At 71.4% G+C, this 115,343-nt stretch carries 98 protein-coding genes and 3 tRNA genes (2 of these 101 running past the window's edge); 52 read left to right on the plus strand and 49 right to left on the minus strand.

The features are described 5' to 3' along the window. The 8 genes from LG278_RS00770 to LG278_RS00805 form a co-directional block, all read right to left on the minus strand. On the minus strand, positions 1 to 5,579 hold the 5' portion of the coding sequence (locus LG278_RS00770; protein ID WP_404389960.1) for an Ig-like domain-containing protein. The gene continues 763 nt to the left of window position 1, outside the view; 5,579 of the gene's 6,342 nt are visible here — the first part of the coding sequence; it begins with the start codon at positions 5,577 to 5,579; the stop codon falls past the left edge of the window. Then, on the minus strand, positions 5,576 to 6,415 hold the full coding sequence (locus tag LG278_RS00775; protein WP_404389962.1) for a hypothetical protein: 840 nt from the start codon (positions 6,413 to 6,415) through the stop codon (positions 5,576 to 5,578). The genes LG278_RS00770 and LG278_RS00775 overlap by 4 nt, the downstream gene beginning before the upstream one ends. 198 nt (positions 6,416 to 6,613) lie before the next feature. Then, positions 6,614 to 8,407 (minus strand): serine/threonine-protein kinase, encoded by a 1,794-nt coding sequence (locus tag LG278_RS00780; protein WP_404389964.1) that lies wholly within the window; start codon positions 8,405 to 8,407, stop codon positions 6,614 to 6,616. Continuing rightward, positions 8,407 to 10,680 (minus strand): FHA domain-containing protein, encoded by a 2,274-nt coding sequence (locus tag LG278_RS00785; protein ID WP_404389966.1) that lies wholly within the window; start codon positions 10,678 to 10,680, stop codon positions 8,407 to 8,409. Before LG278_RS00785 ends, LG278_RS00780 begins: the two co-directional genes overlap by 1 nt. A gap of 69 nt (positions 10,681 to 10,749) precedes the next feature. Beyond that, positions 10,750 to 11,562 carry a PP2C family protein-serine/threonine phosphatase gene (locus LG278_RS00790; RefSeq protein WP_404389968.1) on the minus strand — a complete coding sequence of 271 codons (813 nt, stop codon included), beginning with the start codon at positions 11,560 to 11,562 and terminating at the stop codon, positions 10,750 to 10,752. Then, positions 11,559 to 12,065, minus strand: a complete 507-nt coding sequence (locus LG278_RS00795) for a hypothetical protein (RefSeq protein ID WP_404389970.1) — start codon at positions 12,063 to 12,065, stop codon at positions 11,559 to 11,561. The genes LG278_RS00790 and LG278_RS00795 overlap by 4 nt, the downstream gene beginning before the upstream one ends. A gap of 168 nt (positions 12,066 to 12,233) precedes the next feature. Beyond that, positions 12,234 to 13,196: an aldo/keto reductase gene (locus LG278_RS00800; RefSeq protein ID WP_404389972.1), complete on the minus strand. Its 963-nt coding sequence runs from the start codon at positions 13,194 to 13,196 to the stop codon at positions 12,234 to 12,236. Between the two features lie 87 nt (positions 13,197 to 13,283). Continuing rightward, complete coding sequence (locus tag LG278_RS00805; protein WP_404389974.1) at positions 13,284 to 14,762, minus strand: CCA tRNA nucleotidyltransferase; 1,479 nt, start codon at positions 14,760 to 14,762, stop codon at positions 13,284 to 13,286. 175 nt (positions 14,763 to 14,937) lie between these two features. On the opposite strand from LG278_RS00805, the gene LG278_RS00810 reads away from it, so the two are divergent. The 10 genes from LG278_RS00810 (at position 14,938) to LG278_RS00855 (ending at position 26,770) form a co-directional block, all read left to right on the plus strand. Then, positions 14,938 to 15,423 (plus strand): NUDIX hydrolase, encoded by a 486-nt coding sequence (locus LG278_RS00810; protein ID WP_404389976.1) that lies wholly within the window; start codon positions 14,938 to 14,940, stop codon positions 15,421 to 15,423. 113 nt (positions 15,424 to 15,536) lie between these two features. Next, a complete protein-coding gene (locus tag LG278_RS00815; RefSeq protein ID WP_404389978.1) occupies positions 15,537 to 17,885 on the plus strand; it encodes a DUF6049 family protein in 2,349 nt (782 codons plus the stop codon). A gap of 61 nt (positions 17,886 to 17,946) precedes the next feature. Continuing rightward, positions 17,947 to 19,926, plus strand: coding sequence for a protein kinase family protein (locus tag LG278_RS00820; RefSeq protein WP_404389980.1), 1,980 nt, complete (start codon positions 17,947 to 17,949; stop codon positions 19,924 to 19,926). Positions 19,927 to 19,928: 2 nt separating this feature from the next. Then, positions 19,929 to 20,504 carry an RNA polymerase sigma factor SigM gene (sigM, locus tag LG278_RS00825; protein ID WP_404389982.1) on the plus strand — a complete coding sequence of 192 codons (576 nt, stop codon included), beginning with the start codon at positions 19,929 to 19,931 and terminating at the stop codon, positions 20,502 to 20,504. Between the two features lie 191 nt (positions 20,505 to 20,695). Then, the gene (locus tag LG278_RS00830) at positions 20,696 to 21,523 is read left to right on the plus strand and encodes a hypothetical protein (RefSeq protein ID WP_404389984.1); all 828 of its coding nucleotides are present in this window, start codon (positions 20,696 to 20,698) and stop codon (positions 21,521 to 21,523) included. A gap of 266 nt (positions 21,524 to 21,789) precedes the next feature. Beyond that, positions 21,790 to 22,824, plus strand: a complete 1,035-nt coding sequence (trxB, locus tag LG278_RS00835; RefSeq protein WP_404389986.1) for a thioredoxin-disulfide reductase — start codon at positions 21,790 to 21,792, stop codon at positions 22,822 to 22,824. An 81-nt stretch (positions 22,825 to 22,905) separates the two neighbouring features. Beyond that, complete coding sequence (gene trxA / locus LG278_RS00840) at positions 22,906 to 23,229, plus strand: thioredoxin (protein ID WP_404389988.1); 324 nt, start codon at positions 22,906 to 22,908, stop codon at positions 23,227 to 23,229. A 154-nt stretch (positions 23,230 to 23,383) separates the two neighbouring features. Continuing rightward, positions 23,384 to 24,610, plus strand: coding sequence for an N-acetylmuramoyl-L-alanine amidase (locus LG278_RS00845; RefSeq protein ID WP_404389990.1), 1,227 nt, complete (start codon positions 23,384 to 23,386; stop codon positions 24,608 to 24,610). 64 nt (positions 24,611 to 24,674) lie between these two features. Beyond that, on the plus strand, positions 24,675 to 25,592 hold the full coding sequence (locus tag LG278_RS00850; RefSeq protein WP_404389992.1) for an ABC transporter ATP-binding protein: 918 nt from the start codon (positions 24,675 to 24,677) through the stop codon (positions 25,590 to 25,592). After that, the gene (locus LG278_RS00855; protein ID WP_404389994.1) at positions 25,592 to 26,770 is read left to right on the plus strand and encodes an ABC transporter permease; all 1,179 of its coding nucleotides are present in this window, start codon (positions 25,592 to 25,594) and stop codon (positions 26,768 to 26,770) included. The genes LG278_RS00850 and LG278_RS00855 overlap by 1 nt, the downstream gene beginning before the upstream one ends. A 19-nt stretch (positions 26,771 to 26,789) precedes the next feature. On the opposite strand, the gene LG278_RS00860 is transcribed toward LG278_RS00855, so the two are convergent. After that, a complete protein-coding gene (locus LG278_RS00860; protein ID WP_404389996.1) occupies positions 26,790 to 27,461 on the minus strand; it encodes an N-acetyltransferase in 672 nt (223 codons plus the stop codon). 76 nt (positions 27,462 to 27,537) lie between these two features. Here LG278_RS00860 and LG278_RS00865 point away from each other — a divergent pair, with 76 nt between their 5' ends. Then, on the plus strand, positions 27,538 to 28,560 hold the full coding sequence (locus tag LG278_RS00865; RefSeq protein ID WP_404389998.1) for a glutathione S-transferase family protein: 1,023 nt from the start codon (positions 27,538 to 27,540) through the stop codon (positions 28,558 to 28,560). 61 nt (positions 28,561 to 28,621) lie between these two features. On the opposite strand, the gene LG278_RS00870 is transcribed toward LG278_RS00865, so the two are convergent. From LG278_RS00870 to rpmH, 11 genes are all read right to left on the minus strand, one after another. After that, positions 28,622 to 29,500, minus strand: coding sequence for an alpha/beta fold hydrolase (locus LG278_RS00870; protein WP_404390000.1), 879 nt, complete (start codon positions 29,498 to 29,500; stop codon positions 28,622 to 28,624). A 91-nt stretch (positions 29,501 to 29,591) separates the two neighbouring features. Continuing rightward, a complete protein-coding gene (locus tag LG278_RS00875) occupies positions 29,592 to 30,488 on the minus strand; it encodes a metallophosphoesterase family protein (RefSeq protein WP_404390002.1) in 897 nt (298 codons plus the stop codon). Between the two features lie 64 nt (positions 30,489 to 30,552). Continuing rightward, a complete protein-coding gene (locus LG278_RS00880) occupies positions 30,553 to 31,413 on the minus strand; it encodes an Fpg/Nei family DNA glycosylase (RefSeq protein ID WP_404390004.1) in 861 nt (286 codons plus the stop codon). Between the two features lie 60 nt (positions 31,414 to 31,473). Continuing rightward, a complete protein-coding gene (locus tag LG278_RS00885; protein WP_404390006.1) occupies positions 31,474 to 32,643 on the minus strand; it encodes a ParB/RepB/Spo0J family partition protein in 1,170 nt (389 codons plus the stop codon). Between the two features lie 276 nt (positions 32,644 to 32,919). Then, positions 32,920 to 33,888, minus strand: a complete 969-nt coding sequence (locus tag LG278_RS00890) for a ParA family protein (protein ID WP_404390008.1) — start codon at positions 33,886 to 33,888, stop codon at positions 32,920 to 32,922. A gap of 459 nt (positions 33,889 to 34,347) precedes the next feature. Beyond that, on the minus strand, positions 34,348 to 35,196 hold the full coding sequence (gene rsmG / locus LG278_RS00895; protein ID WP_404390010.1) for a 16S rRNA (guanine(527)-N(7))-methyltransferase RsmG: 849 nt from the start codon (positions 35,194 to 35,196) through the stop codon (positions 34,348 to 34,350). Positions 35,197 to 35,297: 101 nt separating this feature from the next. Then, on the minus strand, positions 35,298 to 36,065 hold the full coding sequence (locus tag LG278_RS00900) for a protein jag (RefSeq protein ID WP_404390012.1): 768 nt from the start codon (positions 36,063 to 36,065) through the stop codon (positions 35,298 to 35,300). A 104-nt stretch (positions 36,066 to 36,169) separates the two neighbouring features. After that, positions 36,170 to 37,162, minus strand: coding sequence for a membrane protein insertase YidC (yidC, locus tag LG278_RS00905; RefSeq protein ID WP_404390014.1), 993 nt, complete (start codon positions 37,160 to 37,162; stop codon positions 36,170 to 36,172). Positions 37,163 to 37,231: 69 nt separating this feature from the next. Next, entirely contained in the window at positions 37,232 to 37,588 is a 357-nt protein-coding gene (gene yidD / locus LG278_RS00910; protein WP_404390015.1) for a membrane protein insertion efficiency factor YidD, read from the minus strand. Continuing rightward, positions 37,585 to 37,935 (minus strand): ribonuclease P protein component, encoded by a 351-nt coding sequence (rnpA, locus tag LG278_RS00915; protein ID WP_404390017.1) that lies wholly within the window; start codon positions 37,933 to 37,935, stop codon positions 37,585 to 37,587. The genes yidD and rnpA overlap by 4 nt, the downstream gene beginning before the upstream one ends. Positions 37,936 to 37,953: 18 nt before the next feature. Continuing rightward, a complete protein-coding gene (gene rpmH, locus LG278_RS00920; RefSeq protein WP_028051105.1) occupies positions 37,954 to 38,091 on the minus strand; it encodes a 50S ribosomal protein L34 in 138 nt (45 codons plus the stop codon). A 496-nt stretch (positions 38,092 to 38,587) separates the two neighbouring features. Between rpmH and dnaA the strand changes: the two genes are divergently transcribed. Beyond that, on the plus strand, positions 38,588 to 40,288 hold the full coding sequence (dnaA, locus tag LG278_RS00925) for a chromosomal replication initiator protein DnaA (RefSeq protein ID WP_404390020.1): 1,701 nt from the start codon (positions 38,588 to 38,590) through the stop codon (positions 40,286 to 40,288). A gap of 115 nt (positions 40,289 to 40,403) precedes the next feature. Here the strand turns inward: dnaA and LG278_RS00930 are convergent, their stop codons facing one another. After that, the gene (locus tag LG278_RS00930; protein ID WP_404390022.1) at positions 40,404 to 41,390 is read right to left on the minus strand and encodes an NAD-dependent epimerase/dehydratase family protein; all 987 of its coding nucleotides are present in this window, start codon (positions 41,388 to 41,390) and stop codon (positions 40,404 to 40,406) included. A 115-nt stretch (positions 41,391 to 41,505) separates the two neighbouring features. On the opposite strand from LG278_RS00930, the gene LG278_RS00935 reads away from it, so the two are divergent. From LG278_RS00935 to LG278_RS00990, 12 genes are all read left to right on the plus strand, one after another. Beyond that, positions 41,506 to 42,243 carry a TetR/AcrR family transcriptional regulator gene (locus LG278_RS00935; protein WP_404390024.1) on the plus strand — a complete coding sequence of 246 codons (738 nt, stop codon included), beginning with the start codon at positions 41,506 to 41,508 and terminating at the stop codon, positions 42,241 to 42,243. A 636-nt stretch (positions 42,244 to 42,879) separates the two neighbouring features. Next, a complete protein-coding gene (gene dnaN / locus LG278_RS00940) occupies positions 42,880 to 44,007 on the plus strand; it encodes a DNA polymerase III subunit beta (protein ID WP_404390026.1) in 1,128 nt (375 codons plus the stop codon). A gap of 113 nt (positions 44,008 to 44,120) precedes the next feature. Next, positions 44,121 to 45,263: a phosphogluconate dehydrogenase (NAD(+)-dependent, decarboxylating) gene (gnd, locus tag LG278_RS00945; protein ID WP_404390028.1), complete on the plus strand. Its 1,143-nt coding sequence runs from the start codon at positions 44,121 to 44,123 to the stop codon at positions 45,261 to 45,263. 19 nt (positions 45,264 to 45,282) lie between these two features. Then, on the plus strand, positions 45,283 to 46,548 hold the full coding sequence (gene recF / locus LG278_RS00950; protein ID WP_404390030.1) for a DNA replication/repair protein RecF: 1,266 nt from the start codon (positions 45,283 to 45,285) through the stop codon (positions 46,546 to 46,548). Next, positions 46,541 to 47,122 carry a DUF721 domain-containing protein gene (locus LG278_RS00955; protein ID WP_404390032.1) on the plus strand — a complete coding sequence of 194 codons (582 nt, stop codon included), beginning with the start codon at positions 46,541 to 46,543 and terminating at the stop codon, positions 47,120 to 47,122. The genes recF and LG278_RS00955 overlap by 8 nt, the downstream gene beginning before the upstream one ends. A gap of 252 nt (positions 47,123 to 47,374) precedes the next feature. Next, positions 47,375 to 48,823, plus strand: a complete 1,449-nt coding sequence (locus LG278_RS00960) for a protealysin inhibitor emfourin (protein WP_404390034.1) — start codon at positions 47,375 to 47,377, stop codon at positions 48,821 to 48,823. Positions 48,824 to 49,125: 302 nt separating this feature from the next. Next, on the plus strand, positions 49,126 to 51,345 hold the full coding sequence (gyrB, locus tag LG278_RS00965; RefSeq protein WP_404390036.1) for a DNA topoisomerase (ATP-hydrolyzing) subunit B: 2,220 nt from the start codon (positions 49,126 to 49,128) through the stop codon (positions 51,343 to 51,345). A 150-nt stretch (positions 51,346 to 51,495) separates the two neighbouring features. Beyond that, a complete protein-coding gene (gene gyrA, locus LG278_RS00970) occupies positions 51,496 to 54,249 on the plus strand; it encodes a DNA gyrase subunit A (protein ID WP_404390038.1) in 2,754 nt (917 codons plus the stop codon). Next, positions 54,246 to 54,974 carry a DUF3566 domain-containing protein gene (locus LG278_RS00975; protein ID WP_404390040.1) on the plus strand — a complete coding sequence of 243 codons (729 nt, stop codon included), beginning with the start codon at positions 54,246 to 54,248 and terminating at the stop codon, positions 54,972 to 54,974. Before gyrA ends, LG278_RS00975 begins: the two co-directional genes overlap by 4 nt. 355 nt (positions 54,975 to 55,329) lie before the next feature. Then, a tRNA-Ile gene (locus LG278_RS00980) sits at positions 55,330 to 55,406 on the plus strand. Positions 55,407 to 55,438: 32 nt separating this feature from the next. Further along, positions 55,439 to 55,651, plus strand: a complete 213-nt coding sequence (locus LG278_RS00985) for a DLW-39 family protein (protein ID WP_404390042.1) — start codon at positions 55,439 to 55,441, stop codon at positions 55,649 to 55,651. A gap of 51 nt (positions 55,652 to 55,702) precedes the next feature. After that, a tRNA-Ala gene (locus LG278_RS00990) sits at positions 55,703 to 55,778 on the plus strand. Positions 55,779 to 55,818: 40 nt separating this feature from the next. On the opposite strand, the gene LG278_RS00995 is transcribed toward LG278_RS00990, so the two are convergent. Continuing rightward, a complete protein-coding gene (locus LG278_RS00995; RefSeq protein ID WP_404390044.1) occupies positions 55,819 to 58,929 on the minus strand; it encodes a DUF3427 domain-containing protein in 3,111 nt (1,036 codons plus the stop codon). A 132-nt stretch (positions 58,930 to 59,061) separates the two neighbouring features. On the opposite strand from LG278_RS00995, the gene LG278_RS01000 reads away from it, so the two are divergent. The 3 genes from LG278_RS01000 to LG278_RS01010 all read left to right on the plus strand — a co-directional run bounded on the left by LG278_RS01000 (position 59,062) and on the right by LG278_RS01010 (position 62,908). After that, positions 59,062 to 60,084: an aldo/keto reductase gene (locus tag LG278_RS01000; protein ID WP_404390046.1), complete on the plus strand. Its 1,023-nt coding sequence runs from the start codon at positions 59,062 to 59,064 to the stop codon at positions 60,082 to 60,084. 76 nt (positions 60,085 to 60,160) lie between these two features. Next, on the plus strand, positions 60,161 to 60,733 hold the full coding sequence (locus tag LG278_RS01005; RefSeq protein WP_404390048.1) for an SOUL family heme-binding protein: 573 nt from the start codon (positions 60,161 to 60,163) through the stop codon (positions 60,731 to 60,733). Positions 60,734 to 60,937: 204 nt separating this feature from the next. Beyond that, positions 60,938 to 62,908 (plus strand): right-handed parallel beta-helix repeat-containing protein, encoded by a 1,971-nt coding sequence (locus tag LG278_RS01010; protein WP_404390050.1) that lies wholly within the window; start codon positions 60,938 to 60,940, stop codon positions 62,906 to 62,908. Positions 62,909 to 63,019: 111 nt separating this feature from the next. Here LG278_RS01010 and LG278_RS01015 read toward each other — a convergent pair whose 3' ends face one another. Next, positions 63,020 to 63,229, minus strand: a complete 210-nt coding sequence (locus LG278_RS01015; protein ID WP_404390052.1) for a hypothetical protein — start codon at positions 63,227 to 63,229, stop codon at positions 63,020 to 63,022. 168 nt (positions 63,230 to 63,397) lie between these two features. Between LG278_RS01015 and LG278_RS01020 the strand changes: the two genes are divergently transcribed. Together LG278_RS01020 and LG278_RS01025 are read left to right on the plus strand one after the other, a co-directional pair. After that, positions 63,398 to 64,768 carry a glutamine synthetase gene (locus tag LG278_RS01020; protein ID WP_404390054.1) on the plus strand — a complete coding sequence of 457 codons (1,371 nt, stop codon included), beginning with the start codon at positions 63,398 to 63,400 and terminating at the stop codon, positions 64,766 to 64,768. 1 nt (position 64,769) lies between these two features. Continuing rightward, the gene (locus LG278_RS01025; RefSeq protein ID WP_404390056.1) at positions 64,770 to 65,957 is read left to right on the plus strand and encodes an amidohydrolase family protein; all 1,188 of its coding nucleotides are present in this window, start codon (positions 64,770 to 64,772) and stop codon (positions 65,955 to 65,957) included. A 374-nt stretch (positions 65,958 to 66,331) separates the two neighbouring features. Here LG278_RS01025 and LG278_RS01030 read toward each other — a convergent pair whose 3' ends face one another. Both LG278_RS01030 and LG278_RS01035 read right to left on the minus strand, forming a co-directional pair. Then, positions 66,332 to 67,537: a hypothetical protein gene (locus tag LG278_RS01030; RefSeq protein WP_404390058.1), complete on the minus strand. Its 1,206-nt coding sequence runs from the start codon at positions 67,535 to 67,537 to the stop codon at positions 66,332 to 66,334. 94 nt (positions 67,538 to 67,631) lie between these two features. Beyond that, positions 67,632 to 68,087 carry an antitoxin gene (locus LG278_RS01035; RefSeq protein WP_404390060.1) on the minus strand — a complete coding sequence of 152 codons (456 nt, stop codon included), beginning with the start codon at positions 68,085 to 68,087 and terminating at the stop codon, positions 67,632 to 67,634. A gap of 188 nt (positions 68,088 to 68,275) precedes the next feature. Here LG278_RS01035 and LG278_RS01040 point away from each other — a divergent pair, with 188 nt between their 5' ends. The 3 genes from LG278_RS01040 to LG278_RS01050 all read left to right on the plus strand — a co-directional run bounded on the left by LG278_RS01040 (position 68,276) and on the right by LG278_RS01050 (position 70,409). Beyond that, complete coding sequence (locus LG278_RS01040) at positions 68,276 to 68,794, plus strand: peptidylprolyl isomerase (RefSeq protein WP_404390062.1); 519 nt, start codon at positions 68,276 to 68,278, stop codon at positions 68,792 to 68,794. Positions 68,795 to 68,935: 141 nt separating this feature from the next. Continuing rightward, positions 68,936 to 69,811: a rhomboid family intramembrane serine protease gene (locus tag LG278_RS01045; RefSeq protein ID WP_404390064.1), complete on the plus strand. Its 876-nt coding sequence runs from the start codon at positions 68,936 to 68,938 to the stop codon at positions 69,809 to 69,811. Between the two features lie 4 nt (positions 69,812 to 69,815). After that, positions 69,816 to 70,409: a hypothetical protein gene (locus tag LG278_RS01050; protein WP_404390066.1), complete on the plus strand. Its 594-nt coding sequence runs from the start codon at positions 69,816 to 69,818 to the stop codon at positions 70,407 to 70,409. Between the two features lie 188 nt (positions 70,410 to 70,597). Here the strand turns inward: LG278_RS01050 and LG278_RS01055 are convergent, their stop codons facing one another. Next, a complete protein-coding gene (locus LG278_RS01055) occupies positions 70,598 to 70,849 on the minus strand; it encodes a cell division protein CrgA (protein ID WP_404390068.1) in 252 nt (83 codons plus the stop codon). 114 nt (positions 70,850 to 70,963) lie between these two features. Here LG278_RS01055 and LG278_RS01060 point away from each other — a divergent pair, with 114 nt between their 5' ends. Beyond that, a complete protein-coding gene (locus LG278_RS01060; protein ID WP_404390070.1) occupies positions 70,964 to 71,770 on the plus strand; it encodes a DUF881 domain-containing protein in 807 nt (268 codons plus the stop codon). A gap of 19 nt (positions 71,771 to 71,789) precedes the next feature. After that, positions 71,790 to 72,419, plus strand: a complete 630-nt coding sequence (locus tag LG278_RS01065) for an aminodeoxychorismate/anthranilate synthase component II (protein WP_404390072.1) — start codon at positions 71,790 to 71,792, stop codon at positions 72,417 to 72,419. Between the two features lie 266 nt (positions 72,420 to 72,685). On the opposite strand, the gene pknB is transcribed toward LG278_RS01065, so the two are convergent. The 6 genes from pknB to LG278_RS01095 are packed head-to-tail and all read right to left on the minus strand — an operon-like array spanning position 72,686 to position 80,436. Further along, the gene (gene pknB, locus LG278_RS01070; RefSeq protein ID WP_404390074.1) at positions 72,686 to 74,665 is read right to left on the minus strand and encodes a Stk1 family PASTA domain-containing Ser/Thr kinase; all 1,980 of its coding nucleotides are present in this window, start codon (positions 74,663 to 74,665) and stop codon (positions 72,686 to 72,688) included. A gap of 25 nt (positions 74,666 to 74,690) precedes the next feature. Then, positions 74,691 to 76,148, minus strand: a complete 1,458-nt coding sequence (locus tag LG278_RS01075) for a peptidoglycan D,D-transpeptidase FtsI family protein (RefSeq protein WP_404390076.1) — start codon at positions 76,146 to 76,148, stop codon at positions 74,691 to 74,693. Continuing rightward, positions 76,145 to 77,542 carry an FtsW/RodA/SpoVE family cell cycle protein gene (locus tag LG278_RS01080; protein ID WP_404390078.1) on the minus strand — a complete coding sequence of 466 codons (1,398 nt, stop codon included), beginning with the start codon at positions 77,540 to 77,542 and terminating at the stop codon, positions 76,145 to 76,147. Before LG278_RS01080 ends, LG278_RS01075 begins: the two co-directional genes overlap by 4 nt. Next, positions 77,539 to 79,038: a PP2C family protein-serine/threonine phosphatase gene (locus tag LG278_RS01085; protein WP_404390080.1), complete on the minus strand. Its 1,500-nt coding sequence runs from the start codon at positions 79,036 to 79,038 to the stop codon at positions 77,539 to 77,541. Before LG278_RS01085 ends, LG278_RS01080 begins: the two co-directional genes overlap by 4 nt. 3 nt (positions 79,039 to 79,041) lie before the next feature. After that, on the minus strand, positions 79,042 to 79,656 hold the full coding sequence (locus LG278_RS01090) for an FHA domain-containing protein (RefSeq protein ID WP_404390082.1): 615 nt from the start codon (positions 79,654 to 79,656) through the stop codon (positions 79,042 to 79,044). A gap of 3 nt (positions 79,657 to 79,659) precedes the next feature. Then, a complete protein-coding gene (locus tag LG278_RS01095; protein WP_404390083.1) occupies positions 79,660 to 80,436 on the minus strand; it encodes an FhaA domain-containing protein in 777 nt (258 codons plus the stop codon). A gap of 278 nt (positions 80,437 to 80,714) precedes the next feature. On the opposite strand from LG278_RS01095, the gene LG278_RS01100 reads away from it, so the two are divergent. Both LG278_RS01100 and LG278_RS01105 read left to right on the plus strand, forming a co-directional pair. Next, entirely contained in the window at positions 80,715 to 82,361 is a 1,647-nt protein-coding gene (locus LG278_RS01100) for a MinD/ParA family protein (RefSeq protein WP_404390085.1), read from the plus strand. Positions 82,362 to 82,368: 7 nt separating this feature from the next. Then, on the plus strand, positions 82,369 to 83,196 hold the full coding sequence (locus LG278_RS01105; RefSeq protein ID WP_404390087.1) for an NAD-dependent epimerase/dehydratase family protein: 828 nt from the start codon (positions 82,369 to 82,371) through the stop codon (positions 83,194 to 83,196). A 17-nt stretch (positions 83,197 to 83,213) separates the two neighbouring features. Here LG278_RS01105 and LG278_RS01110 read toward each other — a convergent pair whose 3' ends face one another. Beyond that, complete coding sequence (locus tag LG278_RS01110) at positions 83,214 to 83,687, minus strand: MarR family winged helix-turn-helix transcriptional regulator (protein ID WP_404390089.1); 474 nt, start codon at positions 83,685 to 83,687, stop codon at positions 83,214 to 83,216. A 148-nt stretch (positions 83,688 to 83,835) separates the two neighbouring features. On the opposite strand from LG278_RS01110, the gene LG278_RS01115 reads away from it, so the two are divergent. Next, positions 83,836 to 83,918: transfer RNA gene (locus LG278_RS01115), tRNA-Leu, on the plus strand. 244 nt (positions 83,919 to 84,162) lie between these two features. Here LG278_RS01115 and LG278_RS01120 read toward each other — a convergent pair. Continuing rightward, positions 84,163 to 85,110 (minus strand): NAD(P)-dependent alcohol dehydrogenase, encoded by a 948-nt coding sequence (locus LG278_RS01120; RefSeq protein WP_404390091.1) that lies wholly within the window; start codon positions 85,108 to 85,110, stop codon positions 84,163 to 84,165. Between the two features lie 82 nt (positions 85,111 to 85,192). Between LG278_RS01120 and LG278_RS01125 the strand changes: the two genes are divergently transcribed. From LG278_RS01125 to LG278_RS01140, 4 genes are all read left to right on the plus strand, one after another. After that, positions 85,193 to 85,837 carry a TetR/AcrR family transcriptional regulator gene (locus tag LG278_RS01125; RefSeq protein ID WP_404390093.1) on the plus strand — a complete coding sequence of 215 codons (645 nt, stop codon included), beginning with the start codon at positions 85,193 to 85,195 and terminating at the stop codon, positions 85,835 to 85,837. Between the two features lie 183 nt (positions 85,838 to 86,020). Next, positions 86,021 to 86,947, plus strand: a complete 927-nt coding sequence (locus LG278_RS01130) for a serine/threonine-protein kinase (protein ID WP_404390095.1) — start codon at positions 86,021 to 86,023, stop codon at positions 86,945 to 86,947. A 59-nt stretch (positions 86,948 to 87,006) separates the two neighbouring features. Continuing rightward, positions 87,007 to 87,660, plus strand: coding sequence for an LON peptidase substrate-binding domain-containing protein (locus LG278_RS01135; protein ID WP_404390097.1), 654 nt, complete (start codon positions 87,007 to 87,009; stop codon positions 87,658 to 87,660). Between the two features lie 52 nt (positions 87,661 to 87,712). After that, a complete protein-coding gene (locus LG278_RS01140) occupies positions 87,713 to 88,132 on the plus strand; it encodes a VOC family protein (RefSeq protein ID WP_404390099.1) in 420 nt (139 codons plus the stop codon). 92 nt (positions 88,133 to 88,224) lie between these two features. On the opposite strand, the gene LG278_RS01145 is transcribed toward LG278_RS01140, so the two are convergent. The 3 genes from LG278_RS01145 to LG278_RS01155 form a co-directional block, all read right to left on the minus strand. After that, positions 88,225 to 89,556, minus strand: coding sequence for a hypothetical protein (locus LG278_RS01145; RefSeq protein WP_404390101.1), 1,332 nt, complete (start codon positions 89,554 to 89,556; stop codon positions 88,225 to 88,227). 57 nt (positions 89,557 to 89,613) lie between these two features. Next, positions 89,614 to 90,321, minus strand: a complete 708-nt coding sequence (locus LG278_RS01150) for a M50 family metallopeptidase (RefSeq protein WP_404390103.1) — start codon at positions 90,319 to 90,321, stop codon at positions 89,614 to 89,616. Positions 90,322 to 90,645: 324 nt separating this feature from the next. Next, positions 90,646 to 91,581, minus strand: coding sequence for a 2-dehydropantoate 2-reductase (locus LG278_RS01155; protein WP_404390105.1), 936 nt, complete (start codon positions 91,579 to 91,581; stop codon positions 90,646 to 90,648). A 136-nt stretch (positions 91,582 to 91,717) separates the two neighbouring features. Here LG278_RS01155 and LG278_RS01160 point away from each other — a divergent pair, with 136 nt between their 5' ends. From LG278_RS01160 to LG278_RS01170, 3 genes are read left to right on the plus strand one after another with little or no spacing between them, the layout of a single operon-like run. After that, positions 91,718 to 94,309 carry a molybdopterin-dependent oxidoreductase gene (locus tag LG278_RS01160; protein WP_404390107.1) on the plus strand — a complete coding sequence of 864 codons (2,592 nt, stop codon included), beginning with the start codon at positions 91,718 to 91,720 and terminating at the stop codon, positions 94,307 to 94,309. Then, a complete protein-coding gene (locus LG278_RS01165) occupies positions 94,306 to 95,244 on the plus strand; it encodes an FAD binding domain-containing protein (protein WP_404390109.1) in 939 nt (312 codons plus the stop codon). Before LG278_RS01160 ends, LG278_RS01165 begins: the two co-directional genes overlap by 4 nt. A gap of 37 nt (positions 95,245 to 95,281) precedes the next feature. Further along, positions 95,282 to 95,776 carry a metallophosphoesterase family protein gene (locus tag LG278_RS01170; RefSeq protein ID WP_404390111.1) on the plus strand — a complete coding sequence of 165 codons (495 nt, stop codon included), beginning with the start codon at positions 95,282 to 95,284 and terminating at the stop codon, positions 95,774 to 95,776. 8 nt (positions 95,777 to 95,784) lie between these two features. Here LG278_RS01170 and LG278_RS01175 read toward each other — a convergent pair whose 3' ends face one another. From LG278_RS01175 to LG278_RS01205, 7 genes are all read right to left on the minus strand, one after another. Beyond that, positions 95,785 to 96,270 (minus strand): GNAT family N-acetyltransferase, encoded by a 486-nt coding sequence (locus tag LG278_RS01175; RefSeq protein ID WP_404393495.1) that lies wholly within the window; start codon positions 96,268 to 96,270, stop codon positions 95,785 to 95,787. Between the two features lie 58 nt (positions 96,271 to 96,328). After that, a complete protein-coding gene (locus LG278_RS01180) occupies positions 96,329 to 96,826 on the minus strand; it encodes a DUF427 domain-containing protein (protein WP_404390113.1) in 498 nt (165 codons plus the stop codon). Next, positions 96,823 to 98,043 carry a cysteine desulfurase-like protein gene (locus tag LG278_RS01185; RefSeq protein ID WP_404390115.1) on the minus strand — a complete coding sequence of 407 codons (1,221 nt, stop codon included), beginning with the start codon at positions 98,041 to 98,043 and terminating at the stop codon, positions 96,823 to 96,825. Before LG278_RS01185 ends, LG278_RS01180 begins: the two co-directional genes overlap by 4 nt. An 85-nt stretch (positions 98,044 to 98,128) precedes the next feature. Next, positions 98,129 to 98,968 carry a transglutaminase domain-containing protein gene (locus tag LG278_RS01190; RefSeq protein WP_404390117.1) on the minus strand — a complete coding sequence of 280 codons (840 nt, stop codon included), beginning with the start codon at positions 98,966 to 98,968 and terminating at the stop codon, positions 98,129 to 98,131. 1 nt (position 98,969) lies between these two features. Next, a complete protein-coding gene (locus tag LG278_RS01195; protein ID WP_404390119.1) occupies positions 98,970 to 99,893 on the minus strand; it encodes an alpha-E domain-containing protein in 924 nt (307 codons plus the stop codon). Further along, complete coding sequence (locus LG278_RS01200) at positions 99,887 to 101,500, minus strand: circularly permuted type 2 ATP-grasp protein (protein ID WP_404393497.1); 1,614 nt, start codon at positions 101,498 to 101,500, stop codon at positions 99,887 to 99,889. The genes LG278_RS01195 and LG278_RS01200 overlap by 7 nt, the downstream gene beginning before the upstream one ends. 225 nt (positions 101,501 to 101,725) lie before the next feature. Next, positions 101,726 to 103,141 (minus strand): FAD-binding oxidoreductase, encoded by a 1,416-nt coding sequence (locus tag LG278_RS01205; protein WP_404390121.1) that lies wholly within the window; start codon positions 103,139 to 103,141, stop codon positions 101,726 to 101,728. A gap of 281 nt (positions 103,142 to 103,422) precedes the next feature. On the opposite strand from LG278_RS01205, the gene LG278_RS01210 reads away from it, so the two are divergent. Next, positions 103,423 to 103,944 (plus strand): DinB family protein, encoded by a 522-nt coding sequence (locus LG278_RS01210; RefSeq protein ID WP_404390123.1) that lies wholly within the window; start codon positions 103,423 to 103,425, stop codon positions 103,942 to 103,944. Between the two features lie 132 nt (positions 103,945 to 104,076). On the opposite strand, the gene LG278_RS01215 is transcribed toward LG278_RS01210, so the two are convergent. After that, a complete protein-coding gene (locus LG278_RS01215; RefSeq protein WP_404390125.1) occupies positions 104,077 to 104,436 on the minus strand; it encodes an ArsR/SmtB family transcription factor in 360 nt (119 codons plus the stop codon). A gap of 249 nt (positions 104,437 to 104,685) precedes the next feature. Between LG278_RS01215 and arsB the strand changes: the two genes are divergently transcribed. The 4 genes from arsB to LG278_RS01235 all read left to right on the plus strand — a co-directional run bounded on the left by arsB (position 104,686) and on the right by LG278_RS01235 (position 108,484). Further along, positions 104,686 to 105,696 carry an ACR3 family arsenite efflux transporter gene (gene arsB, locus LG278_RS01220; RefSeq protein ID WP_404393499.1) on the plus strand — a complete coding sequence of 337 codons (1,011 nt, stop codon included), beginning with the start codon at positions 104,686 to 104,688 and terminating at the stop codon, positions 105,694 to 105,696. 19 nt (positions 105,697 to 105,715) lie between these two features. Beyond that, entirely contained in the window at positions 105,716 to 106,351 is a 636-nt protein-coding gene (locus LG278_RS01225) for a three-helix bundle dimerization domain-containing protein (protein WP_404390127.1), read from the plus strand. A 66-nt stretch (positions 106,352 to 106,417) separates the two neighbouring features. Continuing rightward, complete coding sequence (locus LG278_RS01230; RefSeq protein ID WP_404390129.1) at positions 106,418 to 106,846, plus strand: arsenate reductase ArsC; 429 nt, start codon at positions 106,418 to 106,420, stop codon at positions 106,844 to 106,846. A 435-nt stretch (positions 106,847 to 107,281) separates the two neighbouring features. Next, entirely contained in the window at positions 107,282 to 108,484 is a 1,203-nt protein-coding gene (locus tag LG278_RS01235) for an IS30 family transposase (protein WP_404390131.1), read from the plus strand. Positions 108,485 to 108,770: 286 nt separating this feature from the next. Here the strand turns inward: LG278_RS01235 and LG278_RS01240 are convergent, their stop codons facing one another. Together LG278_RS01240 and LG278_RS01245 are read right to left on the minus strand one after the other, a co-directional pair. Then, positions 108,771 to 109,919, minus strand: coding sequence for an ArsO family NAD(P)H-dependent flavin-containing monooxygenase (locus tag LG278_RS01240; protein ID WP_404390133.1), 1,149 nt, complete (start codon positions 109,917 to 109,919; stop codon positions 108,771 to 108,773). A gap of 8 nt (positions 109,920 to 109,927) precedes the next feature. Continuing rightward, positions 109,928 to 110,281, minus strand: a complete 354-nt coding sequence (locus LG278_RS01245; protein ID WP_404390135.1) for an ArsR/SmtB family transcription factor — start codon at positions 110,279 to 110,281, stop codon at positions 109,928 to 109,930. A 79-nt stretch (positions 110,282 to 110,360) separates the two neighbouring features. Here LG278_RS01245 and LG278_RS01250 point away from each other — a divergent pair, with 79 nt between their 5' ends. Continuing rightward, on the plus strand, positions 110,361 to 111,812 hold the full coding sequence (locus LG278_RS01250) for an FAD-dependent oxidoreductase (protein ID WP_404390137.1): 1,452 nt from the start codon (positions 110,361 to 110,363) through the stop codon (positions 111,810 to 111,812). On the opposite strand, the gene LG278_RS01255 is transcribed toward LG278_RS01250, so the two are convergent. Continuing rightward, the gene (locus tag LG278_RS01255; protein ID WP_404393501.1) at positions 111,794 to 113,506 is read right to left on the minus strand and encodes an alpha-glucosidase; all 1,713 of its coding nucleotides are present in this window, start codon (positions 113,504 to 113,506) and stop codon (positions 111,794 to 111,796) included. The two genes, LG278_RS01250 and LG278_RS01255, sit on opposite strands and share 19 nt — an antisense overlap. A 122-nt stretch (positions 113,507 to 113,628) precedes the next feature. Here LG278_RS01255 and LG278_RS01260 point away from each other — a divergent pair, with 122 nt between their 5' ends. Both LG278_RS01260 and LG278_RS01265 read left to right on the plus strand, forming a co-directional pair. Further along, positions 113,629 to 114,501, plus strand: coding sequence for a lysostaphin resistance A-like protein (locus LG278_RS01260; protein WP_404390139.1), 873 nt, complete (start codon positions 113,629 to 113,631; stop codon positions 114,499 to 114,501). Between the two features lie 26 nt (positions 114,502 to 114,527). Beyond that, on the plus strand, positions 114,528 to 115,034 hold the full coding sequence (locus tag LG278_RS01265; RefSeq protein ID WP_404390141.1) for a GNAT family N-acetyltransferase: 507 nt from the start codon (positions 114,528 to 114,530) through the stop codon (positions 115,032 to 115,034). 39 nt (positions 115,035 to 115,073) lie between these two features. Here LG278_RS01265 and LG278_RS01270 read toward each other — a convergent pair whose 3' ends face one another. Next, positions 115,074 to 115,343, minus strand: partial view of a VOC family protein gene (locus tag LG278_RS01270; RefSeq protein ID WP_404390143.1) — the final stretch only. It continues 444 nt past the right edge of the window; the window shows 270 of its 714 coding nt (coding positions 445–714); its start codon lies beyond the right edge, outside the window; the stop codon is at positions 115,074 to 115,076.

Genomic DNA, 115,343 nt, shown 5'->3' on the forward strand with positions numbered 1-115,343 from the left:
GTGCGCCAGTTGACCTTGTCGTAGCCGCGCGACCGGGAGTCCCCGAGCGAGAAGCTGGCGTTGGCCTTGTAGTCGGGGTTGGGCGTCGTGACGGCCCGCAGGTTGGGGGTCTCCGGTATGCCGTCGGCGACGTAGGAGCTGAAGTTGGCCTGGTCGCTCGTGGCCGGACCACCGTTGGTGGCGGTCACGACGTACTCGAGCTTCTGCCCCTGGTAGGGCACGGTGTCGCTGCTGACGCGGGTGGCGCCGCCGGAGACCGTGTCGATGAGCGTCCAGGCACCGCCGCCCACCCGACGGTAGACGTCGTACTTCGTGATCGGCGGTCCGTTGGCGTCGGTGGCCGGCCAGGAGACGGCCACCTGCGCGTTCGGCTCGCCCGGCACCGGCTCGCGGGGGCTGAGAGTCGGGGCGGGCACGGCCGCCGGCTTGCCAAAGGACTGTGCCTTGACCTCGGGCCCGAACGGACCCCAGCCGGCCTCGTTCCTCGCCTGCACGCGCACCGTGTAGGCGTCGTTGTTCACGAGCCCTGAGATGACCTTCGTCGTCGTCGGCGCCGGGACGGACTGGATGCCGCCACCTCCGGCCCCGCTGCCGATGTTGGTCCACTGCACGCGGTACTCGAGCACCGCGCTGCCCTTGTTGGCGGGCGGCGTCCAGTTGACCGTGAGCTTGCGGTCGCCGGGGGTGACGTCGCTGATCGCGGTCGCCTCGGGCTTGGTGTCGGGGCGCGCCGTGTTGCTCGGCGGGCTCGGGTCCGACCAGCCGACGCCGTTGCGGCTGCGCACCGTGAAGGTGTAGTCCTTGCCGTTGGTCAGGCCGTCGATGGTGCACGGGCTCGACGGGCAGGCCCGGGGGCCGCCTCCGGGTCCGATCCCCGTCACCTCGTACTCGAGGATCGGCAGGCCGCCGTCGTAGGCGGGCGGCCGGAAGTCGACCCGGGCGCTGCTGCCGAGCACCCGGTCGGCCACCGCCGACGGGGCCGCGATCGGGTCGGGCTTGCTCCGCACGGTGACCGACACCTCGCCCAGGGCGGGCGAGCGGCCCGGGGCGTCGGTGACCGACACCGACACGCGGGCGTCACCGCGCGCGTTGCCGGCGGCGGCGACGGTCAGCTGGCAGCCGCTCTGGGTGACGGACACACCCACTCCGCTCGCCACGGTGGCCGAGGCGATGGCGCACTGCGGCGAGGTGAGCGGGCTGTCGAGGAACTGCGCGAGGTTGACGGTCTGGCTCGTGCCCGCGATGAGGCCCTCGATCGTGGCCGGACGCAGCGTCGCGAGCGGCGGCGAGCTGGTGACGCGCACCCGGATCTTGAAGGACTCGGCGCCCCCCCGTGCCTTGACCGAGACCGCACCGGTCGCGCCGGCCTGCGCGGCGGGCTGGGCCTGCAGCACCACCTGACGGCCGCCGGAGCCCTGCTGGCTGAGGTCGACACGGTCGACACCCGGGTCCCAGGCCGCCTCGAACTGCGCGGCGCCCTGGTCGGCCCCGTCGGGCCACCACACCCGGCAGAGCCGGGTGATGTCGAAGGAGCGGGCCGGGCCGTCGGCCGCGAGCACCACCTCGTGGTCGGGGCAGCGCAGCACGGGGATGTCGGGCCCGATCTGCACGGGGATCGTGACGTAGGCCTTCTGCGGCGCCTTGTCACCCGTCCCCGTCGAGTTCGTCACCTGGAGCATGAGGGCGGCCGGGCCGACGTAGCCGCCCGTGGAGGTGAGGCTGAGCTCCGTGGCCGAGGTGACCTCGGACTGGAGGTTGTCGGCCGGCGAGGTCGAGACGGTGTCGGGCGAGGTGACCGCGACCGTGCCCCCGCGCGGGTCGGCGACGTAGTCGCCGAGGGCGACCTTGACGGTGGAGTCGGCGCCCATCTTGATGGTCTTGCCGTCGACGACGTAGGGCAGCCCGTTGCTGCCGGCCGGCACGTAGATGAGCGCCATCGCGACCGCGCCGTCGGCGTCCTCGATGACGTAGGGCACCACCCGGGCCTGGGGCCGGAGCTGGATGCGCAGCTTCTTCCCCTCGGCGCTCACGCCGTCACCGATGAACTTCGTGATCGAGAGGCTGGAGCGCTCGCCGTCGAGGTCACGGTCGTTGGCCAGGGCGTCGACGAGGATCGAGGTCTCGCCCTGCTTGGCCGTGCCGGTGTCGTCGACCGCGATCGGCGGGTTGTTGAAGTCCTTCTGGCCGCGCACCGTCAACGTCGAGCGCGAGGCGTCGAAGAGGCCGTCGGTGATGCCGTAGGTGAGGACCTTCGCCTTGTCCTCCTGGGGCGCGATGACCTTGAAGGAGTCGTCCTTCTGGCGCTGGAACTCCCCGAGCACGTCGTCGTCGTTGAGCTTGCCGAAGTCCTCGAAGGTCACCGAGTCGCCGGCCCCGATGAGGTCGTTGGCGAGCACGTCGGCGAGGACCGTGCGGCCGGGCGCCGCGACGATGTCGTCCTCGACGGCGACCGGCGGCTGCGGGTCGCCCGGCTGCACGACGCCGACGCGGATGAAGCCCTCGCTCGACAGCCCGAAGCGGTCACGCAGCTGGTAGCGGATGACCTCGGTGCCGGAGCTGCGCGGGTAGGCCTCGTAGCGGATCGTCGCGGCGCCGAAGCCGAGCACCCGGCCGAGCCTGAGGTCGACCGCCTGACCGTCCTCGCCGACGATGCCGCCGACGAAGGCGAGGTCGCCGTCGGGGTCGACGCCGCTCGTCGGCACGGTGATCGAGATCGTGTCGCCGGCCGTGACGCTCGCCGAGAAGCTGCGGGCCGTCGGTGCCTGGTTGGGCCGTTTGACCGGGTCGGGCAGGGGGTTGACGGTCACCTGGATGCGGCCGGTGACCGAGCGGGCGCGCAGGCCCTCGGGGTAGGTGGCGTACTCCAGCAGCGCGGTGCGCGGGCCGGTCAGCTCGGCCTGCTCGGGCACGTAGCGCACGACGGTGCCGGAGGCGAAGGCCTGGCCCCCGCCGGAGACGACCTTGACCGCGGCGGGGTCGAGCTTGAGCGGGATGCCCTCGCTCATCGAGTCGTTGTCGAGCGCGGCGATCGTCACGGCGTCGCCGACCCGCACCGTCGCGACGTCGTCGAGCACCGTGGGCAGCACCTTGTCCTTGGGCTGCGGCTTCTGCACCACAGAGACCTGGCCGACGGCTGCCTTGGTGCCGTCGCTGATCGTGTAGTTGACGACTCCACGGCGCGGCGTGTCGCCGCTCACCGGGGCGGTCGCCTCGAGGCGGATCCAGCGGCCCTGCACGATGGAGGCGCGCAGCCACGAGGCGTCGGCGACGACGCGCTGCACGACGAGCACGTCGCTGCGCGGGCTGTAGTCGTTGGAGAGCACGTCGGCGATGACCGGTGTCTGTCCGCGCAGCACGGCGCTGTCGGGGCTGGCGACCGGCGGCAGGTCCCCGCCCTGGGCGGGCAGGATGTCGACCCGCACGCGACCGACGCTCACCCCGGAGCCGACCTGGGCGGCATACGTGATGGTCGTGGTGCCCGGCGACTGGCCGGTCACGGTGAGCACGTTGGTGTCGAGGTTGGTGTCGATGGTCAGCTGGCCGGGGCCGCGCACCGCCTGGGCGAGGCGCATCCGTGCCTGCGGGTCGGTGGGGTCGGCGCCCGCGATGTCGTTGCCGAGCGGCTGCAGCTGCACCGGCTTGCCGACGACGCCGCGCAGCACGTCGGGCTGGGTGCGCGGCGGAACGGCCTTGGTCTCGTCCTCGGAGAGCACGTCGAGCGTGACCGTCGAGGGGGTGGACGCGCCGCGCCCGTCGTCGACGACGTAGTCGACGACCTGCTGACCCTTCTCGCTGCGGGCCTTGATGGTGAGGGCACCCGAGCCGTCGACACCCGTGGTCACGGGGTCGCCGGCAGCGACCTGGATGGGATCGTTCTCGGCGTCGCGCCAGTCGGCGACGACCCCGACGCGCACGGGGTTGCCGGCGACGACGGGGTAGGTCGAGGTGGCGAGCTTGCCCTGCCCGGCGCGCAGCTTGGGGGGCGTGTTGACCCCGGAGCCGACCACCTTGACGGTGACCTTGGCGGTGGCGCGGCCGTTCTTGGCCGTCGTGCCGTTGTTGACGGTGTAGTCGAAAGTGAACGTGTCGGAGGTCGGCTCCTTGGGCACGGTGACCTGCACCGTCTGGCCGTCGGCCGAGGCGCTGGTCGCGACCTCGCCGATGCTGGCCCGGCCGACGTCACCGGGCGAGATGGCGAGGATCGAGCCCTGCGAGTCGGAGTCGTTGTCGAGCACGTGCAGGGTGGAGGTGCGGCCCGGCCGCACCTGCATCACGTCGTTCTGCGCCTTGGGCGGGGTCTTGCTCTGCTCGTCGTCGACGAGGTTCTCGTCCTTTTTCTTGTTCTTGTCATCGGTCGTCGGCGGCGGGATGACGGAGTCCCAGTTGTCGATCTTGACCTGGTCGCGGTCGACGTCCCAGACAGCGCCGGAGTCAAGGTCGTTGAGCACGATGAGGCCGCGGTTGACGCGCAGCTTGACGCCGTCGGTGCGCACGCCCTTCTTCATGGCGCCGAGGTCGGCGGTGTCGCTCTCGCCGGGCGAGCCGCAGTTGCGGCCGTAGTAGGCGTTGGACGGCGCGGCCCAGGCCGCGTGGACGCACGACGCGAGGCGCACCGGCTGCGAGAGGAAGATCTGGCGCCCGGAGCCTCCCTGCGACAGGGTCACGCCGCCGCTCGTGGGCGCCTCGCCTGTGAGCGGCACCTGGGTCAGCTGCGACTCGTCCTGGATGAGCACCGTGGTCGCGTCGGGTCCCGGCTGCTGGAGGGCGGCGTATGCCGGGTTGCCGGGCTGGGCGCCCCCGACGGAGAGCTGCTCGGGCTCGGGCAGCGTGTCGGACCACAGCTTGCCGGTGCCGGAGTCCCAGACCACCCAGTGCGTGCCGACCGCCGTCACCTGGGCCGACTTAGAGGTGAAGCCGAGCGTGGTCGTGACGGGCTTGGCGAAGCCCGTGCCCTCGGGCCGGAGCACGGTGATGGTGCCCTTCTCGGCGGAGAGGGCGTGGATGCTGCCGTCGACCCCGACGGCGACCGCGGCGTTGCCGCCGACCTTGGCGAGCGGCTTGGCCTGCGTCTGGAGGGCGTCGAGGCTCGAGATCCCGGTCTGGGTCTGCACGCGCTGCGCCTTGAGAGTGCCGGTCGCGGGGTCGATCAGCGCGACGGTGCCGCCCCGCAGGTCGACGACCGGCGCCGTGAAGACCCGGTTGCCGGTCGCGGTGCTCGCCTTGGGCAGCGCCACGGCCTGCTCGGCGGCGAGCGTGCCGGCCATCGGGTCGATCGGCATGATCTGGTTGCCCGCCTTGGACAGGCCGAGCACGGCGGCGCCGTCCTGCAGCACGTCGAGACCGGAGTCGTTGGACGACTCGTCGAGGATGCCGAGGTCGAGCTGGGCGGCGGCCTTGTTGATGCGGCCGTAGCGGGACTGCTCGGTGCTCGTGACCCAGACACCGCCGTCGTTGAGGTCGGCCTTGCGCACGACCTCGCCCTCGCTGCGCGTGGCCATCCAGACCAGCAGGCTGGCGACGAGCGCGACGACGACCGTCGAGATGACGCCGATCCGTCGCTTGGTGGCGGCGGTGCTCATGTTCTCCCCTGTTCGGCCGCGACCACGGGGGTCCCGGCCACCTTCTCGCTGTCGGTGGTGCTGTCTGTCGTGCTGTGGGTCCTGGTCGTGCTGGCGTCGCCGGTGGCGACGTCGGTGGTGCCGAGTCCCTGGAGCAGGGCGAGGTCGTCCTCGGAGACGAGCTTCGTCGAGAGGCCGTGCTCGACGAGGCGGGCCTTGCGGTTGCTCGCAAGCTTGCCGACGCCGCCGTGCAGGCCACGGGTGCCCGCGTCGGCGAGCTTCTGGCAGACGTTGTCGAGCTTGCGGTTGAAGCGGGTCAGGGTCCAGCCGAGCCGCTCGGCGGCGGCGGACGACGACGGGATCTGGCTCGTGCCGGCCTCGCGGCGCAGCAGGAAGGGCTCGCAGAGGGCGAGGACGAGGAGCTTCTGGTCCGGGGTGAGCGACACGCGCCCGACCGTGGCGGCGCCGACGTCGTCGGCGCTGTCGAGCCCGGTCTCGACCGGGTCGGAGGTCACGGACTGGAAGACAGGGCTCGCGACGTGGATCTCGAAGTCGTAGGTCGTCGGGCCGGCCGTGAACCACACGACGAGCGTCTTCATGGCGAGCGGGATGCGGGCCCCGGGGCTCAGCCAGGCCTGGAAGAGGCCCTGCTCGTCGGCGACCGTGGCCGTGAGGGTCGAGCCGGTGTTGCTGAGCCACCAGAAGCCGTTGTCGAACGAGACGACGAGGAAGGTGCGGTGCAAGTAGGGGTTGTCGTCGATCTCGAGGTCACCGGAGCGACCGATGGTCAGGCCGGCCTCCGGTGACACGGAGTGCTCCTCGCCGCAGAACACGACGGTCACCTTGCTGTGGATCACGATCAGGTCCCCTGTATCCCTGTCGACAGCGCCTCAGCGCTCGATGGTCGCTCGACGACGCTGGATGGTCGCTCGATGCTCGTTCGATGGTCTTTCGATGGTCATGACGTCGGTGGTGCGGGCTCGCTTCCCGGGCCTCGCGCTGGCAGCCCCCGCTGCGCGGTCCCGCACGATTGACTCCGGTTTTCCGCGGTTTGTCTACTGCGCAGTCTCACATTCCGGCTCCGAGGCAGGTGACGACTGTCCGGCGCGCACCGCGATGACGACCGCGCACACGGGTGATCCGGCGGGTGCCTCGACGGCATACGTCGGCGCCTTGGACCCCACCCGCCGGGCGCGCTCGGGGTTGTCGGCGTCGGACGGCGTGGCGCCGAGGAAGACCCGGAAGGTGTCGCCCGCGGCCGCCTCGGGATAGGTCCACGTGAAGGTGACGACGCCCTTGCCGGAGCGGGAGACCACGACCGGCTTGGTGTAGAGGCCGTCGGGCACCGCTGCACTGTCGGCCGGCATCGAGACGGTGGGGCTCGGGGCCGGTTGGTCGTCAGGCGCGGCCGTGCTGCTCGCCGAAGGTCGGAGCAGGAGCACCGCCACGACGCCGAGCAGCACCGCGACCCCCGCGACGAGGGCCCAAAGGACCGACGGTCGCGACAGCAGACCGCCGGCTGACGGCGGAGCGCCCGGCGCCCCGGCCTCCGCGGCGACGGCGGGGGCCCGGCGCACGGTGGCACCGTCGGAGTCGTCGTCGCCCCGAGCGCCGAGGGGGGTCGTGTGGCTCGTCGTCGGCTCGGTCGTCGCCCGCGACCGGAGCGAGCCGCCCGTGACGCCCGCTCCTGCGGGCGCGGTCAGCGGACCCGGCATCGGTGCCGGAGAGGGCCGCCCGGCAGCGGGCTCGAGGCCACGCCGCCGGGTCTCGTCGTCGACGTCGATCGCAGGGGCCGCCGGGGCCGAGGGTGTCGACGGTGGCGCGACCGGCTGGGCGAGCACCTGCTGCGGGGCCTTGACCCGGGTGCGATCCTCGTCGTCGGCGGAGAGCCCGGTCGGCGAGCCCTGGGTCTGGCTGACGAGCGTCGTGTGGCCCTGCTCGTCGAGCACGACGATCGGGGTGCGCGCGAGGCGCTGGTGCTGCTCCACCGACTGAAGCGCCCGGGCGAGCTCGAGAGCGCTGGCCGGTCGGCGCGCTGGGTCCTTGGCCATCGCCTGGCCGAGGAGGCGCTCGAGCCCCGACGGCACGTCGGGCCGACCCGTCGCGGGCGGGGGCGTGCTGCGGATGCGGGGCATCAGCGCGTAGGCCGAGTTGTCACCGCCCGGCACCTCGAAGGGCGAGCGCCCGACGAGCAGCTGCCAGAGGGTCGCGGCAAGGGAGTAGACGTCGGCCCGCTCGTCGCCGTTGCTCTGCCCGTAGAGCACCTCGGGCGGTGCCCACGGCACGGAGACCCCGACGTCGTCGGTGGCCTCGGGCGGTGTCTCGCCGTCGCGTGCACCGCGACCCGCGATGCCGAAGTCGGTGAGCCCGGGGGCGCCGTAGGCACTGACGAGCACGTTGGCCGGCTTGATGTCGCGGTGGGTGATGTGCGCCCGGTGGGCGGTCTCGACAGCGCTCGCGAGCTGGATGCCGGTGCGCAGCACCTCCTCGACGGAGAAGCGCTCGGCGCGCGCCCGCATCGCGAGGTTCGGCGGCGGGTAGTACTTCATGACGAGGTAGGGCCGGCCGTCGTCGGAGGTGCCGGCGCGGAAGACCTGGACGATGTAGGGGTGGTCGCCGAGCGCGGCCATCGTGTCGGCCTCCTCGACGAACTGCTGGCGCAGCGTGTCGGTGAGTCCCTCGGCCTTCAGCACCTTGACCGCGACGGGCATCCGCGGGCTCTGCTGCTCGTAGAGGAAGACGTCGGCATAGCCGCCAGAGCCGAGCGGTTGCACGAAGACGAGCCCCGGGATCTTCGGCGGCGTGCGGGGGTTGCCGCGGCCCGCGGCCCCGCGCCTCGACCCGGCCATCAGGGTGCCGCCTCGAAGACGAAGGAGACCTCGTCGGCCATCGAGACGAGTGAGCCGGCCTCGAGCACCTGCTGGTCGTTGGCCCGCAGCCGCACCGGGGTCTCACCGGGCAGGGTCACCGTGGTGCCGTTGGTCGTGCCCAGGTCGCGGATGAGCACGTGCCAGCCCTCGAGGACGACCTCGACGTGGTTGCGTGACACGTCCCGCTCGGGGCTCGGCACCTTGACGACATGCGGTCGCTCGGCGGCGCTGTGGCTCTCGGAGAGACGAGGGGCCCGGCCCAGCAGCACGCTCCGGTCGAGGGTCACGACGTCACCCGTCGAGAGGCGGAGCACCCCGAGCGGGGGGCGCGGCATCGCAAACGGCTCCTGGGGCGGGATGCCGGACCCGCAGACCCGGCAGCGCTCGCCGTGGGGTGGGGTCGGGTGACCTGCCGAGCAGAGCACGGCGAGCACGCTGGGGCCGGTGGAGACCCGGCTACGGGCGGCCTCGCGGGCCTGGATCAGCGCACTCCGGTCGACGGTCAGCTCCGCCTCGTCGCCGGCGCCGGCCCCGTCGACAGCCGGGGTGTCGGCGGCAAGGGCCGGGGTGACCTCAGGGGTGCGAGCGGGGGTGTCACCGGCCGGCGCGGCAGCGCGGGCGGCCTCGGCCGCGTCCCCCTGCGACGCCGGGCGACCGCGCGGATCGCTCTCTCGCTCGGAGGGGGTGTCACCGTGACCCACTGGGGTCGCCGCGGACGGAGGGGTCGCGGGTTCGGCGGGCTCGGCGGGGGGAGGGGGACCGGTCGTGATGATCGGCGCGGTCGTCGGCGGACGGGTGCCCGGCGGGGCTGCGATGGCCGGCGGCAGCAGCGACGGGGCCGGCGGTGGCGTATGCCGTCCGGCGAAGGTGGGCACCTCGGGCGCGGGCTGCGGGTCGGCCGGGTCGGCTGTGTCGGAGGTTTCGCCGGGGGCTCCGGTCGCTGCGGGCCTGGCCCAGGGGACCGACGAGATGAGGCCGCCGTCCGCTGGCGGCACCGGCTCGGCTGCGACCGTGGGAGTCGTCGGTGCAGCCGGAAGTGCCTGCCCCACAGCCGGGCTCGCCTCGGGCAGAGCCGCTGGCCCCGCGTCGGCAGAGACGGGTGGCTCAGCGACGGCGACAGCGGGGTGCCCGTCATCGTCCTGCTCGTCGTCTGCAGGTCGCTCGAGCTCGGCGAGCACCCGCCGGTGCTCGTCGACGGTCGTCGTAAGGCCGAAGAGGTAGTCGTAGCTCGGCGGCGCGACCTCGCCGCTGTCACTGCCGTCGTCGATGTCGCTGTGCTCGCGCTGCGAGTCGGGTTCGGGCAGCGGTCGGCCCGACAGCGTCGACTCGACGTCGACCTCGACAGCCATGGCGTCGGGCCCGGATGCGCGCGGGGTCTCGGAGACGACCGCCGGCGGCGCGACGATCGCCGACGAGTTGGACTGGGGCGCAACGGGATCGGGTGTCGGCGGCTGCGGCGCGGGTGTGAGCAGCGCTGGTGCGGGCGGCGATGGTGCGGGCGGTGGTGGAGGCGGCGCGGCAGCGCTGGCTGTCGTCGCGGCGGAGGGCGAGTGCTGTGCCCAGCTGCGCTGCCAGGGTGAGGTCACCCTCGAGCCCGTCGAGCCCGTCGCTGCCGATCCGCCGAACGTCGGCACGACTCGCGCAACCGGATCAGCCGGAGCAACCGGGGGGACCGGCACGACTGGTCCAACGGATGCAGCGGGTGCGGCGGGCGCAGCGGACCGGACTGGAGCAGCCGAATCGGCTGTCTCCACGGTCGTTTCCGCAGCATCGGTCGCTGGGTCGCTGCCAGGGTCGGTGGAAAGTGCCCACTCGACGGGGTGTCCGGTGGAAAGTGCCCACTCGACGGGGTGTTCGGTGGGAAGTGCCCCCTCGACGGGGTGTGCGGGAGGACGTGGCCACTCGACGGGGGGGAGTGCGGGGGACGGCGGCTGCTTGGCCTCGGTCTCGTCGAGCACCCGCAGGCGCACGTGGGTGGGGTGCTCGGGCAGCTCGACGTCGGTCCACACGCGCGGGCTCGTCGCGCGCACCTCGTGCTCGGAGCCGTCGGCGAGGGTGAGCATGACGGCGACGGGGCCGTGGGCGACCAGGCGCGTGCGCGGCTGCCAGTGCACCCCGACGAAGTGCCGGGCCCTGCGCATGCCTCCGGTGGTCAGCACGTCGAGGACGTCGTCGAGGTCACCGCCGTCAGCGGCGTCGCTCGCCACCAGCGTCTGCTCGTCGTCCTCGTCGAGGGCGATGAGCAGGTGCATGCCGGGCCCCCCGATGTGCGTCCAACCCTCGGGGGCCCAGTCGACAACAACCGACGGACCACTCACCTGCTATGCCCTGCTCTCCCCTGTCGAGCCGTTCACCTGGTCGCGGGGAGTGGTGTCCTCGTCGATGTCGAGATCGAGCTCGTCCCCCGGCGACTGGACGACGATAGCAGTGACGTTGTCACGACCCCCGGCGTCGACGGCAGCCCTGACGAGGGCCTGCGCCGCCGCCTCGGCGTGCGGGTGCTCGGCAAGGATCTCCTCCATGCGCTCGCGCGTCAGCTCGTTGGAGAGGCCGTCGGAGCAGATGACGAAGACCTCGCCGGGGTAGGGCGGGAAGACCCACGTGTCGACCGAGGCCATCGGTTCCCGGCCGAGCGAGCGGGTGACGATGTTGCGTGCCGGGTGGTGAGCCGCCTGCTCGGGCGTGATGAGACCGCGCTCGACGAGCTCCCACACCTCGGAGTGGTCGGCCGTGACCTGGCTCAGCTCGCCGTCGACGCTGCGATAGACGCGGGAGTCCCCGACGTTGAAGACCGCCCAGTGCCGCGACCCGCCCACCGACACGACGGCGAGGCCCGCGACCGTCGTGCCCATGCCGGTCTGCTCCGGGTGCCGGGCGGCGGACTCGAGGATGCGCCGGTTGGCCTCGGTGAGCTGGGCGACGATGTCGCGCACCTGCAGGCTCGGACGTGCTGCCAGCTCGACGACGGCCTCGGCGGCGATGCGGCTCGCGACCTCGCCGGCGGCGTGACCGCCCATGCCGTCGGCGACGACGAAGACGGTGCCCTCGATGGCCGCGGTGTCCTCGTTGTGCTGGCGCACGCGACCGACATCGCTCGCGAGACCCCTCTCGATGGAGGGCAGGGTCGTGCTCATGCGTCGTGCTCCGTCGTCGTCGGGTCGGGCAGGGTCCACGGCTGCACGCGCACGGTCGTCAGCACGCTCCGGACGAGGTCGTAGTCGGCCTCCGCGGCCGGCCCCCCGACCGCTCCCGTGAGCTGCACGAGGTATGCCGTGTCGCCGGCAGGCGCGACGTGGAAGAGGTTGGCGTGCAGCACGTCGACGGCGTCGACGTCGGGCCAGGTGGCGTCGCAGCCGACGAAGCGGGCGCCACCCAGCTCGGCGGCATACGGCTCGGAGACCCCTCCCCCGCGTGAGCCGGCGATGCTCACGACCTGCTCGAGCGAACGCTCGACGGCGTGGTCGGGCGCGCACGGCTCGAGGGTGACGACGACGGTGGGGCTGAAGCCGTCGGCCCGCGGCAGGCGGGCGGCCAGCATCGTGCCCGGGGCGTGCACGGGCTCCCAGTCGTCGTCGACCTCGAGGGTCACCGACGGCGGCCCCGGGAAGTCGGGGCTCGGGTAGGCCAGCGTGCTCATGGGGTCCTCTGGGTCTGGGCAGGGCGCCCTCTGCTCAGGACGGGCGCGGCCAGTCAACCATCGTGCTCGGCGGATGTCAGATCCTCGACCGTCGGCGGGGACGGGCCCGAGCCTAGGTCGACCGTGCCTCCAGCGCGATGGGGAGCACTCCCCGTCTCGCGCCGCCGGTCAGAAGCGCTCGCGCAGGCTGTCGAGGAAGGTGCGCCCCGCCGAGACCGGCGTGAAGGTGCGGGCTGCCGCGGTGAGGGCCTGCTGCTCGTCGGGGGCCAGGTCGAGGTCGGCCGCGGCCACGTTGAACTCGAGCTGCTCGACGCTCGAGGCCCCGGGGATGACGACGACCTGCGGAAGGCCGAGCAGCCAGGCGAGGGCGGCCTGGGCCGGCTTTGCGTCATGGGCGTCGGCCACCTCGCGCAGGGTGGCGAGGAGCGGCTCGATGCGCCGCAGGTTCTCGGTGCCGAAGAGCGGGTTGGCCGCCCGCACCCCGCTCGGACGGTGGTCGACGTCATACCTGCCGCCGAGCAGGCCCTGGGCGAGCGGGCTGTAGGCGATGACGACCCGGTCCTCGCGCTCGGCGAAGGGCACGAGGTCATCGAGCGGCCCCGGCGTCGCGAGCGAGAACTGCACCTGGTTGCTGACGACCGGGCGTCCCAGGGCCGCGTCGGCCTCGCGCCACCGGTCGAGGGAGTAGTTGGAGACGCCCACGGCGCCGATGCGCCCCTCGTCGAGCAGCGGCGTCATGCCGCGCATGATGACGCTGTCGCGCACGAGCGGGTTGGGCTGGTGCACCTGGTAGAGCGGGATGCGGGGCAGCCGGAGCCGGGTGGCGCTGGCGTGCGCACGGTGGCGCACGACCGGCGGAAAGGGCGCGACGGGGAGGAGCTTGGTCGCCACTACGGCATCGTGGCGGTCGTCACCGAGGGCGTCGGAGAGGATGCGCTCGCTGCGGCCGAACGCATACACCTCGGCGGTGTCGAAGAAGGTGACCCCCAGCTCGAGCGCCCGCCGGACGATGTCGTGGGCGGAGCGCTGCGCGTAGGCGTCGCCGTAGCCCCACTCGCGCGAGCCGAACTGCCAGGTGCCGAGGCCGACCCTGCTGACGAGGCCGACCCCGGGGACATCGAGATATCTCATGACCCCACCATGCCCGCTCCGGTGTCTGCCCGGTCGGTGGGGTCTGGGTGACCGGTCGGGTGACCCGGTCGGGTGACCGGTTGGGCGTCACTCGGCCCGGGCGGCCCACCAGGCGAGCAGCTTGTCGCGGGCGGCGTCCTTGCCGATCAGCCCGTCGTCGAGGCGCACCGACAGCAGGTAGGAGTAGGCCTGGCCGAGCACCGGGCCGGGCTTGATGCCGAGCGCCGCGGCGATCTCGTTGCCGTCGAGCTCGGGGCGCACCTTGCCCAGCTCCTCCTCGGCGGCGAGGCGGTCGATGCGCCGCTCGAGGTCGTCGTAGGCGCGGGAGAGCCGCTGGGCCTTGCGCACGTTGCGGGTCGTGCAGTCCGAGCGGGTCAGCCGGTGCAGCCGGCTGAGCAGCGGCCCGGCGTCAGTGGCGTAGCGCCGCACGGCGGAGTCGGTCCACTGTCCGTCGCCGTAGCCGTGGAAGCGCAGGTGCAGCTCCACGAGCCGCGCCACCTGCTTCGTGGTGTCCTTGTCGAAGCGCATCGCCTTGAGCCGCTTGCTGACGAGCTTGGCCCCGACGAGCTCGTGGTGGTGGAAGGAGACACCGCCGCCGGGCTCGAAACGCCGGGTCGCCGGCTTGCCGATGTCGTGGAGCAGGGCGGCCAGGCGCAGCACAAGATCGGGCCCGGGCACCGACTCCGGCGGCCCGTCGGGCGGGCCCTCGAGGTCGATCGCCTGCTCCAGCACGATGAGCGAGTGGTCGTAGACGTCCTTGTGGCGGTGGTGCTCGTCGACCTCGAGGCGCAGCGCGGGCAGCTCGGGCAGGAAGACGTCGGCCAGGCCGGTGTCGACGAGGAGCGTCAGCCCGACGCGGGGCTGCGGCGCCAGCAGCAGCTTGCTGAACTCGTCGCGCACCCGCTCCGCCGAGATGATCTCGAGCGTCGTGGCCCGCTCGGTCATCGCGGCGCGCACCTGCGGCGCGACGTCGAAGCCGAGCTGGGCGGAGAAGCGCGCGGCCCGCATCATCCGGAGCGGGTCGTCGGCGAAGGACTCCTCGGGTGCAGCCGGGGTCATGAGGCGCCGGGCCACGAGGTCGTCGAGGCCGCCGTGCACGTCGACGAACTCGAGGCTCGGCAGCCGGATCGCCATGGCGTTGACGGCGAAATCGCGCCGAACGAGGTCGCCCTCGAGCGTGTCGCCGAACATCACCTCGGGCTTGCGGGAGGTGCGGTCGTAGACGTCGGCGCGGTAGGTCGTGATCTCGAGCTGGAGGGCGCCCTTGCGCAGGCCGATGGTGCCGAAGTCGCGCCCGATGTCCCAGTGGGCGTCGGCCCAGCCGGCGCCGATCTCGAGGATCTCGTCGGGGCGGGCGTCGCTCGTGAAGTCGAGGTCGGGAGAGACCCGCCCGAGGAAGGCGTCGCGCACCGGCCCCCCGACGAGCGCCAGCTCGTGCCCGGCCGCAGCGAAGAGCTCGCCGAGCTCGGTGAGCATCGGCAGCACGGGGGCCAGGCGCGCCACCGCCGCCTCGAGCAGGGGACGGTGAGGCGTCGTCGCGGTCACGGCGGAGGAGCGGTCGGGCACCGCACCAGCGTAGGCGAGCGGCGAGCCCACCCCGCCGCACCGACGGGCACCGGGTGCCGCCGGGGGGCGCCGGGGGGCACGGGCCCGGCCACGCGGCATACCGGGGCCCCGTCGGAGGCGGCGTCGGTGCACTGGGACGAAGGCGGTGGCGGCGACACCCGGTTATGGTGGCGAGGTGAGCGCGCAGCCCCTCCCCACCCCGGTGCAGGGGAGGCGTCTGCCCGCGGTCGAGGAGCGCTCCGCGGGGGGCATCGTCGTCGACGTCAGGGACGGCTACGCCCTCATCGCGATCATCGCTCGGCGCAACCGCGCGGGCCGCGTCGAGTGGTGCCTCCCCAAGGGCCACGTCGAGCCCGGCGAGACGCTCGTCGAGACGGCCGCGCGCGAGGTCGCCGAGGAGACCGGCATCGTCGGACGGGTGCTCGTCGAGCTCGGCACCATCGACTACTGGTTCGCGACGTCGACCAAGCGGGTGCACAAGTACGTCCACCACTACCTTCTCGAGGCCCTCGGCGGCGAGCTCTCGATCGAGAACGACCCCGACCACGAGGCCATCGACGTCGCCTGGATGCGGCTCGACGAGGTGCACCGCAGGCTGACCTTCCCCAACGAGCGTCGCATCGCGCAGACGGCGTGGAACCGGCTGGCAGGCACGGCGTGATCACGAGCAGGTCGCGGCGTCCGGGAACGAGGGGGCGTCGCCGGAGTCCGCGTGTCGCGGCCGGTGCGGTCGTCGTGCTGCTCACCCTGCTGGGACTGCCCGTTATGCCTGGGATGTCGGGAATCTCGGCGGCTGGCTCGGTCGCGCGGGCCGAGGCGGCGGGGTCGGCCGCGAGCGCGTCCGGCGCCACCCCGGCCATCACGCCCGACCCGACCCGAGCGCTCGTCACCCTGACCCAGGTCGCTCCCGCGGTCGTCAAGGCGAGCACCGACGTGACCATCACCGGTGTCGTCACCGCACCCCTCACCGGACCGCTCAGCTCACCGACAGTGCAGGTGCGCCTCGGCCGCGCCGACATCGCGACGCGCACCGCCCTCGACGCCTGGGCCTCCGGCCGCACGGCCACCTCCGGCCCCACCGTGGCGCGGGCCACCCTGGCGACGGTGCCCGCCGGCACCGAGCGCTCCTTCTCCGTCGTCGTCCCCGCCGACGAGCTGCGCTCCCCCGACGCCTTCGCCGCGCTGCCGCTCTCGATCGAGGTCGTGCAGGAGGGGGCGTCGGCATCGATCGGGATGACCCGCACCTTCCTCGCCTGGAACTCCCGCAAGGAGTTCGAGCCGATCCAGGTCGCCACCATGCTGCCGGTCACCCTCGACCCGGTGGTCGACCTCTTCTCGCAGGAGGAGGCGGTGCGCGACCCGGCGTGGCGCAGCGTGATCGGACCGACGTCACGACTGACCCGGCTCGTGGAGGGCACCGCCGGCGCGCGCGTCACCCTCGCGGTCGACCCCGCCGTCTTCGGGCCGGCGGTCGACGGTGCGACGGCCGGGCCGTCGGCGCCGTCGGGCACCCCGACGCCGACGCCGACGACACCGGCTCCCGGCGCGACGACCACGGCGCCGTCAGCGACAGCCACACCCACGGCGCCCTCAGACACGCCCTCGGACACAGCGACAGGCACACCGACGGCGACGGCCGCGCCCACCGCCACCCCGACCGGGAGCGCGACCACCGCCACCCCGACCGGGAGCGCGACCACCGGCACGGGTGACACGGGTGGCAACGGTGACTCGGGCGGCACCGACGGGGCGGCCGGGCCCGATGCGGTCGTCTCCGAGCTGGCCGACCGGCTCGCCACGACGCTGCGAGACCGCACCGTCGTGGCGCTGCCCTACGCCGACGCCGACGTCGCGGCGAGTGGGGCGATCAACCCGGCGAACGCCCCGGTGCGCAGCCTCGTCAGTCGCGCATCAGTCGTCGCCGAGGTGCTCGGCAAGCCCGCGCGGGCCGACATCGCCTGGCCGGTCGACGGACTGCTGCCCAACGGACGCGAGAAGCAGCTGCAGACGATCTGGGGCGGGTCGACCGTGAAGAAGGTGGCCGGCATCGTCGTCGACCAACGGTCCGTCACGGGCGTCTCCTCCTACACCCCCACCGCGCGCCGGGTCGCTGCCGGCGGCACCCGCCTGCTCGGCTACGACGCCCGGCTCTCCGCCCTGCTGCCGCAGCGCACCGACCCCACGCCCGTGCTCGCGACGCAGCGCTACCTCGCCGAGACGCTCGTCCTGCTCGGCGAACGCGCCGGCACCCCGCGCTCGGCGCTCGTCGTGGCCCCCCGCACCTACGACCCGGACCCGCAGGCCCTGTCCTCCTTCCTCGCGACGACGGCGTCGGTGCCGTGGCTGGAGACGGTCGACGCCGCGAGCCTGCTCACCGACCGTCCCTCCGAGCGGGCCGTGGCGCAGCAGCGGCCGGCGAAGCAGCCCGCGTCGGCGGCGCCGGCCCCGACCCTGACGACCGCCCGGCTCTCGCAGATGACGACCCAGCGGTCGACGATGCTCTCGGTCTCGGAGGTGCTCGAGGACGGCGAGGTGTTCGCCGCCACCTACGGCGAGCTGCTCGACGAGCTGGCCAGCGCCCGGTGGCGCTGGAACCGGGAGGGCTGGACCACCCTCGGCACCGCCGTCTCCGCCGACATCACCGCCGCCACCCGCGCGATCCGCGTCGTGTCGCGCAGCATCAACCTGCTCGCCGAGCAGGGCACCCTGCAGGTGACGGTCGTCAACGGTCTCGACTACGTCGTCGATGACATCCGCCTCAAGCTCGTGCCCAACAACCCGCGCATCCAGATCGTCGAGCAGCCTGGACCGATCACCATCGAGCCCGGGTCTCGGGCCATCGTGCCGGTGCAGGTCGCGGCCGTCGCGGCCGGCCGGGCCGAGATCAACGCCTACCTGACGACCGCCGACGGCACGATCATCGGCACGTCGGCGGCGATCAAGGTTCAGGCCAACCCGCTCGACGCGACGATCTACTGGGTCGGTGGCGTGCTGGCCGGGATCGTGCTCATCGCGGGCATCGCCCGCACCGTGCTGAAGGGCACCTCGCGCATCGACGAGATCGAGGACATCGAGGCGGTCACTGCCGCACACGCCGCCGGCGAGGGCGGGGATCCGCGCTGACTCCGCCTAGGATGACGCTCAAACCCAGCGGCAGCGTCAGCCGCAGGCACACCAGGGAGGGGTGACGCACGTGCACGGGGTCGGACCAGGAACGCTACTCGGCGGGCGGTATGCCGTCACCCTCCGCACGTCCGAGGCCCCCTCCCACGAGCGCTGGCGTGCCAGTGACCACACCCTCGAGCGCGAGGTCGTGCTCGTCTGCTTCCCCGCCTCGTCACCGATCGCCGCCGCGACACTCGACGCGGCCCGCCGTGCCGCCGGCGTGGAGGACCCCCGGCTCGTGCGGGTGCTCGACGTCGGCACCGACCAGGGCATCGCCTTCGTCGTCGAGGAGCCGCTCACAGGGGCCGTGCCCCTGTCGCACCTGCTGCAGTCCGGCGGCCTCCCGGCCGAGGAGGTGCGCCGGCTCACCGGAGAGACCGCGAGCGCCCTCGACAAGGCGAGCCACCGCGGCCTGCACCACCTCGCGCTGACGCCGAGCACCGTGCTGCGCATGCCCGACGGCTCGGTCAAGGTGCGCGGCCTGGCCACCGAAGCCGTCCTGACCGGCGCCGACCGCGTCTCCGACGAGCATGCTTCGCGCGCCGACGCCGTCGGGCTCGTCAAGGTGGCGTATGCCGGTCTCACCTCCCGCTGGCCCGCCGTGGCGGTCGACGGCGGGCTCGTCGGCCCCGGCCCCGCGTCGGGCACCGGCCTCGAGGACGCCCCCACCGTCGTGGGCGGCGTCGTCGCACCCTCCGAGATCGTCACCGGAGTGCCCAACGACCTCGACCTCATCTGCCGGATGACGCTCGGTGACAGCCGACGCGGGCCGATCTCGCCCGGTGACCTCGCCCTGCAGATCGCCCCCTGGCCCTCCGGCCCACCGCAGTCGGACGGGGCCAGCGGCATCGGACTGCCCGCGTCGCGCGGGCAGTCCGGTTCGACCCGGGTCCTGCCCGTCGTCGGTGCCGCCGGCGCAGGTGCTGCGGGTGCAGGCGCTCGTGCCTCGGCGGGCTCCACCGACGTCTTCCCCACGGTCGGCGCCGACCAGGAGCCCAGCGAGTCCTACGCGGGCACCGCGGGCGGTGCTGGTGCCACTGCGGGTGCCGGTGGTGGAGCGGCCACCGGCGGGGCGGGCGGCACGGCCGGACTCGCCGCTGCAGGGGCGGCAGCCGCCGGTGCCGCTGCAGCCATCGGCGACCGGGTCGGCTCCTTCGCCCGTGCAGCGGCCGACAAGGCCGCAGCCCGTGCCGCCGAGCGCCGCGCCGCGCATGCCTCGCACGGTGATCGCGATGACCGCGACGACTACGACGGCGAGGAGATCGCCCTCACCGACGCGCTCGACGACGCCCCCGAGACCGAGATCGAGCCGCCGCTGCCGGTCTTCGGCCGCGAGGCTCCCGAGCGCCCGTCGGGTGCCCAGTCACGCATCGCCCTGGCGATCGTCGGCGTGCTGGTGCTCGTCGCCCTCTTCATCGGCGTCAACAACGTCGCCAAGATCGGCCAGAGCGACGGTGACGGCTCGGCCAACGCCGTCGTGACCGTCACAGCCACCCGGACGCAGTCCTCCGCTCCCCCCGAGACGACGAGCGAGCCCGCCCCGACGTCGACCTCCGCTCCCCCGCCCACCCCCGTGTCGATCACGGGCGGCAAGGGCTACGACGAGCAGGACGGCAACGAGGCCGACCAGAACGTCAAGAACGTCTTCGACGGCGACCCGAGCACCGGGTGGCGGTCGCGGTGGTACGGCACGCCCACCTACAACGGCGACAAGGAGGGCCTCGGCGTCATCCTTCAGCTGAGCCAGCCCACCGCCGTCAGCGAGGTCGAGCTCGTCCTGCCGGCCAAGCAAGACGTCACCGTCTACCTCACCGACGGCACCTCCCGTGAGGGCGCCCAGCGGGTCGGGTCGGCCAAGGGCGCCGAGGGCACCGTGACCATCAAGGCCGACAAGAAGCTCGAGCCCGGCACGGCCCTCATCGTCTTCGTCACGAGGGCCGCGGCGGCCGAGGAGCCGACCCGCTACCGCGCCCAGATCAACGAAGTGACGGTCCGCTGACCGTGCCGGAGGGCACCGCCGCGCCGCTCACCGAGCTGACCGACCTGACCGCGCTCACCGACAAGGACCTGCTCCAGCTGCACGTTGAAGGTCACGACACGGCCTTCGGCGAGCTCTTCCGCCGCCACAAGGACCGCATGTGGGCGGTGGCCCTGCGCACGGTGCGCGACCCCGAGCTCGCCTCCGACTGCGTGCAGGACGCCTTCATCGCCGCCTTCCGCCGGGCCGGCTCCTTCCGCGGTGAGGCCGCCGTGACGACCTGGCTGCACCGCATCGTCGTCAACGCCTGCCTCGACCGGCTCCGCCGGCGCCGGCCCACGAGCGAGCTGCCGGAGCTGGGTCTGCCCGACCGCCACGACGACCACGCCTCGACGGAGGTGCGCCTCGACATCCACGAGGCCCTCGCCACGCTGCCGGAGGGGCAGCGCGCGGCTCTCGTGCTCGTCGACATGCACGCGGTGTCGGTGGCCGAGGCGGCCGTGATCCTCGGCGTGGCCGAGGGCACCATCAAGTCGCGGTGCGCCCGGGGCCGGGCCGCGCTGGCCGAGCACCTCGGGCTCGTCGTCCGTCCTCGGTGAGCGGGATGCACCGGGTGGAGTCGGGTGGAGTCGGCGGAACCGCCGACCGCCACGCGTCGTCGGAGACGAAGCGACCGGCATACCCCGGGATCGTCGACCTGCCCCCGTGCGGGTCGGAGCGGACGACCCGGGCGCGCCGTCCGGACGACTCACCCCGCACGCCCCAGAGCACCGCACGAAGGACCTCACCCGTGACCGACTCCGAGCACCCGACACCGCGCCTCCCCGGCGCCACCGAGCCAGACACCGAGCCAGACACCGATCCCGAGACCCAGCTGGACCCCGAGGTGGATGCCCGGGTGAGAGCGCTGCTCGCCGCGCCCTCCGACTCGGGGCCGATGCCGGCCGACGTGGCGGCCCGGATCGAGCTCGCCCTGGCCGACGAGGCCCGCCTGCGGGTGGCTCGTGGACCGCTGCCCGCTGCAGGCGGCGAGCCGGTGGCCGACATGGCCGGTCGGGGTGAGGGCGTGGTGCGCCTGCCTGTGCGCCGGCGGCCCCGTCCGTGGGTCGCGGCCGCCGCGGTGGCAGCAGCGGCGGCCGTGGTGGCCGTGGGCGTGTCGGCCCTGCACGTCACCCAGCGGCCGAACCCGGCTGCGGTCGTCGTCGGCGACACGAGCACCGTCGGACCGACTGCGACCAGCCCTGCACCCGCGACCAGCGCTGCACCCGCGACCACGCCCCACATCCAGCTCAGCACGACCGACTACACCGCGGCCACGCTCGCGGCGCAGGCGCGCGCCCTGCTCGACGACCCGGCCACCCCGCTGGCCGACCTCGCGGCCGAGTCGCCCTCCCTCGGCCCGATCGCGACTCCCGTGGGCCTCGCGTCCTGCCTCGAGGCCCTCGGAGCCCTCGGCGCTGGCGCGGTGACGGCCGACCTCGCGACCTTCGGGGGCCGTCCCGCCGCGATCATCGTCGTCACCGACGCGGGCACCAGCACGAACACGGCGTATGCCGTGGAGCGCAACTGCTCCCCCGGCAACGTCACCACGCTGGCGGGCCCCACCCCGGTGCCCTGACGCGGGTGCCTGACGAAGGGGCGGGCCACGGCCGTGAGCTCCCGCGCGCGGCGGCTCGGGGGTCCACGGGGGCGCAGGCCGCCCGCGGCCGTGAGCTCCCGCGCAGGGTTTCGGGGGTCCACGGGGGCGCAGGCCGCCCGCGGCCGTGAGCTCCCGTGCGTGGGAACAACGACCGCCTAGGATCGGTTGAGGCCAATGCAGCCCCGACCACCCGGTGTGCCGGCAGGTCGGGTCGCCATCCCGAGAGCAGCAACAGGAGCAGCACCATGTCCGACGTGCGCAACGTCATCATCATCGGCTCTGGCCCGGCCGGCTACACCGCCGCCGTCTATGCGGCCCGCGCCAACCTCGCCCCCCTCGTCTTCGAGGGTGCCGTCACGGCCGGCGGCGCGCTGATGAACACGACCGATGTCGAGAACTTCCCCGGATTCAAGGACGGCATCATGGGGCCCGACCTCATGGACGGCATGCGCGCCCAGGCCGAGCGCTTCGGCGCCGAGCTCGTGACCGACGACGTCACCGCCGTCGACCTCACCGGCGAGATCAAGACCGTCACCGACGGCGAGGGCACCGTGCACCGCGCCCGCTCGGTCATCCTCGCGATGGGCTCCGCCTACCGCGAGCTCGGGCTGCCACGCGAGAAGGAGCTCTCGGGCCACGGCGTCTCGTGGTGCGCCACCTGCGACGGCTTCTTCTTCCGCGACCAGGACATCGCGGTCGTCGGTGGTGGCGACTCCGCCATCGAGGAGGCGACCTTCCTGACGAAGTTCGCCCGCACGGTGACGATCATCCACCGCCGTTCGGAGCTGCGCGCCAGCAAGATCATGGCCGACCGCGCCCTCGCCAACGACAAGATCCGTTTCGCCTGGAACTCCGAGGTCGCCGAGATCCACGGCGAGGGCAAGCTCAGCGGTATCACGCTGCGCGACACCGTCACCGGCGCGACGAGCGAGCTCGCCATCACGGGTCTCTTCGTCGCCATCGGGCACGACCCGCGCAACGAGCTGGTCAAGGGTGTCATCGACCTCGACGACGCCGGCTACGTGCTGGTCGACGGCCGCTCGACGCGCACCAACGTGCCCGGCGTCTTCGCCTCCGGCGACCTCGTCGACCACACCTACCGCCAGGCCATCACGGCCGCCGGCTCCGGCTGCGCCGCCGCGCTCGACGCCGAGCACTACCTCGCCGCGTTGGAGGACACCTCGAGCCCGCACGAGGCTGCTGCCGTGGCCGCTGCCATCGACGAGACCGACGCCGGTGAGATCTCCGTGCCGAGCACCACCGTCGGCGCCTCCGCGTAGCCTCGACGCAGACGCTCCGCCCGCACTCCCTCCAGCCAGCCCGCCCCACCCAGCCCCGCGGCATACCGAAAAGGAACCTCCATGGCCCTGAAGAACACGACCGACGCCACCTTCGCCGACGACGTCCTCATGAGCGAGAAGCCCGTGCTCGTCGACTTCTGGGCGACGTGGTGCGGCCCGTGCCGCAAGGTGGCCCCCATCCTCGAGGAGATCAGCGAGCAGTACGGCGACAAGATCGAGGTCGTCAAGCTCGACACCGACGCCAACGTCGACACGGCCGCCCGCTACGGCGTCGTCTCGATCCCGACGCTCAACGTCTACGTCAAGGGCCAGGTCGTCAAGACCATCGTCGGCGCGCACCCCAAGCCCAAGCTGCTCCGTGAGCTCGAGGAGTTCATCGCCTGAGCGTGCTGACCGCACCCGGGCGCACCCACGTGCACCCTGCCAGGGGTGGTCCGTGTCCCACTGGGATGCGGGGCCACCCCTGCGCCGTTTACGCTGCACACGGCCAGCCACGCCACCGTGACCTGTCGGCAACCAGCTCGAGAAGGGAGCCGAGATGACCCCACCACCCGCCATCGCGCTCCGCCGCGGCGACGCCGGGCCCGCTGTCGCGGCCGTCTGCGAGCGCCTCGTGCTCACCGGTGACCTGCCCAGTGACCTGCGCGGTGACCTCCCGGATGGCGCCGACGCCGATCACCTCGGCGACCCGGTCTTCGACGAGCGCGTAGAGCAGGCGGTCAAGTCCTTCCAGCAGCGCCGGGGCCTGCTCGTCGACGGCATCGTCGGCCGCCAGACGTATGCCGTGCTCGACGGTGCGCGCTGGACGCTCGGTGACCGCGTGCTGCGCTACATCCCCGAGTACTTCGTCGAGGGTGACGACGTCGTCGCCCTGCAGGCCCGCCTCGCCGAGCTCGGCTTCACGCCCGGCAAGGTCGACGGGATCCACGGCCCGGCCACCGACGCGGCCGTGCGCGCCTTCCAGGCCGCTCTGGGGCTCGAGACCGACGGCACCGTCGGCCCCGAGACGATGCGCGCCTTCGCGGGCCTGCGGCGCTCGGTCGTGGGCGGCTCGGCCAACGCCCTGCGCGAGCGCGAGAGCATCCGGCGCAGCGGCTACAGCCTGAGCGGCCGCACCGTCGTCGTCGACCCCGGTCACGGCGGCACCGACCACGGGGCCCGGGGTCACCGCGGCCTCGAGGAGGCTCGCCTGGCCCTCGACCTCGCCCGCCGCGTCGAGGGCCGGCTCTCCGCCCACGGCGTGAGCGTCGTCTTCACGCACACCGAGGCGACCGACGGGGGCAGCGACGAGGACCGCGCCGCCTTTGCCAACTCGTGCGACGCCGACCTCGTGCTGTCGCTGCACACCGACCACTCGCAGACCGGCTCGGCCCACGGGGTCGCGACCTACTTCTACGGCGCCGCCGACCACGCCGGCTGGTCCAACATGGGCGAGCACTTCGCCGACCTGCTCCTGCGCGAGGTCGTCGCCCGCACCGGCCTGACCGACTGCCGCACGCACGCCCGCACGTGGCCGCTGCTGCGACGCACCCGGATGCCCGCCGTTCGCCTCGACGTCGGCTACCTCAGCCACGAGGGCGACGCCGCGGCCCTGTCCGACCCGCAGACGCTCGACCACATCGCCGAGGCCGTCGTCGTCGCCCTCCAGCGCGTCTACCTCGGCGAGGCCGACACCTCACGCACCGGGATGCTGCGCCTCGACGACCTGCGCCGCCACCTGGCCTCGATGCAGGGCGTCCCGGCGGGCGACCGCACCGTCTCCTGACGACGACCCCCCGGCTCCTCCATAGCGCCGGGGCGGGGCGGCCGCCGAGCGTAAGGTCGGGAGCATGAGGCTCGCAGTGCGCGAGGTCTCCTACGCCTTCGGCGACCGGGTCGCCCTCGACGAGGTGAGCCTGGACGTGACTCCGGGCGTGCTCACCGGACTGCTCGGACCCAACGGCGCCGGCAAGACGACCCTCATGCGAGTGCTGCTGGGCGTTCTACGACCGGCCCGCGGTGAGGTCCTCCTCGACGGCCGCCCCGTCGGTGACGAGGACCGCCGCCGCTGGGGCTACATGCCGCAGGAGCGTGGCCTCTACCCGGGCATGCCGGTGGGCGACCAGGTGATCCACTTCGGGCGGCTTCACGGCCTCTCCCGCCCCGACGCCACGCGCCGCGCCCGCGCCCTGCTCGAGGAGCTGGAGCTGGCCGACCGGTGGAGCGATCGCACCGACAAGCTCTCGGGCGGCATGCAGCAGCGCCTCCAGCTGGCGACCTCGCTCGTCCACGAACCGCAGGTGATCGTGCTCGACGAGCCGTTCAGCGGCCTCGACCCGGTCGCCGTGGCGAGCCTGTCCACCACGCTGCGGCAGCGAGCCCGGACGGGGTGCACCCTGCTCTTCTCGAGTCACCAGCTCGACCTCGTGCAGGACCTCTGCGAGGAGATCGTCATGGTCGACCACGGACGCACGGTCCTGCAGGGCGAGGTGGCCCAGCTGCGCGCCGCCACCGGGCAGCGGCAGCTGCGCCTGCACCTCCGGACCCGTGACCGGGCGTGGCTGCACGGCTTCCCCGCGGTGCGGGTCATCGCCGATGAGGCCGATGACCTGAGGCTCGACCTCCCGACCGGCGTCGAACCGCTCGAGGTGCTCGACGCTGCGCGGGCAGCCGGGCCGGTCATCGACTTCGGGCTCGAGCTGCCGACCCTGTCGCAGCTGTTCCTCGCCGCGGCCCTGCCGACCCACGAGCGAGCGGGGGCAGGCTGATGCGCGCGTGGTGGCGCGGCACCGCCCTGGTCGCCGAGCGCGGCATCGTCGAGAACGTCAGGTCGCGCACGTTCAAGGTCGTCACCGGGCTGCTGCTGGTCCTCTCGGCGGCGGCCGTCATCCTCCCCCAGCTGCTGAGGAGCGACGAGACGACCTACGTCCTCGCAACGACCCAGCCGGCGGCGGCCGGCCTCACCCAGGCGCTGGAGGCGGCGGGCTCGGCGGGCGGCTTCACGGTCAGCTACGACGTGCGCGCCGACGACGCGGCGGTGCGCCAGGCCGTCCGAGACGGTGACGCGACGGCCGGCCTGGTCGGCGACACGCTCTACACGTCGATGGCGAGCGGCACCTTCCCCGTCCTCGTCGCGCAATCGCTGGTCGCGCTCGAGGCGTCGGAGCGGTTGGTCGAGGCGGGGCTCAGCCCCGCCCAGATCGCCGAGGTGCAGTCGGTGCAGCCGCCGCGACAGGTCGATGTCGGCAGGGTGGAGGGCGCGCGGGCGGTCGTCGGCTTCGCGGTCGGCATCGTGCTCTTCCTCGCCCTGACGTTCGCGGGCAACGCCATCGCCACGACGGTCGCCATGGAGAAGTCCACGCGCATCTCCGAGGTGCTGCTGGCGGTCCTGCGGCCCAGCCAGGCGCTCGTGGGCACGGTCGCAGCGGTGGGAGCCGTGACCCTCGTGCAGCTGCTCGTGCTCGTCACCCCCGTGGCCGTCGCGGTGCAGGTGATGGACGACATCGAGCTGCCGCCGGTCGCCGGCGGCGACCTGGCCATCGCGGTCATCTGGTTCGTGCTGGGCTTCGCGCTCTACGCGTTCCTCTTCGCCGCCTCGGCCTCCCTCGTCGACAAGATCACCGAGGTGAGCTCGGCCGTCCTGCCGGTCACCCTCGTCCTCACCGCGTCCTACCTCGTCGCCATCACCGTCGTCGCCGCAGACCCCGAGGGGCCGTGGGGGGTCCTCGCCTCGATCTTCCCCTTCACCGCTCCCATCGCGATGCCGATCCGGTGGGCCGGGGGGCAGGTCCCCGTCGCCCAGCTGCTCCTCGCCATGGCGCTCACGGCAGCCGCGGCCGTGCTGCTCGTCTGGCTCGCCTCGGCCATCTATCGCCGCGCCCTCGTCATCACCGGCCGGCGGGTGCGGGTCTCCGAGGTCTTCGGCACGCGGACCGACCGGCCCTGACTCACGGCCTCAGCGCTCCTCAGGGCTGGTCGACCGCCCGCGCCGAGCTCGAGCCGCGGGGATGCGCCTCCGGCGCCGGGTGCACGCCCGGGATGCGGGCGAGCGCCCGGGCCACGTAGGCAGCCGCCTCGTCACGCAGCGTCACCGCGGTGCGCAGGTCGATCCGCAGGCGGGGGTATGCCGGGTGGTCGCGCTCCACGCGGAAGCCGAACTTCTCGAGCGGGCCCGCCTCGAGCACGCAGTCGTGCGGGGCGACGGCCGCAGGGCGCGAGGCGATGACGTCGAGGGACCGCACGTGGGCCTTGAGCGCGTCCTTGGCCGCCGTCTGCAGGAGGGTCTTGCGCAGGCCGCGGCCGTCGCCGTTGGCATCCGGTGTGGTGACGGCGGTGACGAGCATGACGGTGGCAGGGTCGCTCGGCGCCGTCGCGAAGGCCGCGAGGCGGGGCACGTGGCGCAGCGGCGCGAGCACGACGTGCCCCACCGGGCGGCCGTCCGCATACGCGATCCGCCCGGGTGGCCCCCAGTCGTCGGTGACCTGCTCGACCCACTCGGCGAGCAGGGCAAGGTGCGCCTCGGCGTCCGACGGCCCGCCGTGCCCGTTGCGGGGAACCGTCTGCCAGAAGGTGCAGGGTGCGCACGACCCGACGAGGTCTCCCACCCGATCGGGCGTGAGCAGTCGCAGGTCTGGCATGCCCCCATTCTCACCCCAGCGGCGGTCGGCGACACGCGATGGCCCGCCACCCGGCATACCGAATTAGGGTGGCGCCATGAGTGAGCAGGGCACCTACGTCGAGAAGTCCTTCGAGCGCGACACCAACTACATCAGGACCCGCATCACGGCCGACGGTCGCGACGGCTTCGCCGTCGAGGCGGGGCGCTACCGGCTCGTCGTGGCGCGGGCGTGCCCGTGGGCCAACCGCGCGATCATCGTGCGGCGGCTGCTCGGGCTCGAGGACGCGATGTCGATGGGCATCTGCGGGCCCACGCACGACAAGCGCAGCTGGACCTTCGACCTCGACCCCGGCGGTGTCGACCCGGTGCTCGGCATCCCGCGCATCCAGGACGCCTACTTCAGGCGCGACCCCGACTACCCCCGCGGCATCACCGTGCCCGCCTTCGTCGACGTCACGACCGGCGCCGTCGTGACCAACGACTTCAAGCAGATGACCGTCGACATGGAGACGGAGTGGTCGCAGTTCCACCGTGAGGGCGCGCCCGATCTCTACCCCGAGGCGCTGCGCGACGAGATCGAGGCGGTCAGCAAGCCGATCTACACGGAGGTCAACAACGGCGTCTACCGCTGCGGCTTCGCCGGCACCCAGGAGTCCTACGACCAGGCCTACGAGCGGCTCTTCACCCACCTCGACGTGCTCGAGGAGCGACTGTCGACGCAGCGCTACCTCGTCGGCGACCACATCACCGAGGCCGACGTGCGCCTCTTCACGACCCTGGTGCGCTTCGACCCGGTCTATCACGGCCACTTCAAGTGCAACCGCAACAAGCTCATCGAGATGCCGGCGCTGTGGGGCTATGCACGCGACCTCTTCCAGACCCCGGGCTTCGGCGACACCGTCGACTTCGCCCACATCAAGCGGCACTACTACGTCGTCCACAAGGACGTGAACCCGACGGGCATCGTGCCCCTCGGCCCGACCCTCGACAACTGGGCGACTCCTCACGGACGCGAGTCGCTCGGCGGGTCGCCCTTCGGGGACGGCACGCCGCCCGGACCTCCGCGTGAGGTCGTGGCGCCGGAGCACAACCCGGTGCTCGCGATGCTCGCTGTCTGACCGTCCGTATGCCGTCCGGTTCCCTTGGGGCACAAGGGAACCGGGCGACTCGGGTGGCGGCTCAGGAGCGGTAGAACTCCGCGAGGACAGGAGCCAGCACGGCGGCGGGCACCTCGTGGAAGCCACCCGGCAGCTCGACGGCGCGACCGTGCGGCAGCGCCTCTGCCAGCACCTCTGCCGAGTCGTGCAGCCAGGGCATCGCCGTGCCGCTGCTGCACACCGAGAGGACCGGCGCGGCGACCCGTGCCAGCGTCTCGTCGGGCAGGCTGTGGTCGTCCCCGCCGAGGCACCACCCGTCGTACCTCACGGTGTAGGTCAGGGCGAGCATCGGCTCCCACATCGGCGTGCCCCTCATGCCCTCGACCATCTCGTCCGGCATGCCGACGACCTGGTGGTTGAAGTAGCGCAGGATGCCCTCGCGGTCGCCGGCCGCCTCGAAGCGCTCCAGCGTGCCGATGTAGTCGGCGGGGACGGGCGGCCAGGACGCGTTGCGGTAGGGCACCTCGAGGACCGCCGCCTTGTCGAGCGGTGCGCCGGCAGCCAGGGCCTCGATGACGAGCGCGCCTCCGGACGACACGCCGAATGCGTAGGCGGCAGAGGACTGCTCACGGTTCGCCTCGACGACGGCAGAGAGGTCGTCGATCTCGCGGGCGACGGAGTAGGGCTGGGTGTCACCGCTGTCACCTCGCCCGCGACGGTCGTAGGTGACGCCGGTGAAGCCGTGCTCGGCCAGTGCCCGAGCGGGGTCACGCAGGGCGCCGCGGTCGCAGAACGCTCCCCCGACGAGCACGACGACCGGCCCCGACCCGTAGCGCTCGTAGGCGATCGTCGTGCCGTCGGCCGACGTCGTCTGCTCCGCGGGGCCACGCTCTGTCTGGGTCTGAGCGTGGGTCTGAGCGTCGGTCTGTGTGGTGGTGTCGGTGCTGGTCTCGCTGGTCATGGCCACTCCTTCGGTCCGGCCCGCTCGTCGGGCTCTCGTGTCCACGTCGAACGGTGGGGTCGGGCTTCGACATCGCAGCTGTCGGCTCTCGTCAGGTGCGCTTGCGTGAGAAGACCTCACGCTGGTCCTGGGGCGGCACCGTCGACATGTAGTCGATGACCGCGTCACTGAGGGCCGGCCAGGTCTCGTGCTGGCTGACGGGCACGACGGTGGCCACGACCTCGTTCGCGTGCACCTCGACGAGATTCCACGACTGCGGTCCGTCGACCCCCATCAGCAGCAGGCGGGGAGCCCCGACGTCGTCGACATAGCTGACTCCCCCCGCCACGATGACCGGGATCTGTCCCAGCTGCCCGAAGCTCGTCACGTGCAGATGTCCGCTGAGCACGGCCCGCACATCGGTGCCGACCAAGGCCTCCCGGAGCCGGTCGACGTCGTCGAAGTCGAGCAGCTGCATGACCGGCGAGCGATAGGTGATCGGCGCGTGGTGGATCACGAGGATGGTGCCGTGCTCGGCGGGAGCCGCGAGTTCCCTTGCAAGCCAAGCATATTGGTCATCAGAGAGGCCGCCGTGGTGATAACCGGGCACAGCCGAGTCGAGCGTGATGATGCGCAGCCCCCGCACTGTCGTGATGCGGTCCTGGGGGTCGTCTCCGTCCACCCCGAAGAGCACCTGCGCCAGCGGGCCTCGCTCGTCGTGGTTGCCCCCGGTGAGCACGAGCGCGCATCCCAGTCGATCGACGACCGGACGCACGATCTCGAGGAGCAGCTCGTAGGCGGCAGGCTCCCCACTGTCAGCGAGGTCGCCCGAGATGACGAGGGCATCGACGGCCTCGGCCGAGGACTCCAGCCTCGCCAGAGCCCGCCGGAGCTGCTCGGCCGTGTCGATGCGGCCGGCCAGTCTCCCCTGTGGCGAGCCGAGCAGGTGTGGGTCGGAGAGATGGGCGATGACGTGCGTCGGCGCGGGCCGACCGCCGCTGAGGGCCATGCGCACAGCCTAGGGGTGGCGGCACGTCGCCCGGGGGCACGCCGCTGGGCGGGAGGGGGAGTGCTCAGTGCCGGCGTTGGCAGTTGGCGCACCAGTAGAGCCGTCGACCGGCCACGTCCTTGTCACGCACGGTCTTGCCGCAGCGAGGACAGGCCTGACCGGTGCGCTTGTAGACCGCGAAGCGGCGCTCGAAATGGCCGCCGAGGCGCTCGCCCGTGGAGGCGCGCGTGATGTGCTGCGCGGATCCGTCGGCGACCATCAGCTGGGCCTCCTCGACCTGGTCGTCGAGGGTCAGGATCTGCGAGAACGCCACTCCGAGAGGCAGCAGGGCGACGAGGTCGGCCCAGATCAGCTCCCACGTCGCCCGCTTGAGCTGGGTGCCGAGGGTGAAGGGATTGGTGCGGTGCCGGTGCAGCACCTCGCAGCGATAGACGTTGCCCACCCCGGCGAGCACTGACTGGTCCATCAAGAGCTCGGCAATCGTCTTGCGGCGCAGCCGAATTCGCTCCCAGGCGCGATCACCGTCTGCCGTCGGGTCGAGAGGGTCTGGCCCCAACGCCGCCTCGACGGCGCGCACCTGGGGGTCGTCGAGCAGCTCGCAGGAGATCGGACCGCGCAGGTCGGCGACGAAGTCGTCATTGAGCAGGCGCAGCCGCAGGGCGCCCCTGGCCTCCGGCGGCGGCTGACCCTCGAGCGGCCGGACGGGGAACGAGCCGATCAGCCCGAGGTGCACGTGCAACGTCTCGTCCGGGAACTCCACGAAGAGGTGCTTGCCGACGGCTCGCGACAGCTGCACCACCTCCCCGTCGAGCCGCTTTGCCTCGTCGGCGAAGCGGCCCTGCGGGCTCGACGCCTCGACGGGTCGACCCGCGAAGGCGCGCTCGAGCCGGCCCGCCAGCGCGTGGATGGTGTGCCCCTCAGGCATGACGGCCCGAGGTGTCGCTACGCCCCCCGGTGCGGGTCTCGCCGGAGACGACGTGCGGGATCAGTGCTGCCCCTCGATGCCCATGAGGCCCATGATGCGCCGGAGGTCCTCGATCGACGCGAACTCCACGGTGATCTTGCCCTTGCGCTGACCCAGGGCGATGTTGACCCGGGTCTCGAGGTGGTCGGAGAGGTTCGACGTGAAGTCGTCGAGCTGCGGGTGCCGGCTGCCGGCACGGGGCCGGCGAGGCTTCGCAGGGGTGTCCTCGTCGCCGAGCGACACGAGCTCCTCCACCGTGCGCACCGACAGCCCCTCGGCCACGATGCGCTGGGCCATCCGCTCCATCGCGGCGCCGTCGTTCAGGCCGAGCAGGGCTCGGGCGTGGCCGGCGCTGAGCACGCCCGCAGCGAGCCGGCGCTGCACCAGGGGCGGGAGCCGGAGCAGCCGCAGGGTGTTGGAGATCTGGGGACGGGAGCGGCCGATGCGGGTCGCGAGCTCGTCATGCGAGCAGCCGAAGTCGTCGAGCAGCTGCTGGTAGGCGGCTGCCTCCTCGAGCGGGTTCAGCTGGCTGCGGTGGAGGTTCTCGAGCAGGGCATCACGAAGCAGGTCGTCGTCGTGCGTGTCCTTGATGATGGCCGGGATGACGGCGAGGCCCGCCTCGCGGGTGGCGCGCCATCGCCGCTCGCCCATGATGAGTTCGAACTGCTTGCCGTCAGCCTCGGCGAGCTCCGCCTCGGCGATGCGGCGCACGACGACGGGCTGCAGCACACCGATCTCGCGGATCGAGTGGACGAGCTCCGCAAGCTGGTCCTCGTCGAAGACGGTGCGCGGCTGCTTGGGGTTTGGGCGGATCGAGTCGACGGGCAGCTCGGCAAACTCCGCGCCGGGCACCGGCGCGAGGATCGGCCCTGCCGGCTGCTGGACGCCGTCAGCGCTCCCCTGTGCGTCGGCAGGCGCCTGGTCCACGCCGTCGACGGCGGTGCTGGTGCCGGTGTCATTGGATTCGGCGACGGCCGGTGACAGCCCAGCCCTGTCACCAGCGTGGCCGTCAGGACCACCGGTGGGCGAGTCCACGTGCGGCGCGTCGTCTGTGAGCACGCTGGTGCTGGCGGCCTCAGGTCGCACCTGTTCGGTGAAGAAGACGTCAACGGGACGGTTGGCCCCGCCGTTGGGTGCGCTCGGAATCAGTGCCCCGAGACCCCGACCCAGTGCTCGACGCTTCTCCGCCATTCCTACCCCTTGCCCAACCTGCCCCGTGCGGCGCGGCCATCGCGCCCCGGGTCAGTGTAGGCGGTGGGCACGCGCGGGTGGCCACTGCCACCCGCCCCGTGAAGGCGCACTCACGGGTGTTTCCCGTGAAACGGCACCACCTGTCGTCGGCGGGCGCCGAAGCCACGGCTGGTTTCACGTGAAACATGGGGCGGGTTCCTCGGCGGATGCGGTGGACCACCGTCATCGCCGCGCAAGAGCTGTTTCACGTGAAACGGCGCGCCGCCAAGGGGCGGTCTACTGCGGACCGCTGGCCCCTCGGTCGGCGATCTCGCCGGCTGCCTCGAGATAGGCCAGGGCGCCGCTACTCGCGGGGTCGTAGGTCATGACCGTCTCGCCGAAGCTGGGGGCCTCCGAGACCCTTACCGACCGTGGCACCGTCGTGCGCAGCACCTGCTCAGGGAAGTGCTCGCGCACCTCCTCGGCCACCTGGGCGGACAGGCGGGTGCGGCCGTCATACATGGTCAGCAGGATGGTCGAGACGTGGAGCGGTGGGTTGAGGTGAGCCCGCACGAGCTCGATGTTCTTGAGCAGCTGCGAGAGCCCCTCGAGCGCGTAGTACTCGCACTGGATCGGGATGAAGACCTCACTCGCCGCCACCATGGCGTTGACGGTGAGCAGGCCGAGGCTCGGCGGACAGTCGATGAGGATGTAGTCGTAGGCGTGGCCGGTCTGCGTCGCTGCCTGGATGGCTCGTTGGAGACGCGACTCGCGAGCCACGAGCGAGACGAGCTCGATCTCTGCGCCGGCGAGGTCGATCGTCGCCGGGGCGCAGAAGAGACCAGGCACGGTGGCGCACGCCTGCACGACCTCGAGCAGCGGCGCGCCGTCGACCAGCACGTCATAGATCGACGGCACCTCCGCGTGGTGGTCGATGCCGAGGGCAGTGCTGGCATTGCCCTGCGGGTCGAGATCGATGACGAGGACCGTGAGGCCGGCCTGCGCCATGGCGGCCGCAACGTTGACGGTGGTCGTCGTCTTGCCGACTCCACCCTTCTGGTTGGCGACCGTCAGCACCCTCGGGACCGCCGGACGGGGGAACTCCCGACCGGTCAGCTTGATCCGGCGCCTCGTGCTGTCGGCCAGGTCTCGAGCCAACGGGGTGTCATCTCCAGCCAGCGGGATGGCAGCTGCCACGGCGTCACGCTCCCCCGCAGCGCTCGTGTCGATCGGCACCTCGGCGACCTGTGCCGCCCCTTCGTCCACAGCGTTGTCCCCAGACCGGACCGGGCCGCTTTCATGCTCAGGGACCGCTCTCACGCCGGTGTTGTCCACTGCGTTGTCCACAGGCGTGGACGGCTCGTCCCCCGCTCCCGCGAGGGTCGCGTCCACGGGCTCGCGTTGCTCCGTAACCTGAGCCGAGTCGTCCTGCGCCGGCTGCGGAGCATCGACCAGCGGCGTGGTGACGGGCTGCAGCGAGGGCTCGGTGTCACCCGTTTCACGTGGAGCCTTGAGCATCTTCGCGAGCCATCCGAGGCGCCGGTGCTCGGGCGTCGGGTCAGGCTCTGATGGCCAACCGAGGTTGGTCGACAACGTCACGGGAACAGCACCTCCACGGAAGGGGGACGTGACCCGACCCTAGCCGTCTCGGCGAGAGTGGTGTGCGGGTCGGTCCGGATGAGTGGCACGAATGAACGGCATGGATGGGGGTGGGAGCGTCGAGTGTCAGGGAGCCCGCAGGCCCAGCCCGCCGGATGCACCGGGACCACGTCGGCTACCTCCGCGGCGGTCGCCACGGCGACGCGCGGAGCCGGCGCTGCTCGGCGGGCGTGACCGGAAGCGGCGCCGGTCGAGCTGATCGCCGATCGTCACCGTGATCAGGGTGGTCGGTGCCTCCAGCAGGTCGACGCCGAGCTCGCGCACCGATGCATCGACGACCCCGAGGCGGGTCAGCGCCGTGCGAGCCTGGTCGAGCTCGTCCTGAGCCCGTGACCCCTTGAGGGCCAGGAGCGTCCCTCGCGGCTCGAGCAGCGGCAGGGTCCACTCGGCCAGCTGCACGATGTTGGACACCGCCCGAGCCGTCACCCACGGGGCGTGTACTCGATCCCACAACGACTCGGCTCTCGCCGTGTGCACGGTGACGTTGGTCAGGCCGAGCTCGGCAACGGTCCCGGAGAGCCAGCCGGTGCGGCGCGCGAGAGGCTCGACGAGGTGCAGGTGCAGGTCCGGTCGTGCGATGGCCAAGGCGAGGCCCGGAAGGCCGGCCCCGCTTCCGACGTCGATGACGTCCTGGCTCGCGCCGTGCTCAGGGATAGCCAGATGAGCGATCGCGCAGTTGAGCACGTGCCGGTCCCACAGCCGCGGCGCCTCACGCGGACCAATCAGCCCGTGGCTGATGCCCGTGTCGGCCAGCACCCGCACGAAGTGCTCGGCCAGCCCGAGTCGTGCGCCAAAGACCACTGCGGCCTCAGGCGGAGTCGGTGGCACGACCACCGCACCGGCATCGGGCCCCCCGTGGCCGTGGTTGCCGTCGACTCCGTCACCGTTGCGGTCGGTGCCGGGCACGTCGGTCACGAGCAGATCCTTTCCGGCAGGTCCAACAGGGCCGGCAGGGGGCGATCAGGCGGGCAGCAGGCGGTGTGTTTCACGTGAAACACACCGAGAGCGGTGGACGGTCAGGCCGGGAGGATGACGACGTGCCGCTTCGGGTCGACGCCCTCGGACTCCGACTCGAGACCCGCGGCTGCGACCTCGTCGTGCACGACCTTGCGCTCGAAGGCGCTCATCGCGTCGAGCGACTTCTTCTCGCCCGACGCCTTGACCTCGGCGATCGCGACGCGAGCAAGCTCGACCAGCGCCTCACGCCGCTCGGCGCGGTGGCCGGCGATGTCGAGCATCAGGCGGCTGCGCTCACCGGTCTCGACCTGCACCGCCAGTCGGGTGAGCTCCTGCAGGGCCTCGAGCACCTTGCCGTCCTGACCGACCAGCCGACGGGGAACGCGGCCCTCTTCGGAGTCGACGATGGCCACGGCGGCCCGGTCACCGTCGACGTCGACGTCGAGGTCCCCGTCGAGGTCGGCGATGTCGAGGAGCGTCTCGAGGAAGTCGGCAGCGACCTCACCCTCACGCTCGAGCTGACGCACCCGCGAACCCTTCTCGGGCTTCACCGACGACTCCGTGCTCCCCTGCGCCTCCGCCTGCGCGTCGGGCTCGGACTCGGCATGGCCGTCGGGGTCCGCGTCGACGTCAGGCGTGCCAGCAACCGCCTCAGCAGCCTCAGCAGCCTCAGGGGCCTCAGGAGCCTCGGCAGATGCGGGCGTCTCGCCGGCGGCGGACGATTCGTTGCCGGCCGTGTCGCCCTGCTGGTCCGCGTCCTGATCGTGCTGGTCGTGCTGGTCGTGCTGCTCGGCCGTCAGGTCCTCGGTGGACGTGGTGTCGCTCATCAGTGTGGTGCTCCTTCGTTCGACAGGTCCGGTGACGGGTCGACGTGTGACGTCGTCGCAGGTCAGCGGCCCTCAGGCAAGGTGGGTGGGGCGTGGGGTGCGGGTCAGCGCCGGCTCTTGGGCGTGGAGGTCTTGGCCCTCTTCTTGCCCTTGGGCTGCTGACGCTGGCCGGTCTTGGGGGCGTCGTCGGGCACCGTGTCTCCATCGGTCTCGAGACCGGGCACGACGAGCTCTTCCATCTTCTTGCCCTTGCGCTCGAGTCGCTTGCGGCGCCGCTCCTCGGCCTCAGAGCCGGGCGCTGGCATGTTGCGGATGACGTAGAACTGCTGCCCCATGGTCCAGAGGTTGGTCGTGAGCCAGTAGATGAGCACGCCGATGGGGAAGTTGATGCCCGAGATCGCGAAGAAGATCGGCATCAGGTAGAGCAGGACCTTCTGCTGCTTGGCGAAGGGGTTGTCGAGCGCAGCCTGCGGCATGTTCTTGCGCATCAGCTGGTACTGCGTGACGAACGTCGTCGCCGACATCAGCACGATGAGCACCGCGGTCAGGATCTTGACGCTGATGTCGTCGCTGGTCAGGAACGCGTCGGAGAGCTTGGCCCCGAAGATCGTCGAGCTCTCGATCTGGGCCGCCACCTCCTGGGTGATCGGGCCGATCGCGTCGTAGCCCTGCACCCCCTCGGCCTGCGCCTTGAGGTTGTTGAGCAGCTGGAAGAGCGCGAAGAAGAAGGGGCTCTGGATGAGGATCGGCAGACAGCTGCTGAACGGGTTGGTCCCGGTGCGGCGGTAGAGATCCATGATCTCGGCCTGCTGCGCCTTCTGGGACTCCGGGTCGCGCTTGCCCTTGTACTTCTTCTGGATCTTCTGCATCTCGGGCTGGATGAGCTGCATCCGCCGCGAGGAGTGGATCTGGCGCACGAAGAGCGGGATGAGCAGGATGCGGACGACGACCGTCAGGCCGACGATCGACAGCGCCCAGGCCCAGCCGGCGAGATCGCCGTTGAGGCCGATCTTGTCGAAGAACCAGTGCCAGCCATACATGACCCAGGCTTCACCGAGTTTGATCGGATAGAGCAGGGTGTTGAAGAAGTCGATCAACGTCAGTCCTCAGTGCTCAGGTGCTCGCGGGCGCGTGCACCGTCAGTCGGCACACCATATGCCGGGTGGTCAGGTCGTGTGGTGCTCGTGCTCGTCACGCCGGTCGTCGGTGCGCCCGTCGGGCGCTGGGTCGGCGCCCAGATCCACCGGACGGTAGTCCTCCGGACGCACGTCATTGCGGGTGTCCCAGGTCATCGGGACGGGGTCCACCCCACCGGCGGTCCACGGGTGGCAGCGACCGAGCCGGCGGGCGGCGAGCCAGCCACCCCGGAGCGGGCCGAACCGCTCGAGCGCGGTCACGGCATACGCCGAACAGCTGGGGTAGAAGCGGCACGTCGGTGGGCGCAGGGGGGAAACGAAGCGCTGGTAGAGCCGCACCAGCAGCACGAGTGGCGCTGCGAGCGCCCGGTTGAGGGAGGCGCTCATGCTCGGCACACCTTGGTGAGCTGGCGCTCGAGCGCGACGTCGAGGTCGGCATACGACGCCTGCGCCGCGGCCGGGTTGGCGCGCACGACGAGGTCGACCCCAGCCGGTATGCCGGGCAGCCGGGTCGCGATGCTCGCGCGCAGGCGGCGCTTGGTCAGGTTGCGCACCACCGCGTTGCCGACGGCCTTGGACACAACAAAACCGACGCGCGGCGGAAGCTCCGCACGCGCATCGGTCCGGTTGGCATGCACGACGATGAGTCGCCCGCCTGCTCTGGTGGCGCCGGGTCCGCGCACTGCCGCCGTGAAGTCCGCGCTCTCACGCAGACGATGACGGGCGGGCAGCATGCCGCGGCCCTGGAGGCGTCAGGCCGAGAGCTCGGCGCGGCCCTTGCGGCGGCGGCCGGCGAGGATGGCACGGCCGGCGCGCGTGCGCATGCGCAGACGGAAGCCGTGCGTCTTGGCGCGACGGCGGTTGTTCGGCTGGAAGGTGCGCTTGCTCACGAGAATCTCCGTTTGCTTGCGAGTGCAGGCCGAGGAGAATCGGTCCCGCACCCGGGTGGTGGGCTTTGGCTGGTCTTCGGCGACCGCAATCGGCAGGCCCGTGGAGGTCCGGGGAGGCGGCTTCCGTCGGAGCTGATCCGGGGAGCGCGCGAGCTCGGGTGCCATGGGCATGCGAAAGCGGTCGCAGACACGCTCGGTCAACGATACGGGAGCCGTGGAAGACCGGTCAAACCAGCCCGCCCTGACCCCCTATGGTGGGGCACGACGGCGAACGCAAGCCGACACGCCGACGCCCACGAGATCTGTGGATCATTCGGTTGTGGGTGCCTGCAGGACTTGTTAGGTTTTCGACTCACGATCGTGGCCCCTCCTTGCACAGGCTGTGGACAAACGTGTGGACAACAGGGCAGGGTGCACCGCGCAGAGGCCGGCGGAGCTCATCACAGGGCGCGCCGAGGCCGGGGGCGTCGAGGACAGTCAGGGGCAGGTGGAGCACGTGAGTGACGTAGGCGTCGACTATCCAGAGGTGTGGCGCAGGACGTTGCTGGACCTCGAGGCGGGGCTATCGGCCCAGGAGCGTGCCTTCGTCCGGTTGTGCCAGCTCGTCGGCGTCCTCGACCAGACCGCCCTCGTGCGAGCGCCCGACGGCTACACCAAGGAGTTCCTCGAGACCCGCGTCCGCGACCAGATCCACCAGGCCCTCAGCTCGCAGCTGGGGCACCCGGTGCAGCTGGCGGTCTCGGTCGACGAGAGCCTGCAGTCCGAGATGGGTCTGCTGAGCGACGAGCCGACCGGACCGGCCTCACGCCACGGCACCCCCAACACTCACGGCACGTCTGGCAACCAGCGCAACGACCGCGATGAGCACACCGATGCCACCGGGCACACCGGGCACACCGAGCGCAACGGCGCCCACCCGCCGGGGGCCCCGGCCTCCAACCGGCTGCGCGACCTCGAGGAGAGCGCCCCCGACCTCGACGGCGCCGACCTCGACGACCCGGGCACCAAGCCGATGAAGCCGATGCACAGCGTCGACCACTTCGGCCCGCGCACGGGGCGGCCCACGGGCTTCCCGCCCGGGTCGCTCGACCGCGACGGCCAGACCTCCGGCGGTGAGAGCGGGCCGCAGCGGCAGCAGCGTCCCGAGCCGGCGGCCTACTCCAGCGACACGCGCCTCAACCCGAAGCACACCTTCGACACCTTCGTCATCGGGGCGAGCAACCGTTTCGCCCACGCGGCCGCGGTGGCCGTCGCCGAGGCGCCGGCCCGGGCCTACAACCCGCTCTTCGTCTACGGCGAGTCCGGGCTCGGCAAGACCCACCTGCTCCACGCGATCGGTCACTACGCCCGCACGATGTTCCCCAACGTGCGCGTGCGCTACGTGAACTCCGAGGAGTTCACCAACGACTTCATCAACAGCATCCGCGACGACAAGGCGAGCGCCTTCCAGGCCCGCTACCGCAGTGTCGACGTGCTGCTCATCGACGACATCCAGTTCCTCCAGGGCAAGCTGCAGACGCAGGAGGAGTTCTTCCACACCTTCAACACGCTGCACAACTCCAACAAGCAGATCGTCATCACCTCCGACCTGCCGCCGCGTGAGCTCTCCGGCTTCGAGGACCGCATGCGCACCCGCTTCGAGTCGGGCCTGCTGACCGACGTGCAGCCGCCCGACCTCGAGACCCGCATCGCCATCCTGCGCAAGAAGGCGATCCAGGACCGCATGGAGGTCCCCGACCCCGTGCTCGAGTACATCGCCACCAACTTCAGCACCAACATCCGCGAGATCGAGGGCGCGCTCATCCGCGTCACGGCCTTCAGCAACCTCAACCGCCAGCCGATCGACCTGCCGCTCGCCGAGATCGTGCTCAAGGACGTGCTGCCCAACGAGACCCCCAACCAGGTCACCGCGGCGACGATCATGGCGGTCACCGCCGCCTATTACGCCGTGAGCATGGAGGACCTCTGCGGGTCGTCGCGCTCGCGCCAGCTCGTCACGGCCCGCCAGATCGCCATGTATCTCTGCCGTGAGATGACCGACCTCTCGCTGCCCAAGATCGGCCAGCACTTCGGGGGCCGCGACCACACCACCGTCATGCACGCCGACCGCAAGATCCGCGAGCTGATGGGTGAGCGCCGCGCGATCTACAACCAGGTCACCGAGCTGACCAACCGGATCCGCCAGCAGTCGCACTGAGGCCCACTCGCTCCGCGGTCGTGTGGGGAGGGGTCGGTTGGGCAGCGGCCGCCGCGTGGTGCCCGCTGCGCGTCGACGAGCACCGAGGGCGTATGCCGCCGGGCCGGGCTCGTCGTCACGCGCTGACGGCCGCGCTGGTGGGGGTCGCAGACCGCCGGGCGGCGATGGTCACCGTGAGGGCCTCCTCCCACGGGGTCGGCGCCAGCCCGAAGGTCTGCTGCGTCAGGTTCGAGTCGAGCACGAAGGCCCGCTCGAACTGGTGACGGGTCTCGCGCAGCTCACGCATGAAGGGCACGACCACGCCTGCCGCCGTGCCGAGCGCGCGGGGCAGGGTGCGCACCCGGCGGGCCCGTGTGCCGGCGAGGCGGGCGACGTCGGCTGCAGCCTCGTCGAAGGATCGCGCCGGTGAGGTCGGCACGTGCCAGGCCCGGCCCCAGCCGCGGTCGTCGGTGGCGAGACGGGCGGCGAGGGCACCGACGTCGGGCACGTAGGTCCACGAGTGCGGAGCATCGGCGCGGCCGACCGGCACGATCGGCGTGCGACCGGCGAGGATCGCGTCGATGACGATGTCGTTGAGGTAGCTCGAGCGCGGCGTGGTGCCCGGACCGAAGTAGTCGCTGCCCCGCAGCTCGGTGGCCCGCAGGCGGCCGGCCTCGTGCCGGGCCAGCGCCTCCGTCCACATGTCGGCACGGAGCGCACCCTTGTGCCCGGCGGGCCGCAGGGGGTCGTCCTCACGCATCGGGGCGCTGACCTTCCCGTAGCCGTAGAGGTTGCCGACGATGACGAGCCCGGCGCCGGTCGCCTCGGCAGCGGCCAGGGTGGCGGCCGCGACGGGCGGCCAGTCGGTCTGCCAGGTGAGGTAGCTCGGCGGGTTGACCGCGTTGACGATGCTGGCGGCGCCGTGGGCCGCTGCAGTGAGGCCGGTGGTGTCGCCGGCGTCGAGCGCGATGACCTCGACGGCGCCGGGGTGGGTGGCCTCCCAGGGGCGCTCGGTGACGCGCCCCGAGCGGGAGGCGAGCGTCACGGTGTGGCCGAGGCGGACGAGGGCGGCCGTCGTGGCGCGGCCGACGCCGCCGGCTCCGAGGACGAGGTGGTGGGTCATGGTGGTCTCCTGAGGTGAAGTGTGAGCACCGCTCACACTCTAAGGATGCCGGGGAGGTTCGAGAAAAGCAAGAGCAGTGCTCACATTCATTCCCGTTCTGTGGCAGGCTCGCCTCATGCCCGCCACCACCGATGCCGCACCCGAGCTCGGCAAGCGCGCCCGCAACCGGGCCGTCGTCGAGGCGCAGATCCTCACGGTGGCGCGCGAACACCTCGCGACCCAGGGGGCGGCGGCCCTCAGCCTGCGGGCGGTCGCCAGAGACCTCGGCATGGTGTCGTCCGGCATCTATCGCTACGTCGAGAGCCGCGACGAGCTGCTCACCCGCCTCATCGTCGACTCCTACACCTCGCTGGCCCACACGGTCCGGTCGGCGCACGACGCCGTGTCGCGCCACGACCTGGCCGGCCGGTGGGACGCAGTCGGCCACGGGCTGCGCCGCTGGGCGCTCGATCACCCGCACGACTTCACGCTGCTCTACGGCTCTCCCGTGCCCGACTACCAGGCGCCTGCAGAGCGCACCGGTGAGGCAGGCACGGCCGTGCTCGCCATCCTCGTCGGCCTCCTCGACGACGCGCGCCGGGCCGGTGTCCTGGCCGACCCCGGGCACCTCGAGCTGCCCGCTGCCGACGTCGAGGCCGCCGTCAGCCCCCTGCTGGCCGACCCGATGTTTGCCGAGACCGACCTCGACGCGATGGCCCTGGCCCAGGGGCTGTGCGCCTGGACCCTGCTGCTGGGCGCCGTCAGCAGCGAGATCTTCGGTCAGCTCGGGCCCCTCCCCGACGCCGAGTCGCTCTTCGCCGTCATATTGGCCGCTGGGCGGTCCGCCATCCTGGCCAGTCCTGAGCAGCCGTAGCCGCCCCTCAACTGACTTGCGCCGCCGCCCGGACTCGACCGGACCGACCGGCACCCCCGGGTCGTGCACAGCCGTCCACAGGTCCATCCACACCTGTGTGCACAGCGTGACCTTCCCGAGACCAGCGCGTCACGAGCACGACACCTCGCGCGTTGTCCACGGGTTGTGGATAACCATGTGGACGTTGAGAGGGCAGTTTCTCCACAGGACGTCCTCAGCTGGTGGCATCGCAGGCGTGACCAGCCCACAGTTGTCCACACAGAGCTGTGGACAACTGTGGATGAAGGGCCCGAACCTGCGGACAACTCCACCGTTGCCTGTGTGAACCGTGTGGGGACGGCCGGCCCGTCCACACCCCACCCGGAGTTGGCTCGTCCGCCGCCCACAGGCAACGCACACGACGCCGCGCGACGTGACCAGCCCGAACGTGCGTTGTCCACAGTGTCCACAGCACCTACGACAATGACGAACCTCTCCGGAAGTAGATGAGCCCCGACAACGAGGGCACGACCCGACGAGCACCTCACCACCCTCCCGGCGTGCTTGACGCGCCCCGGCGGACGCGGTGGTGCACCATGGCGGCAGGCACTAGTGTCTGTCCCCCGATCTGTCGTTCCTCGTCGAAGTGAGTGCACTGTGAAGTTCCGCGTTGAGCGAGACGTCCTGGCCGAGGCCGTGACCTGGGTGGCGCGGGGCCTGCCGGCCCGCCCGCCGGTGCCCGTGCTCGCCGGTGTGCTCATCGAGGCGAGCGAGGAGGGCACCCTCACGCTGTCGGCGTTCGACTACGAGGTCTCGGCCCGCATCACCGTGGCGGCCGATGTCGCCGAGGCCGGTCAGGTGCTCGTGCTGGGCCGGCTCCTCGCCGACATCTCGCGCAACCTGCCCAACAAGCCGATCGACGTCAGCACCGACGGCACCAAGGTCAACGTCGCCTGCGGCTCCTCCCGCTTCGCCTTGCGCGAGATGCCCGTCGCCGACTACCCGACGCTGCCGATCTCGCCCGCGGTGAGCGGCACGATCGCCGGCGACGTCTTCACCCAGGCGGTCGCCCAGGTCTCGGTCGCGGCCGACAAGGGCGACACCCTCCCGATCCTCACCGGCGTGCGCATGGAGATCGACGGCGACAAGGTCACCCTGCTCGCGACCGACCGCTACCGCCTCGCCATGCGCGAGCTCACGTGGTCGCCGGCCGCCACCGACGCCAGCCACGTCGCGCTCATCCCGGCCCGCCAGCTCTCCGACACCGCCCGCGCCCTCGGCGCCTCCGGCTCGATCGAGCTCTCGCTCGGCTCGGGCAGCGACGGGCTGATCGGCTTCGAGGCCGGGCAGCGCCGCGCCACGACGCGCCTGCTCGACGGCGAGTACCCCAAGGTCACCTCCATCTTCCCGAGCTCGGTCGACACCGAGGCGGTCATCGAGACCGCTGCTCTCGAGGAGGCGGTCAAGCGTGTCGCTCTCGTCGCCGAGCGCAACACCCCCGTGCTGCTGAAGTTCACCGACGGCCAGGTCGCCATCGAGGCCGGCACGGGCGACGACGCCCAGGCCTCCGAGGCCGTCGAGGCCACGCTCACCGGTCCCGAGATCCAGATCGCCTTCAACCCGCAGTTCCTGCTCGACGGGCTGCACGCCGTGGGCACCCCGTGGAGCCGGCTGTCCTTCACCCAGCCGAGCCGGCCCGCGGTGCTCAGCGGTCAGGCCGAGGCCGACAGCGACGCCGACGCGACCTACCGCTACGTGCTCATGCCGGTCCGCTTCGCGAGCTGACCCTCGCCCGCGGTCACCTCCTTCGCACCACCTCAGACACCCGCTGCGGTATGCCGTCCGGCTGGCGTAGCCTCGAACAGCCCCGCACCGCTCCTTCCGCAGAAAGGCACGCCATGCAGCTCGGTCTCATCGGTCTCGGCAAGATGGGCGGCAACATGCGCGAGCGGTTGCGCCGCGCGGGGCACGAGGTGGTCGGCCACGACCGCAACCCCGACGTGGCCGACGTCAAGACGCTGCCGGCCCTGGTCAAGGCGCTGGAGGCCCCGCGTGTCGTGTGGGTGATGGTGCCCGCCGGTGACCCGACCCGCGAGACCGTCGCCAAGCTGGCCGACCTGCTCGAGCCGGGTGACCTCGTCATCGACGGCGGCAACTCGCGCTTCACCGACGACTTCGAGAACGCCAAGCTGCTGGGTGCCAAGAAGATCGGCTACGTCGACTGCGGCGTCAGCGGCGGCATCTGGGGCCTCGACAACGGCTACGGCCTGATGTGCGGCGGCGACAAGAAGTGGGTCACCCGCGCCATGCCGATCTTCGACGCGCTGCGCCCCGAGGGCCCGCGAGACGAGGGCTTCGTGCACGCTGGCAAGGTCGGCGCCGGGCACTACACGAAGATGGTGCACAACGGCATCGAGTACGGCCTCATGGCGGCCTACGCCGAGGGCTACGAGCTGCTCGAGAAGAAGGACATCGTCACCGACGTCCCCGGGGCCTTCAAGGCCTGGAGCCGCGGCACCGTCGTGCGCTCCTGGCTGCTCGACCTCATGGTCGACGCCCTCGAGGACAACCCCCACCTCGACGACGTCTCCGACTACACCAACGACTCCGGCGAGGGTCGCTGGACCGTCGAGGAGGCCATCGCCCTCTCGGTGCCGATGCCCGTCATCTCGGCCTCGCTCTTCGCCCGGTTCGCCTCCCGCCAGCCGAACTCGCCGACGATGCAGGCCGTTGCCGCTCTGCGTGGCCAGTTCGGCGGACACCAGGTCATGACGATCGCCGAGGGCGACAAGCTGCGGGCCGGCGACGTGCCCGCGACGGCCAAGCGCTCTGCCAAGAAGGAGTCGCCGACGAAGCAGGCCACCAAGCGCGCCGTCGTCAAGAAGGCCAGTGCCGGTGCCCAGGCGACGGCGTCCAAGGCCAACGTCGGCGCTGCGAAGAAGGCCGTGGCCACGGGCCGTGCGAACGCGACCAAGGCGACCGACACCGTCGACTCGGCCCGCGGCCAGAAGCGCGCCGCGAAGAAGACGACGAAGTCCTGAGCGGGATCTCCGGTCCTTCTTGCACGTCCGCCACCTGACCCTCAAGGACTTCCGGAGCTATCCGAGCGCAGAGCTCGCGCTGACGCCGGGGGTCACGACGTTCGTGGGCCTCAACGGGCAGGGCAAGACCAACCTCGTCGAGGCGATCGGCTACCTCGCGACCCTCGGGTCGCACCGGGTCGCCACCGACCAGCCGCTCGTGCGCTTCGGCGCGAGCCAGGCGATCGTGCGCGGCGCCATCATCCGCGACGAGCACGAGACGATGGTCGAGCTCGAGATCACGCCCGGCCGGGCCAACCGGGCACGGCTCGGTCGCTCTCCCGTGGCGCGCCCGCGCGACGTGCTCGGCACGGTGCGGACTGTGCTCTTCGCCCCCGAGGACCTCTCCCTCGTCAAGGGCGACCCGTCCGAGCGCCGCCGCTTCCTCGACGACCTGCTCGTGCAGCGCCAGCCGCGCTGGTCGGGGGTGCGCTCCGACTACGACAAGATCCTCAAGCAACGCAACGCCCTGCTGAAGTCGGCGGCGCCGGTGCTGCGCAAGGGAACTCGGCGACCACCTCGCCCGCCGCGCGACGGAGAGGCACCACCCGACGAGGCCCGCGAGTCGGCGCTGCACACCCTCGATGTCTGGAACGACCACCTCGCGACGGTCGGCTCCCAGCTGCTCTATGCCCGGCTCCGGCTGCTGCGCGACCTCGTCCCCGACCTCGCCGACTGCTACGACGCGGTGAGCGCCGCCACCTCGAACGCGCGGGCGACCTACCGCAGCTCGCTCCACGAGGAGCTCGCCGCGCGCATCGCCGACGGCGTGGTGCCCGAGGTCGACGAGCTGCGCGGGGGGATGCTCCAGACGCTCGACGCCGTGCGCGCCAACGAGATCGAGCGCGGCATCTCGCTCGTCGGCCCGCACCGCGACGACGTTGTGCTCTCGCTCGGCGACCTGCCGGCCAAGGGGTATGCGAGCCACGGCGAGTCCTGGAGCTTCGCCCTGGGACTCAAGCTCGCGGCATACCGGCTCCTGCGTCGTGACCTGGGCGACGACCCGGTGCTCGTGCTCGACGACGTCTTCGCCGAGCTCGACTCCGGGCGGCGCGAGCGGCTGGCCGCCCTCGTCGGCGACTGCGAGCAGGTGCTCATTACGGCCGCCGTGGGAGCCGACGTGCCCGACGTGCTGCGCGAGAGCGGCACCACCGTCACGGTCGAGCTGGGCCAGATCGTCCCGGCTCCCACCCTCCCCGTGACCGATGCGCCCGATCAGCCGGAGCAGGTCGAGACCGATGAGTGACGCGCCGCCCCCCGAGGTGCCGACCCAACCAGAGCCCGAGCCGGACCTTCCGGAGCCGACCGACGCCGACACCCGCATCGCCGACGCCGCGGCCTCCGCCCTCGCCCGGGCCCGCGCCGGTGCCGCCGAGAAGGGGCTGCGCCCGGGCATGAAGCCCAAGAAGCGGCGCCGCGTCCAGGGTGACGGGGCCACGCTCTCGGGCAGCGCGCGTGACGGCCGTGACCCGGCGCTGCTCGGTGACCAGCTCGACCGCTTGCTCGTCGACCGCGGCTGGAAGGTCGACGTGGCCGTGGGCTCGGTGATGGGACGGTGGCCCGAGATCGTCGGTGGCGACATCGCGGCGCACGTCACGCCGGTCAGCTTCACCGACGGCGTGCTCACGGTGCAGGCCGACTCGAGCGCCTGGGCGGCGCAGATCCGGCTGCTGTCCTCCTCGCTGCTCGCGCGCGTCGAGGAGGAGATCGGCGCCGGCGCGGTCACCGAGCTGCGGGTCGTCGGCCCGTCGGCGCCGTCATGGAACCGCGGCACCCGCCGCTCCCCCGACTCCCGCGGCCCCCGCGACACCTACGGCTAACCCCAATCGAAAGAGCGATCCGCACGCTGACGCCCTGATCGAGAGAGCATTCCGTCCGCTCTGCGGGCAGGAGATCTCTGATCGAAAGAGCGGTTCGTCCGCTCTGCGAGGCCCGAAACCCTGATCGAAAGAGCGATTCGTCCGCCTCCCCGGCCCGGTGACCGTCGCGAAGGCGGACGAGTTGCTCTTTAGATTGAGTGGGAGCTGTTGTCCATCGAGCGGGTGTCGGTGATCCGTCGCAGACTGTCGTCCATGACCCGATTGAACGCCCACCGCTGCGCCATCATCCCGCCCTACATGCTCGAGGCGATGGCCCAGAGCGACGAGCCGCAGCTGGCCAGGCACGCGCGCGAGGCGCTCGAGCTCGACGCCGAGCTGCGCGCCTCGCGGCGCACCCCGACGGCGCGGCCGACCTCGACCCGCGCCCCCCGCCGCGAGGACCTCGGCGACCAGGCCCCCGGCGCGCACGGCACGGGTCCGCACCGAACGATCTCCGACGCCAGGGGCGCGCAGCGCCTCCCGGGCACGACGGTGCGCACCGAAGGCCAGGCCGAGACCGGCGACATTGCGGTGAGCGAGGCCTACGACGGTCTCGGGGCCACGTGGCAGCTGTGGTCCGAGGCGTACGACCGTGACTCGCTCGACGGCAAGGGCATGCCCCTGCTCGCAACCGTGCACTACGGCCGCAACTACGACAACGCCTTCTGGGACGGCACCCAGATGGTCTTCGGCGACGGTGACGGCGTCATCTTCGAGCGCTTCACGCGCAGCCTCGACGTCATCGGTCACGAGCTCGCGCACGGCGTCACCGAGCACACGGCCGGACTGCTCTACCAGGGGCAGTCCGGCGCCCTCAACGAGTCGGTCTCCGACGTCTTCGGCGTGCTCGTCAAGCAGCGCAGCCTCGGGCAGAGCGCTGCGCAGGCCGACTGGCTCGTCGGCGCCGAGCTGCTCAACGCGTCGGTGCAGGGGCGTGCACTGCGCGACATGCGCAACCCCGGCACCGCCTACGACGACCCCCGGCTCGGCACCGACCCCCAGCCGGCGCACATGGACGACTACGTCAACACCCGTGACGACAACGGCGGCGTGCACATCAACTCCGGCATCCCCAACCGGGCCTTCGTGCTCTCGGCGCTCGCGATCGGCGGCAACGCGTGGGAGGCCCCGGGCGCCATTTGGTATGCCGTGCTGTCCGGTGACGGCATCAGGGCCGACTGCGACTTCGCGACCTTCGCCGGCCTCACCGTGGCGGCCGCTGGCAACGTGCACGGTGACGGCTCATCGCAACAGGTGGCCGTGCGCTCGGCGTGGGAGCAGGTCGGGGTGCTGACGGCCAGCACCGAGCCGCCGTCCCCGGGTGAGCCGTCCGAGCCGGAGCAGCCTGGGGAGCGGGGCCAGCCTGGGGAGCCGGGTGCCGGCGCGCGGGTACTGCTGCGGCGCACCGGTGGCTTCGCCGGTCTGGTGCGCGAACGGCGCGTGGCCATCGGTGAGCTCTCGGAGCGTGACGCCAAGGACTGGCAGCACCTGCTCGCGGCCCCGACGCTCCAGCGCATCGCGGCCTCGACGGAGGGCACCCACCCCGACGCCTACACCTACTCGGTGGTCTGCGACGAGGCCGGGTGCGACGTGACGATCCAGGAGCCGCACCTTCCCGAGGCGATCCACTCCCTCTTCGAGCGCACCCTTCGGGACGACTGAGGGATGACTGAGGGCCGACCGAGCAGCGACTCAGCGACGAGAAACGGTAGACCCGAGGAAGCGCCGGAGGGGCGCCGAGGCCCCCTTTCGTGATCCTCCCCTCGGATCCGAGGGTTTCGGGGCCGGAAAGTGGCTCTCCTGTGCGTCAGGAGGCACGTCGAGCCCGCTCAGACCGTTAGAATGAGAGCGACTCGGCTCGAGCGTGTCGTCATCTCGCTCGAGCCGTCCATGTGTCGCCACACCAGCGACCGCGCGCCCGGGCCACTGCGCCCGGGCCTGCCGTGCACGAACCGAGGAGAAACGTGTCCGAGGCCGATCAGACGCCCGACCAGCAGCCCGACCCCAGCCTGTCCCCGAGTCTCCCACCCGCCGTCCCCCCTGTCGTCGCCCCGGTGGTCGACGAGGCGACCGGCGTGCCGGTGACCCCGGCCGATGTCCGCCCCAACGGCGTCGACTATGACGCGAGCGCGATCACCGTGCTCGAGGGTCTCGAGGCCGTGCGCAAGCGTCCGGGCATGTACATCGGGTCGACGGGTCCTCGCGGTCTGCACCACCTCGTCTACGAGATCGTCGACAACGCGGTCGACGAGTCGCTGGCCGGCTATGCCGACACCATCGACGTCACCCTCCTGGCCGACGGCGGCGTCCGCGTGCGCGACAACGGCCGTGGCATTCCCACGGACATCCACCCGATCGAGAAGATCAGCGCCGTCGAGCTCGTGCTCACGCAGCTGCACGCCGGCGGCAAGTTCGGCGGCGGCGGCTACAAGGTGTCCGGTGGCCTGCACGGCGTCGGCAGCTCGGTGGTCAACGCGCTGTCGACCCGGCTCCGGGCCGCAGTGCGCCAGAAGGGCCACGTCTTCCGCATGAGCTTCAGCAACGGGGTGCCCGACGGCCCCCTGGAGCAGATGGAGGCGACCGACGAGACCGGCACGACGATCACGTTCTGGCCCAACGACGAGATCTTCGAGAGCGTCGACTACGACTTCGAGACGATCCGCGCTCGCATGCAGCAGATGGCCTTCCTCAACAAGGGCCTGACGATCAACCTCGTCGACGAGCGGGTCGAGCGCCCCGAGGTCGGTGACGACGACGTCGACCTCGACGACCTCGACGACGAGATCACCGAGGTCGAGCAGGACGACGAGGACGACGCCGTGACGGCCGGCGGCCAGTCGGTCGACCCCTCCGGTCACGCGGTCAAGAAGACCGTCACCGCCAAGAAGGTCAGCTACCGCTACGACAACGGCCTCGTCGACTACGTCAACCACATCAACGGCAGCAAGCGCAGCGAGCCGGTGCACCCCGAGGTCATCTCGATCGAGGTCGAGGACACCGATCGCTCGCTCAGCCTCGAGCTCGCGATGCAGTGGACCAACGGCTACAGCGAGTCGGTCCACACCTACGCCAACGCGATCAACACCCACGAGGGGGGCACCCACGAGGAGGGCTTCCGGGCGGCGATGACCAAGCTCATCAACGACTTCGCCCGCCGTCAGAACCTCCTCAAGGACAAGGACGAGAACCTCACCGGTGACGACGTGCGCGAGGGCCTGACCGCCGTCATCTCGGTCAAGCTCGCCGAGCCGCAGTTCGAGGGCCAGACCAAGACCAAGCTCGGCAACTCCGAGGTCAAGGGCTTCGTGCAGCGCGCCATGACCGACGAGTTCGGCCACTGGCTCGGCGCCCACCCCAACGAGGGCAAGGACATCGTCCGCAAGTCGGTGCAGGCCGCTGCCGCCCGCATGGCCGCCCGCAAGGCGCGCGAGGCCACCCGCCGCAAGGGCCTGCTCGAGTCGGGCGGCCTGCCCGGCAAGCTCAAGGACTGCCAGAGCAAGGACCCCCGCATCTCCGAGGTCTTCATCGTCGAGGGCGACAGCGCCGGCGGCTCGGCCACCCAGGCGCGCAACCCGCACACCCAGGCGATCCTCCCGATCCGCGGCAAGATCCTCAACGTCGAGAAGGCGCGCATCGACAAGATCCTCGCCAACAACGAGGTCCAGGCGCTCATCTCGGCCTTCGGCACCGGCATCGGCGAGGACTTCGACATCGCCAGGGCGCGCTACCACAAGATCGTGCTGATGGCCGATGCCGACGTCGACGGCATGCACATCCGCACCCTGCTGCTGACGCTCCTCTTCCGCTTCATGCGTCCGCTCATCGAGGCCGGCTACGTCTACCTCGCCCAGCCGCCGCTCTACCGCCTGCGCTGGAGCAACGCCCCGCACCAGTTCGCCTACAGCGACCGCGAGCGTGACGGCCTCCAGCAGATCGGCGAGGGCAAGGGCTGGCGCCTGCCCAAGGACAACCCGGTCCAGCGCTACAAGGGCCTCGGCGAGATGAACTACGCCGAGCTCGGCGAGACGACGATGGACGTCAAGACCCGCACGCTGCTCCAGGTGACGCTCGACGACGCCGCCGAGTCCGACCGGGTCTTCTCGGTGCTCATGGGCGAGGACGTCGAGTCGCGGCGCAGCTTCATCCAGAAGAACGCCCGCGACGTGCGCTTCCTCGACATCTAGACACTCGGGAGCTCACGGCCCTGGCGGGCCTGCGCCCCCGAGTACCCCCGAAAGCCCGCACGGCTGGGTGGCTCGTTGCACACGAGCACTCGACGAGACGGCATACCTCCTGCTTGTGACTGAAACTGACCGAGAGACAAAGGGACTGACGTGAGCGACGACCTGCCTCCCATCGACGGAGACGACGTCAACGAGACGCCCGACGAGACGACCGAGCCCGACGAGGCTGTCGACCAGGGCACCGCGCCGGTGGAGCGCGGCGACGACGAGACCGACCGCGTCGAAGCCGTCGACCTCAACAACGAGATGCAGCGCAGCTACATCGAGTACGCCATGTCGGTCATCGTCAGCCGCGCCCTGCCCGACGTGCGCGACGGCCTCAAGCCGGTGCACCGACGCATCGTCTACGCGATGTATGACGGCGGCTACCGCCCCGACCGCGGCTTCAACAAGTGCGCGCGCGTCGTCGGCGACGTCATGGGCCACTACCACCCGCACGGTGACTCGGCGATCTACGACGCCCTCGTGCGTCTCGTGCAGGACTGGTCGCTGCGCTACCCGCTCGTCGACGGGCAGGGCAACTTCGGCTCGCGCGGCAACGACGGCGCGGCCGCGCCCCGTTACACCGAGTGCCGGATGGCCCCGATCGCCATGGAGATGGTGCGGGACATCGCCGAGAACACCGTCGACTTCGTGCCCAACTACGACGGCAAGACGCTCCAGCCGTCGGTGCTGCCGAGCCGCTTCCCCAACCTGCTCGTCAACGGGTCGGCCGGCATCGCCGTCGGCATGGCGACGCAGATCCCGCCGCACAACCTGCGCGAGGTCGCGGCCGGCGCCGAGTACTACCTCAAGCACCCCGAGATCGGCCGCGAGGAGCTGCTCGAGCACCTGCTGACGATCATCAAGGGCCCCGACTTCCCGACCGGCGCGCTCATCATGGGCCACCGCGGCATCGAGGACGCCTACCGCACCGGCCGCGGCTCGATCATCATGCGGGCCGTCGTCAACGTCGAGGAGATCGGCAACCGCCAGGCGCTCGTCGTCACGGAGCTGCCCTACCAGGTCAACCCCGACATGCTCGCGATGAAGATCGCCGACCTCGTCAAGGACGGCAAGGTCTCGGGCATCGCCGACATCAACGACGAGACCTCCGGCCGCACCGGTCAGCGCCTCGTGATCACGCTGAAGCGTGACGCCGTCGCGAAGGTCGTGCTCAACAACCTCTACAAGCACACGCAGCTGCAGACGACCTTCGGCGCCAACATGCTCGCGCTCGTCGACGAGGTGCCGCGCACACTGCCCCTCGACGGCTTCATCCGGCACTGGGTCGACCACCAGATCGAGGTCATCGTCCGGCGCACGCAGTACCGCCTGGACAAGGCCGAGGCCGACATCCACCTGTTGCGCGGCTACCTCAAGGCGCTCGACCTGCTCGACGAGGTCATCGCCCTGATCCGCGCGTCACGCACGGTCGAGGTCGCCCGCGACGGCCTCATCGAGCTGCTCGACATCGACGAGCTGCAGGCTGCGGCGATCCTCAACATGCAGCTGCGCCGCCTGGCCGCCCTCGAGCGCGAGAAGATCCAGCAGGACCATGACGCCCTGCAGCAGATGATCGACGAGTACCACGCGATCCTCGCCTCGGAGCAGCGCCAGCGCGACATCGTGTCGGAGGAGCTGCAGACGATCGTCGACAAGTACGGCGACGAGCGACGCACCGAGATCTTCCCGTTCGACGGCGACATGTCGATGGAGGACCTCATCCCCGAGGAGGACGTCGTCGTCACGATCACCCGCGGCGGCTACGCCAAGCGCACCCGGGTCGACCAGTACCGCTCGCAGAAGCGCGGCGGCAAGGGCGTGCGCGGCGCGAGCCTGCGCGGCGAGGACGTCGTCGAGCACTTCTTCACGACGACGACCCACCACTGGTTGCTCTTCTTCACCAACCTCGGCCGGGTCTACCGCGCCAAGGCCTACGAGCTGCCCGAGGGCTCGCGCGACAGCAAGGGCCAGCACGTCGCCAACCTGCTCGCCTTCCAGCCCGGTGAGCAGATCGCTCAGGTGCTCGCGATCCGCGACTACGAGAAGGGCGACTACCTCGTGCTCGCCACTCGGGCGGGCCTCGTCAAGAAGACCCGCCTCTCCGACTACGACTCCCCGCGCTCCGGTGGCCTCATCGCCATCAACCTGCGCGACGGTGACGAGCTCGTCGGGGCAGGCCTCGCCTCCAACCGCGACGACCTGCTGCTCGTGTCGCGCAAGGGCCAGTCGGTGCGCTTCACCGCCACCGACGCGACCCTGCGCCCGATGGGCCGCTCGACCTCGGGTGTCACCGGCATGAAGTTCCGCGCCGGTGACCACCTGCTGGCGATGGCCGTCGTCGAGGAGGGCGAGAGCCCCGACGTCTTCGTCGTCTTCGAGAACGGTCTCGCCAAGCGCACCCCGGTCGCGGAGTACCGCCTCCAAGGCCGCGGCGGCCTTGGCATCCAGGTCGCCAAGCTCTCCGACAAGGGCGGCGACCTCGTCGGCGCCCTCACGGTGAGCGAGACCGACGAGGTCATGGTCGTCATGGAGAAGGGCAAGATCGTGCGCTCGCGCGTCAGCGAAGTGCGCCACACCGGGCGCTCGACGCAGGGCGTGAGGTTCGCGGCTCCCGACAAGGGTGACTCGATCGTCGCCGTCGCGCGCAACGCCGAGTCGGCCACCGAGGCCGAGCTGGAGGACGCCACCGGCGACGCTCCGGAGCCCGGCGTTGCAGGCGTCGATGGCGACACGACCGGCGTGTCGGACGTGTCCGCGGATGGTGCGCCCGCTACGGTTCCGGGCCCCGATGGCGTACCGTCGGACGAGACCGGGACCAACGACGCTTCGTCCGAGGGCGACAGCGGAGGTGACGAATGAGCACGACCAGCGAGGGCGGGTCACGCGGCACGACCCAGTGGGGGTCTGACGCGACGGCCCCCATGACGAGCGGTGGCTCGTCGAGCAGTTCGGGCTCGACGCAGGCCAGGGGCACCTCGTCGGACACCTCCAGCGGGTCCAACGGCTCGTCCGGCGGGTCGACGACCTATTACGGCAGCAACGGCGCCAGCTTCGACTCCGGGTCGCAGGCTGCCGTCGGGTCCTCGAGCTCGGCGCCCAACACGTCGGGCGCCGACACGGGCGGCACGCCCCTGACGCGTGGCGCCGTGACGACGCAGACCGCGCCGACGAAGAAGGTCGCTCCGGCTGCCGCTCGCCCGGCGACGCGCAAGGCCAAAGGCCCGCGCCGGGTCCGTCTCGCCGTCGCGCGCATGGACCCCTGGTCGGTCATGAAGATGAGCTTCCTGCTGTCGGTCGCCCTCGGCATCGCCGGGGTCATCCTGACCGCGGTGCTCTGGATGATCCTGTCGACGATGAACGTCTTCACCGACGTCGAGGGCGTGCTCCAGTCGCTGCAGACGACCACCTCCGACCCGTTCTCGATCAAGGACTACGTCGGCTTCGGCCGCGTCGTGTCGCTCTCGATCGTCATCGGGGTCATCGACATCATCCTGCTGACCGCCATCGCGACGGTCACGGCGTTCCTCTACAACATCTGCTCCGCCCTCGTCGGCGGCGTGCAGCTCACGCTCACCGACGACTGAGCAACCAGCACTCCCAGCCCTGTCGGGGCGATCACGTATGCCGGGTGGCCCGCCACCCGGCATACGTGCGTCTGGGGGTGGTCGGGTTGTGGGCGCGGCCGGCAGGCAGAGCGGTCGAGCGGGGGGCGATGGGCCTCCCGCATCAACTGGCAGATCAACTCGCCCCCGGCGCTGCTCTGACGACACTGCACACCGGTTGATCCGCCAGTTGATCCCGAGATGTGCCGACAGCGCCGGCGCCGACGCCGTGCCCAGGCCGGGCCGTTTTGTGCGAGGGACGGGGCATCGGGTAACGTTTCCCCTCGCGTCCAGTCATCGGATCCTGCTGGTCCGAGCGGCGCGAGACGGTGACGATGGGCCTATAGCTCAGACGGTTAGAGCGCTTCCCTGATAAGGAAGAGGTCGGAGGTTCAAGTCCTCCTAGGCCCACCATCACCTACCGTCACTGCACCAGGAGGAATCCCATGCTCAAGCGACTCGTCGTCATCGGAGCAGCGGTTGCCGGGGCGGTCCTCGTGCGCAAGAAGGCCAAGCAGCAGCAGGCCGAGCAGGACCTCTGGACCGCGGCCACCGACGACGTGCAGGCTCCGGCTGCTCCGGCCGCCCCGCCCGTCACGCAGGTCGACGTGCCCGCCGAGGTCGCTGCAGAGGGCGACGACGCACCGGCCTCGTCCTGAGCCGAGGGTCTCCCGGAGGCCGCACCAACCAGCACGACACAGCACCACCCAGGGGCCATGGCGCAATTGGTAGCGCACCTGCTTTGCAAGCAGGGGGTTAGGGGTTCGAGTCCCCTTGGCTCCACCACAGTTTCGCCAAGGCCCTCGGGCGAGACCGGGCCGACCAGTCATTGGACCACGCTGGCGGCGGCGAAATCAGCGGCCGGCATGGGTGTCCGGAGTCGCCATGTGATGGCAATGGGCCGCTCCCCGCGGTGCTCCAGGTAATCGGCCTCGCCGAGGAACAGGTACGGCGCGCCGGTTCCGAACGTCGTGACCTTCTGTTCTCGACTGAAGAGGAGAACGTGACTCCCCATCGCCCGATGGTTGAGGTATCGCTGACCTGTCCTCGAGGCGATGCTCGTGACGGACTGAGACTCCCAGTGGAACAACTCCGGGCTGAGGGCAAAGTCCTGGTACATCGTTGTCGGCGAGTAGTCGGACGCCGATTTGTGAAGCGTCACCAGGAAGGCATCGGTGTTGGCGTCAGGCGAGAAAAGGACCCCTTCACGGAAGCTGTTCGGCTTGCGTCCTTCGATCGACACGTAGTCCAGCGCTGCGACGATCTCCTCCCGCGTATAGCGCGCGTGCACCTTCAGCGGCCTCATGCCCAGTTCGCCTGACAGTCGCGTGGCAACGCGCTCGGCAGAGTATTGACTCAGCCGGACGACTGATCTGAGGTCCTCCCGCGCTGCTGGCTCGCGCAGCAGGGACTCCAGTCCGGCATCGTAGGACTCGAAGCCACCGCCGTCTGGCCAGAGCGAGAAGAACAGCATCCGTCCGTATGCCTGCAGAACCGGGTCAGCGCTGGCATAGGCCGGCGCGTCGTCACTGAGCCATGTCAGGTACGCCCTCGCCCGATCGCCGTCGTCGACGTGACACAGGGCGCGAACTCGCTTCATCAAAGTGACCTCTGAAGGACCCTCGGTGGGGACCTCGAGACCAGCTTCGCGGCGAAGCCTGGCCCAGGACCGGTTCCCTGTCACGACGTCAGCCAACTCAACGCCAGATTCCTCGAGGAAGGTGCCGAGCTCGTCGGTCGGGTGGGCTCTCAGCTCCGACGTGATGTTCGGCCAGCGCCTGGTGACCTGGCTCTTGATGTTGTCGAGGACGAGCGCCTGACTCTGGCGGTCAAGCACGATCTGAGTGCCTGCCGGGAGGAACGGAAAGCCGTGCTCGATGTCGCGCTCAAGCTCCGTCCGGGTGCTGCCCGTCATTGCCCTGAAGCGTTGGTCGAAGCGAAACTCCTTGCGATGGTGACCGACGAAGTCGAGCGCGGTGAGCACCGCCTTGTCTCTGGCGCGACGTAAACCTCGTCCGAGTTGCTGAATGAAGACCGTCGAACTTTCGGTGGGTCGGAGAAAGAGGACGGTGTTGATGGCCGGCACGTCGACACCCTCGTTGAACACGTCGACGGTGAAGAGCACCTGGACGATGCCCTCACGAAGGTCACGAATCGCGCCGTCACGATCATGTGACGTCGTGTCCCCCAGCACTGCCGCGGACCGGATGCCCGCCCCGTTGAAGACTTGGGTCATGTATCGCGCATGCTCTCGGGAGACGCAGAATCCGAGAGCTTTCATGGTCGTGAGGTCAGCGACCTTGTCTCGAAGAGCCTTGAGGACGAGGAGGGCCCGCGCGTCATTGCCGGTGAAGAGATTCGAAAGCTCTCCTGCGTCATAGGCGCCCGCCTTCCAGTCGACCCGGGTCATGTCCATCCCGTCCGCGACCGCGAAATAATGGAACGGCGTCAACAGGTCTGCCTTGAGCGCATCCCACAGACGTAGCTCTGCCGCGGTGCGCCCACCGAAGAGCTCCCTCACGTCGAAGCCATCGCCTCGTTCTGGTGTGGCCGTCAGGCCGAGCAGTTCGACCGGTGTCAGATGATCCAGCATGCGGCGGTAGGTCTCAGCTCGGGCATGGTGGAACTCGTCGATCACGATGACGTCGTAGGCGGCAGCAGGGATGTTGGTGATGCCGTACGCAGAGAGAGACTGAACCGACGCGAAGACATGCTGCCAACGTTCTGGTCGATGCCCGTCCACGTACAGCTCCCCAAAGTCGGCATCTCCGAGGACCTCACGGTAGGTCCGTAGTGACTGCTGCAGGATCTCGCGCCGATGGGCTACGAAGAGCAGACTCGGGAGCTGCGCCGGATCTATGGCCAGTCGCCGGTAGTCCAGAGCTGCCACGACCGTCTTACCGGTGCCTGTGGCTGCCACCAGCAAGTTTCGATGGCGGTCATGAACAACCCGTTCCACCTCGAGTTGGTCAAGCATCTCCTGCTGGTAGGAGTACGGGCGAACGTCCAAGCCCGAGAGCGTCAGCGTCACCCGATCGTTGACACGCCTCCCGCTCGCTTCGGCGAGAGCGTCGTCCAGACGGTCGCGGTCCGTGTCGGGGTCGTACTCCTCGAACGTCGCGTCGTTCCAGTAGCTGTCGAACGTGGCGAGAAATTTGCGCAGCAGTGGAGGCGTGGAAACGGCCGAAAGGCGCACGTTCCACTCCACTCCATCGAGCATTGCCGCGCGTGACAGGTTGCTTGATCCCACGTAGGCGGTGTCGAAACCAGTGTTACGGCGAAACAGCCACGCTTTTGCGTGAAGCCGCGTTCGTTGGGCGTCGTACTGGATTTTCACGTGGGCACCGAAATCGCGCACCAGCCGGTCGAGTGCTTGACGCTCCGTGGCGCCCATGTAGGTGGTCGTGATGACACGGAGGGGGACGCCTCGATCCCGCGCGGCGGTGAGCTGATCTTCGAAGAGCCGTAAACCGAACCACTTGACGAATGCCATGATGACGTCAACTCGATCGGCGCTCGCGAGCTCGGCCGCAATCTCGTGGCCTACACCCGGCTCACCCGGGGCATTGGTGAGAAGCGCCGCCTCGGACAGAGGGGTAGTCGGACGTCCTCTGGTGATTCTGGCCGGGGCGCCGGGCCTGCGAGGCGGGGTCACGGAGAGAAGCTGTTGTGCGGATGCGACCGAGTCCTCGGACGCGCCCAGGGCCTCGACGAGCTCATTCACCAGCTCGAGACGCCGGCTGGGGTTCTTCTCCATGCGCAGCGCTCGCAGTGTGACGTCCCGGACGTGTCGCGCGAGAACATCCGGGGCATCGGCTTCATCGATGGCGCCACGGTGAACCTCAAAATCGGCCAGGCCAGACAAGCGCTTTTGCAAAGCCTGCGTGATGAGACTTTCGTACAGGCCTTCGAGCAGGCTCTCACTTTCGTCCCTCACCTGACGCAGCTTGCCAGGTCACCGCGGCCCATGCAGGACCACAGGTCTCATATGACGCTCAGCCGCGCTGACATTGTGACCCGGGGGGCGGTGCTGCTGAGAGCGCCGAGGCTCCGGCATACGGTGGAAGACATGCGATACACGACTCTCGGCAACAGCGGCACCATCGTCTCCACCCAGTGCCTCGGCACGATGACCTTCGGGGCGGAGGCCGACGAGGAGACCTCGGGCCGCATCCTCGACGCCTTCGCGGAGGCCGGCGGCACGTTCCTCGACACGGCAGACGTCTACAGCAAGGGCGTCTCCGAGGAGATCACCGGCCGGTGGCTGAAGTCCCACCCGGAAGACGCCGCCAACATGGTCGTCGCGACGAAGGGCCGCTTCCCGATGGGCGAGGGGCACAACGACGTCGGCCTGGCGCGACGCCACCTCCGCCTGGCCCTCGACGCCTCGCTGACCCGGCTCGGCGTCGAGCACATCGACCTCTACCAGATGCACGCATGGGACGCCGTGACCCCGCTCGAGGAGACGCTGCGCTTCCTCGACGACGCGGTGACCGCGGGCAAGATCGGCTACTACGGCTTCTCCAACTACCTCGGCTACCAGGTCACCAAGGCCGTGCACACGGCCCGCGAGCACGGCTGGACCCCGCCGGTCACGCTGCAGCCGCAGTACAACCTTCTCGTCCGCGACATCGAGCACGAGGTCGTGCCGGCCTGCCTCGACGGCGGCCTCGGCCTACTGCCGTGGTCGCCGCTCGCGGGCGGGTGGCTCACCGGCAAGTACCAGCGCGACACCACCCCGACCGGAGCCTCGCGCCTCGGCGAGGACCCGAAGCGCGGCATGGAGGCCTACGGGCCGCGCAACTCCGACGAGCGCACGTGGGCGGTCATCGAGGCCGTCGCCGAGGTCGGGAAGGAGCAGGGCGTCACCTCCGCGCAGGTCGCCCTCGCCTGGGTCGCGGCGCAGCCCGCGGTCACCTCGGTGATCCTCGGCGCGCGCACCGTCGAGCAGCTGAACGACAACCTCGCCGCCGCCGACCTCGACCTCACCGCAGACCAGCTCGCTCACCTCTCCGAGGTCAGCGCGCCCCAGATGGACGACTACCCCTACGGCGCCGCCGGCATCGCCCAGCGCCACCGCAGCATCAGCTGAGCGAGCGCCTGCTGCCCACGTCGCGCAGGCGCGGCGTGGGCACCGCGCAGCCAGGTGGATGTGTAGCGTCGGCGGGGTGACCGAGCAACAGGCATACAGCGTCATTGAGCGGTATGCCGTGTTCGAGTTGCGCCGCTACCCGGCTCACGTCGTGGCTGAGGTCACCGTGACCGGTGCGTTCGAGGACGCCGGCAACCTTGCCTTCCGGACCCTCCTCGGCTACATCTCCGGCCAGAACGAGTCGGTGCAGACCGTCGAGATGACGGCGCCGGTTGTCCAGGAGCGGGCGCGCTCGCAGAAGCTGGCGATGACCGCCCCGGTCGAGCAGACCGAGCTGTCGCAGGGCGAGCACAGGATCGCGTTCGTCCTGCCTGAGTCGGTGACACCCGACACCGCGCCGGTGCCGACCAACCCGAAGGTGCACGTCCGCGCCGTGCCCGAACGCCTCACCGCGGTCGTGCGCTTCTCCGGTCGGTGGAGCGAGTCGTCCTACCGCGCCCACCTCGCCGAGCTGGCTGCGGGGATCGAGTCGGCGGGCCTGCGCCCGACGGGCGAGCCGCGGTATGCGCGCTTCGACCCGCCGTACAAGCCGTGGTTCCTCCGGCGCAACGAGGTCGCTCAGGACGTGACGCGCGCCGCGGAGGCCTGAGCACCGCCGGACGACCAGTGATGTCACCAAGGGTTCCAACCACCCGGTTCGCGCGGTCGCTCACACGGGCAGCATGACCACGGGAGAGCGCGGGGTCATCCCCGCTCGGCTCGACGGTCGACGGTCCGATGGTCCCAGCCTCCACCGCCACACGCCGGTCGTAGAGTCGTGAGCGCACCCGCTCCCTCGAGAGGACACACCGCTGTGACCACCGTGCTGCACGTCGCCACCACCGGCTCCGACCAGGCGGACGGGTCCGAAGCAACCCCCGTCCGCACGATCAACCATGCAGCGCAGCTGGCCCGGCCGGGCGACACGGTCGTCGTCCACGAAGGTGATTACCGCGAGTGGGTCGCCCCAGCACGCGGCGGCCTCAGCGACGCCCGCCGGATCATCTACGAGGCAGCACCCGGCGAGCACGTCGTCATCAAGGGCTCCGAGCGGGTGACCGACTGGCAGCAGGAGGGAGGCGGGGTCTGGACTGCGCACGTGCCCAACGAGCTGTTCGGCTCCTTCAACCCCTTCGCGCAGGAGATCGTCGGCGACTGGGTGGTCCGTCCCATCGAGGCCGGCCGGCGCAAGCATCTCGGTGACGTCTACCTCGACGGCCGCAGCTTCTACGAGGTCGGCAGCCCAGACGAGGTCCGCAACCCCACCCGCCGCACCGAGGTGCTCGACGACTGGACGGCACGCTCGGTCCCAGTCCACGACCCCGACCAGACGGCATACGTCTGGCACGCCCAGGTCGGCCCCGACACGACGACGATCTGGGCCAACTTCCACGACGCCGACCCCAACGAGCGCCTCGTCGAGATCAACGTGCGCCGGTCGGTGTTCTACCCCACCGAGCACCACGTCGACTTCATCACCGTGCGCGGCTTCGAGCTGTGCCAGGCCGCCACCCCCTGGGCGCCGCCGACCGCCGACCAGCCGGGGCTCATCGGACCGAACTGGGCCCAGGGCTGGGTCATCGAGGACAACGTCATCCACGACGCCAAGTGCGTCGCGATCTCCATCGGCAAGGAGGCCTCGACCGGCGACAACAACTACACGCACCGCGGCGACAAGCCCGGCTACCAGTACCAGCTCGAGTCGGTCTTCTCCGCCCAGCAGATCGGCTGGGACAAGGAGCACATCGGCAGCCACGTCATCCGCCGCAACACCATCTCTGACTGCGGGCAGTGCGCCATCGCAGGACATCTCGGCTGCGTGTTCTCCACGATCGAGGACAACCACATCCACCGCATCGCGCTCAAGCGCGAGTTCTACGGCCACGAGATCGCCGGCATCAAGCTGCACGCCGCCATCGACGTCGAGATCACCCACAACCGCATCCACGCGTGCTCGCTCGGCATCTGGCTCGACTGGCAGACCCAGGGCACCCGCGTCGCGCGCAACGTCCTCTACGGCAACTCGCGCGACCTCTTCGTCGAGGTGAGCCACGGGCCCTACGTCATCGACCACAACGTGCTCGCCTCCCCGGTCTCGATCGAGTCCTTCAGCCAGGGCGGCGCCTACGTCGGCAACCTGGTCGCCGGCACCCTCGGCCTGATCCGGGTGATGGACCGCGCCACCCCGTACCACCGTCCCCACAGCACCCAGGTCGCCGGTTACGCCGTCATCTACGGCGCCGACGACCGCTGGATCGGCAACATCTTCGCCGGCGGCGAGGTCGACGCGGCATACAACACGGACGCCCACACCTACGAGGGCGCCTGGGTCGGCACCGCCGGCTACGACGGCCACCCGTCGACTTTCGAGGACTACCTCGCGCTCATCGATGCCCAGCCGCCGGGTGACCACAACCGCTTCCCGGACGTGCCGCAGGCCGTCTACATCCGCCACAACGCGTATGCCGGCGCCGCCATCCCGTATGCCGCTGAGGACGCTCCGCTCCGACTCGACTCAGCGTCCTTCGCTGTGGTCGAGGAGGGTGACGCCGTCTTCCTCGAGGCCGACCTGCCCGAGTCGTTCGACGGGCTGCAGGTCGGTGTCGTCACTGGCGCGGACCTGCCCCGGGTCCGCTTCGTCGACGCGGACTTCGAGGAGCGTGACGGCTCGCCCGTGACGATCGACCGCGACCTGCTCGGTGTGCACAAGGACTGGGACGCGTCCTACCCGGCTGGCCCGATTGCCAGCCTGTCGTCCGGCACGTCTCGCACACGCGTGTGGTGACCCGGGCCGTGGCTCCGGACGTGTCGCACTCCCGGCCCGGGAGCCGTCCCGGGAGTCAGTGCTTCATCCCGCCGTCCCCCTCAGAGCACGGCAGGTGTCACAGCTGGACCGTCAGAGCCGCGTCAGCTTGGCGTAGGGGCTGGCGATGCGCACGCGCTCGGAGCCGAAGGCGACGATGACGCAGCCGCCACCCACCGCCTTGACCTCACCGAGGCCGTACTTGTCGTGCGCGACCCGGTCGGCCACGGCCAGCGCCAGCACCTCATCGGCGACGCGGTCGGCGAAGGGGCTGGTCTTGAGGCGGCGTCGTGGAGTGTTCATCCCCCCTATCATCCACCCTTCCGGGAGTCGCCACGCCGCACCGACGGACACGACTTGGCTTCGCATACCGGCGTGCGACCTCTCGGACAGCCGGCAAATGTCCGGATCGCACCTTCCTCAGCCGTCATTGAGCCTGCGCCCGCACCCCCGCGACGGCAGACTTCCGTCATGACTGGGAGCGAAGTCACGTCGCACGCCGACCTCACCGACGTGCTCATCGGGCAGGGCGTACGCGTGGTGGCGGGCTGGGCGACCAACGCCGCGGGCCTCGTGCACGCCAAGTCGATGCCGGTCGCGCGCACCCCCGCCTTCGTCGCCTCCGGCGCCGGCATGTCGCCCGTGCACCACGGCTACGCGATGGACGGCACGATCCAGTTCACCCCCTTCTACGACGCCGTCGGTGACCTGCGCCTGCGTCTGGTCCCCGAGGCCGTACGCGTGTTGCCCGGTGGCCTGGCCGCCGGACCCACGCACGTGGTGACCCAGGACGGCGAGCCCGACCCGACCTCCCCGCGCCACGTCCTCGCCCGAGCGGTCGAGCGACTCGCCGACTCGGGCCTGACCGCGCTCGTCGGGCACGAGCTCGAGTTCGTCCTCGTGGCACCTGACGGCTCGGCCCTCCCACGCGGCGCGTGGACCCCCTACGGCCTGTCGGCCATCATCGACCGGTCGGCGCTCATCGCCGAGATCGTCGAGGCCGGGGCGACGGCCGGGCTCGGCATCGAGCAGGTGCATGCCGAATATGGCGCCCACCAGCTCGAGGTGTCGCTCGCCCCGCAGCCGCCGGTCGAGGCCGCCGACTCCGTCATCCTGCTCAAGACGCTCATCGGCGTCGTCACCCGCGCCCACGGCCTGGCCGCGTCGTTCTCGCCGGTGCCGTTCGCCGGGGCCGTCGGCAACGGCGCCCACCAGCACCTGTCGCTCAGCGCCGACGGCGCCAACCTCTTCGACGACGCCACCCCCGCCCAGGACCCCAACGCCAAGCACCGGATCACGATGCGTGGCGGCCACGCCATCGCCGGCATCCTCGACGGGCTCGTCGGCGCCCAGGCCGTGCTCTGCGGCTCGGTCGTCTCGGGGCTGCGGCTCGAGCCGGGCCACTGGTCGGGCGCGACGATCTGCTGGGGCACCGAGAACCGCGAGGCTGCCGTCCGCTACCTCCGCGCCGGCCCCGCCAACCCCCACGGCGCCAACATCGAGGTCAAGGTCATCGACCCCTCGGCCAACCCCTACCTCGCCTCCGCGGTGCTGCTCGGTCTCGCCCTCGACGGCATCGACCGCGCCCTCCCCCTCCCGCCCGAGATCGTCCGCGACACAGGCCAGTTCGATGACGAGGCCCGCTCCGACGCCGGCCTGTCGCTCGTGCTCACCGACCAGGCCGCCATCCTCGACGCCTTCACCGGCTCCGTCGCCGAGCGCGTCCTCGGCGAGCAGGCCTCAGCCGCCCTGCTCGCCGTCCGGCGCCACGAGGGCACTGCCTTCGCCGACCTCGGCGCCGAGCAGCTCTGCGAGCGACTCCGCCTCGGCTGGTCGATCTGAGATGACACCCCCCGTCCCCGCCCCCGGACTCGCCGGCGCAGCCCGCGACCTCCTCGCCGAGCTCGACGAGACGCCGCTCGTCGACCACCACGTGCACGGCGCCTTCCGCGTCTCCCCCAGCCGAACGGCATACGGCAATGCCCTCAACGAGGCCGACACCGACCCGCTGCCGGTGGGGGTCGACCCCTTCGACAGCCAGGTCGGCTTCGCGATCCGCGCCTGGTGCGCGCCCGTGCTGGGGCTCGAGCGGCACGCGAGGCCCGACGACTACTGGGCCCGGCGCGCGCAGCTCGGCGAGGACGAGGTCAACCGTCGCTTCCTCGCGGCCGCCGGCGTGAGCCACTGGCTCGTCGACACCGGCCACCGCGCCGACGACCTCCTGAGCCCCGAGGAGCTCGTATCCTCGAGCGGAGCCACCGCCCACGAGGTCGTGCGCCTCGAGTCCCTCGCCGAGCAGCTCGCCTCCGAGGGCATCGAGCCGACGCGGTATGCCGCTGACTTCCGCGCGCTGCTCGCCGAGCGGGCGCGTGGTGCCGTCGCGGTCAAGTCGGTCCTCGCCTACCGCGCCGGGTTCGACGTCGACCTCAGCCGCCCGAGCGACGGGGAGGTCGTGCAGCACGCAACAGCCTGGGCGCGTGACGTCGCGAGCACGAGGTCGGTGCGCCTGACCGACGCACGCCTCATCGCCTTTGGCATCCACGCGGCGGTGCAGGCCGGCCTGCCGCTCCAGCTGCACGTCGGCCTCGGCGACCGCGACCTGGACCTGCGCCGGTCGGACCCGCTGCTGCTCACCGACTTCCTCCGCCTCCCGGAGGTGCGGGAGGTGCCGGTGCTCCTGCTGCACTGCTACCCCTTCGAGCGCGAGGCCGGCTATCTCGCGCAGGCCTTCCAAAATGTCCACCTCGACGTCGGCCTGTCGGTCAACTTCGTCGGCGCGCGCTCGACCTCCCTCGTCGCTCGCAGTCTCGAGCTCGCGCCCTTCGACAAGGTGCTCTACAGCTCGGACGCGTGCGGCCCCTCCGACCTGCACTACCTCGGTGCGCGGCTCTGGCGCACCGCGATGGCGCGGGTCCTCGGCGGCTTCGTCGACGCCGGGGAGTGGTCCCGCTCCGACGCGAGTCGCGTCATCCGGCTGCTCGCCCGGGACAACGCCCTGCGCGTCTACGACCGCCTCACAGCAACTCCATAGCCCGATTCCTCTGGCGCACGGCACCCGGCGGTGTCATGCTCGATGCAAGCAGGGCTAGCAGGACGGCCGTCGTGCCCCAGCGCACAACGCAAGGATCGACGGCTCGTGGGCGTTTTGCGAAGAAAGGTCGTCTCAGATCAGCCCGATGTGATGCAATCTTCACCGAACCCCTCGCGCAAGCACCCGTTGTCTGCCTAGACTGGTGGGTAGCGAAGGGTTGGGCCCGCACGAACCGCGCCCAGCCCTTCTGCTTGTGCTGGCTCGCACTGTCCCCCTGTCGGTGCGAGCCAGCTCACGCAGAGAAGGACCCGGATGCCATCGGCACCCGGGTCCTTCTCTGTGTGCGGCAGGTCTGCCGCGGCGTCCCTCGGCGATCAGCTCGCGCTGTCGCCCTCCTCGGCGAGGCGGGCCTTCGCCGAGCCCCGGGGCGAGGTGGTCGTGGAGGCACCGTTGATGGTGCCGCCCTCGACAGCGTCCGAGGTGATGGCGTCGGAGTCAGGGCTCGCGTCGACGGCAGTCACCTGACCGTCGAACTCGTCCTTCACCTCGTCCGTGGCATCCTGCGTCGCGTCGACAGCCGTGTCCTTGGCGTCCGCCGCCGCGTCGACGGCCTTGTCCTTGGCGTCCGTCGCGGCGTCCTTGGCTCCCTCGAGCGCCTCGCCCGAGTGGTCCTTGGCGTCGGCGATGGCAGCCTGGCCCTTGGACGCGAGGTCGCCGGCCTTGTCCTTGGCGGCGTCAGCGATCTCGGCGCCCTTCTCCTTGGCCTTGGCGGCGGCATCGGTCACGGCGTCCTTGGCCGCCTCGACCTGAGTGGCCGCCTTGTCCTTGAGCGAGGCCGACCCGCTCGTGCCGTAGCCCGAGGTGCCTGCACCGGTCGACGCCTCGAGGGGCGTGGCCCACGGGTCGTCGGCCTTCTGCTGCTGCTTGCGGAAGGCAGCCACGGCGGCGACACCGGCAGCCGCGAGTCCGATGCCGATGAGCCACTTCGTGCGGCTGCGACGACGCTTGGCGACGGCGTCACCGGTCAGCACGGCATAGGCGTCCTTGCCGCGGTCGCCCGCGACGTAGGCCGCTTCCTTGGCCTGCTCGAGGTGCGGTGCGGCCGCGTCCATGGCCTGGTGCGAGCCCGCCGCGATGGCAGCGGTCGCGGTCGCGATGGCGGTGCCCAGCTTGGGCAGAACCTCGTCGAAGAAGGTCGCCTGTGCGGCCTCCACCTTCGGCTTGGCGCGGTCGGCGGCATCGTGCAGCGCCTCGCCCGCGGCGTCACGCGCGACGTAGGCGGCGTCGGTCAGACGCTCCTTGGCGGTGCCGGCGGCTTCCGCGATCACGGGCGTCGCTGCGTCCTTGGCGGCGACGATCCTCTCCTTGGTGGCAACGGCGGCGTCGCTGGCCGCCGGCCCGGCTGCGGCGCGCGCGGCGTCGAGGCGGTCCTTCGCTGCCGCCGAGGCGACGCTCGCCTGCTCTGCGGTCGTGCTCTTGAGGGCGTCGAGGCGCTCCCCTGCCGCACTGCTGACATCTGCTGCCGCCGTGCGTGCCTGGTCTACAGCCGCCTCCGTGCGGGACTGCTTGGTGCGAAACATGCGTCCTCCTAGGTCCACTCGTCCTTACCCATCCTGCCAACATCCGCCACGCGACACACCGCCCTTGCCGTATGCCGTGTCGTGGCGTCCGAGATCACATCCCGTGCGGCCGTGGCGGGGTGGCGCCCGGTGCCCCCGGAGGCGGCGGCTGGGGGGCGTCGGGGTCGACCGGGAAGGTCGGTGCAGCGGCTGAATCCGGCTCTACCACAGGAGATCCCATTGGGGTGCCCATCGGCGGTCCGGTGGTCGGCGCGGTGCCGGGCGCGCCGGTCGCGTTGGGCGAGCCCTCGGCGACCTTGTCGACGCCCTTGCCCACCTGCTCCTTCGCCTTGGCGACCTTGTCGGCGTACTTGCCGTCGGTCTTGGTGTCGATCGTCGTCGCGGCCTTCTCGACGTAGCCGTCGATCTTGCTGCGGTTCTCGGCGGTGTAGTCACCCGCCTTCTCGCGAGCCTGCTTGGCAGCCGTGGTCGCTGCCGCCTGCAGGTCCTTGGCCTTCTTGTCGAGCTCGAGCTCCTCGGCCTTCTTCTTCATCTTGTCCAGGAACGACATCCGGGTCCTCTCGTCAAGCGATTCGGCGTGCAGTCGGTCATGCGGTGATCGTGAGGTGGCGGGCGTCCGGTGGTGCCGGGCGCGGCCACACCCATGGTTGCGGGTGTGTCTCTCTCTGGGCAACGACCCGCCGCGGGCCCGCGTGCCCGACCGGACGGCATACCTGCTCGTCGTGCGAGGATTGGGGCATGAAGGCAACCCTGCACACCAACCACGGCGACATCGTCGTCGAGCTCTTCCCTCACCAGGCTCCCAAGACGGTCGACAACTTCGTCGGCCTCGCCAAGGGTGAGAAGGACTACAAGGACGAGGCGGGCCGCACGTCTCCGACGCCGTTCTACGACGGGCTCATCTTCCACCGCATCATCCCCAACTTCATGATCCAGGGCGGCTGCCCGGTCGGTCAGGGCTTCGGCGGCCCCGGCTTCACGTTCGACGACGAGATCAGCCCCGACAAGGACTTCACGAAGCCCTACATGCTCGCCATGGCCAACGCCGGCAAGCGGATGGGCAAGGGCACCAACGGTTCGCAGTTCTTCATCACGACCGCGCCCACGACGTGGCTGCAGGGCAAGCACACGATCTTCGGTGAGGTCGCCGACGGTCCGTCGCGCGAGGTCGTCGACAAGATCGGCGCCGTGCCGACCGGTCCCAACGACAAGCCGCGCGAGGACGTCATCATCAACTCGGTCACCATCGAGGACTGAGCGACCCCGAACCACCCTGAGGCCCGGCCGATGGCCGGGCCTCTCGACACAGACGAGACGGCAGGGATTCCTTTGTCCGACAGTGGAGTTGGCCCGCCCCCGGTGGGTAGTGGCCCGATGAACCCCCCTGCCGTCCCGCCTGTGTGTCCGCGGCACCCCGATCGCGAGTCCTACGTGCGCTGCCAGCGCTGCGGCCGGCCGACCTGCCCCGAGTGCCAGCGCCCGGCCCCGGTCGGCATCCAGTGCGTCGACTGCGTGCGCGACGCGGCCCGCACGAGCCCGGCCGCCCGCACCGTCTTCGGTGGCCGCGCCACCGACGGCCGGCCCGTCGTCACCCTGGCGATCATCGGCATCTGCGCCGTCGTCTACCTCCTCCAGCGGGTCGACTCCGCCGTCACGGCCAACTACGCGTTCATGCCGGCCCTCGGCTGGACCGAGCCGTGGCGCTTCCTCACCGCCGCCTTCCTGCACTCGCCGTCGACCTACTTCCACGTCCTGCTCAACATGTTCGCGCTGTGGTCGCTGGGGCAGTACCTCGAGCCGATGCTCGGGCGGGCCCGCTTCGCGGCGATCTACCTCATCAGCGGCCTCGGCGGCCAGGTCGCCGTGACGCTGCTCGCCGGCTCCCCGACGGTCATCGGTCTGCAGACCGGGCTCGACGACGCGTGGCTGACGCCCGTCGTCGGTGCCTCGGGCGCGATCTTCGGGCTCTTCGGGGCGCTGCTCATCCTCAATCGCCACCTGGGCCGCTCGTCGGCGGCGATGTACGTCGTGATCGCCATCAACGCCGCCTTCGGCTTCCTCTACCCCAACATCTCGTGGCAGGCGCACCTCGGCGGCTTCCTCGCCGGTCTCGCCTGCGCGGGCGTCGTCGTCGCGTTCCGCGGGCGGGGCAAGCAGCAGCTCGTCTGGGCGGGCCTCGGCGGTGTCGTCGTGCTGCTCGTCGCGGTGACGGTCGCGAAGTACCTCAGCATCCCCGACATCATCCGGATGATCGACTCGAGCACCTTCACCTGAGCCGATGCACCTGCTGTGCGTCCTCGGGCCGCCGGCCGTCGGCAAGATGACGGTCGGCCGGGCCGTCTGCGACCTCACCGGCTACCGGCTCTTCCACAATCACGTGACGATCGAGCCGCTCATCACGCTCTTCGGCTACGGCACGCCGTCCTTCACCCGGCTCAACAGCCTGATCCGCCGCGAGGTCATGGTCGAGGCCGTGGCGGCCGACCTGCCCGGCCTCGTCTTCACGTATGCCGCGGACTTCGACAACCCGGAGGACCTCGAGCACCTGCGCTGGCTCATCGGGCCGGTGCTCGAGGCGGGCATCCGGGTCGACGCCGTGGAGCTGTCTGCCCCGCTGGACGTCAGGCTCGCCCGCGAGGGCCTGCCCGACCGCGTCGAGCACAAGCCGAGCAAACGTGACGTCGGGTGGGCTCGCGAGCACGTGCGCGAGCTCGACGCCCGGGCGCGTTTCAACACGGCGCCGCAGGCGCCGGCCGCCGAGGGCGGCTGGCCGTGGCCCTGGCTGTCGCACCTGGCTTTCGACAATGAGCACGATGACGCCACCCGCACGGCCGAGCGCATCGTCGACGCCCTCGGCCTCCCGCGTCGGTGACCCCGTGAGTGACCGCGTGGGTGACCGCGCGAGTGACCGGGGCAGGGACGCGGGTTGTCCACCGGTGTGGACAACCCTGTGGACGTAGTTACAGCCGTGTCATTCATGCACAGGCTGGGGACAACCCTGTGGACAACCTGTCGATCGGGGTGTGGACGACCGGTGCCCTCGCGTGCAGGGGCAGCGCGTCAGCGCCAGCGCATCGTCATGATGAAGCCGCCCATGAGCAGCGCGAACCCGACAGCGAGGTTCCAGACGCCGATCGCCTCGATGGGGTACTTGTAGGCCGTCACGTAGTAGACGACGATCCAGAGCAGACCGAGCACGAGCAGAGTGATGAAGACCGGTGCCCACCACGTCGGGTTGGGCTCGGTCGCCTTGCTGCGGGGCGGCGGGGTGTAGGCGGTCGACTTGTGGTCTCGACCCTTCGACTCGGGCACTGCACTCTCCTTGCTCTGAGGTGTGCCAAGGGTAACCAATGCCGGTGCCCCTCGTGTCACGCCACAAGGCACAATGGTGTCGGCACGGAGGGCCCGGGCCGAGCGAGGACGACGATGACGAGCACCACCCCGCCCGTCGACTCCCCCGAGGAGGAGACGGACACGACAGCCGTCGGGCAGCAGCCCGCAGTCGCTGCGCCGCGCCCACGCCTGACCTGGCGCCTCGTCGTGCCCGTCGTCACCGCAGCCGCGGGCGTCATGTTCGCCATGAGCTTCCAGGCCGCCCAGGGCAGCGACCTGCGCGCCGACCGCGACCTGCCGCAGCTCATCATGGACGGCGACGCCCAGGTCGCCGTCAAGGCCGCCCAGCTCGACGCCCTCCAGCGCGAGGTCGACACGCTCTCGCAGGCGAGTGCGCCCTCCGACGAGCGGCTCGCCAGCCTGACGAAGCGGGCCGACGCGCTCGCGCAGGCCGCCGCGACGACGAAGGTGCGCGGCGCTGCCATCGAGGTCGCCCTCGACGATGCGCGTCGCACGGTCGACTCGCTGCCCGACGGCTTCACGGCGGACGACATCGTCGTGCACCAGCAGGACGTGCAGGCCGTCGTCAACGCGCTCTGGGCCTCGGGCGCCGAGGCGATGATGATCCAGGACCAGCGGGTCATCTCGACGAGCGCCGTCCGGTGCGTCGGCAACACCCTCATCCTCCAGGGCCGGGTCTATGCGCCGCCCTACCGCATCACGGCCATCGGCGACGTCGACCGCATGCAGCGCGGCCTCGACGAGGACGCCGCGATCACCATCTACAGGCAGTACGTCGACGCCGTGGGACTGGGCTGGTCGGTCCAGACGCCCGGCTCGGTCGAGTTCCCGGCCTACTCGGGCTCGGTCGACTTCCAGTACGCCTCGCCCCTCAAGTGACCTCCCGAGTGAGAGCCAGATGACCCGCATCCTCGTCGTCGACAACTACGACAGCTTCGTCTACACGATCGTCGGCTACCTCGAGCAGCTCGGTGCCGACTGCACCGTGGTGCGCAACGACGCCGTGGCACCCGAGGAGGCCGCGGCATACGACGGCGTCCTCGTCTCTCCCGGCCCGGGCACGCCCGAGGAGGCGGGGGTTTCGATGGCGATCATCGAGGAGTGCGCCCGCCTCGCCAAGCCGATGTTCGGCGTCTGCCTCGGTCACCAGGCGCTCGGCGTCGTCTGCGGCGCGACCGTCGACCGCGCACCCGAGCTGCTGCACGGCAAGACCTCCCTCGTGCACCACGACGGCACCGGCGTGCTCGACGGACTGGCCGACCCCTTCACGGCGACGCGCTACCACTCCCTGACCATCGAGCCGGCGACGATGCCCGACGAGCTGGTGGCCACGGGGCACACCGACTCCGGGCTCGTCATGGCGGTGCGCCACCGCGACCTGCCGCTCCACGGGGTGCAGTTCCACCCCGAGAGCGTGCTGACCGAGGGCGGCCACCGCATGCTCGCCAACTTCCTCGCGATGTGCGGCGACGCCGACGCCGTGGCGCGCTCCGAGGGCCTCAGCCCCCTCGTCACCGCCGCCGTCTGACCGCGAGGCCGCGGAGGAGGACCCAGACGTCGGGAAGTGGGCACTCGACTCATCCCTCACTGTCGAGTGCTCAGTTCCCGACGGCTCGGGCCCGGCCTCGGGGCTGGTGGGGGTGTCGGGAAGTGGGCACTCGACTCATCCCTCCCAGTCGAGTGCTCAGTTCCCGACGGCTCAGGTCCGGTCTACGGCCTGTTTGGGTGTGGCTACCTGTCGGGAAGTGGGCACTCGACTCATCCCTCACTGTCGAGTGCCCACCGTCCTGAACGTCAGTCGTCGGTCGTCGGCGGGGCCGTGGCGGGGTCGGTCGTCGGGGGAGCGGGCTCCGTCGTGGGCGGAGGCGTTGCCGTCTCCGTCACGGTCACCGTCGGGATCGGCGTCTCCTTGGCCTTGGCGACCTTGACGGCGATGTCGCTGCCGGCCTTGACGACCGCGCCCTCGCGGGCCACCTCGAGCACCGTGCCCGGCGTCTTGTCGGACTCGACGTCCTCGCGCACCGGGTTGACTCCGGCATCGTTGAGGGTGGACGCGGCGATGGCCCAGTCGCGGCCGACGAGGCCCTCGGGCACCTGCACGTTGCCGGTTGCGTAGAAGACCTTGATGGAGCTGCCCTGAGCCAGCTGGGAGTTGGCGGGCGGGTCGGTCTTGGTCACCTTGTCCTTGGCCTGGTCGGGGCTGTTCTCCTCGACGAAATCCGAGACCTTGAAGCCAGCCTCCTCGAGGGCCTTCTGCGCATCGTTCTTGTCGAAGCCCGTCACATCGGGCACGGCGCCGTTGTCAGGACCGCGCGACACCACGAAGCGGATCGTCGAGCTCTCGGGGACCTGAGCCCCGGCGGCCGGATCCTGCGAGATGACGTCGCCCTCTGGCACGGTGGTGCTCGCCGCGCTCGATTTCTGCCCCTGGAGGTTGGCGGTGCGCAGGGTGCTGAGCGCGGTCTCCTCGTCCATGCCGGTGATGCGCGGCACCGAGACGTTGACGACCTCGGTGGTCTGGTTGCTGAACCACGTGGCGGCGCCCCAACCGATGAGGCCGAGCACGAGGAGGGCGAGCACGGCGATGAGCGCGGTGCGCTTGCCGCTGCCGCGCTGCTCCTCCTCGTCGACACCCGCGGGCAGACCCGTCCCGGTGAGCGCGGGCTGCACCGCGGTCGGGGTGCCGGCGACGGCATACGACGCCGGAAGGGTCTGGGTGGCCGCGGCACCGACGGCGGCACCGGTGGCGAGGGCTGCGGCGCTGATCGGGCGGCCGAGCCTGACGTTCTCGAGGTCGACGCGGAAGGCCGCGGCGTCCTGATAGCGCACCTCGCGATCCTTCTCCAACGCGTGGAGGGTGACGGCGTCGAGGTCACCGCCGACCGCGTCGTTCCACACGCTCGGTGGCTGGGGCAGCTCGCCGACGTGCTGGTAGGCGATGGCGACCGGGGAGTCGCCCACGAAGGGCGGCCGGCCGGCGAGCAGCTCGAAGAGCAGGCAGCCGGTGGAGTAGAGGTCGGAGCGCGCGTCGACGGTCTGGCCCTGGGCCTGCTCCGGGGAGAGGTACTGGGCCGTGCCGACGACCGACTGGGTCTGGGTCATCGTGGCCGCCGTGTCGGCGATCGCGCGGGCGATGCCGAAGTCCATGACCTTGATGGCGCCGGTGCTCGTCACCATGACGTTGGCGGGCTTGATGTCGCGGTGCACGATGCCCATGCGGTGGCTGTAGGCGAGGGCGTCGAGGATGCTCTCGGTGGCGAGGATCGCGTCGCCCGGCTCGAACTGGTGGCGCGCCGACAGCTGCTGGCGCAGCGTCTCGCCGTCGACGTACTCCATCACCATGTAGGGCAGCGTCGTCGTCGTGCCACCCGGGCCCTCGACCTTCGTCTCGTCCTCACCGGAGTCGAAGATCGCGACGATCGACGGGTGGTTGAGGCCGGCCGCCGACTGCGCCTCGCGGCGGAAGCGCATGAGGAAGTTCGCGTCGCGCGCGAGGTCGGAGCGCAGGATCTTGATGGCGACCTGGCGACCGAGCCGATTGTCGTGCCCGAGGTGCACGTCGGCCATGCCGCCGCGACCGATGAGCTTGCCGACCTCGTAGCGTCCGCCGAGGATCCGGGGAGGGGTGACCAGGCCGGCGCCCTCTCCCGCATCGACCGACGTCGGCTCGTCGGAGCCCTGCGGCGTGGTCGCCGGGCCTGATCCCGTGTCGCCGCGGTCTGCGGGCGGTCCTGTCGGACCGCCGGGCAGTGCCTGCGTCTCGTCGTGGCTCATGGTGCATGGACCTTCCGGTTGGACATCACTGGAGCACCGCCTGCATCACGGCCTTGGCGATCGGTGCGGCCACGCGGCCACCGCCGACCTCGCTGCCGGTGACACCGCCGTCCTCGACGACGACGGCGACGGCGACCTGGGGGTCGTTGGCCGGCGCAAAGCTGATGAACCAGGCATGCGGCGGCTTCTTGGGATCGTGCTGGGCGGTGCCGGTCTTGCCGGCCACCTCGACGCCCGGGATGGCCGCCCGGACGCCGCTGCCGTTGTCGACGACCGAGACCATCATCTTCGTGAGGGTCGACGCCGTCTCGGGGGAGGTCGCCTGCGACAGCTCGACCGGGTCGGGGGTCGACTCGATGATGTCGAGGTTGGCGCTGCGCACCGAGTCGATGAGGTAGGGCGTCATCACGCGGCCCTGGTTGGCGATGCCGGCGGCCACCATCGCCATCTGCAGCGGCGTCGACTTGACCTCGTACTGCCCGATGGCCGACTGCGCCGCTTGGGGTGCGTTGAGGTCGGCCGGCACCGTGCTCGTCGAGACGCGCATGGGGATGGTCAGCGAGTCGCCGAAGCCGAACTTCGCGGCCTGGGCGCGCAGCTGCTCGCCGCCGAGCTCGAGGCCGAGCGAGCCGAAGGCCGTGTTGCACGAGATCTCGAGAGCCCGGATGAGCGTGGTCTTGTCGTTGGGCCCGCAGGGCCGACGGTTCTCGTTGGGCAGGGTCGCGCTCGTCAGCGGCAGGTCGAGCACGGCGGGTCCGGGCACCTCGGAGTTCTCGTCGCTCAGCAGCCCGGTCTCGAGGGCTGCGGCGGCCGTGACGACCTTGAAGGTCGACCCCGGCGGGTAGAGCTGGTTGATGGTGCGGTTGAGGTAGGGCTTGGCAGGGTCGCTCGAGAGCTTCTCCCACGCGTTGGCGGCCTTGCCCAGGTCGTGGCTCGAGATCGGGTTGGGGTCGTACTGCGGGTGGCTGACCATCGCGAGGATCGCGCCGGTCTTGGGGTCGAGAGCCACGACGGCGCCCTTGCTGGCGCCGAGGGCGTCGTCGGCCGCCTTCTGCGCCTTGGGGTCGATCGTCAGCTCCAGCGTTGCCCCGGCCGTGCGGCGTCCGGTGAGCAGGTCGGTCACGCGCCGGACGAAGAGGGTGTCGGAGTCGCCCGAGAGCAGGTCGTCGGAGGCGTGCTCGAGACCGTAGGGAGCCCCCACCTGGTAGGAGTAGAAGCCCGTGACCTGCGAGTAGAGGTCGCCCTGGGGATACGTGCGCAGGAAGCGGTACTGGTCGTCGACCGGCACGGACTTCGCGATCGGCTGGCCCCCGACGATGATCGAGCCGCGCTCGCGCGAGTAGTTGTCGAGCAGGGTGCGCTTGTTGGCGGCCATCGAGCCGAGCGTCTTGACCTGCGCGAACTGCACGACCGTCGCCGCGACGAGCAGGGCCGTGAAGAGCGCGGCGATGAGGACCGAGATGCGGCGGATGGGGGTGTTCACGTCATCCTCACCACCTGGGTGACCTCGGCGGGCGACGGGTCGTCGGAGGCGATGCCAACCGGCATCTCGGGCATCGGCCGACGGGCCTGGTCGGAGATGCGCAGCAAGAGGGCGACGATGACCCAGTTGGCGAGCAGCGAGGAGCCGCCGAGCGACATGAACGGCGTCGTGAGGCCGGTCAGCGGGATGACCCGGGTGACGCCGCCGATGACGATGAAGAGCTGGAAGGCCACCGAGAAGGTCAGGCCGACGGCGAGCAGCTTGCCGAACCCGTCACGCACGCCGAGCGCGGTGCGGATGCCGCGCTCGCAGAAGATGAGGTAGAGCACGATGATGCCGACCGACCCGAAGAGGCCGAGCTCCTCGCCGAGGCTCGAGAAGATGAAGTCGCTCTCGGCGAAGGAGGTGAGCCACGGCCGGCCGGCGCCGAGCCCGGTGCCGGTGAGACCGCCCGAGGCCATCCCCCACAGGCCGTTGGCCAGCTGGTTGGAGCGCTCGAGGTTGTCGGGCGAGAAGGGGTCGAGCCAGAGGTCGACGCGCTTCTGGAAGTGGGTGAAGGCCGACAGCGCGAAGGCCACGGCCAGACCGAAGAGCAGCAGACCGATGGCGATCCACGACACCCGCTCGGTGGCGACGTAGAGCATCGCGACGAAGAGGCCGAAGAAGAGCAGCGCCGAGCCGAGGTCCTTCTGGAAGACGAGGATGAGCACCGCCAGCAGCCACGCGACGAGGATCGGCCCGAGGTCGCGACCTCGTGGGAAGGTGAAGCCGAGCACGCGCTTGCCGGCGAGCGAGAGCACGTCTCGCGTCTGCACGAGGTAGCCGGCGAAGAAGATCGCGAGGGCGATCTTGGCGAACTCGCCCGGCTGGAAGTTGAGAGGCCCGAGGCTGATCCAGATCTGCGAGCCGTTGATGGTCTGCCCGAGGCCGGGCACGAGCGGCAGCAGGAGCAGCACGAAGCCGACGGCCATCGACACGTAGGTGTAGCGGCGCAGCAGCCGGTGGTCGCGCAGCACGACGATGACCGCGATGGCGAGCGCGACGGCGAGCGCGGTCCAGATGATCTGGCGGTAGGCGTCGCCGTCGGTGCCGAGCTTGCCGCGCGCGAGGTCGAGGCGGTGGATCATGACGAGTCCGAAGCCGTTGAGCACCGTGACGATCGGCAGCAGCACGGGGTCGGCGTAGGCGGCCTTCCAGCGCAGCACGAGGTGCACGGCGAGCGCGAGCACCGTGAAGCCGCCCGCGATCGGGATGATGTTGGCCGGCACGGTGCCGTTGCGGTTGAGGTCGGTCGTCACCCAGGCGAGCAGCACGATGCCGATGGCGAGGATGAGCAGCAGCAGCTCGGCGTTGCGCCGCGTGCGCGGCATCAGCTGCTCGACGGTGGTTGTCATGACGTCATCCCCTTGAGCGCCGGCTGCGCATCCTGACCGCCCGCCGCGACGGGCGGCGGCGTCAGGGGCGTGCTCGGCAGCAGCGGGGTGGTCATCGTCGGCACCGGCAGGCTCGGCAGCAGGGTGCTCGGCAACGACGTGGTCGGTATGCCGGTGCCCGGGGTCAGCGGGGTCGTGGCACCGGGCGTGGGCGTCGTCGCGGACGGCGTGGGTGCCGGGGTCGTGCCGCACGGCGTGCCGGTCACCGCCATGAGCTGGCAGCGGATGGCCTCGACGCGCAGCTGCTGCACCTTGGCCTCGGCGTCGGCCAGGTCGCGCGCCGGGATCGTGCGCTCCACCGACCCCTGCACGTCGACGGGCAGGTCGGACACGGCGACGTCGCTCTGGATCTCGACCTGCGAGAGGCTGATCGGCCCGAGGTCCTGTGACACCCCGCGGAAGATCGCGACGCTGCCCGCCTCGGCGGCGACGTAGAACTGGCGCTGGGACCAGGCCCAGGCGGCATACCCCCCGGCGGCGAGCACGGCCACGATGACGACGGCTCCGGCCACCCGACGGATGATGCGCGAGCGGCGCGAGCGCGGGGCCTGCTCGGCGAGCTCGACCTCGTCATCGGCGTCCGCGGCGGCGCCACGGCCGGTCGCCTCGCGCGACAGGGCTGCCGCCTTGGCCGCCGGTGATGTCGGGATGGGGCGGGTCTGGGTGCGCAGGCTGCGGCTGGCAGCGGCCCCGACGACCTGCGGCACGGTCGGGGGCAGGTCGTCACCGTCGGCGTCGACGACGTCGGCCACGATGACGGTGACGTTGTCGCGGGTGCTCGCCTTGAGGGCCACCTCGATGCAGCGCTCGGCGGCGTCGGCGGGCGTGGCGGCCTCGCGCAGAATCTCCTCGATGACGTCGGCCCCGACGAAGTCCGACAGCCCGTCGGAGCACAGCAGGAAGCGGTCGCCGATCTTGGCCTCGCGCAGCGACGTGTCGGGCTCGTCGTCGGGCTGACCGGTCATGACGCGGGTGACGACCGAGCGCTGCGGGTGGTGGCCGGCCTCCTCCTTGGAGATGCGGCCTTCGTCGACGAGCTGCTGCACGAAGGAGTGGTCCTTGGTGATCTGGCTGAAGGTGTCGCCGCGCAGCATGAAGGCGCGCGAGTCGCCGATGTGGGCCATCGCGAGCTTGTTGCCCGTGCGGAGCATGACGATCGTCGTGCTGCCCATGCCGGTGAGGTCGGCGTTGTCGCGCATCGCGGTCGTCAGCTTGGTGTTGGCGCTGCGCAGCGCGTCCTCGAGCAGCCCGATCGCCTGGTCGGCGGTGACGTCCTCGGCGTCGAGGGGAGCGAGCTCCCCGACGATCATCGAGCTCGCGACGTCGCCCGCGGCGTGCCCGCCCATGCCGTCGGCGAGCACGAGGAGGTTGGGGCCGGCATACCCCGAGTCCTCGTTGCGGGCCTTGGGCCCGAGGCCGAGGTCGGAGCGCGCGGCGTAGCGCAGGGCGATGGCCACCGCTCAGCCCCGGAGCTCGAGGACGGTCTTGCCGATGCGCAGGGTGGTGCCGATCTCGACCGGGCGTGCGGAGGTGAGCTTGTCGCGGCCCATGAAGGTGCCGTTGGTCGAGCCGAGGTCCTCGACGACCCAGCCGCCACGGTTGGTCGGGTCGGGATAGATGCGGCAGTGCCGGCCCGACGCGTAGTCGTCGTCGAGCACGAGGGCGCACTCGGGGTTGCGGCCGATGAGCAGCCCGCCGCTGCGCAGCGGCAGCGTCGTGCCGGTGAGCGGGCCCTCGGTGACGACGAGGGTCGTCGGCACACCCTTGCCGCGGCCCCGACCCCACCGGGGGGCGGGCGCGCCGTCGGCGGCGGGCGCGCTCACGGGAGCGGGTGCGGGGGCGGGTGCACCGGCAGCACCGGCCGCGACACCGCCGGCCCCGACCGCTGCTGCCTGGGGCGTGCGGGCGGCCTTGCGCTGCTCCTTGGCCTCGCGCTTGGCGGCCTTGCGCTGCCCGCGCCGGCTCACCGAGGTGCCGTAGAGGTCCGTGCGCAGCACGGCGACGACGCTGAAGATGAAGATCCACAGCAGCGCGAGCAGACCCAGCCGCAGCAGGGTGAGGGTGAGCTCACTCATCCGTCACCGCCGCCCGGCACGGAACGTGGCCGACGTGCGGCCGAGGGTGACGCGGTCACCGTCCTGCAGGCGCTGGCTCGTGATGCGGTCTCCGTTGACGAACGTTCCGTTGGTGGAGTTGAGGTCACGGATGGACGTGATGAGGTGCGGGCCGTCGGTCGTCACGCGGATCTCGCTGTGCCGCCGTGAGACTCCCGGGTCGTCGACGACGATGTCGGCGGTGTCGTCACGGCCGAGCGTCGTCAGGCTGCCGAGCAGGGGGTAGCGGTCGCCGCCGATGTCGAGCCACGGGCGCGACGACGGGTTGGTGCGCGGGGCCGGGCGCGGAGCCACCGGCCGCTCGTCGACGGCCGTGCCGGTGCTGGCGCGCGGCGCCGCGACCTGCGCCTGCGGTGACTCCTGGCCCCCACGCTTGGACGTCGCGGGACGCACGCGGAAGACGCCCGTCTCGAGACCCTCGCCCTCGATGAGGTTGACCTCGAGGGGGCCGTGCGGCTGGTAACCCTGCGAGTCGGCGTGCTCCTGGGCCGCGGCGACGAGGTCCTCGGACAGCTCGTCCTCGTAGTCGCCGAGGCGCTCGTAGTCGGTCTCGCTGAGCTCGATCGTGTAGAGGTTGGGCACCATGGCGCGCCCGTGGCCGAGCAGCGCGGCCCGGTCGTCCATCGCGCGCCGGATCGCCGACGCGATCTCGACCGGCTGCACCTCGGACTTGAACGCCTTGGCGAAGGCACCATGAACAGCCTTGGCGAGCCCGTGCTCGACTCGGTTGATGATCCCCACCGTGGTGCTCCTTCTCCCTCTGGGCGCTTCATCGTAACGGGCGGGGCAGCCGGGAGCTCCCACCGACAAGCCCGCAGGACGGCATACCTGCTCGGCGGTGCGGCGGTCTGTGCCCCGGCTGTGGAGGGAGGCGGGCGGGGCTCGCGCCCGCGGGCAGCGGGTTTGATGCGAGCGGCAGTCGTGGGACGATCACTCGGGTGCCCGCAACCGGGGTGGCCGGCTCAGGTCAGGTCCGCGGTGGGCCCGGCAGAGCTGCGGCAGACGGCAAGGAGGGCTCGATGAGCAAGGACGAGACGGGGAGCGACGAGGCCCGGGGCCTGCCCGGCTACCCGGCCAACAACTCGATCCCCAGCGGCTTCGCGCTGCCCATCCCGATGGCACCCGCGCCGGAGCACCTCGACGAGCCCGAGCCCGCCGACCCGTGGTCGTCGACCTGGGAGGACACCTCGTGGCACGTCAACGCCGACAGCGACGAGAGCACCAACGACGCGCCCGTGGCGGATGACGTCGACCTCACGGCCGCAGGCACTGCGAGCGCCGACGGCACGGACTGGACCGACTCCTACGAGTTCGGCGGGGAGTATGCCGCCGACTACGGCCAGCTCGCCCGGCACGACGACTCCGCCGGTGTCGTTACGAGCGGAACGAGCGGCATCAACGGCCACAGCACGACCGAGCCGGCGACGAACTGGGAGTCCTGGGCGTCGCCCGGCGACTCGACCGAGGGGGACACGCACGTGAGCACGAGCCACTGGGCCGACCGACAGCACGACGCCGACGTCTCCGACGCGTCGCAGGAGGAGTACTCCGGCTGGACGCCCGCCGGCTACGCCTCCGACGACGTGGCGCCGACGATCGACTCCACCGACCACACAGCAGCACAGCAGGCGTATGCCGCCCGGCCGGCTGTCGATCCCGACGTGGCCGCCGCGTCGGCCGAGTCAGCCTCCGTCAGCGAACCGTCGGCCTACGACGCAGCCCCGGCCTCCCGCGGCGGCAGCTCCGACCGGCCGAGCGCCGAGGACCTCATCACGGCCCGCTCCAAGGGCGAGCGCCAGAAGGTCAAGGCCAACTCGGGGCTGCGCAAGGCCTTCGGCCTCGGCCCGAGCGTCAAGGAGCTGCTCGAGCGCGACCGGGTCGACCGCATCGCCCGACCGCTCAACGGGCGCAAGACGATCATGGTCATCAACACCAAGGGCGGCGGCGGCAAGACGCTCGTCACGATGATGCTCGCGAGCTACCTCGGGCGCTACCGCTCGGGCTCCGTGCTCGCGTGGGACAACAACGAGACCGAGGGCACGCTCGGCATGCGTGCTCCGTCGCAGCCGCACCACCGCACGGTCGTCGACCTGCTCGCCGCGCTGCCGCAGATCGCGCGGGACCCCAACGCCGGCACGAGCGAGCTCGAGCACTGGGTGCGCGAGCAGCGCGGCCTGAGCTTCGACGTGCTGGCCTCGGCCGACGACGACGAGGCGATGCGCATCATCGGCGAGCAGGAGTTCGAGGACCTGCACTCGCAGCTGTCCCGCTTCTATCGGATGATCGTCGTCGACACCGGCAACAACCGCCTCTCGCCCAACTGGCTGGCGGCGGCGGCCCGAGCCGACCTGCTCGTCTTCGCCACCTCGCTCAAGGACGACACGTCTGTCGTCGCGGCCAAGAACCTCGACGCGCTCGTGACGATGGGCCGGGGGGACCTCGTGCGCAACGCCGTCTGCGTCATCTCGCACACCTCGGCCAAGGGCAACGACGTCGGTGCGGGCGTGCACACCCGTGAGCACTTCGAGCAGTGGGTGCGCGCGGTCGTCGACATCCCCTACGACCCGATGCTCTCACCGGGCCTGCACCTCGACCCGCTCAAGATCGCCAAGAAGACGCACGAGGCGTGCATGGAGATGGCGGCTGTCGTCGTCGACGGCCTCTGAGCGATCCGTGGCGCTCATCGCCCTGACCGGCGCTGCCGGTCGCATCGGCACGGCCATCCGGCCGCTGCTGCTCGAGGCCGGGCACTCGCTCGTGCTGTGCGACGCGGTCGAGGTGTCAGGTGTGATGCCGGGCGAGCGGGTGGTGCGTGCCGACCTGCGCGACATCGAGGCGCACGTAGCCGCCTTCGCGGGGGCCGACCTCGTCGTGCACCTCGGCGGTCTGGCCGACGAGCGTCCCTGGCCCGACCTGCTCGCGGTCAACATCGACGGCACCCGCGCGGTGTGCGAGGCGACCCGACTGGCCGGCGTCGGCCGACTGCTGCTGGCCAGCTCCGTGCACGCGGCGGGCTACCTGCCTGCTGACTCGACCGCAGCCCGCAACGGCATGCCGCTGCCGGCCCCCGACACGTACTACGGCGTGAGCAAGGCGGCGGTGGAGGCTCTCGGCGGGCTCTATGCCGGGCGCTTCGCGATGACGGTTGTCAGCGCGCGCATCATGGCGTTCACCGGTTGCCCCGACGGGCCCTACTGCCTGCAGTGGTGGCTCTCGGCGCCCGACATGACGCGGCTCGTGCTCGCGACGTTGACGACGGAGGCGGTCGGGCACCACGTCGTCTGGGGTGTGTCGCGCAACACTCGGTGCCGGGTCGATCTGCGTCCAGGACTCGTCATCGGCTACGACCCGCAGGACGACGCCGAGGTCCACGCCGAGTTCCACGCCGCCGGGATCGAAACCCAGGATCCGGCCGGCTCACCCGGTCTGCTCGGTGGCGTCTTCGCCGATGACGCCTACCTGCTCGGGGAGCCGCACGGGGGCTCGGCCGGGCGACCCTAGCGGCGCTCGGTGGCGCGTCAGGACTGCTGGGCGAACTCGCGGTAGGCCGCCGCAGCCGCCTCGAGGTAGCGCTGGATGGCCGCGCGCTCGGTCGGCGTGAAGTCCTGCGACACCTCGTCGAGGCGGTCGAGCAGGTCGGCGAGCTGGCGGCGCACCTCGGCCTTGGCGGTCTCGGTCGGCACGAGCCGCACGCGGCGCCGGTCGTCCGGGTGGCGCTCGCGCAGCACGTGACCGGCCGCCTCGAGGCGGTCGATGAGGTCGGTCGTCGCTGCGGGAGTGATGCCGAGGCGAGAGCTCAGCTCTCCGGGCCCGAGCTGCTCGACGGCATACGCGATGTGACTCATGGCAGCGAGGTCGGTGGGGTGCATCGTCATGCGACGGGCGAGGGCGGCCGAGGCCTCGGAGCCGGCGGTGGCGAGGTCCCGCAGCGCCGTCGTCTCCGGGGCATGCGTGGGCCGCCCGGAGGCGCCACTGCTTGACGGACCTTCCATCCGACGATTCTATGGCGCTGCCAATGGCCGCGATCGCCTGACGATCAGAGCCGCAGGGGCGCGGACCGTGGTGACCGCCATGGGGCGTCTTCGGGCCTGGCCGGTTTGGCGATCGGGCGCGGCATACAGCAGACTGTGTGCCTGTCACGCGCGAGTGGCGGAATGGCAGACGCGCTGGCTTCAGGTGCCAGTGTCCGAAAGGGCGTGGGGGTTCAAATCCCCCCTCGCGCACGCGATGACGAAGGGCCCCAGTTCATGGAACTGGGGCCCTTGCGCTGTCGTGGGGCCCTTCGTCATCGCGTATGGACAGGCGGATTTGGGAGGAGTCGGAGCGAAGCGGAGGCGACGGTTCCCCCCTCGCGCCCCCGCGACGCGCAGGATCGGATCACATGCGCAGGTCGTCCGGGCCCGGTGGGGTCGAGGCGCGATCGTCGCAGCGTCGGCTGCGCCGCGGTGCGTGCGGTGGTGTGCGCGCTCAGGGGTGGACGATGACGTTGCCGACCTTGTGCCCGGAGTCGACGCGCTCGTGGGCCGCCACGATCTGGTCGAGGTCGAACGTGGCATCGACGACCACGGTCAACGCGCGCTCGGCCACGAGCTCGAGCAGCAGCTGTGCGTCCTCGGCGCGCTCGGGTGCGGGTCCGGCCTTGACCCGGCCCCGGGCGCCGATCGTCTGCCACAGGTCGGCGACCGCGAGCAGCAGCACCCCGCCCGGCTTGAGCAGGCGCCTGCCCGACGAGATCGAGACGTTGCCGACCGTGTCGAGCACCACGTCGAAGCGTTCGGTCACCTCGGCCAGGGGCGTCAGCGCGTAGTCGAGGACGCTGTCGGCACCGAGCTCCTTGACGAGCTGGGCGTTGCCCCCGCTGCAGACGCCCGTGACGGTCGCGCCGAAGTGCGACGCGAGCTGCACCGCGTTGGTGCCGATGGCTCCGGAGGCGCCGTTGACGAGCACGGTCTGGCCAGAGCGCACCGCGGCCTTGTCGCGCAGATAGCAGAGCGCGGTCGTCCCGCCGAAGAGCACTCCCGCCGCCTCGTCGTGCGTCACCTCCGGGGGCTTGAGGACGAGGCGCTTCGCCTTGACGGCCACGAGCTCGGCGTGGGCGCCCATCGAGACGCCCGTCATGCCGCACACCTGATCGCCGACGGCGAGGCCGGTCACCTCAGGCCCCACCGCCTCGACCACCCCGGAGAACGAACCGCCGAGGACCGGGTGCCTCGGGCGGAACGGCCCGAAGACCAGTCGGGCGAAGGGAGCGAAGCCCTTCGGGAAACGCGCACCCCGGATGCGGGAGTCGGCGACGGTCACCGCGGCTGCGGCCACTCGGACGAGCACCTCGTCGGGGCGTGGCGACGGCGCCGGCACCTCGGTCACGTGGACCACGGCCGGCGGGCCGAAGCGATCGTTGACGGCGGCTCTCATGATGACTCCCTTACATCTGTAAGTCTGCGTTGCGACTACGGTAGCCTTACACCCGTAAGTTCCACAAGACCCCCGAGGTGCCATGACCGACCGCCCCGCCCTGAGTCGCCAGCGCATCATCGACGCGGCGTCCCGGGTCGCCGACGACCGCGGGCTCGCTGGGGTGAGCATGCGCAACGTCGGCACGGAGCTCGGCGTCGAGGCGATGTCGCTCTACCACCACATCTCCGGCAAGGACGACCTGCTCGACGGCCTGGCCGACTGGGTCTTCACCGGCATCGAGCTGCCCGATCTCGACCAGCCGTGGCGACCGGCGATGGTCGCGCGCGCCACCTCCTCGCGCAGCCGCCTCGCGTCGCACCCCTGGGCCCTCGGCCTCATCGAGTCACGCCGCAACCCGGGCCCCGCGCTCCTGCACCACCACGACACCGTCCTCGGCTGCCTGCGCACCAACAGCTTCAGCGTCGAGCTCGCGGCGCACGCCTTCTCGGCGATCGACGCCTACGTCTACGGCTTCGTGCTCACCGAGCTCAATTTGCCCATGGATGCCGGTGAGGGAGCCGACGAGCTGGTGGCCGAGATGAGCCTGCCGACCGACACCTACCCCCACCTCGCAGAGATGATGACCGAGCAGGTCCTCGGCAAGAGCTACTCCTACGGCGACGAGTTCGACTTCGGCCTCAGCCTTATCCTCGACGGACTCGAGGAGAAGCTCGGCGACGGCTGAGCGGGTGTTCGCGGGGGACCCGTTGCGGGTATAGACGGGTCGTGCCTCGGGGGCACGGGCGGCACTGTGCCGCCCACGCGATGCGGCCACCACCGCACACGTTCCCGTACCATTCCTGCTGACGAAGGCCTCCGAGATGTCGAACGACGTGCACCTTCTGTCCGAGAGGCCCTGGGTGCTGTGATGAACCGGTTGCAGGAAGGATTCGTCCTCGGCCAGCGCTACCGCCTCGAGCAGCGGATCGCCTCCGGTGGCATGGCCGATGTCTGGGCCGGCATCGACGACGTGCTGCAGCGCAACGTCGCCATCAAGATCATGCGTCCCGACGCCGACCACGAGCGGCTCTTTGCACTGCGCTTCCGCGACGAGGCCGTGCACTCCGCCGGCCTCATGCACACCAACATCGCCACGGTCTTCGACTACGGCGAGGACGACGGTCTCGCCTTCCTCGTGCAGGAGCTCGTCGACGGCCAGCCCCTCTCCAAGATCCTCGCCGAGCGCGCCCCCCTCGACTCGGGCGAGGTGCGCTCCATCCTCGGCCAGGCCGCGCTCGCGCTCGGGGTCGCCCACGAGGCTCGCGTCGTGCACCGCGACGTCAAGCCGGCCAACATCCTCGTCCGCCCCGACGGGGTCGTGAAGCTCACCGACTTCGGCATCGCGCGTGCCCTCGACGCCAGCGGCCACACGCAGCACGGCGAGATGCTCGGCACGCCCAACTACATCAGCCCCGAGCAGGCCCTCGGCCATGCCGCCACCGGCGCCAGCGACCTCTACGCCCTCGGCGTCGTCGGCCACGAGATGCTCTCGGGCAAGCGACCCTTCGACCGCGGCACCCCCATCGCGACGGCGCTCTCGCACGTCAACGAGCCGCCGCCCGCGCTACCCGACGAGATCCCGCAGGACCTGCGCGAGCTCATCGCCGACTGCCTCGAGAAGGACCCCGAGAAGCGGCCGGCCAACGCCAACGACGTCGCCGTGCGCCTCGGCCTCGGCGACCAGGAGGCCATGGGCCTCGCCCTCGGCTTCGCGCAGGCGCTGACGAGTGCGTCGGGCGACCTCGAGGACCAGCTCGGCGCCACCCAGCTCATGCCGAGCCCCGCGCGCGACTGACCCACCCGTCGGTCGGTCGGGGGGCTGGCGCTGCTGCCGTCTCGACCTACGCTGGAGTCATGGCGACCCTGCCGCTCTTCCCGCTCGGCACCGTGCTGCTGCCCGGTGCCCAGCTGCCGCTGCAGATCTTCGAGCCGCGCTACGTCGCCCTGCTCCGTGACCTGCTCGCGGGGCAGGACGAGCGATCGCCGGTCTTCGGGGTCGTCGCGATCCGCGAGGGCTTCGAGGTCGGCGACGACGGCGTGCGGGCGCTTCACCCGGTCGGGTGCGCGGCCCTGCTGACGCAGGCGGCAGCCCTCGAGGGTGAGCGCTTCCTCGTCGTGTCCGTCGGCACCGACCGCTTCCGCCTCGACGGGATCGACCCGGCGGCCGACACCCCCTACGCCACCGGCGACATCACCTGGCTCGACGAGCCCGAGGGCGACGACCTGCGCGTCACCGCGCTGGCCGAGCGGGTGCGCGAGGAGGTCCTCGGCTATGCCGCGCTCCTGGGCCAGGACGAGCCCGACCTCCCCGACGACGACCGGCTGCTGTCGTATGCCGTGCCGCAGACCGTGCCGCTCGACGTGCCCGACCGCCAGGCCCTCCTCGAGAGCTCCGACACGGAGTCGCGCCTGCGCCTCGGCCTCTCGCTCGTGCGTCGCGAGCGCGAGTTCGCGACGGCGCTCGGTGCCGTGTCGCAGCCGCCCCACCCGCCGATGAACCTCAACTGAGTTCGACCCTTTCACCCACCCTCGGTGGTGGCCGACGTCGTAGGGTCGATGGGTGTTCACCACCCCTCAGGTCAACCTGTATTCCAGTGACGTGGAGCGCACCGCGGCGTTCTACTCCCACCTCGGCTTCGTGGAGTCGTTTCGCACTCCGATGCACGGGGCGGCCGACCACGTCGAGTTCAAGCTCGAGGGGCTCACCCTCGGGGTCGGGTCCGCCGCGGCCGGCATCCGCGACCACGGGCTCGACATCCGACTCCACGAGCGCGGCCGCGGCGCCGAGGTCGTGCTCTGGACGCATGACGTCGACGCCGCCTTCGCGCTCGCCATGCGCCACGGCGCCCGGTCCCTGCAGGAGCCGCACGACGTGCGCGGCCTGCGCATCGCCTACGTGCTCGACCCGGACGACAACCCGGTGGAGTTCGTGCAGCACCGCGACCCGAGCGAACCCCCGCCCCCGCAACACACCGAGTAGTCGTCAACTCCGCGTGGTGTGCCCCGCCGACCCGACAACTGCTCGGTGTGTCGCGGAGGGGGTGGGCGGCATACGGCCTCGGGGTGGCGGCGTCAGCCGGTGACCTCGGAGGGCCTCGTGCTGCGCCAGGCGAGCGTGCCCGCGATGACGACGACGGCCACGAGCGCGATCGACACGCCCACGGGCAGGTCGGCGGCGAGCATCACGACGACGCACACGAGAGCCACCGCACCAGCCACCAACGGGGTATGCCGCCACGCCACCGCAGCGCTCCACGTCTGGCTGGCCGTGTCGCCCACGGAGCGGCGCAGGGCGGTGGCCCGTGGCCCGCCACCCGTCAGCGCGGTGACGACCAGCGCGGCCAGCGCGAGCCAGCCGATGACGCGCAGGATCTGGCGCAACCGGTCGGTGACAGCCTCCACGATCGAGCCTGCAGCGCCGCGGTTGGCCGGCTCGAGCCCCGAGATGGCGTAGTCGGCGCCCACGCGCGCCGCGACGATCGTCACGAGGGCGGCGACGAGCACCCCTCCGAGGGTCAGCATGCTGGCGCGCCACCGGCGCCTCGCGAGCAGGACCCCAATGACGATTAGGGCGATGGTGACGACGAGCAGCACCCAGGGCAGGCCCTTGACGAGCCGGTAGGCCGTCTCCGCCTGGGTGAGGCGCGTGCCGTCACCGACGACGACGGCGCCCGCGACGTCGGGCAGCAGTGAGGCGCCCGGCACGCCGGCGTTCTCGAGGGCGGTGCGGATCGTCGACGACAGGGCGGAGAGGTCGACGACGAGCTGGCCGTCCTCCTGCTGGGTCAGCACGGTGGTGTCGCCCTCGAGGAGCCGGATGAGCTGGGTGTGCGCGATGCGGTTGGCGTTGGTCCAGACGGCGGCGAAGCGCTCGCTCGTCACGATCCGGTCGACGACGCGCCGCACGAGCGCCTCGGTGCGGTCCTGGAGCGGTGACTGCAGCAGGCTGAGCGAGCTGGCCAGCTCCGGTGAGATGCCTTGCGCCACGAGCGCTTCGGTGAGCGCACCGATGACGTCGAGCTGCGTGAGCTCCGTCATGACGCGGGCCGTGAGCTGCTCCTCGACGGCGGTCTGCACCTGCGGGTCGCTCGCCAGCGGGCCGACCACGGCGACGTAGGACTCGGTGTCGGTGATCGTGCCGCGCACCCAGAATGACGTCGCCGTCACGGGCACGAGCACGCAGCCGAGCACGATCATGATCGCCGAGAGGATCGAGAGCCACCGCCGTCGTGGCGTGACGGGCTGGGCGGGGGGCGCGGCTGGGGGCGTGGTGACCGGCTGGGTGGGGTGCGCGGCCTCCGACTGGGCGGGGGTCTCGGCGGGTGGCTCGGCGGGGGCACCGGCGGGGGGTGTGGTCGCTGGCCCCGTGGTGGGGACCGGGACGGTGTCGCCGTTGGAGCTCATGCCATCAGCGTGCTCGCCCGAGTCCGGACCGGCGTCACCCGAGTGGTGTGATTCCCGTCAGCGCAGGGCGTGCAGCACCTCGACCCCGACGAGCCAGGTCGCGCCCGCGCAGACGACCACGAAGCTCGCGTTCCACACGGCCCGTGGCACGTGGCTGAGCGAGGCAAGCACTCCCGGGTCGCTGCCGCTGCTGTGGTCACCGAGCACCGCGAGCAGGTGCCGCCATGCTCCGACGACGAGCACGCAGCCGAGACCGAGCATCACCTGGGGCTGGAGCACGTCGTCGCGCCACCACCACAGCGCACCGAGCCCACCGAGCGCCGCGAGGACGACGAGCACGGTCAGGCCCGAGCGCACGCGGATGAGCGCGAAGAGCAGGATGACGAGGAGCGTGGTGATGACGGGCGCCGACCAGCCACGTCCGGCCGCCCACACCATCGCGGCCCCGAGCAGGGCGGGCACCGGGTAGCCCGCCCAGGTCGAGGCGATGCGGCCGGGCCCTCGTGCTGGGCCGCGCGTCACGGCGTGTCCCGACATGTCACCCCGCAGCACGAAGCCGGTGAACTGCCGACCGACGACGACCCCGACGACGGCGTGCCCGAGCTCGTGCACGAGGGTGACCGCGAGCCGCACGACCTGCCAGATCGGTGGCGTGATGACGACGACGAGCGCGAGCAGCAGCACGACCGTCACCTGCGGTGCGCTCAGCGCGACCTCGCCCGCAGCAGGGCGGGCCCGGTCTGCGATCGCCTCGAACCAGTCCACGGACAGCAGAACCTAGCCGACGCCCCTGTCACCCCAGCCCCGGCCTCCGCGACGCTGCCACCGCGCCGAGGTGGCCGACCGCAACCCGGGTCAGCCCGGTCCACCTGCAGCAACCGCAGACTGATCCGCAGCGTGATCCCGGGGATCGATCAATCTGCCGATCAGTCTGCGTGGAGTGCTGCTCAGGCGACAGCAGACGCAGACTGATCCGCGGCTTGATCGCCTGGACTGATCAATCTGCGGATCAGTCTGCGGGTGGGGTCGTGCGGCGGGATCAGTCTGCGGATCAGTCTGCACATCGGGTCGGCCGGTCGGGTGCCCGACTCAGCCGAGGAGGGCGCCGGGGTGGCGGGAGGTCAGGACCTCGAGCAGGAGCCGGTGCAGGGGGACATCGACGCCAGACTCGCCTGCCAGCCGCACGACGGCGCCGGTCCAGGCGTCGAGCTCGGAGGGTCTGCCTTCGAGCAGGTCGCGCTGCAGTGAGGTGGTGGCACCGGCGGGCTGGTCGTCGACGAAGGCCATCGTGCCGGCGACGACCGCCGGAGGCAGGGAGATGCCCCGCGCTCGGGCAACCGCCTCGACCTCGCGCATGGCGTCCTCGAGCAGGGCGCGGCTGGACGGCTTGGACCGCAGCTCGCCGATGGTCGCGTCGAGCGCGGCGCCGAGCCCGCCGAAGGGCACGACGAAGAGCATCTTCGACCAGAGCTCGGCCCAGATGTCGTCGGGCACGGGCGACACGGCGCCGGAGGCGGTGACGGCCTCGCGCAGCCTGGTCACCCGCGCGGACGGGGCGCCGGGCAGCGTCGACCACTCGTCGAAGACGAGCGAGGCCGGGCCACCGGCGTGGGTGATGTGACCCGGTGCCTCGATGAAGGCGAAGATCTTGGCGATGCCGGGCAGCACGGCCTCCCGCCCGACCACGGTGGCGACCTGGTCGGGGGCCTCGACGCCGTTCTGGGTCGTGACGACCGCGGTGTCGGGGCCGACCAAGGCGGGCAGCGACTCGAGCAGCGCCCCCAGCTGCCACGTCTTGACGGCGAGCAGCACCGTGTCGACCTCGCCGATCGAGGCGACGTCGTCGGTGACGCGCGCCGACTCGACCGTGAAGTCGCCGGCGACGCTCGTGACGACGAGGCCGTGCTCGCGGATCGCCTCGAGGTGGGCGCCTCTCGCGAGGAACGTGACGTCATGACCTGCTGCGGCGAGCCGCCCGCCGAAGTAGCCGCCGATCCCACCCGTGCCCAGCACCGCGATGCGCATGGCCGCGCCTCCTCGTCGCACGGGGCCCCCGAGGCTTCGAGGGACCCTCGACACCATCATCGCGCCGAGGTCGTCCCGGAGGTAGCGTCGGTGAGCATCGTCTCGTCGAGACGCCAGCCCGGCTGCAGGAGGTCGCATGGAGCTCACCACCACGGTCAACGGCGAGACACGGGTGGTGGAGGTCGACGGCACGGAGTCGGCGGTCGACGTCGTGCGCGACGGTCTCGGGCTCACCGGCACCAAGCTCGTCTGCGGCAGCGGCGTCTGCGGCGCGTGCACGGTGCTCGTCGACGGCGACCCCGTGCTCGGCTGCCTCACGCCCGCGACCAGCCTGCGCGACTCGGCCGTCACCACGGTCGAGGGCCTCGCCGACGGCGACGACCTGCACCCGGTCCAGCGTGCGTTCGTCCAGCACGACGGGCTCCAGTGCGGCTACTGCACACCGGGTTTCGTCGTCGACGCCGTCGCCTTCCACGACCGCTGGCGCGCGCACCACGACACCGACGACCCGCCCGACCGCGAGACGATCGCCGAGGCGCTCGCCGGCCACCTCTGCCGGTGCGGCTCCTACGAGGGCATCTTCCGCGCCGTCGCCGCCGCCTGCCGCGGTGAGCACGACGGCGGAGCGGGCAGCGTCGAGCGCGTCGACGCCCCCGCCAAGGTCACCGGCGCCGCCGTCTACACGACCGACGTTGTGCTGCCGCAGATGCTGTATGCCGCGATCCGCCGTTCCGATGTCGCCGCCGGCCTCGTCGGGCGGATCACCTTCCCCGACGGCGTCGCCGGCATCGACGTGCTGCCCGACGACCGCCGGGTCCGCTGGGCCGGGCAACCCGTCGCCGTGGTCGCGGCCGAGAGCGTCGAGCAGGCTCGGCGCCTCGCCCGCGAGCTCGTGGTCCCCATCGCCCCGCGGTCCTTCGTCCTCGACCCCGCAGAGGCCGTCCGGCCCGGCGCGCCCCAGGTCTATGCGACGCGAGCCGAGCGCAAGCAGGCCCCGAGCTCGAGCGAGGGCGGTGCCCTGCCGGCCCCGTGGGACGGCAACAGCCGTGGGCCGACGCGCAGCCCGTTCCTCGGCACCGTCGCCAAGCGGCGCCTCCGGTCGGCTCGCTCCGAGGCACGACCCGGCCTCGTCGACCTCGAGTTCCACACCGCCGTCCAGCTGCACACCGCCTTCGAGCCGCACGCCTGCGTCGCCGACTGGAGCGACCCGCAGCGGCTGCGGGTCTGGCTCAGCACCCAGGCCGCCGAGGCGATGCGCCTCGAGATCGCGGCCCACTTTGACCTGGACCCCGAGCAGGTCGAGGTCGTCGCCGAGCACGTCGGTGGCGGCTTCGGTGCCAAGCTCGGTCTCACGATGGAGGCGATCGGCGCGATCTCGCTGAGCCGCCTCACCCGCCGTCCCGTGCGCCTCGTGCTCGACCGGCACGAGGAGCTGACCGGCACCGGCAACCGTCCCGGCAGCCGCACCCGCATCTCGCTCCTCGTCGACGACGACACCCAGGCGATCCGGGCGCTCACCGTCGACACCGACAGCCACGCGGGCGTCGCCGTCGGCAACAGCGTCGCGGCCCTGGCGATGCTCGTCTACGACCGCACCCCGCGCCTGGCCCGTGACGTCGACATCGTGACGAACGCGCCGCCGGGCGCTCCCTTCCGTGGCCCCGGCGGGCCGACGATCGCCTGGGCGCTCGAGCAGACCGTCGACGAGGTGGCCCACCGCTCCGGTCGCAACCCGATCGAGCTGCGCGCCCAGTGGGACGGCAACCCGAAGCGGCAGGCCCTCTACCGGTGGGCGGCCGCACTGCCGATGTGGCAGGCACGCCCGGCGACGGGGAGCAGGACCGGGCGCTTCCGCCGCGGCGTCGGCGTCGCGGCCGCCAACTGGATGTACTTCGTCGACCCCGACTGCGAGGTCGTCGTCTCCCTCGAGTCGGGGCGGCTCGTCGTCTCGACCGCCGTCCAGGACATGGGCACGGGCAGCCGCACGGTGCTGGCGCGCGCCGTGGCCGGCGTCTTCGGCGTCGACCCCACCGCGGTGGAGGTCCGCCTGGGCCACGCGCACAGCGGTGCGACCCACGGTCCCACCTCGGGCGGCAGCCGCACGACGGTGTCGTTGTGGTCGACGGCCGTCGAGGCAGCGACGACCCTGCGAGACCGCGTCGGCACCGACCTCGGCACGGCCCCCGCCGGCGCCAGCGCTCGGGCAACCCGCGGTGGCGATCGCGGTGTGCGTGCGGTGCCGGTCACGATGGGTGGCATCCAGATCGGCCGCGGCTTCTCGGCGGCCGTGCACATCAGCGAGGTCGAGGTCGACACCCGCACCGGCAGGACGCGGGTCCTCCGCGTGCACGGCGGCATCGCCGTCGGCCGCATCCACGCTCCCGTGCTCGCGCGCAGCCAGTGCGAGGGGTCGGTCATCCAGGGCATCGGCCTCGCGCTCTACGAGCAGCAGGTCCTCGACCCGCACACGGGCCTCACCCTCACGGCCAACCTCGAGGACTACCGCATCCCCCAGCTCGGCGACACCCCCGAGATCGACATCCACTTCCACGAGGAGGGCTGGGACCGTGTGCCCGGTGGCGGGGTCGGTCTCGGCGAGGTCGCGACCATCAGCCCGGCTGCCTCCGTCGGCAACGCGATCTTCAACGCGACCGGCTGGCGACCGCTCACGCTCCCCGTGCGCCCTGACCGGTTGCTCGAGGGACTGCGGACGGAGGCCACGCGATGAGCATCACGATCCTCACGGCATACGACGAGCGACCCGATGGCACAGGCGATCTCGTCTATCGCGCGGGCGGCACCGACCTGCAGGAGCGGCTGCGCACGACCGGCGCCACCCCGCACATCCTCGACCTCACCGGCGTGCCCGGCTTCGCCCGGGTCGAGCGCACCGACGCCGGCACCACCCTCGGCGCAGGCACGACCGTGGCCGCCGTGGCTCGCGACCTGGTGGGCGACTACCCCGCGCTCGCGCTGACCGCCGCCGGTCTCGCGACCCCACAGGTGCGGGCCACCGCGACGATCGGGGGCAACCTGCTCCAGCGCACCCGCTGCTGGTACTACCGCCACCCGCACACGTCGTGCTTCAAGTCGGGCGGTGACCGCTGCCCCGCGCGCGACGGCCGGCACCTCTACGGCGTCGCCTTCGACACGGCGCCTTGCGTCCACCCGCACCCGTCGTCCCTCGCCATGGCCCTGCTGACGTATGCCGCCACCATCGACACGACGCACCGGAGGAGTCTCGCGGTCGGTGACGTCCTCGGTGACGGGTCCGACCCCAGCCGTGACCACCTGCTCGCCGCTGACGAGGTGCTGACCGGCGTCACCCTGCCGCCCCCCGTGCCGGGTGAGCGGGGGTCCTACTACCGCTCGATCAGCCGGTTCGAGGCGGAGTGGCCGCTCGTCGAGGCGGTGTGCCGCGTCGTGCGCGACGATGCCGGAGCGGTGACGTCGTGCGGCGTCGCCGTCGGTGGGGTGGCGCCGGTCCCGTTGCGCCTCAGGGCAGTCGAGGACCTGCTGCTCGGGTCGAGACTCGACGACGACACCGTGTCGGCGGCGGCCCACGCCGCCACCGAGGGGGCCGACCCGCTCCCCGAGACCGGCTACAAGGTGCACCTCGTCGAGGCCACGGTCCGCGAGGTCCTCGAGCGAGTGCGGTCGTGACGGAGCGGCGAGGCGACCATGTCGAGGGCGCCCTGTCATGAGGGTCCTCGTGCTCTCCGACACCCACAGCCCGCGCCGGTGGAGGGACTGCCCACCCGCCCTGCTGCCGCACCTCGACTCCGCCGACGTCATCCTGCATGCCGGTGACGTGTGCACACCCGACGTGCTCGACCTGCTCGCCAGCTTCGCTCCGGTGCACGTCGTCATGGGCAACAACGACGTGCCCGAGGTCGCCGCATGGGGCGCACCCGAGACGCTCGAGGTCGAGTTGGAGGGGGTGCGGATCGGCATGATCCACGACAGCGGGCAGCGTCAGGGGCGCACGGCCCGGCTGCGTCGACGCTTCCCGCAGGCCGACCTCGTGGTCTTCGGGCACTCGCACATCCCGCTCGACGAGACCGGCGACGGCCTGCGCATCCTCAACCCGGGGTCGCCGACCGACCGTCGACGTCAGCCGGCCGGAACCTTCGCGCTCCTCGACGTGCAGGACGGGGCGCTCGTCGACGGTCGCATCGAGCAGCTGCCCCGCTGAGGGCGAGGTCAGAGCTCGCGCAGGTAGAAGAGCATCCGGTAGTCGGCGCCGGGCTCGATGTTGACGAAGCCGTGCCGCTCGTAGAAGCGGCGGGTGTCGACATCGACCTCGTCGACGTTGATGTGCATCTCTCCCGCGCCACGCTCGCGCACCCGGCGCAGCGCATCGGTGAGGATGAGCGTGCCGATCCCCCTGTCTCGCAGGACCGGTCGCACATAGAGCTCCTCGAGCTGGGCGAGCGGGCCGTCGTAGTAGGGCGTCGGTCGGAGCGTGATGAGCGCGAAGCCGACCGGGCCGGAGGTCGAGTCGAGTCGTTCGTCGGTGTCAGCCAGCAGGACGAGCACGTCGTCCAGCCCCAGCAGAGACCGGAACCGAGTCGCGAACTCCTCGGCCGTGGGGCCGGGCGTCTCGAACTCGTCGTTGAAGTCGCGCAGCAGCCCGCCGACGGTGTCGGCGTCGTCGACGGTCGCGAGGCGCACCGAGGGCCCGAGCAGGTGGCCGGCATCCCGAGGCGCCACGGGCGTCACCACCGGACCCTCACCAGCCCCACCCTCACCAGCCCCACGAGCCGGCGCCGCCCTTGAACGGCCCGACGACGCGGTCGGTGATCCACCCACCGTAGAAGCCACCCTCCTGAGGCCGCACCCGCTCGCCGTCGACGAAGCACGCGCCCACGAGACCCGGCATGAGGGCGACGTGACCGGCCAGGACGGCATACGCCGGCACGGGCTCGGGGTAGGTCCACCCGGCACGGGGAGCCCGGCGACCCCCACCGACGACATCGAAGTAGGCGGCCCGCCCCTTCCACTCGCACACGGTGCTGCCCTCGACGGGCACGAGCGCACCGGGCACGAAGGCGTCGACGGGCAGGTAGTAGGTCGGCGGGTGGCTCGTCTCGAGCACCCGCAGGGCGGCGCGTGTGCTCGCGATGACGGCCCCGCCCAGGTGCACCTCGATGAGCTCGCCGCTCGCCTCGACCGCGGGTGGGCGCGGGTAGTCCCACACGGACTCCTGGCCGGGCCCGGCGGGCAGCGGCACCGGGCGGCTCATCGGCTTGTCCCGCAGAGCTGCTCGAGCCCCCGCGCGAGCCGGTCGATGTCGGACGCGTTGGTGTAGGGCGCGAGCCCCATCCGCAGCCCGCCCGTGGCACCGAGCCCCAGGTGGTGGCTGCACTCCCACGCGTAGAAGTGGCCGGCGGGAGCGTTGACGCCGCGCTCGGCGAGCCCCGCGCGCAACGCCTGCGGGTCGTGCCCCTCCACGGTGACGAGCAGCGTCGGCGTGCGTCGCTTCGCGAGGCTGTATGCCGTGAGGCCGGGGATCGCCCGAAGCCGCTCCTCCAGCGTGGCGAGGAGTGCGTCCTCGTGGTCCTCCAGCGCGGCGAACGATGCGACGAGCCGGTCGCGCCGCGAATCCGACGGTGGGGCAGCCAGATCGGCGAGGAAGTCGACGGCCGCCGTGGAGCCGGCCAGCAGCTCGTAGGGCAGCGTGCCGAGCTCGAAGCGCTCGGGCACGGCGTCGCTCGAGGGCAGCAGCTTGTCGGGGTGCAGCGTCTCGAGCAGGGCCGGGCTCGCGGCGAGCACCCCGTGGTGCGGGCCGAGGAACTTGTAGGGCGAGCACACCCAGAAGTCGGCGCCGCTCGCGGGCACGTCGGTGAGCACGTGGGCGGTGGCGTGGACCCCGTCGACCCAGAGCAGGGCGCCGTGGTCGTGGGCCACGGCGGCGATGGCGGGCAGGTCCGGGCGCGTGCCGATGAGGTTGGAGGCGGCGGTGACGGCGACGAGCCGGGTGCGGTCGGTGACGACCGACTCCACGGCCTCCGGCGTGAGCTCGCCCGTGGCAGCGTCGAACTCGGCCCAGCGCACCGTGGCTCCGACCGCCTCTGCGGCGATGACCCAGGGCCGGATATTGGCGTCGTGGTCGAGCCGGCTGACGACGACCTCGTCGCCGGGCCCCCACGACCGGGCGAGGGTGCGGGCGAGGTGGAAGGTGAGCTCGGTGGCCGACCGCCCGAAGACGATGCCCTGCGGGTCGACGGCCAGCAGGTCGCCCATCGCGGCCCGCGCCGAGGCGACGACGGCGTCGGCTCGGCGCTCGGCCGGGGTGACGGTGCCGCGGTTGGAGATGGCGGAGGTCAGGGTGTCGGCGACGGCGCGCGCGACGACCTCGGGGGTCTGCGACCCGCCCGGCCCGTCGAAGTGGGCGGCGCCCTCGCGCAGCGCGGGGAAGTGCGAGCGGATCCGCTCGACGTCATAGCTCTCAGCGGTCATGCCCCGATCTTCTCCCGGATCGGTCGGCGGATCGAGGTGACCCCGGCACCCGCCCCTGTGCCGGGGTCACCTCGGGCTGGAGGGCTCAGGCGAGCCGGGTGAAGCGCACCGCGACGTCGAGGGTGGCGACGCCCTGTCCGGAGTAGACGCCCTTGAGCGGCGGCACGTCCTCGTAGTCGCGGCCGCGGGCGACGACGACGTGCTCGAGCCCGACCGGGCGGGCGTTCGTCGGGTCGGCCGGCAGCCACGCGCCGTCCCAGAACTCGACCCACGCGTGGCTCTCACCGACGCTGCTCTCGCCGACCTCCGCGTCGCGCTTGGGGGCGAGGTAGCCGGAGACGTAGCGCGCCGGGATGCCGAGGCTGCGCAGCGCGCCGACCCCGATGTGCGCGAAGTCCTGGCAGACGCCGCGCCGCTCGGCCCAGGCCTGCTCGCCCCTGCTGTGCACCGCCGTCGACCCGGGCTCGTAGGTCATCTCGTCGTGGAGCAGCTCGCACAGCCGGTATGCCGCCTCGCGGGGTGTCGCGAGACCGCGCACCGAGTCGGCGAGCGAGTCGACCCCCTCGCCTGGCCGGGTGCGGCGCGACAGCATCAGCCACTCGAAGGTGCGGTCGCGCACGGCGGGGTCCTGCAGGGTCGTCCAGCCGGCCGACTCGGGCGGAGCGTCGACGGGCACCCGCTCGACGGTGCTCGTCGCCTCGATGTCGAGGTGGGTGTGCTGCGACAGCGACTCCAGCGCCATCACCTGGGTGCCCCAGTGGTCGCGATAGAGCAGGCTCCACGTCAGCGGCTTGACCCGCACCCGGTTGTCGAGGGTGGTCTGGCCGGCCTCGTTGACCGGGCTCATGCGCAGCTCGTTGTGCGAGGCGCGCACCGGGTGGTCGTAGGCCATCGACGTCGAGTGGACGATGCGGAAGCGGCGCATGTCAGATGAGCTCCTCGGTCCACGTCGGCAGCGGGCCGGACTGGAAGTAGCGCTCTGCGATCGAGGCCGACGCGGCCGTGACCGCGGCCTGCACGGCCTGCATCTGCACGGGCAGGCTGGCGACGACGTCGGTCGTGATGCCGTACTCGAGGGCCGTCCGGATGCTGCCGAGCCGGCGTCGTGCCTCGTCGGAGACGCCGAGCCGCTCGACCTTGGGCGAGAGCGAGCGCAGCCGCTGCTCCGCCTCGGTCAGGGCGAAGAGCACCGAGCGGGGGAATTGCCGGTCGAGGGCCAGGAACGCCGCGGCCCGCTCGTCGGTGAGCATGCCGCGGTGGCTGCGCATGAAGGCCTGCTGGGCGCCGCAGCTCGAGAGCACGGCCGACCACGGCGGCCCTCCCGTTGACAGGCCGCCCGTGGCGACGAGCCGAGCCGTCATGTCGGCCCGCTCCAGCGCCCGTCCGAGCACGAGGAACTGCCAGGCGTCGTCATGGCTCATCGTCGAGTCGGCGATGCCGGCGATGAGCGAGGCCCGCTCGCGCACCCACGACAGGTGGCGCTCCGTCACGCTGTGCCGGCCGAAGCCGTTCCACCGGTGCCAGGTCGTGTTGATGCTCTCCCACAGCTCGGTCGAGAGCGTCTCGCGGGCGCGCCGGGCGTTCTCGCGGGCGGCGTGCAGCGATCCGGTGATCGAGCCGGTCGACGACCGGTCGAAGACGAGCCGCGCGCCCACGTCGGCGACCCCGGTGGGCCCGCTCACCGGCATACCCATGATGACGCCGAGCACCGTTGCGGCGGAAGCCGACTCGTCGGCCGTCGGGTCCTCGAGCAGCTGGAGGCGCAGCGCGTCGACGATGCGTGCCGTGCCGTCGGCGCGCTCGACGTAGCGCCCGATCCAGAAGAGCGACTCGGCGATGCGGCTCAGCACGACGGCTCCTCGGGCGCGGTGTGGAGCGGGGTCTGGCGCTGGGTCTGCTGCTGTTGTTGCTGCTGGGCGCGGAGCGAGTCCTCGTAGGAGGCGGTCGGTGGTGTCATGACGATGACCTCGCGGCCGTCCTGCGAGCGCTTCGTCGGGCCCCCGACGGGGGTGCCGCGCGCGGCGAGCACCCAGGTGTCCTTGGAGCCGCCGCCCTGGCTGGAGTTGACGACGAGCTCGCCCTCCGGCAGCGCCACCCGGGTGAGTCCCCCTGGCAGCACACGGATCTCGTCACCGTCGTTGACCGCGAAGGGCCGCAGGTCGACGTGCCGCGGGGCGAGGCGACCGTCGATGAAGGTGGGCACCGTCGAGAGCTGCACGACGGGCTGGGCGATCCAGTTGCGCGGGTTGGCGCGCAGGCTCGTGCGCAGCCGGTCGAGCGTCGGCCCGTCGGCGCGCGGACCGATGACGATCCCCTTGCCGCCCGAGCCGTCGACGGGCTTGACGACCATGGAGTCGAGGTGGTCGAGGACGTGCTGGAGGGCGCCCGGCTCGTTGCAGCGGTAGGTGTCGACGTTGGGCAGGATCGGGTCCTCGTCGAGGTAGAAGCGAATCAGGTCCGGCAGGTAGCTGTAGACGAGCTTGTCGTCGGCCACCCCGTTGCCGACGGCGTTGGCGAGCGACACCCGACCCGAGCGCATCGCGGAGACGAGCCCGGCGACCCCGAGCACCGAGTCACCGCGGAAGTGCACGGGGTCGAGGAACTCGTCGTCGACGCGGCGATAGATGACGTCGACGGGCCGGTCGCCCGAGGTCGTGCGCATGCGCACCTGGCCGCCGGTGCACACGAGGTCGCGGCCCTCGACGAGCTCGACACCCATCATCCGGGCGAGCAGCGCGTGCTCGAAGTAGGCGCTGTTGTAGACGCCGGGGGTCAGCACGACGACGGTCGGGTCGTGGGCGCCGTCGGGCGCCGACGCGCGCAGGGCCGAGAGCAGCATCCGCGGGTAGTCGTGCACCGGCCGGATGCGCATCGTCGCGAAGGCCTCGGGGAAGACGTTGGCCATGGCGCGCCGGTTGGCGATGACGTAGCTGACGCCGGAGGGCACCCGCACGTTGTCCTCGAGCACGCGGAAGGTGCCGTGCTCGTCGCGGATGAGGTCGACGCCAGCGACCTGGATGCGCACGCCGTTGACGGGCCGGATACCCATGACGGCGCGGTGGTAGTGGCTCGAGCTCGCGATGAGCTGCCACGGCAGGATGCCCTGGTGCACGGCGCGGGGGATGTCGCCCTCGCGCGAGTAGATGTCGTCGAGCAGGGCCTCGAGGGCGGTGACCCGCTGGATGACCCCGGACTCGATGACGTCCCACTCGAGGGCCGAGATGACGCGCGGCACCGCGTCGAGGGGGAAGGGTCGCTCCTCGCCAGCGTGGTCGAAGGTGACGCCCTGGTCGAGGTAGTTGCGCGCGAGAGTCTCGACGCGCTCGGTGAGCGAGGTCGAGGTCATCGAGCGGAGCGTGTGGTGCACGGCCTTGTAGGTCGTGCGAGGGCTCCCCGCGTCGGCGAGCATCTCGTCCCACGCGCGGCTCGGGTCGTAGCCGTCGAAGAGGGCACCCACGGGCGGGTCGGTGCCGTGGGGCGGGTCGACGGTGAGGTCCTCACTCACGGGCGTCAGCGTAGGGAGGGCGTGTCACCGACAGTTCACCGTCGTGTGAACGACGTGTTTCGGTCCCCGCCACCCCCTCGGCAATCGAAAGAGCAGTTCGTCGCCCTTTCCGCGACCGTGCGGGCGCGCTCAGCGGCGACGAACTGCTCTTTCGATTGCGTTGGTGACGCGGGCGCGTCAGGGCGTGACGGCTCCGTGCTCGAAGAGCCGGGGCACCCGGTGGTTGCCGACGAAGCGGTCGTCGGGGTCGTAGGCCGAGCGGATCCCCTTGAGCTGCAACCACGCCGACTCGTCGTAGCCCGTGCGCGGGTCGACGGCGTTCTCGGCGAAGTTGAGATAGCTCCGCCCGGTCGACCACGGCTCGAGCGCCGCCGTGACCTGGTGGGCGTCGAGCTGCCCCTGCATCGCCATCTCGGGCGTCGCCGCCACGGCCACCGCAAAGAGGCCGTATGCCGCGTCGATGCTCCCGAGGGCACCGTGGCCCTCGGGTGCCCGGCCGAGCGCGCCGCCGAGCTGACGGAGCTCGGTCGAGAGCAGCGACGTCGTCGACCCCGGACCGACCTCCGCGAGGAGCGTGTCGATGGCCGTGTCGGTGAGCTCGCCGAGCAGGCTCGCGTCCGACACCCCGGGCGTCGGGCCCTCCGGGTCGAGGTGCAGCCGGGTCAGCGACCGTGCCGGCACGCGGCCGAAGGTGTCGATCTCGGGTCCGAGGCCGCGGAGCAGGCCGAGGATCGAGCGGGCCTGCGCGTCGCAGTCGAGCACCGCGCCGTCGATGGCGACGACCGACCGTCCACGCAACGGCTCGGGGATGGCCGGCAACGGCGGCAGGTTGAGGAAGCGGAGCGAGGTCGTCACCGACTCGGGGGCCCCGGGCGCCCAGTCGGCCCAGCGCCGCAGCACGCGCTCGGCGTGGTCGCGGTCCCAGACGAGCATGCCGGCATACGCCGTCTCGATGGGGTGCAGCCGGAACTCGATGGCCGTCACGACGCCGAAGCTGCCACCGCCTCCGCGCAGTGCCCAGAAGAGCTCGCGGTTCTCGCTGGCGTCGGCGCGCACGTGCTCACCGTCAGCAGTCACGAGCTCGATCGCGGTGACGCTGTTGCTGGCGAGGCCGAGCTTCCTTGCATACCAGCCGATTCCGCCGCCGAGCGTGTAGCCGGCGATGCCCACGTCGGGTGAGCTGCCGTGCAGTGCGGCCAGGCCGTGGTCGGCCGCGGGCTCGGTGGCGTCGAGCCAGACCGCCCCGCCCTCGGCGCGGGCGGTGCGGCGTGCCGGGTCGATCGTGACCTGGCGCAGGCGCTCGGTGCGCACGACGACGACGTCGTCGAGGCCCTGGGCCACGAGCGGCCCGGCGTTGTGGCCCGTCGTCTGCGGGGCGATGCGCAGCCCGGCGTCGGCTGCGGCGCGCACGACCTGCTGCACGTGCGCGACGGTGCTCGGCAGGGCGACCGCGGCCGGCCGCTGGTCGACGGCGACGTTCCACGGCAGGCGCGCGGTCTCGTAGGCGGCGTCCCCGGGCAGGTGGACCGCACCGTCGCAGAGTCCGCCGAGGGTGCTGGCCCGGAGGTCGGTGGGGGTGAGGTGGATGGACATCGGTGGTTCTCCCTCTCGTCTCGTGCTGTCCGTGGTGACGGACGCGAGGGCTCAGAGGGCGTTGGGGCCGCGCCAGATACACGCCTCCCCGAAGTCGTCCGGTCCATCCGCATTCGCCCCCCTCCTCGTCGAGTGCCCAGTTCCCGACGGTGGCGGTCCTCCCGGTCGAGTGCCCAGTTCCCGACGGCGCTAGTTCCCGGTCGAGTGCCCAGTTCCCGACGCCCTTTGCCGTATGCCGTGTGGCGCAGGGCCGTCGACGCGATGCTGGGTAGGTGGACGACATGACGACAGACCTGGCCCGCGAGCTGCTGACCGACGGCTTCGACCGCATCCGAGACGGCGTGCCCGAGGTCGTCGACGGCCTCTCGGTGGAGGAGCTGCTCTGGCGGCCCGATGCCGATGCCAACCACGTGGCGTGGCTCCTCTGGCACCTGACCCGCCAGCAGGACGACCAGGTCGCGGCGCTCGTGGACGACGAGCCGGTGTGGCAGTCGGGCGGCTGGTCCGAGCGCTTCGGGCTGCCCTATCCCCCGTCGGCGCACGGCTGGGGCATGAGCTCCGCAGACGTCGGCCGCTTCAGCGTGGCCGACCCGTCGCTCTTCGCGGGCTATCAGGAGGCGGTGCACGAGCGGACGGTGCGCTACCTCGCGGGCCTTGACGCAGCGGCATACGGGAGGGTCATCGACGAGCGCTGGGACCCGCCGGTCACGGTCGGCGTGCGGATCATCTCGGTGCTCGACGACGCGGCCAAGCACCTGGGCCAGGCGGAGTACGTCAAGGGCCTGATCGGGCGCCGCACGTAAGCCCAATCGAAAGAGCATTCCGTCAGGTTCCCGGCCACCCTCGGTAATCGAAAGAGCAGTTCGTCGCCCTTCCACGCGATCGTGCGGGCGCGCTCGGCGGCGACGAACTGCTCTTTCGATTGTGGCTGGGTGCTAGGACAGGAAGCCGCGGATCGCGGCGAGCTGGTCGGCATCGAGCCGGAACCACGCCCAGTTGCCGCGGCGGTCGCGCGTCACGATGCCGGCGTCGACGAGCACCTTGAGGTGGTGGCTGACGGTCGGTTGCGCGACGTCGACGAGCTCGGTCATGTCGCAGACACAGGCCTCCTGGCCCGGGGAGCCCGAGATGATGCTGAGCAGCTGCAGCCGCACGGGGTCGGCCAGCGCCTTGAGCAAGGCTGCCCTGCGGGTGGCCTCGTCGTGGGCCAGCGGCTCGGCGCCGGCGGGCGCGCACTCGGTGACGGACACGTCGTCGATGCGCTGGGGAGTCGTGCTCAGCGTCGTGACGCTCATGCGGTCCGCCTCTCGGTCGCCGGTGCTGCCGTGTGTCGAGGCACCTACATTGACACAGGTTGATGTGGCTGCCAACCTTGCCTCATTCGCCCACATCGACTCGTGTCGATGTGGACCCTGACGTGAGGAAGGCCCTCGGTGACCATCCCGAGCACCAGCACACCCGACGCGGCCACCGACGGGCACGACGCCGTCGCAGCGCGCCTGTCGACCCTCGACCGCTTCCTGCCGGTCTGGATCGGGGTCGCGATGGTCGTCGGCCTGCTGCTCGGCCGGGCCGTCCCCGGCCTCGGCGACGGGCTGGCCGCGGTCGAGATCGACGGGGTCTCGCTGCCGATCGCGCTCGGCCTGCTGGTCATGATGTATCCGGTGCTGGCCAAGGTGCGCTACGACCGGCTCGACTCGGTGACGGGCGACAAGCGGCTGCTCGTGAGCTCGCTCTTCCTCAACTGGGTGCTCGGCCCGGCGCTGATGTTTGCACTCGCGTGGATCTTCCTGCCCGACCTGCCGGCCTACCGCACCGGCCTGATCATCGTCGGGCTCGCCCGGTGCATCGCCATGGTCATCATCTGGAACGACCTCGCCTGCGGTGACCGTGAGGCGGCCGCGGTGCTCGTCGCCCTCAACTCGATCTTCCAGGTCATCGCCTTCGCGGCGCTCGGCTGGTTCTACCTCTCCGTGCTGCCGGGGTGGCTCGGTCTCGAGCAGACCGGTATCGACGCCTCGCCGTGGGACATCGCGCGCTCGGTGCTCATCTTCCTCGGCATCCCGCTGGTGGCCGGCTTCCTCTCGCGCCGCATCGGCGAGAAGCGCCGCGGCCGGGAGTGGTACGAGTCGACCTTCATCCCGCGCGTGGCTCCCTGGGCGCTCTACGGCCTGCTCTTCACGATCGTCATCCTCTTCGCCCTGCAGGGAGAGGCGATCACCTCCAACCCGCTCGACGTCGTGCGCATCGCGCTGCCGCTGCTCGTCTACTTCGCCCTCATGTGGGGTGGTGGCTTCGCGCTCGGTGCGGGGCTCGGGCTCGGCTACGAGCGCACGGCCACGCTCGCCTTCACGGCGGCCGGCAACAACTTCGAGCTCGCCATCGCGGTCGCCATCGCGACCTTCGGCGCCGCCTCCGGTCAGGCGCTGGCCGGCGTCGTCGGCCCGCTCATCGAGGTGCCGGCGCTCGTCGCTCTCGTCTACGTCAGCCTCGCGCTCCGCAAGCGCTTCAGCACCGCCACCACGACCGACCCTGCAGTGGCGCCAGGCCGCTGACGACCGAAGGACCACCCCGATGAATGTCCGTGACGCCCGGCGCACCGTGCCCGAAGAGGCCTACGACAAGATCGTCGACGACCTGACCTACCGGTATGCCGGCACGTTCGACCGCGACCGCGTGGCGGCGGCCGTGATGTCGGCACGGGCGGCCCTCGAGCCCGTCTCGCGCATCCCTGACTTCCTCCCCGTGCTCGTCGAGCGCTTCGCGAGGGACCAGCTGCTCGCGGCCGCGAAGAACGAGGGACACGTGGCGCGCACCGTGCCCGAGCTGCTCTTCGTCTGCGTGCACAACGCCGGCCGCTCCCAGATGGCGGCGGCGCTCGCCGCGCACCTCTCTGCAGGTCGCGTGCACGTGCGCTCGGCCGGGTCGGCCCCCACGGGCGTGATCCTGCCGACGGCGGTCCAGGCCCTGGCCGAGCGCGGCGTCGAGCTGAGCGAGGAGTTCCCCAAGCCCCTGACCGACGACGTTCTGCACGCCTCCGATGTCATCGTCACGATGGGCTGCGGCGACGCCTGCCCCGTCCTGCACGGCAAGCGCTACCTCGACTGGGACGTTGCCGACCCGGCCGGCCAGCCGATCGAGGTCGTGCGCGACATCCGCGACGACATCCAGGCCCGCGTCACTGTCCTGCTGCGCGACCTCGGCATCTGAGCCAGGCCTCACCCGATCTGCACCCCGACCCGACACTCTCGAGCCCGTCCTGATGCGAGGAACCCCATGACCGACAAGCCCACCGACAAGCCCAGCGTCCTCTTCGTCTGCGTTCACAACGCCGGCCGCTCCCAGATGGCCGCGGCCTACCTGGCCCACCTGTCCGCAGGCGCCGTCGAGGTGCGGTCGGCGGGCTCGGCCCCGGCCGACCAGGTCAACCCGTCGGCCGTCGCGGCGATGGCCGAAGAGGGCATCGACATCACGGCCGAGGTCCCCAAGGTCCTCACCACCGATGCCGTGCAGGAGTCCGACGTCGTCATCACGATGGGGTGCGGCGACACCTGCCCGATCTTCCCCGGCAAGCGCTACGAGGACTGGGAGCTCGAGGACCCGGCCGGCCAGGGCCTCGAGTCGGTGCGTCCGATCCGCGACGAGATCAGGCAGCGTGTGCTCGGCCTGCTCGACTCCCTCGACGTCACGCCCGTCGGTCGCTGACGTCAGGAAGTGAGCACTCGACGCAACGGCACGTCGAGTGCTCACTTTCTGACACGGCATACGCGCGGGGGTGACGTCGGGAACCGAGCACTCGACGCAACGGCACGTCGAGTGCTCACTTTCCGACACGGCATACGCGCGGGGGGTGGCGTCGGGAACTGGGCACTCGACGCAACGGACCGTCGAGTGCTCACTTTCTGACACGGCATACGCGCGGGGTGGCGTCGGGAACTGGGCACTCGACGCAACGGCACGTCGAGTGCTCGCTTTCCGACACGGCATACGCGCGGGGGGTGGCGTCGGGAACTGGGCACTCGACGCAACGGACCGTCGAGTGCTCACTTTCTGACACGGCATACGCCTTGGCTTCAGATCGTCTGCGCAACACGGATCGTGTGGAGGCAGATGATGGCTGGAAGGCCTGGGCGGTACAGCGTGGTGCAGCGGCAGCAGGCGTTGGGGCTGTTGGAGCAGGGCCTGGCGGCGTTGGAGGTGGCGCGGCGGCTCGGGGTGGACCGCCGCGCGGTGGGCCGGTGGGCCAAGGTGGCCGGTATGACGTTTCGGATGGGACCGGTCGGTGGCCTGCTGCGCCCTGCCCCGGCGGTGAGCGAGGGCGACTGGACCGACGCGCGGGGCAGGTTGACCGAGGCCGGCCGGGGCGTGATCGCGCTGCGGCTGGGTGAGGGCCGCAGCCCGGCGCGGATCGCGGCCGAGCTGGGCGTGCACCGCTCCAGCGTGTCGCGGGAGCTGACCCGTAACCGGGTCGGCGGGGTGTACTCGGTCCGGGTCGCGCAGCACCGCACCCACGCCAACCGGGCCCGGCCCCAGCCGCGGAAGCTGGACCGGCCCGAGCACGCCGCGCTGCGGGCCGAGGTCATCCAGGGGTTGAACGCGCACTGGTCCCCGCAGCAGATCCAGGGCGAGCTGGCCTTGCGCCACCCGCAGGATGAGTCCATGCAGATCTCCCACGAGACGATCTATCAGGCGCTGTACGTCCAGGGCCGCGGCAGCCTCCGCGCTGAGCTGGCCCGGGAGCAGGCGCTGCGCAGCGGCCGGACCCACCGGGTACCGGCCTCGAAGCTGGCCGCCCGGCCCCGGGGCAAGTCCTGGGTCGGGCAGGCCACCATCACCGCCCGCCCGGCCGAGGCCACCGACCGGGCCGTGCCCGGACACTGGGAAGGCGACCTGATCCTGGGCGCCGGGAACCGGACGGCCGCGATCACGCTGGTCGAACGGAGCACCCGGTACACGATGATCGCCCGGCTACCCGCCCGGCACGACGCGACCACCGTCACCGACCGGCTCATCGACATGGTCACCGCGCTGCCCGCGCACCTGCTCAAGACGCTGACCTGGGACCAAGGGTCAGAGCTGGCCGAGCACGCCCGGTTCACCGTCGCGGCCGGCTGCAACGTCTACTTCTGCGACCCGCACTCACCATGGCAACGCGGCACCAACGAGAACACCAACGGCCTGATCCGCGAGTTCTTCCCCAAAGGCATCGACTTCACCACCGTCACCGACGAACGCGTCGCCGAGGTCGAGGCGCTGCTCAACACCCGACCACGAGCCACCCTCGGCTTCCACACCCCCGCCGCTAAACTCAACCAACTACTCACCGTTGCGCAGACGAGTTGAGACCGCCCGCGCGGGGTGGCGTCGGGAACTGGGCACTCGACGCAACGGCACGTCGAGTGCTCGCTTTCCGACACGGCATACGCGCGGGGGGTGGCGTCGGGAACTGGGCACTCGACGCAACGGACCGTCGAGTGCTCACTTTCTGACACGGCATACGCGCGGGGTGGCGTCGGGAACTGAGCACTCGAGTAACGACTCCGTCGAGTGCTCACTTTCCGACACGGCCTACGCCCGGGGGTGGCGTCGGGAAGTGGGCACTCGACTGAGACGGGGCGCCGGCTGAGGGTCAGCGGGGGGTGATGCCGGGGCGGGCGAGGTCGGTCGCGATCTCACGCACGGCTTCGCGCGCGGTGCGCCCGACCCCGATGAGGGTCGCCGAGGCCGGCCCGGTCCAGTCGCCGTAGCCGACGAGGTGCAGGCGAGGCTCGTCGATCGCCTGGGTGCCGGTGGTGGCCGGGTGGGTGCCGTCGCGGCGCAGCCCGAGCGGGGCGAGGTGCGGCAGGTCCGGGCGGAAGCCCGTGCACCAGAGGATGACGTCGGCCTCCTGGCTTGACCCGTCGCCCCACTCGATGCCGGTCGGGGTGATCCGCTCGAACATCGCCTCGGCCTCCAGCACCCTGCGGTCCCGCGCATCGCGCACCGACTCGACCATGACGACGTCACCGAGCCCGGCGACTCCCCCGGGGTCGCGCTCGCCGGCATCGAGGGCTCGGCGCCGCGCCGTGGCGACGTCGAAGAGCACGCGCCCGTCGACGTCGTCGGGCAGGAACTTCGGCGGACGCAGCGTCACCCACGTCGTCTCGGCCACGAGCGAGATCTCGGCGAGCAGCTGCGCCGCGGTGTTGCCGCCACCCACGATGACGACCCGGCGACCGGCATACGGCTCGGGGCCGCGGTAGTCGGCGCTGTGCCACTGCCGGCCCGCAAAGCTCTCGATGCCCGGGTAGCGGGGCACGAAGGGGCGCCCCCACGTGCCGGTCGCGCTGACAACCGTCCGCGCGTGCCACGAGCTTGCGGGGTGGTCGGCCGCACCCGCGGTGCTGACGAGCAGCAGGCCCGAGAGGTCGTCGTCGGCCCTCGTGACGGAGGTGACCGGGTGCCCGTGCAGGACGGGCAGGTCGTAGCGCTGCTCGTAGCGCGCGAGGTAGTCGACGACGTGGGTGGCCGGCGGGTAGTCGGTGTCGGCGGCCGGCATCATCCAGCCCGGCAGGGAGGAGAAGGAGGGTGGCGAGAAGAGGCGCATCGAGGGCCACAGGTGCTGCCACGCACCACCCGGTCGCTCATTGGCATCGAGCACCACGACGTCGCGGTGTGGCGCGAAGCCCGCCCGGCGCAGGTAGTAGGCGACCGCCAGGCCGGACTGGCCGGCGCCGATGACGACGACGTCGAGCGGACGCTCCGGGTCGACGCCCGGCGGGCCCGGGCGGCTGCCCACGGCGGACCTCAGCGGGCCGGCGACAGCATGGTGGCCATCGCGTCGAGCACGCCCGGGGCAACGCGGTAGTAGACCCAGCTGCCGCGGCGCTCGGAGGTGAGCAGGCCCGCCTCGCGCAGCTTCTTGAGGTGGTGCGAGACGGTCGGTTGCGAGACCCCGACGTCCTGGATGTCGCACACGCACGCCTCGCCGTCGTCGGACGAGGCGACGTTGGCGAAGAGGCGGAGTCGCACGGGGTCGCCGAGTGCCTTGAACATGCCGGCCATCACCTCGGCGTCGCTCGCCGTGAGCGCGCCGGCGGTGACCGGGGGGCAGCACGGGACCGTCGGAGCGGAGACCTCGACCAGACCCAGATTCGACATGTGTCTATCTTGACACCCATCGAAACCGGAGGCAAGATCGTGGCATCGACGTTCGTCTAATCAGAGACCGGGAGTCATCGTGACCGACACCGCTGCCCCACCGCTGCCCACCCTCGTCATCGGCGCCGGCCCGATCGGCCTGGCCGCCGCCGCCCACCTGCTCGAGCGCGGGCAGGACCCGCTCGTCGTCGAGCGCGGCCCCCACGCCGCGACGTCGGTGCGCGCCTGGGGGCACGTCCGCCTCTTCTCGCGGTGGTCCGAGCTCGTCGACCCCGCAGCGGCCCGCCTGCTCGAGCCGACCGGCTGGACCGCGCCTGACGGCGACGGCTACCCGACCGGCGCCGAGTGGGCCGAGCTCTACCTCCAGCCGCTCGCCGACGCCCTGGGCGACCGTGTCAGCTATGGCAGCGCCGTCACGGGCGTGGCGCGTCGGGGTCGCGACCGGGTCGTCGACTCCGGGCGCTCCGAGCAGCCCTTCACCGTGCACCTGCGGTCAGCCGACGGCGGCGAGCGCCGCCTGCAGGCCCGTGCCGTCGTCGACGCGTCCGGCACCTTCACGACCCCCAACCCCCTCGGCAGCGACGGCTACCCCGCCGCGGGCGAGCGCTCCGAGAGCGAGCACGTCTCCTACCTCGTGCCCGACATCGACGACCCCGCCGACGTCGCCCGCTACGGCGGCCGGCGAACGGCCGTGGTCGGCTCGGGCCACTCCGCTCTGACCGCCCTCGTGGCGCTCGCGATCCTTGCGGAGCGGGTGCCCGGCACGACCGCCGTGTGGGTGCTGCGCCGTGGCGCCGTCGGGTCGGTCTTCGGCGGCGGTGACGCCGACGAGCTGCCCGCGCGCGGTGCGCTCGGGGTGCGGGCCCGCGAGGCCGTCGCGGCCGGGCACATCGAGGTCGTCACCGGCTTCCGCACCGAGGCGCTCGAGCGCCGGTCCGGCGGTGGCGCCGGTGTCGATGGTGCCGGCGATGCCGGCCACCCGGCGACCTCCGCGCCGACGCTCACCCTGGTCAGCGAGGACGGCCGGCGCATCGAAGGGCTCGACGAGGTCGTCGGGCTGACCGGCTTCCGCCCCGACCACTCGGTCATGTCCGAGCTGCGCCTCGGTCTCGACGCCCGACTCGAGGCGCCGCTCGCGCTCGCCCCTCTCATCGACCCCAACGTCCACTCGTGCGGCACCGTCTATCCCCACGGCGCTGCCGAGCTCGCGCACGACGAGGAGGGCGTCTTCGTCGTCGGCATGAAGAGCTACGGCCGCGCCCCGACGTTCCTCGCGATGACGGGCTACGAGCAGGTGCGCTCCGTCGCGGCAGCGCTCGCCGGTGACGACGCTGCCGCGCGCCGCGTCGAGCTCACGCTCCCCGAGACCGGGGTATGCGGCGGGGCGGGGCTCTTCGACGCCGACGACTCGCTGCTCGCGGGCTCCACCGACTCGGCCGGCGGTGGCTGCTGTGCCCCGGCGCCGGCCCTCCTGCAGATCGGGTCGCCGGCGCGAGAGGTGCCGGTCCCGGCTCAGTCCTGCAACGCGTAGACGCGCGACTCCCACGGAGCGAGATCGAGCCCCGTGCGGCCGGGGTGGGTGGCGAGCAGCACCTCAGCGCCGGCGAGCGGGGGGAGGTCGTCGGGAACGGCCGTCACGGCATACGACGAGCAGTTGGCGAGCACGAGCAGTCGCTCACGTCCGAGGGTGCGGGTGATGACCCACAGCTGCTCGTGGTCGGGCAGCAGCAGCTCGAAGCGGCCGTCGACGACGACGGGGTGGGTGTGCCGGAGCGCGATGAGGTCCCGGTAGTGCGCCAGAACGGAGCGCGGATCTGCCTGTGCCGCAACGACGTTGATCGTCGTGTGGTTGGGGTTGACTGGGAGCCAAGGCTCGCCGGTCGTGAAGCCGCCGTGTGCCGTGTCGTCCCACTGCATCGGCGTTCGAGCGTTGTCGCGACTCTTGACGGCGAGTGACCTCAGCACGGTCTCGGGGTCGACGCCGAGCACGAGCGCGGCCGCGTGGTAGTTGACCGACTCGATGTCGCGGTAGTGCTCGATCTCGGCGAAGGCGGCGTTGGTCATGCCGAGCTCCTCGCCCTGGTAGACGTAGGGCGTGCCACGGTGCAGGTGCAGCACCGTCGCGAGGGTCTTGGCGGAGTGGACGCGGTGCTCCTCACTGTCGTCACCGAAGCGCGACACCGCTCGTGGCTGGTCGTGGTTGTTCCAGTAGAGCGAGTTCCAGCCGACGTCGGCGAGCCCGACCTGCCACGACTCGAGGTTGCGCTTGAGCACCGGCAGGGGCAGGTCGGCCAGGTCCCACTTCACCCCGCCCGGGGCGACGTCGAGGTCGACGTGCTCGAAGGTGAAGACCATGTTGAGCTCGTCTCGGCTCGGGTCGGTCACCCGGCGCGCCACCTCGATCGTCGAGCCGGGCATCTCGCCGACGCTGAGCAGGTGCTGGTCGGTGAGGCCGACCTCGCGGTTCATCTCGGCAAGGAACTCGTCGAGCCGCGGGCCGTTGGCCGAGCCCGGGAAGGCCGACCCGTGCGGCTGGCCCGGTGCCTGGGGTCCGTCGGGCAGGGAGACGTCCTTGGAGATGAAGTTGATGACGTCCATCCGGAAGCCGTCGACGCCCCGCTCGACCCACCAGCGCATCATCGCGTAGACGGCCTGGCGCACCTCGGGGTTCTCCCAGTTGAGGTCGGGCTGCTTCGGCGAGAAGAGGTGGAGGTAGTACTCCCCGCTCTGCTCGTCGAGGTGCCAGGCGGGCCCGGAGAACGCTGCGCCCCAGTTGTTGGGCTCAGCGCCCGGAGTGCCCGGCTCGTGGCCATCGCGAGCCGGCCGCCACCAGTACCAGTCGCGCTTGGGCGAGCTCGGGTCGCGCGACTCGACGAACCACGGGTGCTCGTCGGAGGTGTGGTTGACGACGAGGTCCATGACGAGCCGCAGCCCGCGCTCGTGGCAGCCGGCGATGAGGGCGTCGAGGTCGGCGAGGGTGCCGAAGAGCGGGTCGACGTCCTGGTAGTCGCTGATGTCGTAACCGTTGTCGTCCATCGGCGAGCGGTAGACGGGCGAGAGCCACAGCACGTCGATGCCGAGCTCGGCCAGGTAGTCGAGCCGCGACGTGATGCCCGGCAGGTCGCCGATGCCGTCGCCGTCACTGTCGGCGAAGGAGCGGGGATAGATCTGGTAGACCACCGCGCTGCGCCACCAGTCCGCGGGACGGTCGGCGGGGGCGGGCACGGTGGCGTTGGTCACAGGCGGGCTCGTCGGCGAGGTCACGCGACGATCCTTCCAGCGTGCCGAGGGCTTGGCGAGGCCTCGGCCACAGGCCGTCCACAGGTTGTCGTGGGATGATGGAAGCGATGACGACGCCTCTCCTGACCGCCTCCGCCACCCCCGCCGCTGCTGCCCACCCGCGCGGCGGACCGGCCCGTGGCTCGGTCGGCGGCTCGGTCGGAAGCACGGTCGTCAGTTCGGACGCCCATCACCACGCCGCGGTCACGCAGCGGCGCCTGGCGCTCATCGCCCGCGGTCGCAGGGGCCGCCTCGTCTCGACGATCGCCGTGGTCTTCGCCCTCGTCGGCGTCAACCTCGCCAACCACGTGCTCGGCTGGGACACCATGTGGCTCGGCCCCGCGGGCGCCGTGGGCCTGCTCCTCTTCGCCCGCTGGCAGGGCTTGTCCTGGCAGCAGCTCGGCCTCGCCCGGCACACCCACGCCAAGGGCATCCGGTGGGGGCTGGGCGTCATCGCGGTCGTCGCCGCCGTCTATCTCGTCGGGGTGCTGCTCCCCTCGACCCGCACGGCCTTCCTCGACGCGCGCTACCACCTGCCGCCCGCCGGCGCCCTGGTGACCGCGTTCGTCCTCATCCCGGTCGGCACGATCCTGCTCGAGGAGGTGGCCTTCCGGTCGGTCCTCTGGGGCTTCCTGTCGCGTCACGCCCGTATGTGGCAGGTGCTCGTCGGCTCCTCGCTCCTCTTCGGGCTGTGGCACGTGCTGCCGGCGGCCGCGTCCGCGACGGGCAACGCCGCGATCGGTGGCGCGTTCGCCGCACTCGGCCCGTTCGCCAAGATCGGGGTCATCGTCGGCACGGTGCTCTTCACCGCCGTCGGGGGACTCGTCGCCGGCGAGCTGCGCCGGCGCACCGGCAGCCTCTTCGCGAGCGTCGGCATGCACTGGGCGACCAACGCGCTCGGCGTGCTCTTCGGTCTCGTCGCCTGGCAGCTCGCGGGCTGAGCGGGCGCCCGGGCAGACTGCTCGGCATGGAGCACACCGTCCGGGCCGCGCAGCCCGGTGACTACGACCAGCTCGGCGAGCTGACCGCGGCCGCCTACCTCGACGACGGGCTGCTCATGCGTGGCCGCGACAGCCCTTACCTCGCGGTGCTGCGCGACGTGGCCCACCGGGCTGCGCACGGTGAGGTGCTCGTCGCCGTCGATGCCGGCGGGCGGGTGCTGGGCGGCGTCACCTTCGTGCCCGGGCCGGGCCCCTTCGCCGACCTCGCCCGCGAGGGAGAGGCGGAGTTCCGCACCCTCGCCGTCGCGCCGGCCGGGCGCGGCAGCGGGGTCGGTGCGACCCTCGTGCAGGAGTGCATCGACCGTGCCCGGGCGCTCGGCCGCCGCCGGCTCGTGCTGTCGACGCAACCGACGATGTATGCCGCCCAGCGGGTCTACGAGCGCGCCGGCTTCAGGAGGGCGCCGGGTCGCGACTGGTCGCCCGTGCCCGGGCTGATGCTGATGGCCTACGAGCTCGACCTCGCCCACAGCTGAGCGCCAGGCGGCGACGCGGCCCTCGGCGGACGAAGGGCGTCAGCGTGGGGTCAGGACGCAGAACTCGTTGCCGTCGGGGTCGGCCATCACCACCCAGCTGACCTCGCCCTGGCCCAGGTCGAGACGTCTGGCGCCCAGGGCCACGAGGCGGTCGACCTCGGCGGCCTGGTCGCCGTCCGGCCCCGGGGCGAGGTGCAGGTGCAGCCTGTTCTTCCCGGTCTTGGGCGCGACGGGCGGGCCGCCCCACGCGACCTTCGCACCGCCGCGCGGTGACTGGATCGCGGTCTCCTCGTCCTGGTCCCAGACCAG

Origin of the sequence: Humibacillus xanthopallidus, from assembly GCF_044793955.1 — a bacterium.
GTDB classification, from domain to species: Bacteria; Actinomycetota; Actinomycetes; order Actinomycetales; family Dermatophilaceae; genus Humibacillus; species Humibacillus xanthopallidus_C.

Bases quoted from the DNA above. Each gene is read 5' to 3' on its own strand.
- LG278_RS01230 (WP_404390129.1), top strand. From the start codon at position 106,418: ATGACCGACAAGCCCACCGACAAGCCCAGCGTCCTCTTCGTCTGCGTT.
- LG278_RS01265 (WP_404390141.1), top strand. From the start codon at position 114,528: ATGGAGCACACCGTCCGGGCCGCGCAGCCCGGTGACTACGACCAGCTC.
- rnpA (WP_404390017.1), bottom strand. From the start codon at position 37,935: ATGCTGCCCGCCCGTCATCGTCTGCGTGAGAGCGCGGACTTCACGGCG.
- yidD (WP_404390015.1), bottom strand. From the start codon at position 37,588: ATGAGCGCCTCCCTCAACCGGGCGCTCGCAGCGCCACTCGTGCTGCTG.
- LG278_RS01090 (WP_404390082.1), bottom strand. From the start codon at position 79,656: ATGAGTGAGCTCACCCTCACCCTGCTGCGGCTGGGTCTGCTCGCGCTG.
- LG278_RS00900 (WP_404390012.1), bottom strand. From the start codon at position 36,065: ATGAGCGACACCACGTCCACCGAGGACCTGACGGCCGAGCAGCACGAC.
- LG278_RS00955 (WP_404390032.1), top strand. From the start codon at position 46,541: ATGAGTGACGCGCCGCCCCCCGAGGTGCCGACCCAACCAGAGCCCGAG.
- LG278_RS00785 (WP_404389966.1), bottom strand. From the start codon at position 10,680: ATGCACCTGCTCATCGCCCTCGACGAGGACGACGAGCAGACGCTGGTG.
- LG278_RS01190 (WP_404390117.1), bottom strand. From the start codon at position 98,968: ATGCGCCGCTTCCGCATCGTCCACTCGACGTCGATGGCCTACGACCAC.
- LG278_RS01225 (WP_404390127.1), top strand. From the start codon at position 105,716: ATGAATGTCCGTGACGCCCGGCGCACCGTGCCCGAAGAGGCCTACGAC.
- LG278_RS01245 (WP_404390135.1), bottom strand. From the start codon at position 110,281: ATGTCGAATCTGGGTCTGGTCGAGGTCTCCGCTCCGACGGTCCCGTGC.
- LG278_RS01185 (WP_404390115.1), bottom strand. From the start codon at position 98,043: ATGACCGCTGAGAGCTATGACGTCGAGCGGATCCGCTCGCACTTCCCC.
- LG278_RS01000 (WP_404390046.1), top strand. From the start codon at position 59,062: ATGCGATACACGACTCTCGGCAACAGCGGCACCATCGTCTCCACCCAG.
- LG278_RS00960 (WP_404390034.1), top strand. From the start codon at position 47,375: ATGACCCGATTGAACGCCCACCGCTGCGCCATCATCCCGCCCTACATG.
- LG278_RS01040 (WP_404390062.1), top strand. From the start codon at position 68,276: ATGAAGGCAACCCTGCACACCAACCACGGCGACATCGTCGTCGAGCTC.
- LG278_RS01080 (WP_404390078.1), bottom strand. From the start codon at position 77,542: ATGACAACCACCGTCGAGCAGCTGATGCCGCGCACGCGGCGCAACGCC.
- LG278_RS01210 (WP_404390123.1), top strand. From the start codon at position 103,423: ATGACGACAGACCTGGCCCGCGAGCTGCTGACCGACGGCTTCGACCGC.
- LG278_RS00850 (WP_404389992.1), top strand. From the start codon at position 24,675: ATGAGGCTCGCAGTGCGCGAGGTCTCCTACGCCTTCGGCGACCGGGTC.
- LG278_RS00880 (WP_404390004.1), bottom strand. From the start codon at position 31,413: ATGCCTGAGGGGCACACCATCCACGCGCTGGCGGGCCGGCTCGAGCGC.
- LG278_RS00885 (WP_404390006.1), bottom strand. From the start codon at position 32,643: ATGGCGGAGAAGCGTCGAGCACTGGGTCGGGGTCTCGGGGCACTGATT.
- LG278_RS00985 (WP_404390042.1), top strand. From the start codon at position 55,439: ATGCTCAAGCGACTCGTCGTCATCGGAGCAGCGGTTGCCGGGGCGGTC.
- LG278_RS01050 (WP_404390066.1), top strand. From the start codon at position 69,816: ATGCACCTGCTGTGCGTCCTCGGGCCGCCGGCCGTCGGCAAGATGACG.
- LG278_RS00930 (WP_404390022.1), bottom strand. From the start codon at position 41,390: ATGACCCACCACCTCGTCCTCGGAGCCGGCGGCGTCGGCCGCGCCACG.
- LG278_RS01025 (WP_404390056.1), top strand. From the start codon at position 64,770: ATGACACCCCCCGTCCCCGCCCCCGGACTCGCCGGCGCAGCCCGCGAC.
- trxB (WP_404389986.1), top strand. From the start codon at position 21,790: ATGTCCGACGTGCGCAACGTCATCATCATCGGCTCTGGCCCGGCCGGC.
- LG278_RS00875 (WP_404390002.1), bottom strand. From the start codon at position 30,488: ATGGCCCTCAGCGGCGGTCGGCCCGCGCCGACGCACGTCATCGCCCAT.
- LG278_RS01155 (WP_404390105.1), bottom strand. From the start codon at position 91,581: ATGCGCATCGCGGTGCTGGGCACGGGTGGGATCGGCGGCTACTTCGGC.
- LG278_RS01125 (WP_404390093.1), top strand. From the start codon at position 85,193: ATGACCGACCGCCCCGCCCTGAGTCGCCAGCGCATCATCGACGCGGCG.
- LG278_RS01035 (WP_404390060.1), bottom strand. From the start codon at position 68,087: ATGTCGTTCCTGGACAAGATGAAGAAGAAGGCCGAGGAGCTCGAGCTC.
- gnd (WP_404390028.1), top strand. From the start codon at position 44,121: ATGCAGCTCGGTCTCATCGGTCTCGGCAAGATGGGCGGCAACATGCGC.
- LG278_RS01060 (WP_404390070.1), top strand. From the start codon at position 70,964: ATGACGAGCACCACCCCGCCCGTCGACTCCCCCGAGGAGGAGACGGAC.
- LG278_RS00815 (WP_404389978.1), top strand. From the start codon at position 15,537: ATGTCGGGAATCTCGGCGGCTGGCTCGGTCGCGCGGGCCGAGGCGGCG.
- LG278_RS01020 (WP_404390054.1), top strand. From the start codon at position 63,398: ATGACTGGGAGCGAAGTCACGTCGCACGCCGACCTCACCGACGTGCTC.
- LG278_RS01145 (WP_404390101.1), bottom strand. From the start codon at position 89,556: ATGAGCTCCAACGGCGACACCGTCCCGGTCCCCACCACGGGGCCAGCG.
- LG278_RS01160 (WP_404390107.1), top strand. From the start codon at position 91,718: ATGGAGCTCACCACCACGGTCAACGGCGAGACACGGGTGGTGGAGGTC.
- LG278_RS01110 (WP_404390089.1), bottom strand. From the start codon at position 83,687: ATGGAAGGTCCGTCAAGCAGTGGCGCCTCCGGGCGGCCCACGCATGCC.
- LG278_RS00800 (WP_404389972.1), bottom strand. From the start codon at position 13,196: ATGAGATATCTCGATGTCCCCGGGGTCGGCCTCGTCAGCAGGGTCGGC.
- trxA (WP_404389988.1), top strand. From the start codon at position 22,906: ATGGCCCTGAAGAACACGACCGACGCCACCTTCGCCGACGACGTCCTC.
- LG278_RS00790 (WP_404389968.1), bottom strand. From the start codon at position 11,562: ATGAGCACGACCCTGCCCTCCATCGAGAGGGGTCTCGCGAGCGATGTC.
- LG278_RS01215 (WP_404390125.1), bottom strand. From the start codon at position 104,436: ATGAGCGTCACGACGCTGAGCACGACTCCCCAGCGCATCGACGACGTG.
- LG278_RS00780 (WP_404389964.1), bottom strand. From the start codon at position 8,407: ATGGCCGGGTCGAGGCGCGGGGCCGCGGGCCGCGGCAACCCCCGCACG.
- LG278_RS01065 (WP_404390072.1), top strand. From the start codon at position 71,790: ATGACCCGCATCCTCGTCGTCGACAACTACGACAGCTTCGTCTACACG.
- LG278_RS00795 (WP_404389970.1), bottom strand. From the start codon at position 12,065: ATGAGCACGCTGGCCTACCCGAGCCCCGACTTCCCGGGGCCGCCGTCG.
- LG278_RS00865 (WP_404389998.1), top strand. From the start codon at position 27,538: ATGAGTGAGCAGGGCACCTACGTCGAGAAGTCCTTCGAGCGCGACACC.
- LG278_RS01260 (WP_404390139.1), top strand. From the start codon at position 113,629: ATGACGACGCCTCTCCTGACCGCCTCCGCCACCCCCGCCGCTGCTGCC.
- LG278_RS00935 (WP_404390024.1), top strand. From the start codon at position 41,506: ATGCCCGCCACCACCGATGCCGCACCCGAGCTCGGCAAGCGCGCCCGC.
- LG278_RS01100 (WP_404390085.1), top strand. From the start codon at position 80,715: ATGAGCAAGGACGAGACGGGGAGCGACGAGGCCCGGGGCCTGCCCGGC.
- LG278_RS01170 (WP_404390111.1), top strand. From the start codon at position 95,282: ATGAGGGTCCTCGTGCTCTCCGACACCCACAGCCCGCGCCGGTGGAGG.
- LG278_RS00975 (WP_404390040.1), top strand. From the start codon at position 54,246: ATGAGCACGACCAGCGAGGGCGGGTCACGCGGCACGACCCAGTGGGGG.
- LG278_RS01030 (WP_404390058.1), bottom strand. From the start codon at position 67,537: ATGTTTCGCACCAAGCAGTCCCGCACGGAGGCGGCTGTAGACCAGGCA.
- LG278_RS01135 (WP_404390097.1), top strand. From the start codon at position 87,007: ATGGCGACCCTGCCGCTCTTCCCGCTCGGCACCGTGCTGCTGCCCGGT.
- LG278_RS01120 (WP_404390091.1), bottom strand. From the start codon at position 85,110: ATGAGAGCCGCCGTCAACGATCGCTTCGGCCCGCCGGCCGTGGTCCAC.
- LG278_RS01015 (WP_404390052.1), bottom strand. From the start codon at position 63,229: ATGAACACTCCACGACGCCGCCTCAAGACCAGCCCCTTCGCCGACCGC.
- LG278_RS00855 (WP_404389994.1), top strand. From the start codon at position 25,592: ATGCGCGCGTGGTGGCGCGGCACCGCCCTGGTCGCCGAGCGCGGCATC.
- LG278_RS00870 (WP_404390000.1), bottom strand. From the start codon at position 29,500: ATGACCAGCGAGACCAGCACCGACACCACCACACAGACCGACGCTCAG.
- LG278_RS01180 (WP_404390113.1), bottom strand. From the start codon at position 96,826: ATGAGCCGCCCGGTGCCGCTGCCCGCCGGGCCCGGCCAGGAGTCCGTG.
- arsB (WP_404393499.1), top strand. From the start codon at position 104,686: ATGGTCGTCGGCCTGCTGCTCGGCCGGGCCGTCCCCGGCCTCGGCGAC.
- LG278_RS01165 (WP_404390109.1), top strand. From the start codon at position 94,306: ATGAGCATCACGATCCTCACGGCATACGACGAGCGACCCGATGGCACA.
- LG278_RS01205 (WP_404390121.1), bottom strand. From the start codon at position 103,141: ATGTCCATCCACCTCACCCCCACCGACCTCCGGGCCAGCACCCTCGGC.
- LG278_RS00860 (WP_404389996.1), bottom strand. From the start codon at position 27,461: ATGCCAGACCTGCGACTGCTCACGCCCGATCGGGTGGGAGACCTCGTC.
- LG278_RS01130 (WP_404390095.1), top strand. From the start codon at position 86,021: ATGAACCGGTTGCAGGAAGGATTCGTCCTCGGCCAGCGCTACCGCCTC.
- pknB (WP_404390074.1), bottom strand. From the start codon at position 74,665: ATGAGCCACGACGAGACGCAGGCACTGCCCGGCGGTCCGACAGGACCG.
- LG278_RS00845 (WP_404389990.1), top strand. From the start codon at position 23,384: ATGACCCCACCACCCGCCATCGCGCTCCGCCGCGGCGACGCCGGGCCC.